Below are 109,801 nucleotides of genomic sequence, written 5' to 3'. Positions count from 1 at the left end.
ACGCGACTTCGAACCGAAGCCGGTGTGCTTGCCGTAGCCGGGGCTGCGCTCGCCGAAACCGGCATTGCGCTCGCCGCCGAAACCGCCGCGGTCGCCACCGAAGCCACCACGGTCGCCCGGGCGGCCGCCGCCACCGTGGCGCGGCTTGCCGGCGAAGCCGGTGCGGGCCGGCGGCGCGGGCCGCTGCTTCGGCTCCAGGCCGGGGATCACTTCGGCGTTGAAGCGCTGCTTGCTGTACGCCTCGATGTCGCCGATCTTGCGGCGGTCGCGGAACTCGGCGAACGTGACGGCCAGGCCGTCGCGGCCAGCACGGCCGGTGCGGCCGATGCGGTGCGTGTAGTCCTCGCTCTTCATCGGCAGGCCGAAGTTGAACACGTGCGTGATCGTGGGCACGTCGATGCCGCGGGCGGCGACGTCGGTGGCCACCAGGATCTGCACCTGGCCCTGGCGCAGCGCCATCAGGCGGCGATTGCGCAGCGCCTGCGGCAGCGCGCCGTGCAGCGCCACGGCCGCGAAGCCGCTCTGCTGCAGGTCGGTGGCGAGGCCGTCGCACTCGATCTGGGTGCTGGCGAACACGATCGCCTGGTCGATGCCGGCGTCACGCAGCCAGTGGTCGAGCAGCATGCGCTTGTGCTGGGGGTTGTCGGCCCAGAACAGCACCTGCTTGATGTTGGCGTGCTTCTCTTGCGGCGAATCGACCTGGATGTGGCGCGGCTTGCGCATCACGCGGCCAGCGAGCTGCTGGACGCGCGGCGCGAAGGTGGCGCTGAACATCATGGTCTGGCGGCGTTGCGCCGTGAGGTTGTGCACCTCGGCCAGGTCGTCGGCGAAGCCGAGGTCCAGCATGCGGTCGGCTTCGTCCACGACGAGGAACTGCACCTTGTCCAGCTTGATCTGGCCCGAGCGTTGCAGGTCCAGGAGGCGGCCCGGCGTCGCGACGACGAGGTCGGCGTTCTGCAGGCGCGCGAGCTGCATCTGGTACGGCATGCCGCCCACCACGTTGGCGATGCGCAGGCCCTTGCAATGCTGCACCAGGCCGATGGCGTCGTGCGCCACCTGCTGCGCGAGTTCGCGCGTGGGGCACAGCACCAGCGCGCCGGGTTCGGCGGGCTTGAAGTGGCGCGTGTTGACCGGGTTGCGGCGGGCGCGCTTGGCGGGCGCTTCACCGCGGGCCACGGCGTCGGCATAGGCTTGTTCTTCGGCGGCCTCGGCTTCGGCTTGCTGCTTCAGCAGCGTGTGCAGCACCGGCAGCAGGAAGGCCGCGGTCTTGCCGCTGCCCGTCTGGCTGGAGACCATCAGGTCGTTGAAGGCGGCCTGGCCGGCGCTCTCGGCCTGGGCCATGGCCAGGCTGATGCACTGCGTCTGCACGGGCATGGGTTGCGTGTAGCCCAGGTCGGCCACGGCGGCCAGCAGTTGGGGGTCGAGGCCGAGCGCGGCGAAGCCGTTGGTCGTCTCCGCCGTCGGGAGGGTGATTTCTTCAGTCATGAGTAGGTCCACGCGGCGCGCCCAGGGCGGGAACGCCGTCATTCGAATGGTTGTTGAACATCAACCATTCCAACGACAGGACAGGCCGGACTCTTTCGAATCCTTGGCCCGCGGCCCGATATCTGTGGGCCAGTGCGAGAAGGCGATGCGCGAAAAAGCTGCGGTCAGTTCCGCAGCAAGCCCACGATTATGGCATGTTTGGGTAAACCCTGCCCACCGGCTGTCAGGCGAGCCTCAGGAAGTGCTCGCGGTAATGCACGAGCTCGTCGATGGACTCGTGCACGTCGGCCAGCGCGGTGTGCAGCTGCCGCTTCTTGAAATTCGCATGCACTTCGGGGCGCCAGCGCTTGGCCAACTCCTTGAGCGTGCTCACGTCGAGGTTGCGGTAGTGGAAGTAGCTTTCCAGCTTCGGCATGTACTTGACCAGGAAGCGGCGGTCCTGGCCGATGCTGTTGCCGCACATCGGGCTGGCCTGCTTCGGAACGTACTTGGCCATGAACTCCAGGATCTGCTCTTCGGCCTGGGCTTCGGTGATCGTGGACGCCCGCACCTTGTCGGTGAGCCCGCTCTTGCCGTGGGTGCCCGTGTTCCAGGCGTCCATCAGGGCCAGTTGGGCGTCGCTCTGGTGGATGGCCAGCACCGGGCCCTCGATGCGGGGCTCCAGATTGGGGCCGGTGACGATCACGGCGATCTCGATGAGCCGGTCGCGCTCCGGTTCCAGGCCCGTCATCTCGCAGTCGATCCACACCAGGTTCTGGTCATTGCGGGCCAGCACGGCCGCGGTTGCTTGAACAATCGGTTCTTCCATCTGGGAATTGTCGCTGATGGCCTAACATCGGAGGAATGTCCGCTTCCTCTCTGCTGACCTTCGCGTTCGCCGTATTCCTGCTGGCGAGCCTGGTGGTGAAATTCTGGCTGGCCACGCGCCAGGTGCGGCACGTGGCTTCGCATCGCGCGGCTGTGCCCCCGGCTTTCGCCGAAAAGATCTCCCTCGCCGCGCACCAGAAAGCCGCCGACTACACCGTGGCCAAGGGCCGCTTCGGCTTGCTGGAGACTGCATTCAGCACCGCCGTGCTGCTCGGCTGGACACTGCTGGGCGGTCTCGACGCGCTCAATCAGGCGTTGATGGCATGGCTGGGTCCGGGCATGGTGCAGCAGCTCGCGCTGCTGGGCGCTTTCATCGCCATCGGCGGGCTGCTGGGCCTGCCCTTCTCGCTGTACCAGACCTTCGTGATCGAGGAACGCTTCGGTTTCAACAAGATGACCTGGAAGCTGTGGCTCAGCGATTTCGCAAAGTCCACCGCCATCGGCATCGCCATCGGCCTGCCGATCGCGGCGACCATCCTCTGGCTCATGGGCGCGGCCGGCGCCAATTGGTGGGTGTGGGCCTGGGCCTTCTGGATGGGCGTGAACCTGCTGGCCATGGTGGTCTACCCCATGGTCATCGCGCCGATGTTCAACAAGTTCGAGCCGCTCGAAGATGAAACGCTCAAGTCCCGGATCACGGCGCTGATGCAGCGCTGCGGCTTCCGCGCCAAGGGGCTGTTCGTCATGGACGGCAGCAAGCGCAGCGCGCATGCCAACGCCTACTTCACCGGCTTCGGCGCGGCCAAGCGCGTGGTGTTCTTCGACACCCTGCTGAAGAAGCTCTCCGCGGACGAGGTCGACGCCGTGCTGGCCCACGAACTGGGACACTTCAAGCATCGCCACCTGGTCAAGATGATCGCCGTGCTCTTCGCTTTCAGCTTCGCGGGCTTCGCGCTGCTCGGCTGGCTGGCGGCGCAACCCTGGTTCTACACAGGGCTGGGCGTGCGGCCGAACATGACGGGGCCGAACGACGCGCTGGCCTTGATGCTCTTCCTGCTGGCGGTGCCGGTCTTCAGCTTCTTCATCTCGCCGCTGATGGCGCAGCTCTCGCGTCGCCACGAGTTCGAGGCCGATGCGTTCGCGGCGAGCCAGACCAATGGCCAGGACCTGGGAACCGCGCTGCTGAAGCTGTATGAAGACAACGCGTCCACGCTCACGCCCGACCCGGTCTTCGTCAAGTTCTACTATTCGCATCCGCCGGCGTCTGAACGGTTGGCACGGCTCAGCCCGGGAGTGCCGGCGTGACAGTGCGCGCCTTGAAGCCCACCGAGATCGTCCAGCGCCTGAGCGCGCTGACCGGCTGGCAGTTGACCGGCGACGGCGCGGACGTTGCCATCGAGAAAACCTTCCGCTTCGACAATTACTACAAGACCATGGCCTTCGTGAACGCGCTGGCCTTCATCGCCCACGGCATGGACCACCACCCCGATTTGTCCGTGCACTACAACCGGTGCGTGGTTCGCTTCAGCACCCACGACGTGCAGGGCCTGTCGGACAACGACTTCACCGCCGCCGCCCGCGCGGACGCCCTCGTTGGCTGACGCCGGCAGCCTCCCCGGCCTGGTGGTGGCCAGCCACGGGCGCCACTGCCTGGTGGAAACGGCGGATGGCAAGCGGCAGCGCTGCCATGCGCGCGGCAAGCGCAACGAGACGGTCGTGGGCGACCGCGTGACTTGGCGCGTCTCCGGGGACGAGGGCGTGGTCGAACGCGTCGAAGAGCGCCGCAACCTTTTCTACCGGCAGGACGAGATCCGCACCAAGTCGTTCGCGGCGAATCTCGACCAGGTACTGGTGCTGATCGCGGCCGAACCGGAGTTCTCCGAGTCGCAACTGGCCCGCGCGCTGATCGCCGCCGAGGCCGCCGGCATCAGCCCGCTGATCGCGCTGAACAAGAGCGACCTGGTGGAGCCGTTCGAAAGGGCTTGGCAACGCCTGCTGCCCTACCATGCCATGGGTTACGGCGTGCTGCCGTTGTCGCTGCGCCTGTCCGGCGAGGTCGACCACGACCATCTCATGACGCACTTGCGCGGCAAGACGACGCTGGTGCTCGGCCCTTCGGGCGCGGGCAAGAGCACGCTCATCAACCTGCTGGTGCCGGAGGCGCGCGCGCTGACCGGCGAGATCTCGCAGGCGCTGAACTCGGGCAAGCACACAACGACGGCCACCACCTGGTACTGGGTGGATGAAGAACGCAGCACCGCCTTGATCGATTCGCCCGGCTTCCAGGAATTTGGCTTGCAGCACATCGACCGGATGCAGCTGGCCGGGCTGATGCCGGATCTGCGCAAACACGCGGACCACTGCAAATTCCACAATTGCACGCACTTGCACGAGCCCGGCTGCGGCGTCCTGGATGCGGTGCGCGACGAAGGCCCGCAAGCCATCCAGCCCAACCGTTACCGGATCTACCAGACGCTGTTCGAGGAACTGTCCGCTCCTCCCAGATATTGAGTTCGCGCCGCTCTTGACCCAGGCGTTTTCGCCCTCAGTTTCGCGGGATGACCGAACCGCTGCACGTCGTCTGCCCGCACTGCAACACGACCAATCGGGTCCAGGCGGGTGACCTGGCCAAATCGCCCGATTGCGGCAGCTGCCATGGCCAGCTGTTCACGGGCACGCCGGTGAACCTCGATGCGGCCGGGTTCGAACGCCAGCTGGCGCGCAGCCAGCTGCCCCTGCTCGTCGATTTCTGGGCGCCGTGGTGCGGCCCCTGCCGCCAGATGGCGCCGGCCTACGAGCAGGCCGCGGCGCAGCTGGAGCCGCGCGTCCGCGTGGCAAAGCTCAACACCGATGAAGCCCAGGGCATTGGCGCGCGGCTGAACATCCGCAGCATCCCGACGCTGGCGCTTTTCATCGGCGGGCAGGAGGTCGCGCGGCAGGCCGGCGCGATGGGCGCGGCGGACATCGTGCGCTGGACCCAGTCCCAGCTCGCACGTGCGCGCGCTTCCGCCTGAAGGCCCTGCGCGCTAGCCCAGCAGCCGCGCCAGCGTGAGCAGCGCCAGCAGCACCATCCACAGCACGACCGAGCGCCACACCAAGCCGACCACGCTGCGCAGGTGCGCCACTTCCGCCTCGCGGCCGGGCGTGCTCGCCGTGTCCACCGGCGGTTCCGGCCCCAGTCCGGCGGTGCGGAAGGTCTGCGACGTGTCCGGTACGAAAGCCGGCTTCAAGGCCTCGCCGCCCAGCCGCACGTTCACGGCCCCGGAGGTCGCGGCCAGGATCACGCCGTCGTTGTCGTTGGGGAATCGCTGGGCGTGCGTGCGCCAGCAGTCGATGGCTTCCTCGAAGCTGCCGACCACGGCGAAAGCGATGGCCGTGATGCGGGCGGGCAACCAGTCGACCACGCTCCATGCGCCCGCCGCCGCCCGTTGCAGCGCCTCGCTGGCCGGTTGGGCGGCGGTGTTGTTGCGATGCTTCCAGTAGCGCGCCACGAATTCGGACATGCGGTAGAACACCGCGCCGGCCGGCCCCAGGCCCAGCGCCGCCAGGATGGAGAACCAGGCCAGCACGCCGAACACGTGGCGGTGCGCGGCCAGCACCGAATACTCGATGACGTGGCGCACGATTTCGCTGCGCGGCAGTTCGCTGGCATCCACCTGCTGCCACTGGGCCAGCAGTTCGCGCGCGCGGCCCTCGTCGCCGGTGTCCAGCGCATCGCGGATGGCAGTGAAGTGGTGGCTGAATTGGCGGAACCCGAGCGTCAGGTACAGCACCAGCACGTTCCAGAGCACGGCGAACGGCCAGCCGAGGAGCAGCAACAGGGCCCAATAGACCGCGAGCACGCCCACCGAGGGCGCCAGCACCGTCAGCGCCCAGACCACCCAGCCGTGCTGCGGCGCGCCGGCGTCGAAGTTGCGGCTGACCCAGCGCGCCCAGGTCCGCAGGCTCGAATGGATCGTGTTGTGCGGGCCGAGGGGCCGCACCTGTTCGATCAGCAGCGCGAACAGGATCGCGAAGAAGGACATGGGGGGATGATAGGGGCAGAGGCCCCGTCCGCACCCGTGTGCTCATCCCTCGAACAGGGGATCAGGCCGCCAGGAACCGGTAGAAGTTGCGCAGCATGGCGGCCGTCGCGCCCCAGATGAAGCGTTCGTTGCTGCCGTCCATGTAAGGCATGGAGAACCATTCCCGCCGGGAACCGGCGTACTCGAAGGCGTGGCGCCGGTGGTGCGCCGGGTTCATCAGGAAGTCGAGCGGCACCTCGAAGGCGTCGGCGACCTCGTATTCGTTGATCTTCAGGCGGTAGCCCGGGTCGACCAGGGCGACGACCGGCGTCACGAAGAAGCTGGTGCCGGTGGTGTAGACCGGCATCTGGCCGAGGACTTCGGTCATGCCGCGCTCCAGCCCGATCTCCTCGTGGGCTTCCCGCAGCGCCGTGTCGGCCTCGTCCACATCGGTGTCGTCACGCTTGCCGCCAGGGAAGGCGACCTGTCCCGAGTGGGTGGACAGGTGCGTGCTCCGCTCGGTCAGGATGACCATCGGACGCTCGCGCATGACGATGGGCACCAGCACGGAGGCATGCGCGGGTTCACGCTCCATGAACTTGCGTTCCGCCCAGATTTCCGGCTCCCACGCCGGCGGCAGCGCGAACCGCTGCCGCAGCGCACCCGGCGCCAGCTGCTCGCCGGCCACGGGCGGCAGATGGCCGTCCACCCCGATCACCGGCACGACGCGCGGATCGAAATTGGGCAGCTTGGACAGCGGCGTCTGGGGCGTTGGGTCGATGGGGGGCATGCTGGCCTTCAAAACAAAAAACCGCCGCGAGGCACAAGGCCGGCGGCGGCTTTCGCGTGAAGCGCAGGGCGCTTTACTGGGCGGCCTCGGCAGCCTTCGCGGCCTTCTGCGGCTTCTGGCTGTGGGCCAGCTTTTCCTTGATGCGGGCCGACTTGCCGCTGCGCTCGCGCAGGTAGTACAGCTTGGCGCGGCGGACGTCGCCGCGGCGCTTGACTTCGATGCCGGCGATCAGCGGGCTGTAGGTCTGGAACGTGCGCTCCACGCCTTCGCCGCTGGAGATCTTGCGCACGGTGAAGCCGCTGTTCAGGCCGCGGTTGCGCTTGGCGATGACCACGCCTTCGTAGGCCTGCACACGCTTGCGGGTGCCTTCGACGACGTTCACGCTGACGATCACCGTGTCGCCGGGGGCGAATTCGGGGATCTTCTTGCCCAGGCGGGCGATTTCCTCTTGCTCGAGGGTCTGGATCAGGTTCATGGTTTCCTCGTCGATCGTGCCCGCGCTACGCTGGAAATGGTCCTGCTTCGCTGGGTGGCCACCCGACGCATGCATCGGTGGCCGGCGGCTTGGACGGCCGGGCAGAGGATCGGAAAGCCCGTGATTATAGCTTGGCCAGGAAAGCCTCGTCGGCGGGCGCCAGCCGGCCGGCCGCGCGGGCGGCCGCGATCAGCTCCGGGCGTCGCCGCGCCGTGATCTCGAGCCGGCGCTCGCGGCGCCAGCGCTCGATCTGGGCGTGATGCCCGGAGAGCAGCTGGGCCGGGGCGGAAACGCCGCGCCAGACTTCGGGCCGGGTGTAGTGAGGGCAATCCAGCAAGCCGTCGAGCGCCGGGTTGAAGCTGTCTTCCTGGTGGCTGCCGGCGTCGTTGAGCACGCCGGGCTGGAGCCGGGCAACGGCGTCCAGCAGTGCCATCGCGGGAATTTCACCACCGGACAGCACGAAATCGCCCAGGCTCAGCTGCACGTCGACGTGGCGGTCGATGAAGCGCTGGTCGATGCCCTCGTAGCGGCCGCAGACAAGGATGGCCCCCGCGCTCGCCGACCATTGCGCCACGCCGGCGTGGTCCAGCTTGTCGCCGACCGGCGAGAACAGCACCACGGGGGCAGCGTCGGCCCGCTCGCCCTGGACGGCTTCCAGGCAGACCGCCAGCGGTTCGGCCAGCATCACCATGCCGGGGCCGCCGCCGAACGGGCGGTCATCGATGCGCCGGTAGTTGCCTTCGGCGAAATCGCGCAGATTCCACAGGCGCACGTCGACCAGTTTCGATTCGAAGGCAAGCCGCGTGACGCCGGCCGCCAGGAAGGGCGCGAACAGCTCGGGAAACAGGGTGATGACGTCGAAGCGCATGGGCGCGCTCAGTAGTCAGGCTGCCAGTCGACCGTGATGCGGCGCGCCTGCAGGTCGACCGTGTCGACGTAGGCGGCCACGAACGGGATCATGCGTTCCACCGGCTCGGCGCCCTCTTCCTGCTCCAGCACCAGCACGCTGTTCGGGCCGGTCGCCATCAGGTCCTTGACGCGCCCGAGCATCAGGCCCTCGCGATTGACGACGTCGAGGCCGAGCAGGTCGACCCAGTAATACTCGTCGATGGAGGCGGTGGGGAAGCTGGAACGCGGCACGAAGACGCGCGCACCCTTGAGCATTTCGGCCGCCGCGCGGTCTTCGATGCCGTCGGCGCGGGCCACCACGGAGTCGGAATGTTCCTTGGCCTCGCGCACGCGCAGCAGCACCGCCCCGGAAAAGGTCGCAAGACCTCTTTCCGTCGGCAGCAGGAACCAGCGTTTGGAAGAAAACAGCGCCTGCGGGTCGGCGCTGTGGGGCAGGACCTTGAACCAGCCCTTGATGCCCCAGGCATCGGCGATGCGCCCGATTTCGATCGCGTCCGCGGGAAGTTCCGCGGATTCAATCTCTTGCGGCAGCTTGACTGCTGCTGCCGCCGGACGGCCGGGCGCCGCCATGGAAGGATCAGGCCGCGGCGGTCGCGGCGGCGGGCGCCAGGGCGGCCGCGTCCTTCAGCAGGCGCTCCACCGTGGGGGACGCCTGCGCGCCGACGCCGCGCCAGTAGGTCAGGCGGTCCTGCGCCATGCGCAGCTTTTCCTCGCCTTCCTTGGCGATGGGGTTGTAGAAGCCCAGGCGCTCGATGAAGCGGCCGTCGCGCCGCACGCGCTTGTCCGCGACGACGATGTTGTAGAACGGACGGGCCTTGGAGCCGCCGCGGGAGAGTCGAATGACGACCATGATTTATCCTTCGGGTGGTGTGGGCCGTTCCCGCAAGGAACGCCCCGGAATTCTTCCAGCGTTGAGACACGCGCTTGGCCACCCGGCCAGCAACACGCCGAAAAGCCCACGATTATAGCGTCCTTGCGCATTTGACTACGACCATGGCCACGATCCGCTCCAGCACCGCCGCCGACCTGCCGGCCATCACCGCGATCTACGCCCATCACGTGCTGTACGGCACGGGCACCTTCGAGACCACGCCGCCCAGCGAAGCCGACATGGCAACCCGCCGCGCCGACGTGCTGGGCAAAGGGCTGCCCTACCTGGTGGCCGAGGAAGGCGGCCAGGTGCTGGGCTTCGCCTATTGCCAGTGGTTCAAGCCGCGGCCGGCCTACCGCTTTTCGGCGGAGGATTCGATCTACCTGCACCCCGACGCCGCCGGCAAGGGCGTCGGCAAGCAGTTGCTGGCCGCGCTGGCGGCCGAGGCCGAGTCCGTGGGCATCCGCAAGCTGATCGCCGTCATCGGTGACTCGGGCAATGCCGGCTCGATCGGCGTGCACCGTTCGCTGGGCTTCACGCCGGCCGGGCAGTTCAAGTCCTGCGGCTGGAAGTTCGGCCGCTGGCTCGACATCGTGCTGATGGAAAAGGCGTTGGGGGCGGGCGACAGCGCGCCCCCGCCGGAAGGCGCATGAAAAGCAAGACGACCGCGGCCTGGCTGGCCTTCCTGGGCGGGCCGTTCGGCCTGCACCGCTTCTACCTCTTCGGGTCTGGTGACGCGCTCGCCTGGCTCCTGCCGGTCCCCACGCTGGTGGGGGCCTACGGCGTCCTGCGCATGGGATTCCTCGGGCAGAACGACGGCCTGAGCTGGGTGCTGATCCCCGTGCTTGGCTTCACGATCGCGGGCTGCTGCCTGATGGCGATCGTTTTCGGGCTGAAGACGCGGGCCGAATGGAACACGAGATTCAACCCCGGCGTGGACCCCGAGCACGTGGCCGGCGGCACGCATTGGGGCACGATCGCGGTGGTCGTGATCTCGCTGATGGTGGGGGCGACGGCCCTGCTGAGCGGCATCGCCATCAGCTTCCAGAGCTACTTCGACGATCAGGTCCGCGCGGGCCGGGAGATCAGCCAATGAGCGACGGATTGGAGATTCGCAGCGCCGAGCCGTCGGACGCGGCCGGCATTTCCGCCCTGCTGGGAACCGTCGGCGTGGTGGAAGGCACCCTGCAATTGCCCGATGTGCCCATCGCCTCGCGCATCGAATTCCTGCAGCGCCCGGAGCCCACCGGTTGCCGGCTCGTGGCCGTTGCCGACGGCGCAGTCGTCGGCATGGCCGCGCTGCACCCGGTGCAGGCGAGTTTGCGGCGCAGTCATGTGCGGCTGCTGGCCATCGCGCTCGCCCCCGAATGGCAAGGGCGCGGCGCCGGCCGCCAGCTGCTGGAGCGCCTGCTGGTCTGGGCAGACCAATGGGCGGGTGTGTTGCGCATCGAGCTGAGCGTGCACGCGGACAACGAGCGCGCGATTGCGCTGTATCGCTCGCTGGGCTTCGTCGAAGAGGGGCGCCACCGCGGTTACGCGTTGAAGAATGGGCAGTACGTGGACAGCCTGTCGATGGCGCGGCTGCATCCGCGGCCGCCGGTTTTGCCGTCCTAGCGGCTTGACCCGCAATCCACGGCGGCAGTTTCCTTCCTGCGTTCCTGCGTTCTTCATCCTCGCGGCAACGCCGCACGTGGCCGGGCTGTGGCGCGCTGGCACGGCGTCCGTCGGGCCGCTGCGCAGCCCTACCGGATGCCCTGCGCCGCACGCCCTCGCGGCCCCGCCGCCGAACTCGCTCCGCGCCCTGTGGGCGCTGCGCTCAAACAGCGGCGGCGAGCATGAAACGGTCGCGTGTCTCGATACGCGGCTTTCGCCGCTCTCGTAGACACGCTGGGCCGCGAGGGCGTGCGCCGCAGGCGCCTGGGCCCCTATGCGCGCCACAGCCCGGCCACGCGCGGCGTTGCAGATGCGTTGGGGGTATTCCACTGGTGGCGCGCTCAGGGTGGTGGCGGCAAAGCCGCACGCGGGCGGGCTGTGGCGCGCATAAGGGCCCAGGCGCCTGCGACGGCCGGTCTTGCGGCCCAGCGCGGCTACGAGAGCGGCCCGCAGGGCTGCGTATCAAGCCGTGCGACCGTTTCATGCTCGCGGGCGCTGTCTGAGCGCAGCGCCCGTAGGGCGCGCAACGAGTTCGCCCGCGGGGCCGCATGACCGGACGGCGCAGGGGATTCGGTAGGGCCGCGCGCGGCCCGACGAACGCCGTGCCAGCGCGCCACAGCCCGCCCGCGTGCGGCTTTGCCCACGCGCGGAGACCAGTAACCATGGATTGCGGATCAAGTCCGCAATGACAGGCTTTCTCAGAACAGCTGCAAACTGACCCAATAAGCGATCGCAGCAACAAATGCGCTCGCCGGAATCGTGAAGATCCAGGCCCACACGATGTTGCCGGCCACACCCCAACGCACCGCACTCGCGCGCTGCGTCGAACCGACCCCGACGATCGCGCCGGTGATGGTGTGCGTGGTCGACACCGGGATGCCCAGGGCCGTCGCGATGAACAGCGTCATCGCCCCGCCGGTCTCCGCGCAGAACCCGCCCACGGGCTTCAGCTTGGTGATCTTCTGGCCCATGGTCTTGACGATGCGCCAGCCGCCGAACATGGTGCCGATGGCGATGGCGACGTAGCAGCTGACGATCACCCACGTGGGCGGCGCCTGCTCGCCGGCGGCGACGTAGCCGGTGGCGATGAGCAGCATCCAGATGATGCCGATGGTCTTCTGGGCGTCATTGCCGCCGTGGCCCAGGCTGTACGCCCCCGCGGAGACCAGCTGCATCCGGCGGAACCATTTGTCGATCTTCGATGGCTGGCTGCGGCGGAACACGTTGGACACCAGCACCATCATCAGCGAGCCGAGGATGAAGCCGAGCGTGGGCGAGATGAAGATGAAGACCACCGTCTTCCAGACGCCGGACGCCACCAGCGAGCCCGCACCCGCCTTGGCGATGACGGCGCCGACGATCCCGCCGATCAGCGCGTGGGACGAGCTGCTGGGGATGCCGTACCACCAGGTGATGGCGTTCCAGGTGATGGCGCCGACCAGCGCGCCGAACACCACGTGCGTGTTGACCACGCCGGGCTCCACGATGCCCTTGCCCACCGTGGCCGCGACGCTCAGGTGGAAGATGAAGATGGCGATGAAGTTGAAGAACGCCGCGAAGAGCACCGCTTGCGCCGGCTTCAGGACCCCGGTGGAAACCACGGTGGCGATCGAGTTGGCGGCGTCGTGGAAGCCGTTCATGAAGTCGAACAGCAGCGCCACGGCCACCAGCATGATCACGACCCAGAGGGCCGTCTGCGAGACTTCCATCCCGGCCAGCCTTAGGAATTCTCGAGGACGATGCCCTCGACCACGTTGGCGACATCCTCGCACTTGTCCGTGATCGTCTCGAGCAGCTCGTAGATGGCCTTCAGCTTGATGACCTCGCGCACGTCCGGCTCCTCGCGGAACAGCTTGCTCATGGCGGAGCGCATCACGCGGTCGGCGTCGGACTCGAGCTTGTCGATCTCCTCGCAGGTCTTCAGCGCGGCTTCGGCCGTGGAGGGGTCGGACAACTTCGACAGCAGGCCCACCGCCTCCTTCACACGCTCGCAGCAGCGCACGCTCAGGTCCGTCAGGCGCGTGATCTCCTCGGTCATGTGCCGCACGTCGTACAGCGCCATCGTCTCGGCCGAATCCTGGATCAGGTCGGCGACGTCGTCCATCGTGTTGATGAGCGTGTGGATCTGCTCGCGGTCGATCGGCGTGATGAAGGTCTTGTGGATCAGCCGGTTGACCTCGTGCGTGACCTTGTCGGCCGCGCGCTCGGCATTGTCGACATCGCGGTTGTACTGCTCACGCAGGGCCAGGTCGTTGTAGTTCGCCACCAGCAGCGAGAACGCGCGGGCCGCCTCGACGATGCGCTCCGCGTGCTGGTTGAACATTTCGAAGAAGTTGCCTTCGCGCGGCATCAGCTTGCCGAAGAGCATGGCCGCCCTCTTTTGTGACAGTTGTGTGACGCGCGGAGTTTACCCTCGTGCAGGGTGCCTTCAGCTCGAACGGAAGATGAAATACACCGCGCCCACCATGCACAGCGCGGCCCAGAGGTAGTCGAGCTTGAGCGGCTCCTTCAGGAAAAACACGGCGAACGGCACGAACACGGCCAGCGTGATCACTTCCTGCATGATCTTCAGCTGGCCGACAGTGAAGCCGGCCTGCTGGAAGCCGATCCGGTTGGCCGGCACCTGCAGCAGGTACTCAGCCAGGGCGATCCCCCAGCTGATGAGGGCGGCGATGTACCAGGGCGACGTGGCCAGGTTCTTCAGGTGGCCGTACCACGCGATGGTCATGAAGACATTGGAGGCGGCGAGCAGGAGCACCGTCTGCAAGGAAAACGGGATGGAGGAGAGCGCGGTCATGGGGCGATTATCCGAAGGGCTGGTGTATGTGGACGAGCACCTGGTCGTGTTCGACAAGCCCGCCGGCCTGCTCGCGGTGCCGGGCCGGGGCGAAGACAAGCAGGATTGCCTGTCCGCGCGGGCGCGCGAGCTGTGGCCGGACGCGCTGGTCGTGCACCGGCTCGACATGGCAACGTCCGGCCTGTTCCTGATGGCCCGGGGCATTGCAATGCAAAGGCGGCTGGGCCGCGCTTTCGAGCAGCGGCGGGTGGACAAGCGCTATGTGGCCGTGGTGGCCGGCGATTTGGCGGCGGCGTCCGGCACGATCACCCTGCCGATCGGGGCCGACTGGCCGAACAGGCCGGCGCAGAAGGTCGACCACGACGCGGGCAAGCCGAGTGTCACCCATTGGCGAGTGCTGTCGCGCACCCCTTCGGCCACACAGGTGGAACTGGAGCCCGTCACCGGGCGCACGCATCAATTGCGGGTGCACCTGCAGGCGATTGGCCACGCCATCCTGGGCGACGCACTCTACGCACCACCCGAGGTGCTGGACCTCGCCCCGCGCCTGCTGCTGCACGCCACACGGCTGGCGCTCCAGCATCCGGCCAGTGACGAGCCGCTGGTCTTCGACAGCCCGGCACCATTCTGACCGCGGCGTGGAACTCCGCCCGGCTCGGCCGCTCTCACCGATCAGCCACGGAGAACTTCCCCATGCCCGACCTGTCCCGCCGCCGTGCCGCCGCCCTGATCGCCCTGCCCGCCATCTGGACAGCCGTCCGGGCGCAACCCACGGCACCGCGGCGCGCCACGCCGTCGCAAACGGAAGGCCCGTTCTACCCCGTCGAGCTGCCGGCCGACAGCGACAACGACCTGCTGCGCAACGGCAGCCTGCGCTATGCCAAGGGCCAGCCCACCTGGGTGGACGGCACCGTCACCGACCTGCAGGGCAAGCCGGTCGCGGGCGCGCAGGTGGAGATCTGGCAATGCGACGAAGCCGGTCACTATCACCACCCGGGCGACGGCAATCGCGCCGACCGCAACTTCCAGGGGTTCGGGCGTGTCACCGTGGATGCGGACGGCCGCTACCGGTTCCGCACCATCCGGCCGGTCGCCTATTCGGGGCGCACGCCGCACATCCACGTGAAAGTGAAGCTGGAGCGCAAGGAGCTGCTCACGACGCAGCTCTATGTGGAGGGCGACCCGCACAACGAACGCGATTTCCTCTGGCGCAACCTGGGCGAGCGGCGTGGGCTGGTCACCGTGCCATTCAAGGCAGCGGCTGACGGCCTGCAGGCGACCTTCGCCATCGTGGTCGCCGCCTAGGAACGCCAGGGCTATCGCAGATTGAACACGTACACGCGGCCATATTCGGCCCGCAGGTACAGCAAGCCGTTCGGCGACAGGGTGAGCAGGCCCGGTTCCGGATCGAACCAGGCCTCCGTGCGCGTGATGACGTCGATGGCCCGGGTGCCGGTCTTGTCAGACAAGATCAGGTACCGGCCGGCGACCGCGATGTCGACGGACGACCAGTTGGGCGAAATCCGGTTCACCACGTAGGGCCAGGACCAGATCAGCGCCCCCGTCGTGGTGGACCGCGCCTCCACGGCCTTGTCCGTGGTCACGTAGACGACGCCGTCGGCCACGACGGGAACGCCCCGGTGCGTGGTCACCCCGGCACTCCAGGCGAGCTGGTTGCGGGCGAGGTCGTACCTGGCCAGGCCGCTGAAGCCCACCACGTACGCCGACGACGAATCGGGCAAGACCGGGCCATTGCCGGTCGCGTAGGCGTCGGGGCCCTTGGTCGGCAGTCGCAGCGCACCGGTTTGCGGATCGAGATTCTGCAAGCCACCGTCCGCTTCGAGAACCAGCAGCCCCGGACGCACGGCCGGGAGCGACCTTGCAGCAGGCACGTAGGTGGTCCAAGCCGCCTGGCCCGTCTGCGGGTCGACCCGGGCGACGGTGCTGCTCAGCCCGTGCAGGGCGAAGATACCGGTCCCGGTCGCCTGGATCGGGCCGCCGCTGCTCGGGTGCGTTGCCAGCCGAGCCCCGGTCGCTGCGTCCAATTCGTACCGCCCATTGCGCACCCCGACATGGACCCGGTTGCCCAGCAGGTCGAAGCTGTCGAGACTGTCCCCCGTCAGGTCACGCACCTGCAGCGACCACAGCTGCTTGCCGGTGGTTTCGCTCCAGCACTCGAGCACGCCACTCGTGTCCGCCATGCAGGCGCGGCCGCCATCCACGACCACGGTCCGCGGCTGCTGGAAGCCGGCGCCATCGACTTCGAAGCGCCGTGTGAAGCGCGCCGCGTCGAAGGTGCCGGGCAGGTAGCGATTGCGGGCCGCCTGCAGGTCGTCCTTGGTGATGCCTGGCACCGGATCGAGGGGCGACAGCACCAGTGGGTCCTCCACCATCTTGTGCACGAACTGCACCATGCCGCTGTAGACCACCTCGCCACCGAATTCGCTGCCCTGCGCTTCGGCGGCGGCGGCGTAAGAGAGGTTCGTCGAGCCAATCTCGTCGAACCGCGCGCGCGTGACCAGCACCGTAAGCTTCTGGGGCTCGCCGACCGATGGCACCTGGAAAACACCGCCGGAATGCGTCCATCCCGGCGCGGTCCAGCGCGTGTTCGGCGACGAGAGCTGGAACCGCTTCGTCCTGGCGGGCAGCGTGAACTCGACGGGCACCGTGAGCGTCTCGTTGCGCGGCGTGAAAGCGAATTCCACCTCGGCGGACGCGCGCAAGCCCGTGCCCACCACAAACTCATACGGCACCACCAGCGGCGACCCCACCGCCTGGCGGGTGCAGGCCAGGTCGCGGCAGACATGGAACTGCAACTGTCCGCGGTACGCGCCGGCCTTGAGCGGCGTGGCCTGGAACGTAAGGTTGAACCCGCTTTTCGTGACGACACCCATGGACTGTTGCTGGTACAGCCCATCGGGGTCGACCACCACCACCGCCAGCGCCCTCGCGGCCTCGTCCGTCGGCAGGCCATTCAGGCGGACCTTGAATTCCGAGCGGACGGTTCCCGTTTCCGAAGTGCTGCCCTGGATCGTTCGCGGTGGGTCCAGGGTGGCACCGAAATCAGATTCGGCCTGCGGCGCGGGACGGAATTCGCTCGTGCACGGCGAGGCGCGCAGGCCGGCGACGAAGCCGAAGCGCTCCACCCGGGTGGCCGGCATGTCCGGAAAGATCAGCCGCCCGCTGCATCGGCTGGCGGCGAAGTCCACGCCGAACCGTTCCTGCGTCGGCACGGCTTCCGCCGGCTTGTATGGGCCGGAGACCGCCTGCCCGCCCCGGTACGCCTGGAAGGCCCCGGAAGCCGGCACGGCCCCCGTGTTGGGCGACACCACCACGAGGTTCCAGGTCGGCTGGCCGTCCTCTCGGTAGTGGAAGACGCCGACGGTGGCCAGGCCGCCGCCCGCCTCGATCGTGTAGCCGCGGCCGCTCTCCGCCGGGTTCCAGTAGATGCCGGTCTCGGGGGCGCCCGCGGTGGCGGACCCACCCGCCGGCGCGAAGAAGCGCTCCGCGAGGAAGCTACGGCTGGCCAGTTGCACCTGGGCCTTGCCGCCCTGCAAGGTGACCGAGAAGAGGCCGGCGGTGGTGCTGGTCGGCGCGACAGGCCGGGCCGACCGTGCCGACTGGCCGCCGGTGAAGCGCTGAAGGGTCCCCGTGATGCGGTAAGTGCCGTTCGCTCCGCTCACATAGGCGATGTCGGCGTCACCGGACAGCCAGGTGGGCAAGCCGGCACCGTCGTAGAGGTAGAAGGTCACGACGGCGCGGCCGCCCTGCACTTCCACGAAGAAGCCGGTGCCGGGTTCGGCCGGATTCCAGTAGTACCCGTTGTCGGCGAAGCCGCGCAGCAGTTCCTTGCTGGCGGTTGCGATGCCGCTGGTGGAAGAGTCGCCGCTGCCGCCACCGCAGCCCGCGAGCGCCAGCGCGCACGCCAGGCCGGCCAGCAGGTTCCGCACGAGCCGGAACCGCAAGATCATCGTGCCCATTGCACCTCCATGACGACCGGGATGGCACCGGTCTGCGTCGGTGCACCGGGCTTGGAGAAGCTGTACTTCGCGTTCGCCCGGTAGATGCCGGGCGGGAGGCAGCCGCTGCGGCTGCCCGGACAGGGATCCACCGAGATCCAGAGATCGGCGTAGACGGCGGGGGTCAGCCACTTGCGGACCATCTCGTGGCCCTCCGCCTCCTGCGGATGGCTCAGGTACTCGCTCGCTTCCAGGGTCGTGGTCGTCCCGGGCATCACCCGGTAAGGCAGGATGCTGCGGTTCTCCCGGAACTTGTTCGGGTCGACGATCGCCTGCAGGCGCACCTCGCCAGGCAGCTCGAACGACTTGCCGCTGGCGGTGAGCCGGTTGTGATACACGGGCACCACGCGCGACCAGGTCTCCTCTTGCGGCACACCCTGGACTTTGGCGATGAGCACCAACGTGCCTTCGGTGAGTCCCAAGGTCTTGTCGGCCGTCAGGGCGACCGTGACGGTGGCCGTCACACCGGACGGCGTGGGGCGCGCGGCCGAGAACTGCGCCGAGGCGGTCCAGGTCGCGGCGCCCATCGTTCCGCCCTCGCGCACCGCCGACGGGTTGCCCGCGAAGAAGCTGGTGGTTCCGGGCGGCAGCTGCACGGTGAAGGTCTTGGGCGGAGGCGCCGTGCCGTCCTGGGTCGTGAAATGCACGGAGCCGCGGTCCATGTCCAGCGTGCCCACCATGTCCACCAGGTATGGCAGCGCGAACGGCGAACCCGCAGGTTGCCGGGTGCACGCGGCATCCAGGCAGACGACGACTTGCAGCGTGCCCTGGCGCGGGCCGCCGCCGTAGATCGGCTTGCTGCGGTAGACGGTTGGATGCACGCTGTAGGCCGCGGTCCCGGGGGTGGTCCCCGCCCCCCTTTCCTGGGGGAAGACGGGTACGGGATCGGGCACCACGCCATCGAAGAACAAGCCCGGATCGAACATCCGGACCGTGGGCGCGCCGGGGCCGAACGCCGCTGCCGGCCCCTCCAGGCGAAAGCCCAGCTGCTGCTCGCCCCACGAGTCGCCTTCGCGCATGCGCCGCACGATGCTGCGCGTCGTGGGGAGTGTCATCGTCACCTCGGGCACGGTCGCCAGGACGGGCAGCGCCGGCTGGCCGGGATTGGCCGGCACGCGCAGCGAGCGGCAGCCCCAGGCAAACCGCCCGTCGGTCTCGAAGGTGAAGCGGTCCAGCGCCACCGACCGGCCGTCGCTGAACGTGAGCTTGGCGGTGCATGGGTCGGTGAAGGTGATCGTGACTTCGCCTTCGTCGCGATCCACGGCCGGCGCCTTATAGGGGCCCCGCAGGGCCTGGCCGTCCCGGTAGGTGAGCAGCCGGGCGCGCAGCACGCCGTCGCGCACTTCGCCGGCGGCGATGCTCCAGCTGGCCGAGCCATCCGCCGCGTAGCGGTAGACCCCGAGCGTGCCGACCGGGCCAGCCATCTCGAGCGTGTAGCCCATGCCGCTCATGCCGGCATTCCAGAAGATGCCGGTTTCCGGGACGCGCTCGGTACGGACCGGCGTGCCGTGGCCACCCGCGAACTTGCGCGCATCGAACGACCGCGTGGGCAACACCACGCGCGCTGCATCGCGCCAGAACGTGATTTCGACCGAACTGGCGGGATTGCTCCTGGCGCCGTTGCTCGTCCAGGTGTACTCGCTCAGCACCGCACTGAACAAGTAGCCGCCATTGCCTCCAGGCGAGACCGTGCCGGTCCCGGCGTACCAAACCGGCCGGCCAGTGACGGCGTCAAACACGAAGAGCGTGACCACGCCCGTCTTGCCCTGCCGCTCGAAAAAGAAGCCGGTACCCGGCTCCTGCGGGTTCCACCAGCTCCCCTGCAGCGGGTACTCCTGCGACGGGAATTCTTCCAGTGCGATCTTCTGGGCAGTGGCGACGGGCAGCGTCGCCTGCTCCGCCCCACCGCAGGCCGCCAGGACCGACGCGGCAACGAGCCACCCCGCCCAGCGGCAAATTCTCTTGATTCCCCAGCCCACAGCTTCCCCCAAGTACTGACCATCCGGATTGTCGCGCACGGCCAAGGCGCCGATCTGCGGGTGTAGTGCCGGGACTCACCGAAACTGGCGAGAAGTGCCGGCGGTGCTTGCCGCCGGTGCCGCCGCGATCATTCTCGGTACCATCCGCGCATGGCCACACACCACCTCACCATCCTCACCGGCGCCTCGCGCGGCATGGGCCTCGCCATGGCCGAACAGCTGGTCGACGCCGGCCATTCCCTGCTGTGCATCTCGCGCAAGACCAGCGACGCACTCTCCGCCCGCGCGGCCGCGGCCGGGGTCACCCTCGAACAGTGGCAGCAAGACCTGGCCCGCGCGGAAAGCGCGGCGGCCCGCCTCGACACCTGGTTGCAGGCGCGGGCCGCCCAGGACGACCTGGCCTCCGTCACCCTGATCAACAACGCCGGCCTGATCCCGCGCATCGCGCCACTGGGCGAGATCCCCACGTCGGACCTGGCGGAATCGCTGCGGGTGGACCTCGAGGCGCCGATGCTGCTCACCAGTGCTTTCCTGCGCGCCACCGCCGGCCTGCGCATCCCGCGCAAGGTGCTGAACATCTCCTCGGGCCTGGGCCGCCGCGCCATGGCGTCGCAGGCGGTCTACTGCGCCGCCAAGGCCGGCCTGGACCACTTCACGCGCTGCGTGGCGCTCGAAGAGGAAGGCCGGCCGAACGGCGCGCGCGTCTGCTCGCTGGCGCCGGGCGTGATCGACACCGACATGCAGGTGCAGCTGCGCGGCGCCGACCCGGCCCGCTTCCCCGACATCGGCAACTTTGTCGGGCTGAAGGAAAAGGGCGCGCTCACCTCGCCGCAGGAGGCCGCCGCCCGCGTCCTGGCCTATTTGAGCCGGCCGGACTTCGGCAGCAGCCCGGCTGCCGATGTACGGGACGCCTGAGTTGAAACATCATTCGTGCATGCAAACAAGGAGCTTGGCATGACCCGTGAAGTCGTCGTCGTGAGCGCGGTGCGCACCGCGATTGGAACCTTCGGCGGCAGCCTGAAGGACACACCCCCCACCACGCTGGGCGCCCTGGTCGTGCGCGAATCGCTGGCGCGCGCGGGCGTCAGCGGCGCGGACGTGGGCCACGTCGTGTTCGGCCATGTCGTCAACACCGAGCCGCGCGACATGTACCTGTCGCGCGTGGCCGCCATCGAGGGCGGCTGCGCCGAAGGCACGCCCGCCTTCAACGTCAACCGGCTGTGCGGCTCCGGCCTGCAGGCCATCGTGTCGGCCGCGCAGACCATCACGCTGGGCGACGCCGACATCGCGATCGGCGCCGGCGCCGAGGTGATGAGCCGCGTGCCGTATGCGGACATGACGGCCCGCTGGGGCGCGCGCATGGGAGACGCCAAACTGGTGGACATGATGGTCGGTGCGCTGCACGATCCCTTCCACACCATCCACATGGGCGTGACGGCGGAGAACATCGCGGCCAAGTGGGGCATCACGCGGCAAGACCAGGATCTATTGGCCGTCGAGAGCCACAACCGCGCGGAGCGCGCCACGCAGGCCGGGTACTTCAAGGGCCAGATCGTTCCCGTGGTGAGCAAGGGCCGCAAGGGCGACGTGGTGTTCGACACCGACGAGCATTTCCGCCCCGGCTGCAAGCTGGAGGACATGACCAAGCTCAAGCCCGTGTTCGCCAAGGAGAATGGCACGGTGACCGCGGGCAACGCGTCGGGCATCAACGACGCGGCTGCCGCCGTGGTGCTGATGGAACGCGGCGTGGCCGAGCAGCGCGGCTTGAAGCCCATGGCCCGCCTGGTGGGCTACGCCCACGCCGGCGTGGACCCCAAGTACATGGGCATCGGGCCGGTGCCGGCCTCGAAGAAGGCGCTGGAGAAGGCGGGCTTGAAGGTGTCCGACATGGACGTGATCGAGGCCAACGAGGCCTTTGCCGCGCAGGCCTGCGCCGTCACGAAGGACCTGGGCCTGGATCCGGCCAAGGTCAACCCCAACGGCTCGGGCATTTCGCTGGGCCACCCGATCGGCGCCACCGGCGCGCTGATCACCGTCAAGGCGCTGCACGAGCTGGAACGGATCGGCGGGCGCTACGCGCTGGTGACCATGTGCATCGGCGGCGGCCAGGGCATCGCGGCGATCTTCGAGCGCGCCTGACCCCATGGAGCTGCTGGCCGGCATCCGCGTCTTCGACTTCGGCCGCTTCATCGCCGGGCCCTACTGCGCCGCGTTGCTGGGCGACCTCGGCGCCGACGTCGTACGTGTCGAGCGGGTGGAAGGCGGCGAAGACCGGTCCGTGCCGCGCGTCATGGCCGGCGGCGAAGGCGGCCTCTTCCTGCAGATGAACCGCAACAAGCGGGGCATGACCCTGGACCTCGCGCACGAGGAAGGCCGGGCCGTCGTCCGGCAGCTGATCGTGCGCGCCGACGTCGTGGTGGCGAACCTGCCGCCGGGCACGCTGCGCCAGCTCGGCCTGGACTGGGACACCGTGCACGCGATCAATCCGCGCGCCATCCTCACCCTGGCCACCGCGTACGGCAGCACCGGGCCCTATGCGAAGCAACCGGGCTTCGACTCGGTGGGCCAGGCCATGAGCGGCGCCATGTACATGTCGGGCACGCCCGAGGCGCCGGCGCGTGCATCGGTCAACTATGTGGACTTCGCCACGGCGCAGGCCTGCGCGATGGGCACGCTGGCGGCCCTTTGGGCGCGCGAGCGCACCGGGCTCGGGCAGAAGGTGGAGGGCTCGCTGCTGCGCTCCGCGCTCGCCCACAGCAACTCGATGCTGATCGAGCAGGCGGTGCGGTCGCCGGACCGCGTGCCGCAAGGCAACCGCGGCTATCTGGCGGCGCCGGGCGACGTGTTCCTGGCGCAGGGGGGTTGGATCGTCGTGCAGTCGATCGGGCAGGCGATGTTCGATCGCTGGTGCGACATGGTCGGCGCGCCGGCCTTGAAGGACGACTCGCGCTACGCCACCGACGAATTGCGTGGCGTGAACAGTGCTGACATCAGCGCCATCATGTCCGCATGGTGCGCCGGCCGCGCGCGGGACGAGGTGCTGGCGGCGCTGGCCGCAGCGAAGATTCCCGCCGGCCCGGTGTACAGCCCGCAGGAGGCCCTGGACGATCCGCATGTGCGGGCCACCGGCCTGCTGCCGCTGCAGGAATTCGGCGATGCCGGGGAGCGCTACCCGCTGGCGCCGCATCCGGTGGAACTGTCGGACACCAATACCGCTTTCCGCCACTCAGCGCCGAAATTGGGCGAGCACACCGACGCCATCCTGGCGGAGCTGGGCTACAGCGATGGGGACATCGCGCGGCTGCGCGCAGCTCGAGTGGTATGACTTGGCTCCCTCTCCCGCCTGCGGGAGGCGGGGTCCCCGAGAAGCTTCGCTTCTCGGGGTGCAGCAAGTCAATCGCCCTGGAAGCCGCCCGCGCGGTAAGTCAGCACCAGCGTGTCGCGATGCCCCGCGCCTTCCACCGGCTGGATCGGCGTCGACTCGTGCACCACCCGTTCGTCGTCCAGCAGCAGCAGGCTCCACGGCTCGGTGAGCGTGAAGCGCTGGCCCGCGGGCCCGTCGGCCTGGAAGACGCGCGTCTCGCCGCCCTTGATGCCCTGCCGGCCCACCAGGAACACCGCGACCAGGTCCACGCCGTCGCGGTGCGCGCCTTCCGGCGTCGGCCGGCCGATCCCCCCTTCGGTGTCGATGCGAAACTGGTGCGCCTCCACATGCCAGGCGCGCTGGCCCTTCAGCCCGGATGCCGTTCGCGCCAGCGCGCGCAGCACGCAGAGCCAGGCGGGCGCGCGCGCCACCGCTTCGTCCATGGGCTCGAACCAGCGCTGCATGCCGCCGTGCAACGCGTTGTACTCCACCGGTTGCCAGTGGGCGCGATGCGGCGCCAGCGTGACGCCATCGCCCTCCACCAGGAAGCAGGAATGGCGCCGTTTGCGGTAGCGGCCTCCGTCCTTCAGGTAGTGATCCGGCTGGAGGTGGTCCCAGGAGGAACGCAAGGCTTCGAGTTCTTCGATCGCACAGCCGCTCAACGCGGCCACGCCGGTCGGGCTGAGCACCGCATACCCTTGCTGGCGCAGCTGGATGAGGACCTGGTCGGGGTAGGTGTAGGCCGGACTGAGCGTCATGGCCGCGAGCTTAGCAAGCTCTAGGGCTGGACCTGCACGCCCTTCCAGAAAGCCACGCGGTCCTTGACCATCTCGGCTTCCGGCTTGGGCTCGGGGTAGTACCAGACGGCGTCACGATTCAACTCGCCGTTCACCATCAGCGAGTAATAGCTCGCCTGGCCTTTCCAGGGGCAGCTGGTGTGGTGGTTGCTGAAGCTCACGTACTCGCGCTTGAGCGCATCGGCGGGGAAGTAGTGGTTGCCTTCGACAACCACGGTGTCGTCGCTCTCGGCGATGACGACGCCGTTCCAGGTGGCTTTCATGGGGCGGTCCTTTCGGGTGCATGCAGCCAGTGCACGCTGAACAGGCGTTGGGGATCGGTCCACACAGGGCCCGGCCGGAAGCCGGCACGCTGCGCGAGCGCGCGCAGGCCATCCACGGTGAACTTGGTCGAATTCTCGGTGTGCAGGCTCTCGCCTTCGTCCAGCTCGAAGCGCCGCCCGCCGACCGTGACGGCCTGCCTTTCGCGGCTCACGAGGTGCATTTCGATGCGCTGCCGCGGCGCGTTGTAGAAGGCGTAGTGCGCGAACTGGTCGAGGGCGAAGTTGGCGCCCAGCTCGCGGTTGGCGCGCGCCAGCAGGTTCAGGTTGAACTGCGCGGTGACACCCTGCGCGTCGTTGTAGGCGGCGTGCAGCACGTGCGGGTCCTTCACCAGTCGGCGCCAAGCAGCAGCGCGCCGCCTTCCAGGGTGCGCGCGGCGCCCTGCAGGAAAGACAAGGCTTCTTCGGTCGTGAAGTTGCCGAGCGTGGAACCGGGGAAGAATCCGACCCGCTGCCCGGCGCCTGGCGCACGCGCCGGCAGCGGCACGCGCGCGGTGTAGTCGCCAACCACCGGCCGCACATCGAGCCCCGGAAATTCCGCGCGCAGCGCCGCCGCGGCCTGGCCGAGGTGCTCGCCGGAGATGTCGATGGGCAGGTAGCGCGCCGGTGCATCGAAGGCGCGCAGCAGCAACCGCACCTTGCGCAGCGACCCTGCGCCGAACTCGACGATCTCGGCGCCAGGCCCAGCCAGCGCGGCGATCTCGGGGGCCGCACGCTCCAGGATGCCCAGCTCGGTGCGGGTGGGGTAGTACTCCGGCAGCTCGCAGATGCGGTCGAACAGGCGCGAGCCAGCGGCGTCGTAGAAGTACTTCGGCGAGATCGTGTGCGGACGCTCGCCCAGGGCCACGAGCAGGTCCTGCTCGAACTCGCTGGGCACCGTGAGCGGCACGGGCTCGGAGAAGCCGGCCTCGGTGCCCGGCGGAAGCAGCGAGCGCGTCAACATGCGGCGTCCTTCGCGAGCCGCAGCCCGCTGAACTGCCAGCGCGCGGCCGGCGGGAAGAAATTGCGATAGGTCGGGCGGGTGTGGCCGGCCGGTGTGGCGCAGCTGCCGCCGCGCAGGACCAGCTGGCCCACCATGAACTTGCCGTTGTACTCGCTCACCGCGCCAGACAGCGGCCGGAAGCCGGGATAAGGGTCGTATGACGAACGCGTCCACTGCCACACATGGCCCGTCATCTGCCGGATACCAGGCAGGCCGTGCGCGGCCTCCCATTCGGCTTCGGTCGGCAGGCGCGCCCCAGACCATTCGGCGAAGGCCGCGGCCTCGTAGAAACTGAGCTGGCTCACCGGCGCGGCGGCGTCGAACGGCCGCAAGCCCTGGGGGCCGAACACCTGCCACTCATCGGATGGGGCGCGCGGATCCCCTGGCGCCAGCCAGTAAGCCGGCGCCGACCAGCCCTGCGCCTGCACGGTGGCCCAGCCTTCGGACAACCACAGCGAAGCAGTGAAGTAGCCGCCATCGGCGACGAAATCCGCGAACTCGCCGCAGGTGACCAGGCGGTCGGCGATGCGATAGGGCTGCAGCCACACCGTGTGGCGCGGCGTTTCGTTGTCGAAGGCGAAGCCATCCCCGTCATGACCGATCTCGACGGCACCCGAGGGGCCCTCGAGCCAATGCAGGGGCGGCGTGGCGGTGGCAAGCCGCAACGTCTGCGGCTCCGCCGGCTGGCAAGCCGGCAGCAGTGGATTGCACGAGAAGGCGTGCAGGATGTCCGTGATGATCAGTTCCTGGTGCTGCTGCTCGTGGTGCAGCCCGAGTTCGACGAGCGGCGCCACGGTGCGCCAGGCGTCATCGCCGGCCTCCGCCGCGAAGCGCTCGAACGCGGCATCGACATGGGCGCGATACGCGTGCACTTCGGCCAGGGAAGGCCGGGTCAACAGGCCGCGCTGCGGCCGCGGATGGCGCGGGCCAAGCGCTTCGTAATAGGAGTTGAACAGGTGGAAATAGCGGTCGTCGTACAGCGTGTAGCCGGGCCAGTGCGGCTGCAGCACCACGGCCTCGAAGAACCAGCTGGTGTGCGCGAGATGCCATTTGGTGGGGCTGGCATCGGGCATGGACTGCACGCCCTGGTCTTCGGCGCTGAGCGAGGCCGCCAGCGCGAGCGAATGCGCCCGCACCGCGGCAAAGCGCTCCGCCAGGGCCGACCGGCCGGCGGCCGGCTGAAGAGGCGTCGCCCCGGGGGCCAACGGTGTGGGATTCAAGGACATCGGTCCGCGCTCTCCTGATTCGGGCGGCGGTGCCCCGAAGGCGCCGCCAGGTGCACGACTGTGAGTCGTCGTCCCGTGCGTTTCATTACAGCACAGGGCATCGTTTTTCGGGGGTGCGGGCACCGTGCGTGCATCACCCTGCTGACAGAAGCGCTGTCGCCTGCGCAACCCGGGCCTGGCGCGGCGCTCGCTAACATGCGGCACCGCCAGCCCAGGAGACCAGCCCATGCCCGCCATCACAGCCCTCACCAACCAGCAGATCCGCCTGGCGCGCCGGCCCAACGGCATGCCCGTGCGCGACGACTGGTCGTTCACCACCGAGGAAGTGGGCGAACCGGGCCCCGGCGGCGTGCTGGTGAAGACCTTGTCGCTCTCGCTCGACCCCGCCATGCGTGGCTGGATGAACGACGCCAAGAGCTACATCCCGCCAGTGGGCATCGGCGAGGTGATGCGCGCGGGCGGGATCGGCCGCGTGATCGCCTCGAGCAACGCCTCGTTCGCCGAAGGTGACCTGGTCACCGGCGCGCTGGGCGTGCAGCAATACGCGCTGTTCGCGGAGGACCAGCTGCGCAAGGCGGGACTGGCGAAGATCGACCTGCGGCTGGGCACCATCGGCCAGTGGCTCAATGCGCTGGGCATGCCAGGCATGACGGCCTATTTCGGCCTGCTGGACGTCGGCCAGCCGCGGCCGGGCGACACCGTGGTCGTTTCCGGTGCCGCCGGCGCCGTGGGCCAGACGGTGGGCCAACTCGCCCGCATCAAGGGCTGCCGCGTGGTCGGCATCGCCGGCGGCCGCGCCAAGTGCGACTTCGTCGTCAACACTCTGGGCTTCGACGGGTGCATCGACTACAAGGCCGGCAACGTGAAGGCGGGCCTGAAGGAACACTGCCCCAAGGGCGTGGACGTCTACTTCGACAACGTGGGTGGCGACATCCTGGACGACGTGCTTGCCCGGCTGGGGCGCGGCGCACGCATCGTCATCTGCGGGGCAATCAGCCAGTACAACAACACGACGCCGGTGCAGGGGCCGAAGAACTATCTTTCGCTGCTGGTGAACCGCGCCAGCATGAAGGGGATGGTGGTGTTCGACTACGCCGACCGCTACCCACAAGCCATCGCGGAACTGTCGGGCTACCTGAAGGACGGCCGGCTGAAGAGCCGCGAGGACGTGGTCGAGGGCATCGCGAACTTTCCCGATGCCCTGGTGAAACTCTTCACCGGTGAAAACTTCGGCAAGCTGGTGCTGCAGGTCGCGCAAGCCTGAGTGACGTTTCGGCGCTAGAAGGCGATGGTGCGCGCCAATGCCGCGCCGAGCGCCATCAGCGAGACCGCCGCGACGGCCACGCCCGGAACCACCCTGCGCACGGGCAGTCGCTGCAAGTCCATGAGAAGCTCTTTGGCCACGGTGATGTTCTACCGAAGACCCGGCGGCCGGCCCTGTAGGCGGACGCCCCATGTGGCCGGCGCTCTTCCCCTTCGCGTGTAGGAGAAGCCCGACTCAGCCGTGGCCGTAGCGCTGCCGCGCGAGCGCCGCGCCGGCCGCCAAGGCCTCGAGCTTGCGGCGCGCGACTTCGCGATCCATCGGCGCCAGCCCACAGTTGGTGCATGGCAGGAGCCGCTCCCGCGCGACAAACTGCAGCGCCCGGCCGATGGTGTCCGCCACCTCTTCGGGCGTTTCCACCACGTCGCTGGCGACGTCGATCACGCCCACCATCACGTCCTTGCCCGTCAGCAGCTTCATCAGGTCCGGCGGCACGTGCGAGTGGTAGCACTCCAGGCTCACCTGCTTGATGCTGCTGGCAGCCAACGCCGGAAACACCTGCTCGTATTGCCGCCACTCCTCGCCCAGCGTCTTCTTCCAGTCGTTGTTGGCCTGGATGCCGTAGCCGTAGCAGATGTGCACGGCGGTCGTGCAGGTGAGGCCCTGCGCGGCGCGCTCCAGCGCCTGGACGCCCCACTCCGCGGCTTCCTTCATGTACACGTTGAAGGCGGGTTCATCGAACTGGATGATGTCCACGCCGTCGGCCTGCAAGGCGAGCGCTTCCTGGTTGAGCAACTCAGCGAAAGCGAAAGCCATCTTCACGCGGTCGCCATAGAAGCGGTCGGCCACGGTGTCGACGATCGTCATCGGCCCCGGCAGCGTGAACTTGAGCTTGCGCTTCGTGTGCGCGCGGGCCAGTTGCGCCTCCGCTGCGTGAACCCGCCCCTTCAGCCTGAGCGTGGCCACCACCTGCGGCACCATCGCCTTGTAGCGGTCGTCGCGGATGCCCATCTCGACCTTGTGCTCGAAGTCGATGCCTTCCACCTGCTCCAGGAAGCCGTGGACGAAATGCTGGCGGGACTGCTCGCCGTCGGTCACGACGTCGAGACCGGCATCCTCCTGGGCCTTGATCCAAAGGAGCGTGGCGTCGGCCTTGGCCTGGGCCAGGGCCGCGCCTTCTTCGCGCCAGCGCGGCCAGAGCTTTTGGGTTTCGGCCAGCCAGCCCGGCTTGGGCAGGCTGCCGGCGATGGAAGTCTCGAACATTCGGGGGTCTCCTCCATATTGGTGAAACGCGAGTGCCCTATGATGGCTCAACTTCCGCGATGCCCAACCGTCAAAACCCTCCCCTGAACCTGCGCGCCCTCCCCGACCCGCAGCGGGCCAAGCCCTGCGTGCTGGTGGTGGACGACGACGCTTCCGTGACCGACCTCATCGCCTTGCGGCTGGGGCCCGATTTCCGCGTGGTCGGCGTGAACGACCCGGAAGAAGCCGTGGAGACGGCGCTGCGGGAGCAGCCGGGGCTGATCCTCTGCGACATCGACATGCCCGGCCTGCGCGGCGATGAAGTGGCCTTCGCGCTGTCGCAGGAGCCGGACACGGCACGCATCCCCCTGGTCTACCTGTCGGGCCTCGTGAGCGGTGAGTCCCAGGAGCTCGATGGCGTGTTCGGCGAGCACCAGGCCCTGCCCAAGAGCGCCTCGGCGGACGTGCTGCGCGCCCGCGTGGCCGAGGCGCTGGGCTTGTCGTCGGACGACTAGCCGCAGGACGAACTCCGATAATCCGCCCATGGCGGAATCCCCAGACAACAACCAGCGGCCCCAGGTCCTCATCATCGGTTGCGGCTTCGGCGGGCTGGAGGCGGCCCGGGCGCTGCGCCAGGCGGACGTCGACGTCACCCTGGTGGACAAGTCGAACCACCATCTCTTCCAGCCCCTGCTCTACCAGGTCGCGACGGCCGGCCTTTCGGCACCCGCCATCGCGGCGCCCGTGCGCTTCCTGTTTCGCAACCAGCCCAACGTGACCTCGCTGCTGGGCGAGGTGGTGGAAATCGACGCGCCGACCCGCACGGCGCGGCTGAAGGATGGCACGCCCCTGCGCTACGACCACCTGGTGGTGGCGGCCGGCGCCACGCACAGCTACTTCGGCCGCGACGAATGGGCGGTGCACGCGCCCGGCCTGAAAACGCTGGACGACGCGTTCGAGATCCGCCGCCGCATCCTGCTGGCGTTCGAGGCTGCGGAGCGCGAGAGCGACCCGGTGCGGCAAGCCGCCTGGCTGACTTTCGTCGTGATCGGCGCCGGTCCCACTGGCGTGGAAATGGCCGGCACGATGGCGGAGATCGCCAAGCACACGCTGCCGGGCGAGTTCCGCCGCATCGACCCCTCCAGCGCGCGCATCCTGCTGCTCGAAGGCGGGCCGCGCGTGCTCCAGGCCATGCCGGACACCCTGAGCGCCAGCGCGCAACGGCAGCTTGAATCGCTGGGCGTGGAGGTGCGCACCGGCGCGCGCGTGGTCGCCATCGATGCGGAAGGGCTGGAGGTCGCGCAGCCGGATGGCAGTAACGCCCGCATCGCCTCGAAGTGCGTGGTGTGGGCGGCCGGCGTGGCCGCTTCACCGCTGGGCCGGCAGCTCGCGGCTTCGGCCGGCGCCGAGACCGACCGCGCCGGGCGCGTGGTGGTCCAGCCGGACCTGAGCCTGCCGGGCCATCCCGAGATCAGCGTGATCGGCGACCTGGCGGCGGCACAGAGCCATGTGCCCGGGCGCGAACCGCGGCCCGTGCCGGGCGTGTCGCCGGGTGCCAAGCAGATGGGCCGTGCGGCCGCGGCCAACATCGTGCGCCGCCTGCGCGGCGAGGCCACGGTGCCTTTCCGCTACGCCGACTACGGCAACCTGGCCACCATCGGCCGCAATTCCGCGGTGGTGGACCTGACCTCGCCGATGGGGCCCATCCGGTTCAGCGGCTTCCTGGCCTGGCTGTTCTGGCTGTTCGCGCACATCTACTTCCTGATCGGCTTTCGCAACCGCGCGGTGGTGCTGATCGACTGGGCATCGGCGTACTGGAGTTCTCAGCGCTACGCACGCGTGGTCACCGACATCCAGGAACCCGGGAAGGCCGACGTCTAGGATTCAGAGCGGCTTCGCGAACACGCGGTTTTCGAAGCGCTGACCTTCGAAGACGTGGTCGCTGGCGCCGACATCGCTGTAGCCCTGGCGCGCATAGAAAGCCAGCGCGCGGGCGTTGCCCACCCATGCCGTGAGCCAGAGCACGCCCGCGCCACGTTCCGCCGCGAGTTGCTCCGCACGCAACAGCAAGGCCCGGCCCAGGCCCTGGCCCAGGAAGGGCCGCCGCACGTAGAGGCGCTGCAGTTCGGTTGGCGCTTGTCCCCTGACCAGAGGATGAGAAGCGCCGTGGGCAAGGTGCGCAAAGCCGGTCAGTCCGGTCGCATGCGCAGCCACCAGCAGCGCCGACGCGGGGTCGGCCAGCCAGCCGCTGACGCGAGAGGAGGAAAAGGTCTCTTCCGCCTCGCGCGCCAACGCGTCGCAGACACCATCCGGCGCGTAGGTGTCCAGGAACACCTGCAATCCGAGCATGCGCAGGGATGGCGCGTCCGCGGGAGTCGCCAGGCGCAGCGTGAAGTTCAAGCGGTGGCAGCCAACCAGTCGATGGCGTCGTCTTCCACGTCGAAGACACAGACGTCCATGCCGTTCTGCTTGGCGGCCCTTTCACTGATCCGGGTGAGGCGGTGGGTGGGCACGACGGAAGCGATGCGCCGCAAATGCGCCAGGCTGGCGGCGACCTCGCGCCCGACCTCCGCCTGCTCGGCTTCGGTGAACTGCGACTCGACCCGGCGCAGGTCGACCAGCAGCGTGTTGTGCACCCAGGTCTCGCTCTCGACGGCCAGCAGGTGGAACAGTGACAGGAGCTGGTCGAGCGACGGGTGACCCGCCACCTTCACGCGCATGAAGTGTGCGTCTCGCTGGATCAGCACGTCGAAACTCATGGGAACGCACCTTGCCACAGGTTGGCACCGGCCGGGGGCCGGCCGGCCGCCGTTGCGGCAGATGTTGCAATTCCCGGGCCAGTTGAGCCAGACGGCTGGTTCGCCTGCAGCCGCATCGCTTCGACCGGAGGTCGCGCACACCCCGCCCCAGTTTGCTGCAGCAAGGCGCGCAGGGTCACGCCGTCGGCAAAGCCGACCATGCCATAGCAAAGATGTCAGTTTTGACAATTCCCGTATCACCCACCCGGCGCGTGAGATCCACCGCCCGGGCTGAGGAACGCCGCCGCGGCCTGAGTTACGCTTGGCGCCATGCCCGTCCGCATCGTCCAGCTCGGCACCCCGCGCGCGCCCGGCGAAGGCCTGCGCCTGGGCACGGTCCGGCGCCCGCCGCGCGGCGTACCCAAGTCCGAGTTCGCGAGCCGCGACTACTACGACCTGTGGTTCCCGAATCTCGCACCCAGCGCCGAACTCGTTGCGGAGGCGCTGGCCGCCGAAGACGACAAGGCCTGGAACACATTCCGCAGGAAGTACCGGGCGGAGATGAACCAGCCCGACACCAGCCGCGTGATCGACCTGCTGGCGGCGATGTCGCACCAAACTGCTTTCGCCGTCGGGTGCTACTGCGAGAACGAGCAGCGCTGCCATCGGTCGCTGTTGCGGGAGCTGCTGGCGGAGCGGGGAGCGCAGATCGGTTGAGAAGGGACGCAGGTGAATGGAGTCACCTGCCGCGCCGGCAACGGCGACGGCGACGGAGTGACATCGTGGAGAATGATTGGCCATCCACATCAGGCCCCCGTTCACCATTCTTCCACTGAGATCCACCATGCGACGACATCTCCTGGCAGCAGCACTTGCACTGACACCTCTTTGGGCCGCAGCCCAGACCTACAAGTGCAGGCAACCCGATGGCAAGGTGGCCTTCCAGGATCAACCATGCCAGGGCGCGGCGACGGGCTCGCAGTACGTTGCCCGCCCCACCCCACCATCCACGGACCCCGCCGAGATCGAAAAGAAGAAGGCCGCGGCCGCGAATGCGCGCGCAAAAGCGGAGACGAACCAGAATCAGCAGGCGGCGGACGAGCTCAAACTCAAGAATCAGCAAGCCGAGGCTCACAACCGGGCTGTGCGCTGCGACAGCGCGCGCAAGAACCTGGGCGCCCTGAAGTCGGAGCGCCCGGTCTACAGGCTGGACAACAAAGGGGAGAGGCAGTACGTCGATGATGACAAGCGGGCGGCCGAACTGGCGGCTGCGCAGCGAGGGATTGCGGAAAACTGCAACTAGCGTGGAAAAGCCGCGCGCCGATGTGCGTGGGATCTTCTCTGCCTGGTGCTACGAAAACGCCCGCGCTGACGGGGGCCCCAGTGTGCCTCATGGTTCCCCAGCGCCATGCGGCGTTTGGCGCGACTTTTATTTGTCATGCAGATGCCCGCGCCACGGCCAACCCATTGGCCATCAACAGCTTCGGCATTTGACCTGATTGGGTTCTCCGTCAAGAATGAGTGTTATCCGGCACGGATATCGAGCAAGACTTGGCTGCCGGTGATCGTGCGGCGAGCGGAGGTGGGCGAGATGAGCCTTGAGCAAAAATGTGAATGCGGGCTTCTAGTTGCGGCGACTTCCTCGAACTTCATATCGAGCAGCGTCGGGGATATCCGGCGCGTGCTCTATACATTGCGTTAGACGTCGATGAACACGGTCTCTCGCGCATTGGTACTTCTTGCGGCAATGACAATCCCGTTGGCGGCGATGGGGGTGTGTCTCGAACCTGCCAACGATTTGGCTGCTCGTAGAGTCTCGAGCGGCAACCCGAAGGAAGTTGCGGCCGGACTGGACCAGTTGCTATCGGGGGCGTCTGGAGGGGACGACCGTGCAAGGCTCTGCCTCGCCTTTATGCATCTGCAACGGGCTGTCCCTAGTCCCAGCAACGATGCTGCGCTTGCCTTGCTGCAGCAAGTGAGCACTTCGCCTGTGACGAAAGCAATTTTGACGGCTGCGATCTACGCGGAGGGCACTCCCTCGTTTCCTGCCGACCGTGCTCGCGCTAGCCTGGTTTTCGAGGATATTGGGCGTCAAATTCGTTCGGCGATGGAATCGATGATCGATCACGCAACCCCACCGAAGAATGAGCTGCCGAAGAATGAGCCTATGGAGGCACTCTTTCTTGACTTCATCCTTCATCGCCACTTTGCGAAGAAGCACGGGTTCGGTTCAGAGTAGCGAAGCGTGGAAATCGATGTCTAACCAGCTAGTCAACGCGGACGCCTTGCGGCGTCCGCTCGCTCCGCGAGTTCCTGGCGCAAGTCGCCGGTTACTCGCACGTTATCCCTCATGAATGAAGACCTCGGCTCACTTGCAGAAGCCTGGGTGCAACATTGGCAGGAGCCGGAGCGCTCAAGCGCGCGTGAGTCGTTGTCCTGGGCTACTGATCGCGAATGGGACCTCGTGCGAGAGGACCCGGACACCGCCTGGTTTGGATTCCGGCAGAAGACCTGGAGGAGATGAATGACAACATCGTCGGAACGATCGAGGTCACACAAGTATTCGGATGAGCCGGCGCGCTCATGCCGGCTTTGCCCATGAAACTGCCCGGATGAAACCGACATGACCACCTTCGTCCGCCTTTCCGAACTCCTCGACGCATTCGAGTGGGTCAGCGCGGTCGGGCCTTTCGAGAACAACGCCTATGTGAGCCGCGAGACGGGGAAGATCTGGCTGGTCTCCGATCTGGACGACTCCGGGGACGAGCCTCCCGCCGATGTGGATGACGACAGCTTGTACCTGGCGGTTCCGAGCAAGAACGAGCTTGACCTTGGCAGGAGCCTGGCGCTCGAGTTCACGGAGGAGCACGTGCCGGCGCGATCCGTGGAGGTCAGGGGCTTTTTCGGGAGACCGGGGGCGTACGGGAAGTTCAAGAGCCTGCTCGATGCGATCGGGATGCTGGACACCTGGCACGCCTACGAGTCGAACGGGATCGAACAGGCGCTACGCGCCTGGGCGGACCAGAATGGCATCCAATTCACGGCGGAACCTCCATGAAGCCACAAGCTGACCCACTGCTCGAAATCCTCCAGGCGCGCTTCGAGAAAAACATGCACCGGCACGCAGGCATGGCCTGGGCGGATGTCGGGGCGAGGCTGGAAGCCAACCCTACCGCACTGACGTCGCTCCGCGCGATGGAAGCATCCGGCGGCGAACCGGACGTGATCGGCCGCGACAGCAAGCCCGCCCGGTTCACCTTCTGCGATTGTTCCGCGCAAAGTCCGGCCGGGAGGCGCAGTGTCTGCTACGACCGGAAAGCACTTGACGCCCGCAAGGAAAACAAGCCGAAGGACAGCGCCCTCGAAATGGCGGCCGCCATGGGGATCGCGTTGCTGACGGAGGAACAGTACCGCGTGCTGCAGACGCTGGGCGAATTCGACACCAAGACGTCCAGCTGGGTGCAGACACCACCCGACGTCCGCTCGCTCGGGGGCGCCCTCTTCTGCGACAGGCGCTATGGCCGGGTGTTCGTCTATCACAATGGCGCGGACTCGTACTACGCCGCCCGGGGCTTTCGCGGCTCGCTGCAGGTGTAGTCATGCACATCCTCCGCGCTCTCGCCGTCGCCCTGCTCCTGGCGATGACGGTGGGATCGCAGGCGCGGGCCCAGGTCGCCGAGAAGCCCGTCGACATCCCGACCCGGGGCGGCGTCACCCAACGGATGCTCGTGCTGGCCCCGCCAGACCCGAAGGCGGCCGTCGTGCTCTTCGCCGGCGGCCATGGGGGCTTGCAGATCTTCCCCAACGGGTCGATGAACTGGGGCACAGGCAACTTCCTCGTGCGCTCGCGCCAGCTGTTCGCGGAGCAAGGCCTGCTGGTGATCGTGCTCGACACGCCGTCGGACCGGCAAACTCCACCCTATCTGCAAGGTGCACGGCAAAGGCCGGAACACGTTGCCGATGTCAAAGCCGTCATCGGCTGGGTCCGCGAGACTGCGAAGGTTCCGGTCTGGCTTGTTGGAACCAGCCGTGGCACACAGTCAGTGGGTTACGTGGCCACGGAGTTGACCGGCGCCGACGGGCCCGACGGCATCGTGCTCACCGCGACCATCGTGACGGATCCGCGAGGCCGCGCTGTGCCCGCGATGCCGCTGGAAAAGATCCGCGTGCCCGTGCTGGTGGTGCATCACGAGCAGGATGCCTGCTCGTTGTGCGCCTACTCGGAAGTGCCCGGACTCATGCGCAAGCTGGCAGGCGCGCCCCGCAGCCACTTGCTGTCCTTCCAGGGCGGACAGAACCGGGGGGACCCCTGCGAGGCCTTCGCACACCATGGCTTCAATGGCCTGGAGCGGGAGGTCGTGCGGCAGACCGCCGCCTGGATCACCGCCAAATAGCCCGCGGATCAGATTCCGAGCATCTTCTTCGCTTCGCCCAGGTCCTTCATCGATTCGCTGTGCTTGCCGGCCTTGTGATGGTCCTCGCCGCTCTTGCGCAAGGCCACCACCTTGTCCATGTCGGCCTTGGACATCTGGGGCTTGGTGCCCAGCTTGGCGTCGATCGCCTTCATCTCGTTGGGGCAGTTGTGGGCGGCGGCGGCACCGGCGAAGGCCAGGCCGGCAATCAGGGCAAGGATGGCGCGCATGGGAAGCTCCTGGAGCAGGATGAGAGCTTTCTACCTTAGCCCACGCCTTGGGGCCGCGCTTCAGCGTTTACCCCACAATCCTTGTCAGGCCGCCGGCTGGCGGAAGCGCTCCCAGGCCTGCGGCGTCGGCGTGGTACCAGCCCCTGGTTCGGACGGCCGCCGGAAGTCACCATCCACCACTTCCGCAGGGTCGGTGAAGCAGTCCTTGATCCAGGGGATGTATTCCAGCACCTCGCAGGCCGGGTGCGCATGGTTGAGGTGGACGTGCACCTGGCTCATGTCGCCCGCATGCGGCGCGACCGGCAGGCGGTACGAGTGCGCGGTCTCACAGACCCGCCACACCTCGGTGATGCCGGCCATGCGCGTCACATCCGGCTGCACCCAGTGGATGGCGCGCTGGTGAAAGAACTCGCTGAATGCGTCCTGCGTGTACAGCTGCTCGCCCAGCGCCACCGGCACCCGCGTGGCCCGCGCCAGGTCGGCGTGGCCTTTCACGTCGTCGTACCAGAGCGGCTCCTCGAACCAGTAGACGTCCTGCGCCTCGGCGCCCCGGCAAAAGCGCAGGCAGGTGGCCAAGTCCCACTTGCCGTTGCCGTCGACGGCCAGCGTGACGTCGGGGCCGATCGCCGCGCGCACGGCGGCCAGGCGGCGCAGGTCGCGTTCGACGGTGGATCCCACCTTGATCTTGATGCCCGTGAAGCCCTCTGCCACGGCGCGCTGCGCGCCTTCGACCAGCTGCGCATCGCCGATCGACAGCCAGCCGATGTCGGTGTTGTACGCGCGAACCTTGGGGCGCACCTGGCCGCCGAGCAGCTTCCACAGCGGTACGCCCGCGGACTTGGCCTTCAGGTCCCACAAGGCGATGTCGATGGCGGCGTGCGACAGCGTGGTGATGCCCGCGCGGCCGATCCATTGCAGCGCCGGGTTGCGCGCCAGCTTGAGCCAGAGCCGCTGCACGTCGCCGGCGTCCTCGCCGACCAGCAGGGGCGCGTGGCAGGTGGCGATGCAGCGCGTGATGAGCTGGTCGCCCGGCAGGTGCGCGTGCGTGCCGGTGAAGCCGTAGCCCGCCAGGCCGTCTTCCGTGGTGATGCATGCGCCGACCACGCCCCAGTGGCTGATGCTGTGCGTGCTGTCGGCGATCTGGCTGCCGGTGACGGGCACATGCAGGATGAAGGGTTCGACGCTCTTGATCTTCAAGGGACCGCTCCGATGGTGCTGCTGGACGCACCCATCGTAGAGGAAGTCAGAGCCGGTTGTGGATCGCCGTCGCCGCGATCGCGGCATGCCCGGTGGCGACGCTGATCTGGTTCAGGTCCACGGAGACGTCGCCCGCGGCGTAGAGCCCCGGCACGCAGGTCTGCTGGTGTGCGTCGACTTCGAGCTGGCCGTCGGCATGGGCCCGCGCGCCGAGCGCCGTCGCCAGGCCGCAGGCGTGCACCAGGCCCAGCGCCGGGTACAGCGTTTCGAAGTGCAGGCGTTGGCCATTCACCAGGTCGACGCAGACACCGTCCGACTGGCTGCATTCGATGCGGGTGGGTGCGCTTTCGGCGATGCGCACGCCAGCTTCGCGCAGGCGGGCCAGGTCGGCCGGTGCCACCTCCTCCTGCGACTGCATGGCCAGCCAGGTGACCTCGTTGCCGAAGCCGGCCACGAAGAGCGATTCGCGCAGGCCGTGGCCGGCGCGTCCCAGGACGGCCACGCGCTGGCCCTGGGTCTCGAAGCCGTCGCACACCGGGCAATAGCGCACCTGGCCGGCTTGCAGCGCATGGTCCAGGCCAGGAATCTCGGGGGCGACGTCACAGGCGCCCGTCGCCAGGATCACATAGCGCGCGTGCCATTCACGGCCGGCTGCGTGGGCGATGAAGCCGCCGCCGGCGCGCTGTTCCAGGCGCTCGATGCATGCTTCGGCGATGGGCACGCCGTACGCGACGGCGTGCTCGCGCATGCGGCGCCACAGGTCCGGCCCGGCGATGCCTTCCGGAAAGCCCGGCACGTTGCGGCTCAGGGGGATCAGCCGCAGCCGGCTGGCGCCGGCGTCGACAACCTGGACTCGCCGCTTGTAGCGTCCCAGGTACACGGCCGCCGTCAGGCCGGCGGCGCCTCCGCCGATGACGAGGCAGTCGAGAAGATCAGCGTCCTGCACCTGCGCCGGCCCATGCGTCTACAGCGTCGCTTTCTCGCGCTCGCTCTCCAGCGCCGCGCTGACGGCGTCGCCCAGTGCGGCGATGTCGAAGGGCTTGCGCAGGATGGTCGGCTTGCCGGCGAGCCGCTCCACGGCGGCCATGTCCGCGTAGCCGGTGGCGAGGATCACGGGGAGGTTGCCCACCAGGACCCGCGCCTGCGAGATCACTTCGGCGCCCGTCATGTCCGGCATCGCGTAATCCACCACCATCAGGTCCGGCTTCTTGGCCTGCAACGCGGCCAGGCCCTCGGTGCCGTTCGCCGCCTCGGTGACCTTGTAGCCGATGATGCTGAGGCATTCGACGATGACGCGCCGCACTTCGGGATCGTCCTCCACCACCAGGATGTGGCAGTCGCGGGCGCGCGTCGGCACGGCCGGCGCCTGCAGCGTGGTCAAAGCGGTCTCGGGTTCGCCATCGACCTGGGGGAAGAGCATTTCCACGGTCGTGCCACGGCCCTCGTCACTGCGGATGGTGGCGCCGCCGGCTGATTGGCGCGCGAAGCCGTACACCTGGCTCAGGCCGAGCCCCGTGCCCTGCCCCACCGGCTTGGTGGTGAAGAACGGGTCGAAGACCTTGGGCAGCACCTGCGCGGGAATGCCACCGCCGGTATCGCTGACGGTCACGATCACATAGTCGCCGGGCGGGACGTCACGCTCGCCGGCTTCCAGAGTGGCGGTGCGCGTCGAGACCTTCATCTTGCCGCCCTCGGGCATGGCGTCGCGCGAATTCACCGCCAGGTTGAGGATCGCCATCTCGAACTGGCTCGGGTCGACGACGACCGGCGCCGGCTCCTCGCACAGGTCGAACTCGACCTCGACCGCCGAGCCCACGGAGATCTCGATCAGGTCCTTCATGCCCATGAGCAACTGGTTCACCTGGGTCAGCTTGGGCAGCAGCGACTGGCTGCGGGCGAACGACAGCAACTGGTTGGTGAGGCGGGAGCCGCGGCGCGCCGCGCTCTTGGCGCGCTCCACCACGGGCTTGACCTTCTCCTCCTTCGCGTAGATCGACACGAGCTCGAGGTTCATGTTGACCACGTGCAGCAGGTTGTTGAAGTCGTGGGCGATGCCGCCGGTCAACCGGCCGATCGCCTCCATCTTCTGCACCTGGGTGAGCGCGGCCTGGGCCCGTTCGCGCTCGTTGATTTCCTTCATCAGCCGGTCGTTCGCGCTGGCCAGCTCTTTGGTGCGGCGCAGGATGCGGTCTTCGAGCTCCCCGTTCAGCCGTTCGAGTTCGCTGCGCGTGTTGCTCAGCTCTTCGAGGTGCGTGCGCGCCGCGTATTGGCGGCGCCGCGCGCGGACGGCGGATTCGGCGGCGCTGGCGAGCGTCTCGGCGTTGAGGGGCCGCTCCAGCAGCACCAGGTTGCCCAGGCTGTGCAGGGAGCGGAAGTCCTTGTCGGCACGGCGGCCTTCGCGCTTGGTGGCGAGCACCACGAACGGGAAGTCGGACCAGGAAGGCTGCGCCTCCAGCCAGCCCAGCAGGCGCTGGTCGGACTGGAGTTCGGGGAGCGCCTCCTCCGTCAGGATGACGCAGGCCGCACCCTGGAGCAGGCAGTCGATCAGGTCGTCGTGGCTCTCGCAGACCTTGCAGGCGATGCCCTGCTGCGTCAGGACCCCTTCGACGACGGCGCCGTCGCGCCCGCGCGGGGCGTGGATGAGGACGCGCATCTCCGTCATGGCCGCACCAGGTCCGCGTCGCCCAGCAGGTGCTGTGTGCCGCGGTAGGAGGCGATGCCCGCCAGCACGCCTTCGAAGTCGGTCACTTCCGGGCCGATCTCGATGCCTTCATTGCCGATGCGGAATTCGCGGATGGTGAGTTCGTGCCGCGCGGTGCGGCTCTTGATCATCGAGACGGCCTTGAGCAGATTGCCGCGCGCCTCGAAGAAGCGGAACAGCAGGATGGAGTCGCTCAGGTAGCTCATGTCCACGTCAGCATGCAATTCCCCGAGCAGGCCGTGCTGCCCCAGCACCAGGATCGTCACGACGCCCCGGTGGTTCAGGTAGGTGAGCAGTTCGTGCATCTGCAGCAACAGGTACTTGCTGCCCGGCATGGCCTGCAGGTAGGCGTTGAGGCTGTCGATGACCACCGTCAGTGCGCCGGCATCCTCGACGGCGTGCCGGACCATGTGCGCGAATTCGCCGGCCGACACTTCGGCCGGGTCCAGGGCGATGACGGACAACTGGCCATTGTCGATGAAGGGCTGGACGTCCAGGCCCAGGGCCCTGGCCCGCAACAGCAAGGTGCCCAGGCCTTCGTCGAACAGGTAGTAGGCCGCCTTTTCGCCGCGGCGCAGCGCCGCCAGCACGCACGCAATGGCGGTGGTGGTCTTGCCCACGCCGGACGGCCCCACGAACAGGGTGTTGCTGCCGCGCGCCAGGCCGCCACCCATCAATGCGTCGAGGCGTTCGAACCCGGTGCTGACCACGCGCGCTTCCGCGTCGAAGCGGTGCTCGGACGCGACCAGGCGCGGGTAAACGGAGAGTCCACCCGTGTTGAGCGAAAAGTCGTGGTCGCCACCCCGGTACCGGATGCCGCGCATCTTGATCACGCGCAGGCGCCGCCGCTCGGGCCCGTACTGGTCCACGGCTTGTTCGAGCCGGATCACCCCGTGGGCGATGCTGTGCAATTGCTGGTCCGCGTGGTGGTCGGAACAGTCATCCAGCATCAGCACCGTGCACTTGCGTTCGGCGAAGAAACGCTTGAGCGCGAGCACCTGGCGCCGGTAGCGCAAGGGGGTCTGCGCCAGCAGCCGCATTTCGGACAGGCTGTCGAACACCACGCGGCTGGGGCGCATCTGGTCGACCGCGGACATGATCCCACGCACGGTCTCGCCCAGTTCGACCTCCGAGGGATGAAGAATGGATTGCTCCACTTCCGGGCTCAGGCCTTCGCTGCTCACCAGTTCGAACAGCTCGATGCCGGCCAGCGACCAGCCATGCGAAGCGGCCACCGTCCTCAGTTCATCGGCCGTTTCCGACAGCGTGACATACAAGCCGCGCTCACCACGCTCTCCCGCATCGCGCAGGAACTGCAATGCGAGCGTCGTCTTTCCCGCCCCCGGGTTGCCCTCCACCAGGTAGAGGTGCCGGATGGGCAGGCCGCCCCCCAGAACGTCATCCAACCCCGGGATTCCGGTGGAGGCACGTTCCTGTCTTGGCAAATCGTGGTCGATTGTCTTGGCTTGCATCCGGTGCTGACGAGCCCACGGACGAAGCGCCGGGGTGCTGGGCCATGGTAGCGGCTGCCCGCCGCTGACCCTGTAGGCAAACTCCGACAGATGAGGTCGCGAGCCAGCGCCGGCCCCGGGCGGTCAGCTGGCGCCGCGCCCCTTCTGGCTCTGGAAGTAGACGACCTTGCGCGCGCGCTGGACATCGCCCAGCGGCCGGTGCTCGACCAGTGCCTGCCAGGGGTCGATGACGGAGCCTTCGACCCGCTCGGCGAAAGTCTTGGCGTCGGGCGAGTCCAGGTCCTGCTGCGGCAGCATCAACCGGGCCACCGTCGAATAGGGCGTGGTCCAGTTGACCGAAGCGTCTTCGATCGGCGTGAGTGCTTCGCTGGCGAAGAACTGCAGCTGCATGTCCCAATGCAGCGGGCCCTTGCGCAGCCGCGCCGCGAAGTCGGCGGACCAGTCGTTGTGGGCGCCGCTCTCGGGCTTGCCGTTGGCGGCGGACGGCACCAGGCGCACCCGCACGGCGTACGGCCCGTTGGCCATCGGCAGCGCACTGAACAGCGTTTCGGTGGCAAAACCGGTGAAAGGCTTCTTGACCACCTTGATCATCTTCCCCAACTGGCGCGGCGCGCCGAGCAGCCCGTAGCGCTTGAAGATGTACTTGAACAGCTCGGCGTTCCCGCGCGAGGCGGCCACGGCGAACTCGACGAACTCGGTGCTGCCGGCGAACGCGAAGGCTTCCTGGTTGATCAGGGTGAAGTCCTGGCTCACGGCCGGGCCGTTGCCGAGCGCGGAGTTGCCGCGCACGCCGAGCACGCGCAGGGCGAAACCGCGGATGTCGGGCACCTTGTCGGGCGCGCGGTCCATGCCACCGTTGGACAGGCGAACCCAGACTTCGTAGTCGTGCGGCACCGCGAACAGGCCGAAATGCGCGTAGTGGGGCAGGCCATCGAGCACTTCCAGCGTGCCCTGCGCGGCGGAGAGCTGCTTGCGGTGCAGGGCGCGCCCGGCACCATGGCGTTTGGACTTGCGGGCCTGGATCTCGGCGAACTGCGTGGCGAACTTCGCGTAGCGTTCGGCCTCGTCGGGAGCGATGCGCTCCTTCCAATCGGTGCTGGGAGCGGGGTCGTTGGTCATTCGGTGGGCGCCTCCTTGTTGTTGGTCGATCGCCTCGCCTGAACGGACAGTCTACGCCTGACCTTCGGCCTCCTGCAAGCTGCGCCACATCACTTTGCCGCTGCCGCTCTTGGGCAAGGCATCAACAAATTGGATGATGCGTGGCACCTTGTACACGGCCATGTTGGCCCGGCACCAGTCGACGATGTCCTGCTCGCTGACCTGGCCCTTGTGGGAGGCGCGCACGACCACCACGGCCTTCACCGACTCGCCGCGGTAGGCGTCGCGCGTGGAGATGACGCAGGCCTCCTGGATGGCCGGGTGGCGGAACATCAGCGCCTCCACCTCCGCCGGCCAGACCTTGAAGCCGGACGCGTTGATCATCCGCTTGAGGCGGTCGGTGAGGAAGAAGTAGCCGTCCTCGTCGGTGCGGCCCAGGTCGCCCGAGCGGAAGAAGCGCTGGCCCTCGAACTCGATGAATGCGGCTTCGGTGGCTTCGGGGCGCTTCCAATAGCCGTCGAACACCATCGGGCCGCGCATGATGATCTCGCCCTGCTCGCCCGGCGGCAACTCCTTCAGCGTCTCCGGGTCGATCACGCGCGAGTCGCAGCTCAGGAAGGGGATGCCCAGGCACTGCTGCTTGGGCGCGTCGGGCGGGTTGCTGTGCGAGGGCGCCGCCGTCTCGGTCAGGCCGTAGCCTTCGACATAGCGCAGGTCGTACTGCTCCAGCAGCCGCTGCGCCACTGCCTGCGGCATCGCCGCGCCGCCGCCGCCGATGTGGTGCAGGCTGGACAGGTCGAACGACGCGAAGTTGGGGCTGCCCAGCAGGTCGATGACCATGGTGGGGATGTTGGTCCAGGTGGTGACCTTGTAGCTGGAGATCAGGTGGCCGGCCAGGTCGCGGTCCCAGCGCGGCATCACGACCAGCGTCGCGCCCATGTAGATGTGCGAGTGCATCACGCTGACCATGCCGGTGATGTGGAACATCGGCACGACCAGCAGCATGACGCCCTCCGCCGTGCCGTTGCCCCAGACGGTGCTGGCCATGGCGTTGTGCATGATGCTGCGGTGCGGGTGCATGCAGCCCTTGGGGTGGCCGGTCGTGCCGCTGGTGTAGGGCAGCACCGCCAGGTCCGCCGGGCCGACCGTCACCTCGCCCAAAGGCAAGCCGTTGTCCAGCGCCGCGTTCCAGCCGATGACCTGGCCGCTGACCAGGCCCGGGAAGGCGTGCCGCGTGAGCAGCCAGTCGCGCCACGCCGCGGGCAATGGGCCGCACTCGGGAGCCTCCGGATCGAAGGCGTCGGTGAAGTGCGTGACGATCAGGTGCGACAAGCGCTCGCTGGCCGGCAGTTCGGCGTCGGCCCGGGCGATCTCCCCGGCCAGGTCGCTGGTGGTGATCGCCACCTTGGCGTCCGGGTCGGTGATGTAGTGCTTCAGCTCCTCCGCGCGGTTCATCGGGTTCACCGGGACCACCACCGCGTTGGCGCGCAGGATGGCGAAGTGCGCAATGATCAGCTGCGGACAGTTCTGCATGTTGAGCAGCACGCGGTCGCCCTTGCGCACGCCCATCGCCTGCAGGCGGGCGGCCAGCTTTTCGGCTTGCCGCTGCAGTTCGGCATAGCTGGTGCGGCGCCCGAAGAAGATGATGGCCGCCTTGTCGGGATAGCGCCTCGCGCTGGTGGCCAGGTTGTCCCAGAGGGACGTGGCGGGGATGGTCAGGGCGTGCGGCAGGCGCTTGGGCCAGAACTTGTGATGCGGTCGATCCATGCCGGGAGGGTAGCCATTCGGTTTGTTGCGGTGCACCGGGGAACCCCGCAAGGGCGTCACCTGGGCGACCGATATCATGGTTCCGCACGACGAAACAGGAGACGACGCATGAAGTTCTGGAAGGCCGCGACCGCGGCCCTGCTGGCTGCAACGAGCATCGCGGCGGCCGCCGCTTACCCCGAGAAGCCGATCCGGCTGGTGATCGGCTTCCCCGCCGGCGGCCCGCTGGACCAGCACGCGCGCCTGCTTGCCGAGAGGTTGCAGGCCGTGCTGGGCCAGCCCATCGTCATCGACTACAAGGCCGGCGCCGGCGGCACGGTGGGCGCGCAGGACGTGATGAAGGCACCCGCCGACGGCTACACGCTGATGCTGGCCAACACCGGCGTGATGGTGATCAACCCGGCGCTCTACAGCAAGCTGCCCTACCAGACCCTGCGCGATTTCACCCCGATCGCCCGCAGCGCCATGCAGCCGCTGGCGCTGCTGGTCAACCCGAAGGTGCCCGCGAACTCCCTGAAGGAGTTCATGGACTACGCCCGGACCCGGCCCGGCCAGGTGAACTACGGATCGGCGGGCAACGGCGGCATCAGCCACCTGGTGCCGGAGATGTTCAAGACGTCCACGGGGCTGTTCATGGTCCACATCCCCTACCGCGGCAGCGCGCCGGCCTTCACCGACCTGATGGCGGGCCAGGTGCAGTTCATGGCCGAGTCGATCCCGCAGGCGGCGGCGTACCACAAGCAGGGCAAGGTCAAGGCCCTCGCCGTGACCAGCCGCGAGCGCAACCCCGCGCTGCCGGACGTCCCGACCGCGATGGAGTCCGGCATCAAGGACTTCGAGGTGGTCGGCTTCTACGGCTTCCTCGCGCCGGCCAACCTGCCGAAGGACATCACCGCGAAACTGAGCGATGCTTTCCGCCAGGTGCTGACCACCCCGGAGATCCGCAGCCGCATGCTCACGCAGGGGGCGGATCCGGCCTACCTGGGCGCGGAAGACTTTGCCAAGTACCTGGCTTCCGAGATGCCGCGGTGGGCGGATGCGGTGAAGAAGTCCGGCGCCAAGTTGGACTGATCGCGCAGTGCCGGGCACCCGCGGGTGCCCGGCGAACGGGCGTGGCGCCCGTCATTGGTGCACCAATCTTGCATACCAGCAGGCATGAAAGCTGCGACGCAAGTGGATGGCCAGCCCCTCCGAGATCAGCGACCGCATCCTTGAAGCGGTGATGGCGCAGAAGCTCGCGCCAGGTTCGCGGCTCGGCGAGCAGCAACTCGCCATGCTGTTCGACTGCAGCCGCACCATCGTGCGCGAGGCGCTGACGCGGCTGGCCGCGCGCGGCATCGTCACGGTGAGCGCACGGCGCGGCTGGTACGTGATCGAGCCTTCGCAGGACGAAGCACGCGAGGCCTTCGAGGCCCGGCGCGTGATCGAGCTGGGGCTGATCCGCAACACGGGCGCCCTCGACAAGGGCAAGCTGAAGGAGCTCAAGGCGCACCTCGCGCGCGAGAAGGCCGCCGTGAAGGGCACCGACGTGGGCGCCCGCAGCTTCCTGCTCGGCGACTTCCACGTGTGCCTGGCCGAATGCCTGGGCAACAGCCTGCTCGCCGACACGCTGCGCGACTTCACGGCGCGCACCACATTGATCGCGATGCTCTACCAGTCGTCGCACGACGCCGCGCAGTCGTGCGAGGACCATGTGCAGATCGTCGCCGCACTGGAAAAGGGCGACCGCATTGGTGCGGAGGCACTGATGGCGCGCCACATCGGCACCGTGCAGGCGCACTTGCGGCTGCCCGCCAACAGCGACCCCCTGGCGCTACTGCGTGACGCGCTGGCACCGCTCAACGAGCCCAGTGCGGCACAAGTCTTGCGTACAAGCAAACGCAAACCGGCGACGGCGGGAAAGGGCAAGAAGCCCATCGACGCCGACGATTCCTCCTCGACCTACCTCGGAGCCCTCCTATGAAGTCCAGCAAGCGCCAGTTCACCGTCGCCCTCGCCGCCGCCCTTCTCCTCGCCGCCAGCGCCGCCCAGGCGCAGACCGCGCTGGACGACATCCTGAAGTCCAAGGAGATCAAGATCGCGATCCCCACCGACTTCCCGCCTTACGGCTTCGTCGGCACCGACCTGAAGCCCCAGGGTCTGGACATCGAGATGGCGAACTACATCGCCGCGAAACTGGGCGTGAAGGTTGAACTTCTGCCGGTCACCACCGCCAACCGCATCCCCTACCTGCAGACGAAGAAGGCCGACCTGGTGATCTCCACGCTGGGCAAGAACCCGGACCGCGAGAAGGTGATCGACTTCACCGCCGCCTATTCGCCGTTCTTCATCGCGGTCTTCGCGCCCAAGAGCATCACGGTCAAGGGTCCGGCGGACCTGGCCGGCAAGTCCATCTCCGTCACGCGAGGTTCGGTGGATGACATGGAACTCACCAAGGTGGCGCCGCCCGCCACGGAACTGCGGCGCTTCGAGGACAACAACGCCACTGTGTCCGCCTACATGGCGGGCCAGGTGCAGACGTTGGCCACCAGCGCGCAGGTGGCCGGCGCCATGATGGCCAAGAACCCGGCCATGGGCACCGAGTTCAAGTTCGTGCTGAAGGATTCGCCGAACTTCATCGGCGTGGGCAAGGGCGAGGACAAGCTGCGCCAGAAGGTCAACGACATCATTGCCGAAGCCAAGAAGTCCGGCGATCTCGACAAGATGGCAGTGAAGTGGCTGGGCCGGCCGACCGGAGAGCTGCCGAACTGAAATCGCCGGGGTTCGGCTGTCGCGCTCACCCCAGCCTACGGCGCGATTCGTAGGCTGGCGGTGAGCCCGCAGGCGAACCCCAGCACGAGCCAGCCATGCGCATCACCTTCGACTTCCTCGCCATCCTCGCCCAGTGGCCCATGCTGCTGAAGGGCGTGGCGTGGACCCTCGGACTCACCGCGATCTCCGCGGTGATCGGGGTGGTCGTCGGTGTGGCCTGCGCCTGGGCCCGCAGTGACGGACCGACCTGGCTGCGCTGGGTGGTGGGCGTGTACGTGGAGTTGATCCGCAACACGCCCTTCATCGTGCAGCTGTTCTTCATCTTCTTCGGGTTGCCGGCCGCGGGCTTCCGGCTGTCGCCGGAAGCCGCTTCGGTGATCGCGATGGTGGTCAACCTGGGCGCGTACGCCACCGAGATCATCCGTGCCGGCCTGGAGGCCACGCCGCGCGGGCAGATCGAGGCGGCGCTCAGCCTCGCCTTGAACCGCATGCAGATCTTCCTGCGCGTGGTGCTGCCGCCGGCGCTGCGCAAGGTGTGGCCATCGCTCGTCAGCCAGATCATCATCGTGATGCTCGGCTCCGCGGTGTGCGGACAGATCTCCACCGAGGAACTGAGCTATGCCGCCAACCTGATCCAGAGCCGCAACTTCCGCGCATTCGAAGCCTTCATCATCGCCACGGCCATCTACCTGGCGCTGTCGATCGCGTTGCGCCGCCTGCTGAACTGGGCCGGCGCCCGGTTCCTCTTCTGATGGTCGAGTTCTCCTCCTGGGACATCCTGCGCAACCTGCTGCTGGCAGCGCGCTGGACCGTCGCTCTTTCGCTGATCGCCTTCGTCGGCGGCGGGTTGGTCGGGCTGGCATTGCTCGTGGCGAGGCTCACGCCTTCCGTGGCCTTGCAGCGCTTCGTCTCGGGCTACGTGCAGCTGTTCCAGGGCACGCCGCTGCTGATGCAGCTGTTCCTGGCCTACTTCGGCATCGCGCTGTTCGGCATCAACACCTCGCCGTGGACGGCGGCCGCGGTGGCGCTCACGCTGTACACCAGCGCCTTTCTCGCGGAGATCTGGCGCGGCTGCGTCGCGTCCATTCCCAAAGGCCAATGGGAAGCGGCTCAAAGTCTGGCATTGAATTTCGGTGAGCAACTGCGCCACGTCGTGCTGCCACAGGCGCTCAAGATCGCCATCCCGCCAACCGTGGGCTTCCTGGTGCAGGTGGTCAAGGGCACGGCGCTCGCCTCGGTGATCGGGTTCATCGAGATCACCAAGGCCGGCACCATGATCACCAACGCCACTTTCAAGCCCTTCGTGGTGTACAGCTTTGTGGCCCTGCTCTATTTCGCGCTTTGCTACCCGGTCAGTCTCTACGCCCGCGGTCTCGAGAGGAGAATGAATGCGTCCCATCGTTGAGATCACCGCACTGCGCAAGTCCTACCGCGCCAACGAGGTGCTGAAGGGCATCGACCTGAAGGTGCAGAAGGGCGAAGTGATCGCCATCATCGGCAAGAGCGGCTCGGGCAAGAGCACGCTGCTGCGTTGCATCAACGGCCTGGAGGTCTTCCAGGAGGGCGCGCTGTCGGTCGACGGCCAGGCGCTGCGGCATGACAGTCCCACGTCGATGCGCGAGCTGCGCCAGCGTGTCGGCATGATCTTCCAGAACTTCAACCTGTTTCCGCACCTGAGCGTCGGGCGCAACGTCATGCTGGCGCCGACGCTGGTGAAGAAGAAGGTCAAGGGGGAGGCGGAGGCCCAGACGCGCAAGCTGCTGGAACGCGTCGGCCTGGCCGAGAAGTTCGACGCGATGCCGGACCAGCTGTCCGGCGGGCAGCAGCAGCGCGTGGCCATCGCACGCGCCCTGGCGATGGAGCCGGGCGTGCTGCTGTGCGACGAGATCACCAGCGCCCTGGACCCAGAGCTGGTCGGCGAGGTGCTGCGCGTGGTCGAGAGCCTCGCCGAGGAAGGCATGACCCTGCTGATGGTGACGCACGAAATGAGCTTCGCGCGCAAGGTGAGCGACCGCCTGATCTTCATGCACCAGGGCCTGGTGCACGAGATGGGGCCGCCGGCCGAACTGTTCGCGAATCCGCAGACGCCGGAACTGAAGCAGTTCCTGTCCTCACTGACGGATTAATTGGAATCTGACCCCAATTAGAAGATCGACAGATCGAGGGGCCAGGCGTTGCCGAGCCAATAGGCGTGGTCGGTGTGGTCCTTCAGGTCGTCGCCGCTCAGGCCATGGACGAAGACGTCGAGGCCATGCCGATGGGAGTCCAGCCAGGGGACGATGCGGTCGAACTCCGCTGCGCTGAACGCGAGCTGGCAGCTCCAGCGGGGATGCGGGCCGACGTTCTTCTCGTGGACCCTCCCCACGGCCACCTTGAACAGGCAGCCGGCTTCTTCGCACAGCGCGCGAGCTTGCGCCACCGTCGCCGCATCGAAATACACGTGCGCGTGATATGCGCCGTGCACGTTGACGGGGCGCCGGGGCGCTGCGGGAGCTTGCATGCGGCCGTTATAGCACCGGCCACCGGCACAATGCGCGGATGCCCATGTCCGCCATGCCCGTCACCGAAATCGACCTCCTGCAATCCGGCCTGGAGTCCCTGCGCAGAGGCGATACCAGCGCGGCCGCGTTCTCCGGACAGGCGCGCCATCTGGCGGCACTGCTCGACGGCTTGCCGCCTCGGTTCGGCGAAGTTCTCGACCAGTTGCTGGACCGCCTCGAAGCGAGCGCGCTCTTCACCGAAGAAAGCTGCTCGTTCAGTCAATCGGACCTGCTCGACAACCTGCAGTTGTGGATCGACAAGGCGCGGGCGGCGCCACGCGCCTAGCTGGATGGATGGCAGGCGCACGCCTCCCCATGCGCGGCCGCCACGAGTTCCTGCAGGATGCGGCAGGGATGCGCGGCGTGATCCTCGTCGCAGCTTTCGCGCAATTTCGCCAGTTGCTTTTCCAGCGCGCGCAGGCTCTTCAGGCGCGCCCGCACGCGCTGCAGTTGCGCCTCGATGAGCATGTCGATGCCGCTATCCTCGGCCTGCCGGCCGTCGACCACCTCGAGCAGGCTCTTCACGTCGGCCAACGGCATGTCCAGCGCGCGGCAATGCCGTACGAATGCGAGGCGCTCCAGGTGCGAATCTGCATAGCTGCGGTAGCCGTTGGCTTCGCGCGCTGGTGGCGGCAGCAAACCGGATTTCTCGTAGTAGCGGATGGTGTCGACGTCGACGCCGGTCGCGCGGCTCAAGTCACTGATCTTCATGAGGCGATCGTAGCGGCTTGACTCTGGAGCGGCTCCAGGGTTTCCAATGACCCCAAGACCTGCATTCAACGGAGAGGAACCGATGTCCGCGCACTGCCACAGCCATGACCACCACGATCACGCGAGTCACGGGACGGGCGGCGGGGTACCCCCGCCCGGCTACCGCCGCGTGCTGTGGATCGCGCTGGTGGTGAACCTGGGGATGTTCCTGCTGGAGATCGGTGCCGGCCTCGCCTCTGGATCGGTGTCGCTGCTTGCCGATGCCATCGACTTCTTCGGCGACGCGGCCAACTACGGCCTGTCGCTTGCGGTGCTGTCCATGGGCCTGGCGTGGCGCTCGGGGACGGCCATGCTGAAGGCCGCATCGATGCTGCTGTTCGGCGCGCTGGTCCTGGGGCGTGCCCTCTGGGGCGCCTTCACCGGCCAGACGCCGGAGCCGGTGACCATGGGCGCGGTGGGCGTGCTGGCGCTCGCCGCCAACCTGGCGGTGGCCTGGCTGCTCTATGCATACCGTGAAGGCGACGCGAACATGCGCAGCGTGTGGCTGTGCACGCGCAACGACGCCATCGGCAACCTCGCGGTGCTGTTGGCGGCGCTCGGGGTGGTGGGCACCGGCACCCGCTGGCCGGACCTCGTGGTCGCGGCCATCATGGCGGGCTTGGCCCTGTGGGCCGGGGTCAGCGTGCTGCGCCAGGCGCGGGCCGAACTGGCCGCGCCTCGCGCTGGCTGACGTACTCTTACTTGCTGAAGACCTTGGCGAAGATGAAGCCGACGGCGAAGGCCGCGCCCAAGGCGGCGAGGGGGTTCGCACGCACCTGCTCGCGAGCCAGGTCGCCATATTCCTGCTGCAGGCCCATCACCTTGTCGCTGCTCTGGCCGAGCTTCTGCTCCAGCGTGTCCACGGCTTCGTGGATCTTCTGGGCGGCCTTGTGCAGGTGGGCGGTGCCGCCGCCGTTCAGGCCGGAGCCGCCGCCGGACGACTGCTCGAGCGTGGTGGGGAAGGGGTTGGTGGACGTCTCGGTGTTCATGGCGTTTCCTCTCTCAGGGCAGGTCGATTTCGCGGGGATGCCGGCAAGTGCCGGCGGAAGCGCCCACTGTAGGAAGCCCAGCGTTGCGCAGGTGTCGGCAAACGCGGGGCAGCACATGTAGGACAGGTCCTTCCGTGGCGCGGGGTACTTCGCCCACGAGGCCCAGGGCCGGTCTCGGGCCGAGAAAACGCGGCATGGATAATGAATTTCATGCCCTCCTCCATCACGGACGTCCTCGGCATCGAGGTCGGCCAGTTCACCGACAGCCGGCGGCCGACCGGCTGCACCGTCGTCCTGGCGCGCGGCAGTGCGGTGGGCGGTGTCGACGTGCGAGGCGCCGCCCCCGGCACGCGCGAAACCGACCTGCTCTCGCCCTCCAACGTGGTGGAACGCGTCCACGCCATCCTGTTGGCGGGCGGCAGTGCCTTCGGCCTCGACGCCGCGAGCGGCGTCATGCGCTGGCTCGACGAGCAGGGCATCGGCCTCGAGGTCGGGCCGGCGCGCGTCCCCCTGGTCCCCGCGGCCGTGCTGTTCGACCTGCCGCTGGGGGACCCCCGCATCCGGCCGGACGCCGCATCGGGCTACGCCGCCTGTGAAGCCGCATCGAAGGACGCGCCGGCCGAAGGCAACTTCGGCGCGGGCGCGGGCGCCGCCGTCGGCAAGATCTTTGGCATCGCCCGCGCCATGAAGGGCGGTATCGGCTCCGCCTCGGTCACCGTGGAGGGTGTCACCGTCGGCGCCATCGTTGCCTGCAACGCCCTTGGTGACGTGGTGGACCCGGAAACGGGCCGCGTCCTGGCCGGTGCGCGGACCGCGGATGGACAGGCCCTGCTCGACACGCGGCGCGCCCTCCTGCAAGGCGTTGGCGCGACGCCCATGCTGGCCGGCAGCAACACCACCATCGGCGTCATCGCGACCGATGCCGTGCTGAACAAGATGCACACGGGACGCCTGGCCACGATGGGGCACGACGGGCTGGCCCGCGCGATCAACCCCTTGCACACCCTGTCGGACGGCGACGCCCTCTTCGCGCTGGCCACGGGCGCGAGCGGCAAGACGCTGGGCATGATGACGCTGGGCACCATGGCGGCGGAAGTCACCGCCCTGGCCGTGGTGCGCGCGATCCGCGCTGCGCGGGCCGTGACGGCGGGGTCGCTGCACCTGCCGGCTTGGGCTGACCTCGCGTAAACCCGCCCTTTCGGCGTTGCAGCGACCGCCCACCGGCCATCCGGTTTACAACTTGCCCCCTTCCCCTGCCCGGCCGTGTGCAGTCTAATGGGGCTTCACAAGTAGTTACAACTTGACCATGTTCCAGAAAAAGTCCGTGAGCACCCGGCTGTTGAGCGCGTTCAGCCTCGTCATCGCCCTGCTCGTGGTGGTGGCGGGCCTGGGCATTCTGAACCTGAACGCGCTGAACAAGCAGATCGACCAGCTGGCGAACAACCGGGTGCCGCTGCTGATCAGCGCGGGCAACTGGGAGGTGGCGCTGCTGCGCACGGCGCGCTACATGCAGACCGCGTTCGTCCTGACGGAGCAGGGCGAAATCACCGAGCAGTTGAAGGGCATCCAGTCGGACCGCCGCGAGCGTGCCGCGCTGCTGCAGCAGGTCCGCACCCTGGCGACGACCGACCGCCTGCGCGTCCTGCTGCGCAACGTGGAGGCGGCGCACAAGACGTACGCCGAGGCGGAGGATGAATTCCTGCGGTTCGCCGATGCCGGCCATATGGACGACGCCAAAGTGGCGCTGCTGGCCAAGACGCGGCCGGCGCAAGTGGCGTACACGGAAGCGCTTTCCAAGCTGGTCGACCACGTCGTGAACGACTCGCGCGAGATGGCCCGTGAATCGGTCGGCACGTACCAGACCGGCATCGCGACGGCGGTCGCCGTCTCGCTGCTGGCGATCGCGGCGGCACTGGCGGTCGCCGTGCTGTTCGCCAATGGGCTGCGCAAGCAACTGGGCGGCGAGCCGGGGTTCGCGGCATCGGTGGTGCGCAAGGTCGCGGCTGGCGACCTCACGACCGAGGTCAAGCTCGCCGCCGGCGACAACCGCAGCCTGTTGTTCGCCATGAAGGAGATGATCACCGGCCTGCGCTCGCTGACGGGCGAAGTCGCGCGCGGCGCGCATTCGCTCTCGGACACCAGCGCGCAGATCGCACAGGGAAATCTCGACCTGTCGCAGCGCACCGAGGAACAGGCCAGCACCCTGGAAGAGACAGCGAGCTCGATGGAGGAACTCACCTCCACGGTGCAGCAGAACGCCCAGAACGCGCGCGAAGCCAGTCAGCTCGCCACGACGGCCTGCGACGTCGCGCGCCAGGGCAGCGACGCGGTGGAGAAGGTGGTGACGACCATGGACGACATCTGGCGCGCTTCGCGCAAGATCGCCGACATCATCAGCGTCATCGACGGCATCGCCTTCCAGACGAACATCCTCGCGCTCAACGCCGCGGTGGAAGCCGCGCGTTCCGGAGAGCATGGCCGCGGGTTCGCGGTGGTCGCGGCCGAAGTGCGCAGCCTCGCGCAGCGCAGCGCGGCGGCCGCCAAGGAGATCAAGGGGCTGATCGAGGATTCGGCCAACAAGGTCCAGGCCGGCGGCAACCTCGTGGATTCCGCGGGCCACACCATGGTGGAAGTGGTGATGACCGTGGAGAAGGTGAGCAAGCTGATCGCCGAGATCGCCGCCGCAAGCCGCGAGCAGAGCATGGGCATCGAGCAGGTGACGACCGCGGTGGGCCAGATGGATCGCGTGGTGCAGCAGAACGCCACGCTGGTGGAGGAAGCCGCCGCGGCGACGGAGTCGATGAAGGACCAGGCCGCCGGGTTGCTGCAGATGATCTCCCGGTTCAAGCTCGGCGAAGGGCCCGCGAACGGTGGCGGTGGTGCCCCGGCGAGCTACACGCCCGTCACGCCGACCGGCAAGCGGCCACCGGCAGCCCACATGCCCGCGCCACCCGAACTCCCGCGCACGCACGCGGGCGTGCTGGACGCGCCGCGCGGCTACGCACGGTAGCACCAAGAAGGCCGCAGGGCGGCCTTCCAGGCCACGCCATCAACGTTGCGCAGTGACGGTGCGCGCGCCGTTCATGCGGCCCTGCAGGTCGCGCAGCTGCGCTTCGAGTTCAGCGGCTTCACGCGCGCCGATGCGGGCATTGGCGATGTGGCGGCGCGTTTCCACCGGCAGCTTGGCGGTGTTCTTGCCGTTCCACTTGGCGCGTCCGCGCGAGGACAGGTTGTAGTAGATCGAGACGCCTTCACGCAGCTTGAGGGCGTGCTCTTCAGGCTTGAGCTTCAGCCCGGCCAGGCGCTTCGCGCTCCACAGTGCAGCGTCCTTCATGTGCACGGCCGCGGCATGCACGGCTTCCACGGGATCCGCCGGATTCACCATGCCCATCGCCTTGGCGGTGGCGGGTTCGAACTGGGCGATGCCCAGGTTCGGCGTGCCGTCCTTGCTCGCGCCCATGCGCGGGATCCAGGACGTTTCGGCATTGATGATGCCGTACACATCGCGGTAGCTGAGACCGACCTCGCCCAGCCCGGCCTGCTTCGCGGCGGATTGCGCGAGCAGCAGGCGCGAGGGTGCGTCCGGCGTCTTCAACACGTCGCTGCCGTACTTGACGGGCAGCCAGCGCATCTGGTTGCGCACGTGGTCGAAGCGGCTGTCGAACACATGGAAGTTGAATGACTCCGCGACCTTGGGGGCGATCACGTCCTGCACGGCCTGCGCCGCGCGGGCGGCGGGCTGCACCGCGATCGCCTGCTGAGCTGCCTCGGCCGCGATCGTTTCCAGCTTGCCGATCTGCAGGCGCTGGGCCAACGTATCGGAGACCGGGGCGGGCGCGGTGGCGATCGAGCCGGTGAGGCCGGCGCCGAGCAGCACGGCCAGCATCACGACGTTGTGGGCGGAGGTCACTTGCGTGGCGATTCGCTCTTTCATGTCTGTCGATCCCTTTCACTGAAGAGACCTCCTGACCGGTCGTGTCGGAGAAAGTTCAGGCCGTTACAAGGCTTCGTCCTACAGGTTTGTGGGACGTTGCCGACTGATCCGCAGGAGCGTCAATCACGGTGCGGCCCGAGCTGTTTTTGCGGCTGAGCCAGCGCGTCAGAACTTTGCAAGCCACACCCGCTGACTCAGCCATTGAAGCCAGTGCCGCGGCGCGTGAATATTCACGGTGCCTGGGCCGCGAGACCCGGTGTTGCTCGCTTGCACACCGAACACGCATCCGCGTTGTCGAGCAGATCGTATACGTGTATAAATATTGCTGTGCCAACCGCCACGATCACCCAGACCACCTCCTCCGCCGTGCTGCAGCTGCTGAGGCAGTCGCTGGACCGGGGCCGCTGGGCGCCCGGCGCACCGCTGAGGCAGGAGGAGATCGCCACCGAACTCAACGTCAGCCGCGTGCCGGTGCGCGAGGCGCTGTTCCAGCTGCAGGCCGAAGGCCTGGTCCAGGTGGTGCCGAACAAGGGCGTGTACGTGCGCAGCGTCAGCGTGGCGGAGCTGCGCGAGCTGTTCCAGCTGCGCCGCCTGATCGAAGGCGACGTGCTGTTCGCCGCCGTCCCGCTGCACACCGCGGCCACGCTCAACCGCGTGGAGACGGTGCAGGCCGCGCTGGACAAGGCTTCTTCAGTGGCCGACTGGCTGGCCGGGGACCGCGAATTCCACGAGTCGCTCTATGCACCGGCGGGCCGGGCGGAATCCATGGGCATGGTGAGACGCCTGCGCTTCCTGGTGGACCGCTTCTACTTCTCGCGCCTGCGCCCCAGTACGCGGGCGCAGGGCTGGCACGAGGAGCACCATGCGCTGCTGCGTGCCGTCCGGCGCAAGGACGCGACCGCCGCGGTGCGGTTGCTGACCGCGCACCTGAACGAAACCGAGCGATGCGCATTGGCCGCGCTGCCCGCGACCTGAGATGTCCAGCTACTCCTCCACCATCAGCTGGGACCGGGCGGGCGCCGACTTCACCGGCCGCAAGTACAGCCGTGCGCACCGCTGGGCTTTCGACGGCGGCGCGGTTGTCCGTGGCTCGAGTTCGCCACTGTCGGTGCCGCTGCCCTATTCCGACGCCGCCGCGGTGGACCCGGAGGAGGCACTCGTCGCCGCCGTCTCCAGCTGCCACATGCTGTGGTTCCTCGACTTCGCGGCGCGCCGGGGCCTCGTGGTCGAGAGTTACGTCGATGCGGCCGTTGGGCGCATGGGCGCCAACGCCGCGGGCAAGATGGCCATCATCGAAGTGCGGCTGCAACCGCAACTGGTGTTCTCGGGGCCCAGGCTGCCGCGCGCCGGCGAGGTCGAGGCGCTGCATCACCAAGCGCACGAACACTGCAACATCGCCAACTCGATCCGGGCCGAGGTGCGGGTCGAAGGCGGCTGGACCACGGCTTAGGGTCCCAGCGTATGCCCCGCCGCGGCAGGCTCCATCACCACGTGTACGTCGTGGAGCTGGGCGACGAGGTCTGGAACAACGGCCGCTTCCGGCGCTGCAATCCCGACTACCGGCTGGGCATGCCGCTCGTCTACGTGGGCATGACGGGGCTCGATCCGGACGTGCGCTTCGACAAGCACAAGGCCGGCATCCAGGCCAACACCTTCGTGCGCGATCACGGGCTGCGCCTCAGGCCCGACCTCTACGCGGTCTACAACCCGATGCCGTACCGCGCGGCGTGCGAGATGGAGGTCGAGCTGGGGATCGCCCTGCGCGAGAAGGGCTACGGCGTCTGGCAGGCCTGATGCTTCAGACGGAGTTGCGCCACGCCACCCGCGCCACGGCATCCAGCGCGCCATCCACCACCGTGTGCGCCGACACCGTGCGCAGGCTGCCGCCGGCCAGGCGGTCCTGCAGGCTGCGCCGTGTCATCGAGCGTGCCGTCCCGGTGGCGTCGGTGAACATGAACAGCAGGCCATGCGGGCTGGCCCAGGTGAGCTGCCAGCGCTCCCAGCCGGTGGCGCCGAGCAAATCGACCCAGGCACCAGGCTGCAAATCGATGCCGGGCAACTCCGGCGGCCACACCGGGTGTTCCGCCGCACTGGACACCGCGGGCAGCGGGACGAAACCGGAATCGTGCGCCTCCAGTGCGGCCAGCCAGGTGTCGCCCGGAGGCGCCGGGGTCTCCGGCAGCGCCGGTGGCGCGGTCTCCATGGCCGCATGCTCCTGCAGCACGTCGAAGGTCGACAGCCAGCGCTGCGTCTCCGCCGGCAGGTAGTCCACGCTGGCGAGGCCGTGGCGCAGCCGCTCGGCCAGCGCCTGGCGATGCGGGAACACGCGCATCGCAAGCGCGGGCTGCACGCTTCGCAGCAAGGTGGCGGCGGCCGCCGCGTAGCCACCGGGGTCGTCGCTGCCGCCACGGTCCGCCAGCCGTGCCTGCGCCATCACCTGCGCCCAGGGGCCGCCCAGGAACGACATCACCTCGGCGGGGGCCCCGGCTGCTTCGGGCCGGCCGGCGAGCTGCTGCGCGATCCGCTCGGCCAGCAGGTTGCGCTGCTCGGCCCGCAGCAGCGCGCGCACCGCCTTCTCGCGCAAGCGCCGGCCGCGCGGCTGCGCCTCGGCCCAGGCGCCCTGCAGCGTGTCCAGTGCGATCTGGAAGACCTCGGGCCCGACGGCCCGCGAATCCAGCAGCGCCTCGACCGCCTCGCGCAGCGCGCCGGCGAATTCCGCGAAGCCCGGCGCGCCCTCGTCCGCCCAGGCCAGGCTGCGCTGCGTGGCCTGTTCGAGCAACTGGCGCGCGGGATGCTGGCGCTCGCTGAAGAAACGCGGGTCGGCCAGCGCCAGCCGCATCAGCGCCGGTTCCAGGTCGCGCACGGCCTCCTGCACCGCGGGCAGCAGGCGGGGATCGGCGGCCAGGTTGTCGACCATCAGCCGGACCACTTCCAGCGCCAGCGCCTGCGCCGGCCGGCGTACCTGCAGCAGCAAGGCATTGCGCAGCAGCGAACGGCCCTCACCCGCCGGGTCCGGCACGGCCGCCTGCCGCTGGCGCAGCTGCTGCATGACCTGGTCCACCTGGCGCATCTCGCGCAGTTGCTCGAAGGCCGCCGGGATGGTGGCGGAGAACTCGGTGTCGGCGAACGGCGGGCGGTTGCCGGGCGCGGCCAGGTCGAGCTCGCCGGCCAGCAGCCGCTGCAATTCGCGCACCGTCAGGTCGGTCTGCCGCTCGGGGGACGGCGGCGGCGCCGCGGCCATGGCCGGCGCGGCAGCCGCGACGCCATGGGCGCGCAGCGTCGCCGTGAGTTCGCGATAGAGGCCGGCCAGTTCGGTGCCGAGTTCGGCGCCCAGGTGCCGCAGCCAGCGCCGCCGCACCGTGGCGGCGACAGGGCTTTGTTGCACGAGCCGGTGCAGGGCTCGCACGAAGACTTCGGGCCTGAGCGGGTGCCGCCCGGGCGTGCCCGGCCCTTGCGCGGCGGCCAGCAGGCTCTCGAGTTCGCCGAGCTCGGGGCGCACGGCCTCGAGCACGTCCTGCGTCACGCGCAGGACGTCGACGTTGTCGCGCACCTGTTCCTCGCCCAGCAAGGGCAGCGAATCGAACGTGAGGGCTCCGCCGCGCCCCCCGGCGAGTGCATGGGCGAATTCAGCGAGCAGCGCCTGCGGAAAGCTGTCGAGCAGCGCCGCCGAATGGTCGGCAAGCACCGTGGCCGCGTCGGCGAGCAGGTTGCGCTCGACGACGTCGGTGCTGGCCTGCGCCTCGCCCGGCATGCGCGCCAGCGCCCGGGCGAGCATGCCCTGCAGCAGGGCCCCGCCGAGGGTGGCCGCTGACTTGACGGTGGCCCGGTACAAGGCCTGGTAGGAGGGGTGAATCGACGTAGATGCCCCCGCGGACTGCTGGCTACTTCAGGGCTTTATAGCGCACCCGATGCGGCCTCGCACCTTCTTCGCCCAGGCGCTTCTTCTTGTCCGCCTCGTATTCCTGGTAGTTGCCGTCGAAGAACACCCACTTGGCGTCGTCCTCCGCCGCCAGGATGTGCGTCGCAATGCGGTCCAGGAACCAGCGGTCGTGGCTGATCACCATCACGCTGCCGGCGAACTCGAGCAGCGCGTCTTCCAGCGCCCGCAGCGTTTCGACGTCGAGGTCGTTCGACGGTTCGTCCAGCAGCAGCACGTTGCCGCCTTGCAGCAGCGTCTTGGCCAGGTGCAGGCGGCCGCGCTCGCCGCCGGAGAGCATGCTGACCTTCTTCTGCTGGTCGCCGCCGTTGAAGTTGAAGCGCCCGCAATAGGCGCGGCTGGCCATCTGGAACTTGCCGATGTTGATGATGTCGAGGCCGCCCGACACGTCCTCCCACACCGTCTTGTTGTTCGCGAGCTCGTCGCGGTGCTGGTCCACGAAGGCCATGTGCACCGTCTTGCCGATCTTCACCTCGCCCGAATCCGGCTTCTCCTTGCCGGCGATCATCTTGAACAGCGTCGACTTGCCGGCGCCGTTGGGGCCGATGATGCCGACGATGGCGCCCGCGGGCACCTTGAAGCTCAGGTTGTCGATCAGCATGCGGTCGCCGAACGACTTGGAGACGTTGACGAACTCGATCACCTCATGCCCGAGGCGCTCGCCCACCGGGATGAAGATCTCGTTCGTCTCGTTGCGCTGCTGGTATTCGTAGTCGGACAGTTCCTCGAAGCGGGCCAGGCGGGCCTTGCTCTTGGCCTGCCGGCCCTTCGGGTTGGCACGCGACCACTCCAGCTCCTTCTTCAGGGCCTTGGCGCGGGCTTCCTCGCCCTTCTGTTCGGCCGCCAGGCGGTCCCGCTTCTGCTCCAGCCAGGTGCTGTAGTTGCCCTTCCAGGGGATGCCGACGCCGCGGTCCAGTTCCAGGATCCATTCGGCCGCGTTGTCCAGGAAGTAGCGGTCGTGGGTGATGCCGACCACCGTGCCGGGGAAGCGCGCCAGGAACTGCTCCAGCCATTCCACCGACTCGGCGTCCAGGTGGTTGGTGGGTTCGTCGAGCAGCAGCATGTCCGGCTTGGACAGCAGCAGGCGGCACAGCGCCACGCGGCGCTTTTCGCCGCCCGAGAGGTTCTGGATGACGGCTTCCCAGGGCGGCAGGCGCAGCGCGTCGGCGGCGATCTCCAGCTGGTGCTCGCTGTCGCTGCCGGCGGTGGCGATGATCGCCTCCAGCCGGCCCTGCTCCTCCGACAGCTTGTCGAAGTCGGCATCGGGTTCGGCGTAGGCGGCGTAGATCTCCTCCAGCCGGGCGCGCGCCTGGATGACCTCGCCCATGCCGCTCTCGACCGCCTCGCGGACGGTCTGCTGGGGCTCCAGCTGGGGTTCCTGCGGCAGGTAGCCGATCCGCAGTCCCGGCATGGGGGTGGCTTCGCCCTCGATCTCCTTGTCGAGGCCGGCCATGATCTTCAGCAAGGTGGACTTGCCGGAGCCATTGGTGCCGAGCACGCCGATCTTGGCGCCGGGAAAGAACGAGAGCGAGATGTCCTTCAAGATCGTCCGCTTGGGCGGCACGATCTTGCTGACGCGGTTCATGGTGTAGACGTACTGGGCCATAGCAATCTGCGGGGGAAACCGCCGATTATCGCGGGACAGGGCCGGCAACCCCGCGGCGCGGCGACTAAGCCTTGTTGTCCAGGCTGTTCTTCAGGGCCCGCTGGGCGACCTGGTCGAGCGCTTCGTCCACCACCGGCCGGTCGGCGACGATCTTCAGCTGGTTCAGGGAACGCAGCTTGTCCAGCGTGCGGCGCGACATGGAATGCGCGTTGCCCGTGATGGAGGTGAACATGAAGAGCGTGGCGTGCGGGCTGGCCCAGGTCAGCTGGGCACGCACCCATTCGCCCTTGATGTGGATCTCGACCCAGCTGCCCATCCGCAGGTCTTCCATGCGCTGCGCCGGGGCGGACTCGGCGGGTTCGGCCTCTTCTGGCGCCTCGTCGACGGCGACCGTGTCGGGCACCGTGTCCGGGTTGGCGGCCTGGGCTTCCTGGGCCTTCTCGGCGGCCCGCTTCGCGAACTCGACCTTCTGGGCCGCCTGGGCCAGCTGGGCGGCCCTCTCCTTGTCCGCCTGCTTGGATTCGTGCCCGCCGCCGACCGGGGAGGCGACGAAGTCCAGGTCAATTTCGGCGTCGGGCACGAAGCCGGATTCCTTGGCCTCGTTCGCGTCCAGCCACATCTGGACTTCGTCCTGGCCGCTGTCGGCGAACTGGGAGGGCTCCTGCCACGCGGCATCGGCGGCGGCCTCGGCGGCTGCATCCTGGCCCTCCTGCACCGCGGCACGGTGCAGCGTGATGAGATTGTCGAAGAAGCGCTGGGTCAGCTCCGGCGGGTAGCCGATGCGGTGCAGGCCTTCCCGCAGGCGCGTGAGCAGCCCGGGGATCATCTGGACCAGCCGGCGGGCCCGGCCGCGCTGCGCCGCCGTCTTCTGGACGCTCCAGATCAGGTCGTCCACGAGCGCCCGGTAGCCGAAAGGGTCGGAAGAGCCGTCGGTGCAGGTCAATTGCGATTCGGCCACGACCTGGGCCCAGGAATTCTTCAGGAAGTCGACGAAGAAATCCGCGACGTCCAGGCCCTCGACGGTGGCGGCGAACTCGGATGCCAGGCGCTGGGCCAGCAGGTTGCGCTGCTCCGCGTGCATCAGCGCGCGGGCGGCCTCCTCGCGCCGCTGTTTCACGTGCTGGTCCTGGTCGCTCCACTGCTCCTGCAGGTTTTCCAGCAGTTCGTCGAAAGTCTCGGCATCGACCACCTTGCTGTCGAGCCAACCGCGCGCGGATTCCACCGAAATCATGAAACGCGCCCAGCCCTCGTCCTGCTCGGAACCGAAAGCGAGGCTGCGCTGGGTGATGCGGTCGAGCAGCTGGCGCGCGGGGTGATTGCGGTCGCTGAAGAAGCGCGAATCGTCCCCGGCCAACCGATGCACCGCGGTTTCCATCCCCTTCAACTGGCGCTTGAAGCTCGGCAGCAGGCGGTTGTCCTGGGCCAGGTTGTCGAACATCAGCCGCACGACCTCCTCGCCCAGCTGCTGCCCGATGCGCGGCGGCGGCGTGCTGGATTCGGGTTCGTCCGAGAGCATGTCCTTCGGCTTGTCGCTCACCGGCGGGGCCTTCGGCGGGCGCTTTTCGAGACGTTCCACCAGCACGTCGACCTGCTGCATGTCCTGCAGCATGTTCATGGAGGCCGGCACGGTGTGCAGGAAGTCCTGCTTGGCCTTGGGCTGGTCGAAGTCCCCGGCCAGCAGCTTGCGCAGGCGATCCAGCGTCAGCAGCGTGCGGGCGACGGAATCGTTGACGGTCGCGCCGCCGGCGGCGCCGGAACCCTTGTTGACGCGTCCGCCCACGGGAACGGCGGGCTCGACGCCGGTGGAACGCAGCCACTCGGCCACTTCCTTGTACAGCTTGCGCAGGTTCACGCCCAGCAGGCCGGCCGCGGGGGTGACCAGGGCCTCGCGCACCGAGTTGTCGGGCACATGGATGGACAGCGTGTGCTGCAGGGCGCGCACGAAGACCTCCGGCCGGACCGGGTTCAGCCCGGGCTGGATGGTGCGCCAGCCCAGCATGGTGCTCACCAGCGCGTCCAGGCCCGGCAGCGTGTCGTCGACGGCCGAAGCCACCTCCTGCTGGGCGCGCGCGACCTCGATGCTCAGGTCGAGCTGCTCGTCGCCGAACAGGTTCAGGTCTTCGAAACGCAGGGTTTCGGCCTGCACCTGGTCCTTGCCCCCGCCCTGGTAGACCAGGCGCGTGAGTTCCTGCTCGAAGGTCTTGCCGATCTCCGCGACATTGCGGCCCAGGCCTTCCACCGTCTGCTTGACGCCCGGCCGCTGGAAGCTGGAGATGCGGCGCGGCCCGTTCGAGGCGGTGCCGAGCTGCATCGCCTGGATGACGTCAGTGATCAAGGGCTGCGCTTGCTGCAGCACGGCCTCGAGGCAGTCGTTCAGCGACGGCTGCAAGGCGGTGGGGTCGTCCGCGACCCCCATACGGATCTTCAACAGCTTGGTGGCCATGTGTCCTGCGCGGGGAGACGCCCATTATGAAACCGGGCATGCAGCGCGGCCAAGTGTTTTGCGCCGGGGGCGCCACGGGCGTGGTGGTCCGGGCGCCGGCGGCGCTGTTTTCCTGCAACGCCGGGGTTGCGGCTGCCATGGAATCCGGTCCGGCCGGCAGGCGGCGCCCAGGCATGCGACAATGGCGGCTCCCGCGGCCTTCAGTCGCCCGCGGGCTCAGCGTTCCGCTGGGGATGACGCCGCACACGGTTCCCGTGCCGCAAGCGCTCCTCCCGACCCTAGAACTCCATCTGCCTTGACTGGCTCCGGGCGAAATCCCGGAAAACGGCCGATGCCCCAGCGCCCGGGAAGGCGCTTCCATCCCCTCATGACTTTTGACGAACTGAATCTGGCCCCTGCCATCCTCAAGGCCGTGCGCGAGCAAGGCTACGAAATCCCCACCCCCATCCAGGCCCAGGCGATCCCCGCCGTGCTCGATGGCCACGACCTCCTCGGCGGCGCCCAGACGGGCACCGGCAAGACCGCCGCCTTCACGCTGCCGCTGCTGCACAAGCTCACCAAGGGCCAGGGCCGGACCAACAAGTTCGGCAAGGACGGCATCGCCGCCCTGGTGCTCACGCCCACGCGTGAGCTCGCCGCGCAGGTCGAAGAGTCCATCCGCACCTACGGCAAGTACCTGAACCTGACCTCCACCGTCATCTTCGGCGGCGTGGGCATGAACACGCAGATCAGCAAGCTGAAGGCCGGCGTCGACATCCTCGTCGCCACGCCGGGCCGCCTGCTCGACCTGCAGCAGCAGGGCCATCTGGACCTGTCGACCGTCGAGATCCTCGTCCTGGACGAAGCCGACCGCATGCTGGACATGGGCTTCCTGCCCGACGTCAAGAAGATCCTGGCCCTGGTGCCCAAGGAAAAGCAGAGCCTGCTGTTCTCGGCCACCTTCAGCGACGAGATTCGTGACCTGGCCAATGGCCTGCTCAAGAACCCGCAAAGCATCCAGGTGACACCGCGCAACACCACCGTGCAGCGCATCACGCAGGTGGTGCATCCGGTCGGCCGCGAGAAGAAGAAGCAGCTGCTCGCCCACGTGATCCAGGAACACGACTGGAGCCAGGTGCTGGTGTTCACCCGCACCAAGTTCGGCGCCAACCACGTCGCCGACTACCTGAACAAGCAGGGCATCACCGCGATGGCGCTGCACGGCAACAAGAGCCAGACGGCCCGTACCCAGGCGCTGGCCGGCTTCAAGAGCGGCGACATCCGCGCCCTGGTGGCCACCGACATCGCCGCCCGCGGCATCGACATCGACGAGCTGCCCCACGTGGTCAATTACGAGATCCCCAACGTGCCGGAAGACTACGTGCACCGCATCGGCCGCACCGGCCGGGCGGGCAACGACGGCGCGGCCGTCAGCCTGGTCTGCCTGGACGAAGAGGGCTTCATGCAGGAGATCGAGCGCTTCACCAAGCAGCAGATCCCTGAAGTGGTGGTCGAAGGCTTCGGCCCGGAAGCGAACGAGCAGGCGCACCCCATCGCCATGGGCCGCCAGGTGCTGTGGGGCGGCAAGGGCCGCCCGCCCAGCCGTGAAGTGATGAACGCGGCGGCGAAGACCGCGCGCGGCGAGATGATGCAGCGCATCCGCGAGAACAAGGGCAAGGAAGGCGGCGGGGGCCGCTCCGGCGGTCAGCGCGCGGCGCCGGCCAAGAGCCGGGGCAATGGCGGCCGTGACGGCAGCCGCGACGGCGACCGCGACGGCAATCGCCAGCAAGCGCCGGCCAATGGCCGGGCGCGCCCGCCGCGCGACGCCAATGCGCCTGTGCAGCAAGGGCGCCCGCCCCGGCAGCAGCAGCAGCGCGGCGCCCCGCGCCAGGACATGGCGGACCGGCAGGATCGCCGGCCGCCGGACGACGCCTACCGCGGCGGGGATCGTGGCGAAGAGCGCGGTGAAGACGCGATCCCGCGCAACGTGGACCCGTTGCAGACGAACCTGCACAATCGCCGCAATGAACTCCGCGGCACCCGCAGCACCCAGGCCGGCAGCCAGCCCGACCCCACCCGCACCAGCGTCGACAGCATGGCCGGCGGCGGACGCCGGGGCGGTGGCGGCGGTGGTGGCAGGTCGAACCGTTCTGGTGGCGGGGGCTTCGGGCCTCGTGGGCCGGGCGGTCCTGCAAGGACTTTTGGCCGATGATTCGGTCGCGGCGGTCCATGCACTGGGCCGCCGCAAGCTCGGGATCGCGCATCCCAAGCTGACTTCGCACGCGGTGGACTTCGCCGCGCTGCCTCCCCTCCCCCCGGTCGATGAAGCCTACCTGGCGCTTGGGACCACCATCAAGGTGGCCGGCAGCCAGGCGGCTTTCCGCGCTGTCGATCTGGAAGCGAACCTGGCGGTCGCCCGTGCGGTGCACGCCAACGGCACCCGCAAGCTGGGACTGGTGAGCGCCATGGGTGCCGACGTGCGCTCTTCCATCTTCTACAACCGCGTCAAGGGTGAACTCGAGGACGCCCTGGCGTCGCTTGGTTTTACGACCCTGGTCATCGCCCGGCCTTCGTTCCTGGCTGGCGACCGCGAGGCGCTCGGGCAACCGGTGCGCGGCGGCGAGAAGCTGGCGTTGCGCGTGAGCCAGGTGCTGCGGCCGCTGATCCCGTCGAACCTGCGTTCGATCGCGGCTTCGGATGTCGCGCGGGCGTTGCTCGTCCACGTACCGACGACGCAGGGGCGGAAGGTGATGTTGTCGGGGACGATGCAGTCCTGACGGACGCCGCTGCGGCGGTTCAGGACGTCTTGCGCGCCGGCAGCGCGGGGCCGCCCGACGAATCTTCCCGCAGGTCGCGGATGGCGCGTTCCATCGTCGGCGCCAGGACGTTCCAGTGCAGCGCACGCGTCAGGCGCGGATGGTTGTTGCGGTAGACCTTGGACGAAACGAATTCCAGCGGATCGCAGTACACCCCGAGGTCCTCCACGACCATGGGATCCTGGTCGGTCGGCATGCCGCCCACGAACGCATCGTGCGCGCCGTCCCACAGCGTGTGGCCGGCGACGTGGATGCCGTAGCCCCATTCCCAGCCCTGCTCCTTGAGCCGCTGGCGGGCCGCCGCCATGTAGCCGGCGTCGAAGATGTAGGTGTCCGTGCGGGCCCAGCGCCCCTGGACCCAGGCTTCGACCACGGGCCGGGCTGCCTGGCTCACGCCCGTGGTGAGGCCGCGCAGGATCTCCCCGCGCAGCGTGATGTAGCGGATGCGCGCCGGGACGCCGGCGAGGCGCAGCAACGCGACGAAGACCGTCGCCTTGTCAGGCGCGTCGCCGCGGTTGGCCTCGACCACTTCGCGTGCCGTGCGAAGCCGCATCTTGAAGGGCTTGGCGAAGACGATGCGCTTGACGAAGCCATAGATGGCCAGCGCCTTCTCGCGGTCGGACTTGCACAGCTGCGTGAGCGAGCGGGCCCGCAGGCGCAGCTTCGTGTCTTCGAGGTCCAGCAACTGGGACGAACCCATCCAGCGCCGCGGATCGTCGAGATCCGGCGCGGGTGCGGAAGGTTCGGAAACGGCTGCGGACACGTGCTGCTTTCGGACAACGGCAGGCCTCGCTGTGGCCCGGTGGAAGGCTACCGCGGGGCGCGGCCTCGGCCTTCCATGTTGTATAGACAAGTATTGTAGGGCTCCGGCCTGTCGGTCGCCTGTCAACTTTGTCGCACACGCGCGTCACATGCGCGGCTTTGAGAATTTTCGTGTTAAACCGCCCTACGCCGTCGTGACCTTCGTCATGGCGGTCACGCCGGCAAGTGGCGTGCGGGCAGGTTGAGCCTGGGCAGGCGCTTGCGTGAGGCGAGTACCGTTTCGATGTCCTCGCGCGCGCCGTCGATCAGCACCACGATCGCCTTCTCGGCGCGCGCGGGGTTGTGCGCGATCACGGCGTCGAGTACCGCACGATGCAGCGGCAGGGAATTTTTCGGACCGTCCTTGCGGCTGGTCGAGATCTCGAAACTGGTGCGCAGCAGCGCCCCCAGCGCCTTGCTCATCTGCACCAGCATCCGGTTGCGCGACGCGCGCAACAGGCCCTGGTGGAAGCGCAGGTCGTGCGTGACGTAGTCGCCGCCCTCTTCCACCGCGCGGCGCATGCCTTCATAGGCGGCTTCGATATCGAGGATGTCTTCCGGTGTCGCGCGTTCCGCCGCCATGCGCACGGCGGCCGGTTCGACCACGCGCCGCAGGTCCTGCAGGTCGCGGAGGAACTCCGGCGTGAAGCCGGACTTCGATTGCCACACGATCACGTCGGGATCGAACCAGTTCCAGTGGTCCGAAGTCAGCACGCGGGTGCCCACCTTGGGGCCGCTTGTGACCAGGCCCTTGGCGATCAGTGACTTGACGGCTTCGCGCACCACGGTGCGGCTGACGCCGAGCTCCTCGCACAACAGGGGCTCCGGCGGGATCGAAGCGCCCGGCGCATAGCGGCCGGCGACGATGGCCTCACCCAGGTGGTCGACGGTGTTGCCGTGAACGTTCTTGATCATGGCAAAGCGGCACCGTCAGCCACGGACGAACAGGGTGACCAGCGGCTCGCTGCCGACCTGCCGGCTCCAGTGCCCATGCAGCGCGGCGTCGAAAGTCGCGCCTTCGGGCAGGAGATCCGCCGAATAGAAGTGCTCGCCAGGGCGGAAGATGCGCGAAGTTCCGTCCTGCAGGCCGATCTCCATTTCGCCCGCCAGGATGAACACCCACTGCGTGTGCGGCGAGCAATGGAACTGGCTGCGAAACCCGACGGGGCTCTGGCGCAGCTGGTAGCCGCCGGAGGGCATCAGCGCGGACAGCATCGCCTGCGGCGTGCCTTCTGCCAGCGGCACCTGCTCCTCGCGGAAACGCGCCTTGCCGTCCTGCGCCGTATGGAGCACGACCTTGGTGAACATGCTCATTGGAGCGTCCCCTCGTCCAGCCGGCCGCCGCCCGCGGTATCGAAGACATGGGTCTTGGCCGGTGACACGCGCAAATGCACGGTGTCATCGGGCTGCACTTCGGTGCGGCCGTGGAGCACCACGACGATGTCCGCCTCGCCCACCCGCAGCAGCAGCTCGGTTTCCGCGCCGGTCGGCTCCACGACCACCACCTTGGCGGGGATGCCCTGGCCATCGGTCGCGAGGGCAACGTCGGTGGGGCGAAATCCGTACTGAACGGCCTGACCCTCCTGCCCACGCGATTGCGGCGCGGCCGGCCATTCGTGCCCCTGCGCCTCGACGTACGTCCGGCCACCTTGCACACGCAAGGTGCCAGGCAGCACGTTCATGGCAGGCGATCCGATGAACTGTGCGACGAACAGGTTGCCCGGGCGGTCGAACAATTCCAGCGGCGTGCCGATCTGTTCGACGATGCCGTCGTGCATGACGACGATGCGGTCGGCCATCGTCATCGCTTCGATCTGATCGTGCGTGACGTACACGGTCGTGGTCTTCAGCCGCTGGTGCAGGGCCTTGATCTCGGCGCGCATCGCCACTCGCAGCTTGGCGTCGAGGTTGGAGAGCGGCTCGTCGAACAGGAAGACCTTGGGGTCGCGCACGATGGCCCGGCCCATGGCCACGCGCTGGCGCTGGCCGCCGGAGAGTTCACGCGGATAGCGTTCGAGCAAGGCATCGAGGTTCAGGATGCGCGCCGCGTTGTTGACACGCTGCGCCGTGAGCGCCTGGTCGGCCTTGCGCAGCTTCAGGCTGAAACCCATGTTGTCGCGCACCGTCATGTGCGGATACAGCGCGTAGCTCTGGAACACCATCGCGATGTCGCGGTCCTTCGAATCGACGTCGTTGATCACGCGCTCGCCGATGCTGATCTCGCCACCGCTGATGGGCTCCAGGCCGGCCAGCATGCGCAGCAGCGTCGATTTGCCGCAGCCCGAAGGCCCGACCAGCACGACGAATTCGCCATCGGCGATGTCGAAGCTGATGCCGTGGATCACCTTGAACTTGCCGAAGTTCTTTTCGACCTTGCTGAATGAGACGTTGGCCATTTTCTTTTAGCTTTTCACCGCGCCGGCCGTGAGGCCCGACACCATGTAGCGCTTGAATGCGTAATAGATGGCCGCCGGCGGCAGCGCGTAGATGAAGCCGGTCGCCATGAGCAGTTCCCAGGGCGAGTCGTCGGCGGCGAGGAAGTTGCCAAGCGCCACTGCCAGGGTGAGGTCGGTTTCCTTGGACAGCAGGAGGAAGGCGTACAGGTATTCGTTCCAGGCGAGCAGCAGCGCATATGTGCCCACCGCGACGATCGAAGGCAGCATCAGGGGCAGATAAACCAGGCGAAACAGTTGCAGCGGCGTGGCGCCGTCGATGCGCGCCGCCTCGTCGAGCTCGAACGGCAGCTTGTCGGAGGCCTGCTTCAGCACCCAGATGCAGTACGGCGAGGCGATCGTGACCATGGCCAGGATCAGCGACCACCGGTTGTTCAGCAGGCCGTAGTTGGCCATGGTCTTGTACATGGGCACGGCCAGGAACGCCGCGGGAATGAAGTACGTGAAGAGCGCCATGTTCATCACGGTGCGGCCGCCGGGCACCTTCAGCCGGCTGATGGCGAATGCCGCAGTCGTCGCGATGAACAGCGTGATGACGCCGACGGCAACGGCGATCACCACCGAGTTGCCCAGCTGCTGCCAGAAGTGCGAGAGGTAGAAGTGCTTCTGGCCGAACACCACCTCGAAGTTCTGCAGGGTGGGGTTCTTGGGCCAGAGCCGCCCCGACGTCGCCGAGTCGCGCTCGGAGATCGCGAACAGGAACATGTGGTAGACCGGGATGATGGTCCACAGGAACACCGGAATGCCGATCAGCAGCAGCTTGGCTTCGGTCGCCACCGACCGCCAGGACAAGCGCGCGCTCATTTGCTCAGCCTCTTCATCATGAACCAGACCAGCGGCAGCACCGCCGGCAGCGCCACGACGATGGTGGCCATGGCCAGATCCAGCTGGTCGAGCCGCAGGTAGCGGATGCCCAATGTCGCCAGCACGTGCGTCAGGTCCGCGGGACCGCCGCCGGTGAGCAGGTAGACGCTGTTGAAGTCACCCAACGTCCAGATCGCCGAAAGGATGGTCGACGTGACGTACAGGGCGGCCATCGAGGGCCAGGTGATGAAGCGGAACTTCTGCCAGGCACTGGCGCCGTCGACCGATGCGGCCTCGTACTGCTCCGACGGGATCGACATGCGGCCGGCCAGCAGGATCAGCGTCCAGAACGGCAGGGACTTCCAGATGTGCATCAGCATCGAGAACGACAGGGCCAGCGTGGGATCGTTCAGCCAGTTGGGGCCATCCAGCCGCGTCAACTGGAAGATCAGGGTATTGATGACGCCCCACTCCGGGTTCAGCATGAACCGCACCGAGAGGATCGTCGGGATGGAGGGCACGGCCCACGGCAGGATGAACAGGACCGACAGGATCTTGATCCACCAGCGGGTGTGCAGGAAGAAGCCGGAGAGCATCAGCGCCACCAGCATCTTGAGGTTGATCGCGACCGCCAGGAACACCAGCGTGTTGACGGCGCTGCGGAAGAAGATGGGATCGTCGAACAGCCTGGCGTAGCTGGCCGGGTGGCGCGCCAGCCAGAGGCCGTAGCACACCGGATAGAGCACGAAGACGGCGAAGATCAGCAGGTAGGGCGCCACCATCAGGCGGCCCCAGAACTCCTGCTGGCTCAGCTGGCCGCGCGCCCGCTTCGCGGGCGGCGCGGCCGGTTCGATCCGGACGGCTTCAGTTTGCAACGGCCTTGATCCGGGCGATCATTTCATCGGTGGCCTTGTCGACCGGAATCTTCTCGCTCAGCACCCGGTTCGCGGCCTTGGCCCACACGTTCTCGTTGTTCAGCACCGTGAACTTGTAGTTCTTGGTGAATTCGAACGGCGTGGTGCCGGACATGAACTGGTTGTAGACGGCCAGGCGGTGCGGGTCACCCTTCCAGAAGGGGCTCTGCTGGCCGGCCTTGGTCACCGGGAACCAGCGGCCGAGCGAACCCTCGACATACGGCGTGAGGTTGGCATCGTCGAGCATGAAGGCCACGAACTTGCGCGCACCCTCCTTGTTCTTCGCGTCCTTGAAGATCACGCCGGTCTTCACCGCGGCACGGTAGACCATCTTGGTGCCGTCCGGCTTGCTCGGGAAGCCCGCCGTGGCGATCAGTTCGGTGTAGTTCTTCTTGGCCTGCGCGCGCTGCTGCTCGTTCAGCGTGCTGTTGTTCATGTCGTCCAGCCACTTGGCCGCGATGGAGATCGTGGCGTTGTGGGTGAGCACGGTCGTCTTGTTGTGGAAGGCGACGTTGTTGTCGGGGTCCTTCCAGTTGGTGGACGATGGCGGCGTGCAGCCCTTGGAATACACCTGGGTGTAGTCCGTCAGCGCGTTGATCAGGCCCTGGCGCACGGAGGGGTCATCCACCAGCAGCTTGCCGGAGTCGTTGACCAGCTTGACGTTGTGCGCGTCCATGAAGGTCAGGAACGAGAAGAACGAGTCGCTCGAATCCACGCCCAGCGGCTGGCCGATGCCGAAGGCGCGCGTGCCGCTCTTCTGGCGGTAGCCCGCCTGCACCTTGTCGCACCAGAAGCTCCAGTATTCCTTCCAGGTCTTCGGGATGTCGCTTTCCTTGAAGCCCGCGTCGGCCAGCATGTCCTTCCAGTACTGGATGTGCATGGTCTGCTGCTTGATCGGGTAGGCGTAGTAGGCGCGCGTGCCGGTCGTGTTGTTCAGCAGGAAGGTGGTGGACAGCGCATGCGGCTCGAACTTGCCGCGGATCGGGTCGATGATGCTGGAGACGTCCTCCAGCTTGCCGTCGTAGGCCCACTTGGCCGTCACCTGGAAGTCGAACACGTCGCCGTACGTGACGTCGGGCACGTTGCCGGCGTCCAGCGCGGCCACGGCCTTGGGGATCATTTCCTGCGGCGCATAGAGCGACAGGTCGATCTTGTACTTCGGGTTCTTGGCCTCGAACTTCTTGATGGCGGCGTGCAGCGCGTCGTCCTCGGCCTTGTAGAAGCCCTTCTGCCACCAGACCACCAGCTTCTCCTGCGCGGCCGCCTGGCCGGCCGCGAGGACGCCCGTCGCGACCATCGCGGCGGCAACTACGTTCCTGACTTTCATGCGATGTCTCCTGTGCGTTTTCGGTAGGGGCGGCGGTTCATGGAAGCCCGTCGCGTTGTTATCATATGATGATTAAAAGGTAAGACTTTTAGCGTTAACCCGGGGTCTTGCGGGCCTGCCATTCCGGCACCGGAGACAGCAGCGGCGCACCGGAAAAGTGCGCCTTCAGGTTGTCCAGCGCCAGGTCCGCCATCGCTTGCCGGGTCTCGTGGGTGGCGCTCGCCATGTGCGGCGTGAGGACCACGTTGGGCAGGTCGCGCAAGGCCTGTGGCACGCGTGGCTCGTCCTCGAAGACATCGAGACCCGCGCCCGCGATCACGTTGCGCTGCAGCGCATCGATCAGCGCGGCCTCATCGACCACCGAGCCGCGCGCGACGTTGACCAGGAAGCCGCGCGGGCCCAGCGCCTCCAGCACCTCGCGGTCGATCATCTTGCGCGTGCCTTCGCCGCCGGGGGTGATGCACACGAGAAAGTCCACTTCCGCCGCGAGCGCCTTGGCCGATGCAAAGTACGGATACGGCAGCTCGGCGCGCTGCGTGCGGCCGGTGTACGCGATGGACATGCCGAACGCCGCGGCCCGCCTGGCGATGGCCTGGCCGATGCGGCCCAGCCCCACGATGCCCAGGCGCGCGCCCGACATCTTGCGGGCCAGCGGCATGTTGCCCTGGGTCGCCCACAGACCCTCGCGCACGTAGCGGTCCGACTGCGGAATGCGCCTGGCCACCGACAGCATCAGGCCGATGGCCAGATCCGCCACTTCGTCGTTCAAGACGTTCGGGGTGTGGGTGACGGGGATGTTGCGCTCGATGGCGGCGGGCACATCGACCTTGTCGTAGCCCACGCCCATGATGGAAACGACCTCCAGGGCGGGCAACTGGTCCATCAGGGCGCGCGGGACCATGGACTCTCCGCCACCGGTGACGCCACGGATGGTGGGCGCGATGCGCGCGAACGCGGCCGGGTCGGTTTCGTGCAGGCGGTCGTGCACTTCGAACGCCGACTTCAGCGGCTCCAGGTAGAAAGGCGGCAACTTCGCGACGGTCAGGACAGCGGGCCGCGCGGCGGTGGAAGGTTGGCTCATGGTGGGTCCGGGGGATGGTGTTTTAATCGTATGACGATAGTATGATTGGCCCGAGTTCGGACTTACCCGTACCTCGTGAAAACGCATCGCAGGAAGCCCCGATGAACGCGGTCCTTCGCCAATTCGACCTGAGCGGGCGCACCGCTCTCATCACCGGATCCAGCGCCGGCATCGGCCTCGCCCTGGCCGCCGGACTGGCCGGCGCCGGCGCGCGCGTCGTGCTCAATGGGCGCGATGCCGGCAGGCTCGAACAAGTGGCGGCCAAGCTTCGGACCGCGGGCGCGTTGGTCGAGACGGCCGCGTTCGACGTCACCGATGGCGCCGCGGTCACGCAAGCCGTGGCTCGCATCGAGGCTGAAATCGGCCCCATCGCCATCCTCGTCAACAACGCCGGCATGCAGCGCCGCGCGCCGCTCGAGCAGTTCGAGGAGGCGCATTGGCACGAGCTGATGAAGACCAACCTCGACAGCGTCTTCCTCGTCGGCCAGGCCGTGGCGCGGCACATGATCCCCCGTGGTGCCGGCAAGATCGTCAACGTCTGTTCGGTCCAGAGCGAACTGGGCCGCCCCAACATCGCCCCTTACACCGCGAGCAAGGGCGCCGTGAAGATGCTGACCAAGGGCATGGCCATCGATTGGGGGCCGCACGGCATCCAGGTCAACGGCCTGGGGCCGGGCTACTTCAAGACGGAGTTGAACCGGGCGCTGGTCGACAACCCCGAGTTCAGCGCCTGGCTGATCAACCGCACCCCTTCCCGCCGCTGGGGCGATGTCGAAGACCTGGTCGGCGCGGCGGTGTTCCTCGCCAGCGATGCCTCGAAATTCGTGAACGGCCACATCCTCTACGTGGATGGCGGCGTCACGGCCACGCTTTAAGGCTCCCATGGACGCTCTCGTCATCCACGCCGCCCGCGACCTGCGCGTCGAGGACGTGCCCACGCCGGAAGTCCTGCCGCACCAGTTGCGCGTGCGCGTCCGCTTCGGCGGCATCTGCGGCTCCGACCTGCACTACTACCAGGACGGCGGCTTCGGCACCGTCCGCGTGAAGCAGCCGATGGTGCTGGGGCACGAGGTGGCCGGCGTGATCGAGGAAGCCGGTGCCGCAGTGACCGGCTTCGCCGTGGGCGATCGCATCGCGATCAGTCCGAGCCGGCCCTGCGGCGCCTGCCGCTACTGCCAGCAGGGCCTGCAGAACCATTGCCTGGACATGCGGTACTACGGCAGCGCCATGCGCAATCCGCACGTGCAAGGCGCGTTCCGTCGCGAGATCGTCATCGAGACCTCGCAGGCGTACAAGCTGGCCGACAACCTGGGTGACCGCGAAGGCGCGATGGCCGAGCCGCTCGCCGTGGCCTTGCACGCGGTGCGCCGCGCCGGATCGCTGCTGGGCAAGAGCGTGCTGGTCACCGGCTGCGGGCCGATCGGGGCGCTGGTGGTGCTCGCGGCACGCCGCGCCGGCGCCTCGCAGATCGTCGTCACGGACATGGGGGACTTCCCCCTGCGCAGTGCGATGAAGGTCGGAGCCGACCAGGTCGTCAACATCGCGCAGCAGCCGGACGGCCTGGCGGCATTCAGCGCCGACAAGGGCCAGTTCGACGTGCTGTTCGAAGCCAGCGGGAACGAGCGCGCCCTGCGTGGCGCCTTCGACGCCGTGCGTCCGCGCGGCATCATCGTGCAGGTCGGCATCGGCGGTGAGATGACGCTGCCGATCAACACCATTGTCGCCAAGGAATTCGACCTGCGCGGCACCTTTCGCTTCCATGAGGAATTCGGCATCGCGGTCGAGCTGCTCAACAAGGGCCTGGTCGACGTCAAGCCGCTGATCTCCGCGACCGTGCCCTATCGCGACGCCGGCCGGGCGTTCGCGCTGGCGGCGGATCGCTCGCAGGCCATGAAGGTGTTGCTGGATTTCGACTGACAATTGCCGAAATGGAAAAACGCTTTGACGTGGCCGCGCTCGGCGAGGCCATGCTCGAATTCAACCAGACGCGTCCTGGCGAGCCGCAGTACCTCCAGGGCTTCGGCGGGGACACCAGCAACGCGGTGATCGCCGCGGCCCGTGCGGGCGCCCGCACGGCCTACCTGACCCGCCTGGGCCGGGACACGTTCGGCGATGCACTGGAAGCCTTGTGGCGGCACGAAGGCGTGGACACCAGCGGCGTGGAGCGCGATGACACGGCTCCGACCGGCATCTACTTTGTGACCCATGGGCCGAGCGGCCACGAATTCACCTATCGGCGCGCGGGTTCCGCCGCCAGCCGCATGACGCCGGCCTGGCTGCCGCGCGCGCTGCTGTGCGAAGCGAAGATCCTGCACGTCTCCGGCATCTCGCTCGCCATTTCGGCGAGCGCGCGCGAGACCGTGTTCCAGGCGATGGCCGAGGCCCGGAACGCGGGGGTGCTCGTTTCGCTCGACTCGAACCTGCGGCTCAAGCTCTGGTCCCTGGACGAGGCCCGTGCCACGCTCACGCGGGCCATCGGCCTCAGCGACTTCTTCCTGCCGAGCGTGGATGACGTCAACGTCTTGAGCGGCCACGAAGATCCCTCCCGGATCGTGCAATGGAGTCACGAACTGGGTGCCAAGCAGGTGGTGCTCAAGCTCGGTGCGGATGGCGCCCTGGTGAGCGATGGCCAAGGCGCGCAGAGCATCCCGGGTTTCCGGGTGGAAGTGGTCGACGCCACCGGCGCGGGGGACTGCTTCTGCGGGAACCTGCTGGCGCGCCTGGCGAGCGGTGAAAGCGTGTTCGACGCCGCGCGCTACGCGAATGCCGCGGCGGCGCTCGCCGTGCAAGGCTTCGGCGCGGTCGCGTCCTTGCCCCGGCCGGAACAGGTGCGGGAGCTCTTGTGAAGGCGCTGGTCGCTGTCGACTGGGGCACGTCTTCGTTGCGCGTCGCGCGCATCGGCGAAGACGGTACCGTGCTGGAAGAGCGGGGGAATCCACGGGGCATCCTCACGGTCCCGGCCGGAGGCTTTCCGCAGGTCCTGGACGAAACATGCGGCGACTGGTTGCGCCAGGCTCCCGGTGAGCTTTGCCTCGTGAGCGGCATGGCCGGCAGCCGGCAGGGCTGGGTGGAAGCACCTTACTGCGCGTGCCCCGCGGGGTTCGGCGAGATCGGGGCGCACCTCCAGTGGATCGATGCGCGGACCGCCATCGTGCCGGGCTTGAGCTGCGAGCACGACGGCGTGCCCGATGTGCTGCGCGGCGAAGAAGTGCAGGTGTTCGGCGCGATGTCGCTGCTGGACCAGACCGAAGGCCTGTTCGTGCTGCCCGGCACGCACAGCAAATGGGTGCGTGTGGAGGGCGGCCGCGTCCAGTCTTTTTCCACCTGGATGTCGGGCGAGTTCTATGCGTTGCTGCGCCAGCACTCGATCCTGGCGCGCACCCTGCCCGCGGAAGATGGGCCACTGGATGAAGACGCTTTCCGGCAGGGCCTGGCGCAAGCGGCCGGCAGCGGCAGCCTGTTGCGCGCGGCATTCAGCGCGCGCACGCTGTCGCTGTTCGACCGGATGCCGGCGGCCGGCATGCCCAGCTATTTGTCCGGCCTCGTGATCGGCGAGGAGTTGCGTGCGCAACCCCGCGCGGCGTCACCGGTGACTGTGATCGGCAGCGCCACCCTCGCGCAGCGGTACGCCTCGGCATTGACGTGGCAGGGCACGGCGAGCCGGTGCCTGGGCGCGGAGGCCACGTGGCGCGGGCTTTGGCGCATCGCGCGAGGAGTGCAGGCATGAACGAACGCTTTTCCGCCGCGCTGGCGCAGCTTCCGCTGGTTGCCATCCTCCGGGGGCTGCCGCCTGGCGACGCGCAAGAGATCGGCGCGGCGCTGGTCAAGGCCGGCTGGACGCTGCTGGAGGTCCCGCTGAATTCGCCGGAGCCGCTGCGCAGCATCGCCAGCCTGGCCCAGGCCTTTCCCCAGGTGCTGATCGGGGCGGGAACGGTGTTGACGCCGGAGGATGTGCGTGCCGTCCACCGTGCCGGCGGCCAGTTGATCATCTCGCCCAACTTCAACCCGGCCGTGGTGCGCGAGGCCGTGCGCCTGGGCCTGCCCTGCGTTCCTGGCGTTGCGACGGCCAGCGAGGCTTTCGCCGCGTTGGCCGAAGGCGCGGCGGCGCTCAAGCTCTTTCCGGCGGAAATGATCCCGCCCGCGGCCGTGAAGGCGCTGCGCGCGGTGCTGCCGCGCGAGGCCGCGTTGCTGCCCGTCGGTGGGATCGCGCCCGAGTCCATGGCGGCCTACCGCGCCGCCGGCGCCACGGGCTTCGGCATCGGCTCCGCGCTCTACCGCCCGGGGGACAGCGCGGCCGTCGTGCTGGCCAATGCGCGCCGCTTCGGCGATGCGTGGGCGGGTACGATGCGCGCATGAACAGCAACGCGATTTCCTTCGGGCTCGCCGGCCGCGTCTGCATCGTCACGGGCGGTGCGCAGGGCATCGGCGAGGCCTGCTGCCGGCGCTTCGCGCGCGACGGCGCCCAGGTGGTGGTGGCCGACATCGACGATGCGCGCGGCCAGGCGCTGGCCGCCGAACTCGGCGGACTCTTCGTGCATTGCGATGTCGGCGACCGCGCGCAGGTCGACACCCTCGTGCAGAAAGCCGCACTCACCCACGGCCGGATCGACGTGCTGGTGAACAACGCCGGCATCTTCAAGGCCGCCGATTTCCTGGACATCAGCGAGGCGGACTTCGACGCGGTCCTGCGGATCAACCTGAAAGGCAGCTTCCTGGTGGGCCAGGCCGCGGCGCGCGAGATGGCCAAGACGGGACGCGGCGCCATCGTCAACATGAGTTCGGTCAACGGGACCCTGGCCATCCCCACCATCGCCAGCTACAACGTGAGCAAGGGCGGGATCAACCAGCTCACCCGCGTGATGGCGCTGGCGCTTGCCGACAAGGGCATCCGGGTGAACGCGGTGGCGCCGGGCACGATCGCCACCGAACTGGCGGCGAAAGCGGTGTTGACCAGCGAGGAAGCCAAGGCGAGGATCATGAGCCGGACGCCGATGAAGCGGCTCGGTGAGCCCGGGGAAGTCGCGGATGCGGTGGCCTGGCTGGCCAGCGACGCGGCCAGCTATGTGACCGGCGAGATCGTCGTCGTCGACGGCGGGCGCATGACGCTCAACTACACGGTGCCGGTGTAGCGTCTCAGCGCTTGCGCTTGGCGGGCGCGGCCTTGCGGGCGGCCGCCTTGCGAGGCACCGCGGCGGGCGCCTCGTCTTGCATGTAGTCCCGGATCAACCGGCGCACCACTTGCGATGGCGTCATGTCCTGCGTGCGGCACAGGTCCTCGAAGGCCGTCTTCTTGGCAGGGTCGATCAGGATGGTCAGCCGGGCGGTCTTGAGCTCCATGGGCAATTCGGTTCCGATGTGAATCGGAGTGTAATTGCTCCAGCGCCGGACGGGGCGGCTTACTCGGTTTTCCGCGGCTGGATGAGGGGGACGTAGTCGACGCCGTGCTTGCTGAGGTAGTCCCGGATGAGCTGCCTCAGCACTTGCGAGGCTGTGATGTCCTGGGAGGCGCAGAGCTCTTCAAAGGCCTTTTTTCTCTCCGCGTCGATGAGGACGGTCAGGCGAGCGGGTTTCTCTTCCATGCGTTCGGGTGAGGTAGCAGACATGATAATACTCTGCACCTAGCATGTGAGTCCGATGGTAGTACGGCGGCTGTGCTTTCATGCGACATCCGGCCTCCGCAGAGCCGGAAACGAAGCTCTGCCGTTTGTAGGCCAACGCCAACGCTGAGCCTGCGAGGCTCAGCCTGGCGCGACTGCCGGCTAGGCCCGGGCGGCGCGCGCGGACAACGGCAGGTGCGCCTCACGGATGGGCAGGTGCACCAGCGCCGCGCCGACCGCCAGCACGATGTCGATGTACCAGATCCAGTCGTAGGAGCCGGTCGCCTCGAACACCTTGCCGCCCAGCCAGGCGCCCAGGAACCCGCCCACCTGGTGCGTGAGCATCACGATGCCGAACAGCGTTGCCATGTTCGAGGGCCCGAAGAACTTGGCGACGAGGCCGGCGGTCGGCGGCACTGTCGACAGGAACGTGAGCCCCATGACGGCGGCGAACACCAGCAGCACCGGGCCGGTCTTGGGCGCGAACAGGAACACCAGCACGGCGAGCGCGCGTGTCGCATAAACCAGGGACAACAGCGACTTCATCCGCCAGCGGCCCACCGCCCAGCCCATGGCGACGCTGCCCACGATGTTGAACAGGCCGATCATCGCCAGCGACCAGCCGGCCCATTGCGTGGGCAGGCCGCAGGAAGCGACGACGCCGGGCAAATGCGTGGCGAGGAAAGCGACGTGGAAGCCGCAGACGAAGAAGCCCGCGCCCAGCAGCAGGTAGCTCGGATTGCGCAAGGCCTCGCGGATCGCTTCCCGCGTGCCCAGCACCTTCTGCCCGGCGGGCGCGGCTTGCGCCGAATTCCCGCGCAGCAACAGGGCCGCCGGCAGGCACAAGAGCACCAGCAGGCCCATGACCTGCATCGCACTGGCCCAACCCACGCCGATGATCAGCGCCGCCGCGATCGGCGCCATCACGAACTGGCCGAACGAACCGCCGGCATTCACGATGCCGGTCGCCAGCCCGCGCTTCTCGGGCGGGATCAGCCGCGTGGTCGCGGCCATGAGCACCGCGGGACCGGCCATGCCGGCGCCGCCGGCGGAGAGCACGCCGATCGCGAAGATCAGGCCGGCCGTCGTCGTCATGTAAGGCGTGATGAAGGTCCCGATGGCCACCAGCAACGCGCCCACGAGCAGCACCCGGCCCGCTCCGACCTTGTCGGCCATGGCGCCGGCGAAAGGCTGCGTGAGGCCCCACCACAGCTGGCCGAAGGCGAAAGCCAGGCTGATGCTGGCCAGGCCCAACCCGGTGGCCGTGTTCAGCGGGGACAGGAACAGCCCCATGGTCTGACGCGTGCCCATCGTCAATGCGAAAGTGCCGGCGGCGGCAAGAAGCACCAGCCAGAAGGCCGTGGCGCGCTTGTGGTCACTCATCGATGTTTCCTTCCGGCACGTCGGCCATCAAATCCTGGCATTCGTCGAGCAGCGCATGCAGCGCGACGACGCGCGCCTCCCCCAGCTTCGCATTGAGCGCTTCCTGCGCGACGCGCCAGCGGCGCTGCGCCTCCTGACGCTTTTCGCGGCCCGCCTCGGTCACAGTCACCAGGCGGCTGCGCGCATCGGGCCCGGCATCCTGCCGAAGATAGCCGGCGTCGATCAGCGGCCGCAGATTGCGGGTGAGCGTGGAAGCCTGGACCTTCATCGTGCGCGCCAGGTCGACAGGTCGAATGGGCCCGAGTTTCGCCACATAGGACAGCAGGGAATACTGGGTGCCGCGCAAGCCGGTCTTGCCGACCTCGGCATCGTAGTGCTGCGCCACCCGCCGCATCAGCTGGCGCAGCTTGAGGTTGGTGCAGCCCTGCGGCTTGACGGCGGTGTCCATGTCGATTATTGTAGCTGCAACTGTTGCATATGCAAGATAAACCACGGAGCAGGAAGTGATGACCCAGATGAACCAGCTGGAAGCATGGCTTGCGCAGGAGCGCGAGGTGGTGGCCCGCATCGAGGCCGGTGTCGGCTGCGGCGTCGCGAAGCCGGAGCAGGTGGCCGGCAAGAGCGGGCTGGAGACGATGCGCATGATGCTGGACGGACGGCTACCCTACCCGCCGATCGCGCGCACCCTCAGCTTCCAGTTGCTGGAGGTCGACGAGGGCCGCGCCATGTTCCAGGGCATACCCGGCCCGGACCATTTCAACCCGATGGGCGGCATCCATGGTGGCTGGTACGCCACGATGCTCGATTCCGCGCTCGGCTGCGCTGTCCACACGATGATGCCGCCCGGCCGCGGCTACACCACAGCCGAACTCGGCGTGAACCTGGTCAAGGCGATCACCCCCAAGGTGCAGCGCGTGCGCGCCGAGGGCAAGGTCATTCATTGCGGCCGCCAGTTGGCCACCGCCGAGGCCCGCCTCTACGGACCGGACGGCACGCTGTACGCGCACGGCACGACGACTTGCCTGGTGTTCGAACTGCGCTGAAAGCGGCTAGGGTTTCGAGCGCCCGGACGTGAACGTGAAGATCAGGTCCACGCCGCTGCGCTCGCCTGCTTCGGCCCGGATGGTGAACCGGCGCGAGACGTCGTAGAAGATGTAGAGCGTGCCCATCGCGCCTGAGAGGCTGCGCTCGTACGCGGCATAGAAGTTGTCGCTGAAGCGCTTGCCCAGGCGCACCATGGTCCCGCCGGCATCGGCATCACGCACCGAGAAATCGTCGAGGCCGATCCGGCTGGCGAACCCCTTGCCGCTGCCGCCGCCGCGCCTCGAGAGCAGCGCGGCCGCCGCGCGCTGCAGCAGCGCGGTCTCGGTGCCGCCGCCGGCGGAAGAGCGTCCCAGCACCAGCCACGACAACGTTTCGGCTTCGGCCAGCCCGGATTCCGAATACAGCTCGACGTGCGGCGACTGGGCGCGCCCCGTGATCAGCACTCCGACGCGCTCGGTGATGTTGGGACGGATCGCCAGGATGTCGAGCGACGGGTTGTCGGCCGGACCGGTGAAGCGGATCTCGCCGCGCTCGATCGCCATGCGCTGGCCGTAGCCCTCGTACTGCCCCCCGACAGTGCGGATCGTGCCGACGAGGCGAGGCAGGCCGAAGGAGCGGCCCTCCATCTGCAGCGTGCCGGCAAGCCGGGTGTCGATGCCACGTCCGCTCACCCGGAAGTCCGGCCCCATGTCGACGCTCACCGCAAGCGTCACGGTGCGGCCGCCCGTGGTGGGCGCGGGTTTCAGCTTGCGCTCGGCGTCGGTCGCCGGCACGCCGGGCGCATTCCGCACGATGACGTCGTCGCCCAGGCGGGGGGCGGTCTCGTCGGGGATCTGGATGCGCGCCCGGTCGAATTCGAGCTGGCCCGTGATCGCGGTGCCCGAGCGGTCGATCTTCGCCTGCAACGGACCGGAGACGGTGAGTTCGCGGTCGTCCCGGATACTGGCGCGCAGTTGCGTGAGCTGCGCCTGCGCCTGCAGCTGCACCCCTTGGGGCGTCCAGCTGCCTTCGCCGTAGGCCACGAGCGTGCCGCCACCGGCGCCCTGGTTGTCGCTGCCGCGCAGCAGGAACTCGTTCACCACCAGCTTCTGGCCTTCCAGCCGCGCACGCAGCCGGCCGTTGCGCAGTTCGATGCCGTCCACGACGGAGCGCAGCGCCAGGTCATCGGCATCCAGCGTGCCGCTGAACTGCGGCAGCGTGCGCGTTCCGGCGACCGCCACGTCGGCACTGAGTGCGCCGCGCAAGCGCCACCCCGGCGGCGCCAGGACGGACCACACGCCGAGACGTGGCAACTGCGCCTTCACGGTACCCGCCAGGGGCGCGTCGTCCGGCCAGCGCCAGCCGCCGTCCGCGCGGACCATGCGCGTAGTGATCTGCCCCTGCGCCGTGCCGGCGCGTTCGCTGTCCCATTGCAAGCCGAGCACCAGCTGATCGCCCTCGCTGCGCAACGTGACCCGGGCAGCCTTCACCCCGGCGGGCACGCGCGTGGCCGCGCCATCGGCGTTCTCGGCCAGCACCGTCACGTCCCCGCGGACGCGGGCCAGTGAAGCCTCGACGCGCAGCGCATCGCCGATCTGCGCGTTCCACTCGGCGTCGAACACCATGTCGCCCGACAGGGCCGAGCCGGCCATCTGCGGGCCGCCCAGCAATTCGATCCAGGACATGGGCAGGCCGCTCACGCGGCCCGCGGTCTGCAACGCACCACCCTGCCGCCGGACCGGCCCCCAGGCCACGAGCGCCTCGGTTGCAGAGGCGCCACGGGCCGCGGGCGCACGCAGCGCCGCCTCGCCGGCAGCCACTTCGAGCCGCGCCGTGCCGAAAGTCCACGTCACCGGCCGGCGCAGCGTGAGCTGCCAGGGGCCGGGCGTCACCGTGGAATCGGTCGCGGTCACGTCGAGGCTGGCGAACTCGCCGCGCCAGGTCTTCGCCACATGACCCAGCCGGCCCGCGGTGCGCAGGTCGATCTGCCGCTGCCCACGTTCCGCACGCGCTTCGACCTCGAGGCGCGCATCGCGCAGGCGGCCGTCGACCGTGGCGGCCAGCCGGCGCAGCAGCCATGGCGCAGCGGCGGGTGCCGGAACCGCAGCGGGGGCGGTAGCGGCCGGCGGCGGCGACAACAGCACGTTCGATGCGTCCGCGCGCGCTTGCACGGTAGGGTCGGCCCAGCCGCCCTGCCAAGCGACGCGGGCCCGGGCGCTGCCTCCCGCCGGTCCGGCGGGCAGCAAGGTGCGCAGGCCGGGCCAGCGGGCCAGCCACTGCCGCGCCGCCGCGAGCTGCGGCGCATCGAGTTCCAGCACCCCGCGGCCGCGGGTTTCGGCAATCTCCCCGTCGGCGTTGGCGCGCAGGCCGGGGGCGGTGAAGTTCAGCTTGCCGCTGCCGGCGCGCTTCTCCACGTTCACTTCGACGTTGCCGGTGAGCTCCGCGTCGCTGGTCCGCAGCCGCACCGCGGGCAGGCGCAGCAAGCCGGCGTCCCAGCTGCCGCGGGCCTCGATGTCGCGCCACTCCAGGGCGCCGGCCAATGCCCGGACGTCGTCCCCGCCGGCCGCTGCGCGGCGTGGGCGGCGCGCGCCACCTTCTGCCTTCAAGGTCGTCTCGAAGTCGACCGCGGCAGCCTTGCCGGAGAGCTTGACCGGTCCTGACAAAGGAACCGACGCCATCGACCCGTGCAGCGCCGCCGGATCGACGCCCTGCACCTTGCCGTTGAATTCCCAGCCCTGCGCCGCGCCCTTCCACTCGCCCCGGCCTTCGATGCTGCCGTCCCCGACGCGCGCGACCAGCTCGCGCACGAGCGCCGCGCCACCGCGCCACTCGCCTTCTCCCTTGAACGCCGTCAGCGGCAACCGTCCCTGGTCCCATGGGCCGGCGACTTCGTTGCGCAGATCGGCGCGCAGCTGCCACGCAGCGGCACCGGCCGGCGCGACTTCGATGCGCCCGTTCAATTGCGTGCGCGGCGCCTGCGGCCAGAGCAGCGCCAGGTCCAGCAGGCGCACGTCGGCCTCGCCGCGCGGCACTGGCATGTCGGCCGTGGGCGTGACGCGGGCGCTGGCCGTGGCGCTGGGCGCCGGTCCGGCATGAGGAACGCCAGGCGCCAGCTGGAGCCTCGCCCGGGCCTGGAAGTCCGCGAGCGGGCCCTTGGCCTGTGCGCTGAACACGAGCGGCAGGGCATCTTGCCCGCCCGGCACCGGTGCCTGGAACCGGCCGTCCAGCTTCAGGTCCAGCGGCAGCGGAGCCAGTGCGCCCAGCGTCGCCTGCGCCTGGTAGCTGCCGCCGGCCAGTTGCAGCGTGTCCACGCGCAGGTGGTGGCGCAGGCCGTCGAAGGCATAGCGGCCGGCGAGGTTCTGTGCTTCCACCGTCATGGGGCCGGCGTAGCGGATGCTGCGCACCTTGATTTCGTCCACCGTCGCGCGATACGGCAGGCCGATCGCATCGGGCAGGCGCAGCGGCTCCTTCGTGTCGGGCCGCTCGTCAGTCACGCGCACGGCGGCGACGCCCACCTGGTCCAGCCGGACCGTGCGGCCCAGCAGCGCCAGGGGCTGCCACTCCAGCGTGACCCCTTCCACCTCGACCTTCAGCCCGCCCTGCTGCCACACGAGCCGCTCGATGCGCCAGCCGGAACGCAAGGAGCCGTGCACACCCTGCGTCTCCAGGGGCTGGCCGCGCGTGAGGCGCCGCAGCGTCCATTCCAGCGAGCCTTCCTGGCCGGCCCACCACCAGAGTCCCGCGGCGGCGAGAACCAGCAGGAGGAGCAACGCGGCCAAGCCGCGCGCCAGCCATCGGAAACCGCGAGCGAGCCGCATCAGAAGACGAAGCCCGCGGTGAAATGCAGGCGCAGCTTGCGCGCCTTGACCCCATAGGCGATGGAGCCCTCCACCGGGCCCACGGGGCTGCGCCAGCGGATGCCTGTGCCCACGCCGACGTGCGGCCGCAGGTCGCGCACGTGGTCGGCGACGGCCCCCGCGTCCACGAACAGGGTGTGCTCCAGGTCGCTGGGCAGCCCGCCGCGCAGCAACGGCCGCTGCCATTCGACGCTGCCGACCGCCATCAGGCGGCCGGGGCCGACCAGGTTGTCCGGCAGGGGCACGCCGATGCCCAGGTACTTGTAGCCGCGCACCGACGTGTCGCCGCCGGTGCGGAACAGCTGCGACGCGGGAATGCGCGCCTGCGAGTTGGCGAACACGGCGCCGGCCTCGGCCCGCAATTGCAGGCGCCCCTTCTCCAGCGGTTTGATGCCCATCCAGCGCACCTGCGTGCGCTGGAACGGCCGGCGGTCGCCGGCCAGCGTCAGGCCGCCGCCGAACTCGACGCCCAGGCCGTAGCCCCGGTTCGGATACGGCACGCTGTCGAAGTAGCGCCCCGTCCAGACGTAGTTCACGCTGACGGCCGAGCCCGCGCCCGTGTCCAGCGGCGTGAGAACCACGTTGCGCGGGTTCTGCACGGTCGCCCGCTCGTATTGCACGTAGACGTTGCGGTCGATATGGTCGTCCGTGACCAGCTTGCCGACCCGCAGCCGCTGGCCATGCGTGACGATGCGGTCATCGTCGAGCCGCTCGGCACGGGCCAGCACCGCCCAGCGCCACCCGTCCGGGTCGGGGATCGCCATCCACTCGGTCTGCGCGAAGGGATTCTTCTTCTCCGCCTGCAACTTGGTGAGGGCGCGCCAGCCGATGCCCGGCACCCGGTTCCAGGTGTGCTCGGCGGTCAGCCGGGGCCCACCGTCCGTGGTGAAGCCGACGCCCAGGACCAGCTTGTGCAGCGGCGCCTCGCGCACGGTCACCTGCACCGGCGCGGCGGCCGGGTCACCTTCGGGGTCGACCAGGATGAACGCCGACTCGAAGTAGCCGCTCCCGGCCAGCCGCAGCTGGGCCTGCACGATCTTCTCCTGGTCGTACACCATGCCTTCGGGCAGGCGGGCCAGCCGCGGAACCAGGACCGGGTCGTAGCGCTCCATGCCGGACACCTTCATCGGGCCGAGGTGGTACGTCGGGCCGGACTCCAGCCGCAGCCCCAGCCGCACCCGCTGGGTGGCCGCATCCACGTCGGCCAGGCTGTAGTTCACCTTGCCGGCCAGGTAGCGCCGCGCCACCAACTGCTTCAGCGCGGTCGACTTCGCGCTGTCCCAGCGGTCGTTGGTGAAGCTCTGCCCGACCGGCAGTTCCCAGCCAGTGCGGATGGCGTTGCGCTGCGCGACCGCATCGCGCTCGGCCGTGGCGGCGATCTCGCCCTCGAAATCGATCCGGACGTCCTCGACCTTCGCGGCCTCGCCCGGCGTGACGGCCACCACGATCACGGGCTTGTCGCCGCCTTCGCGGCTGATCTTCAGGTCGGGCGAGAAATAGCCCTGGGTGGCGAGCAGCTCACGCGCATCCTTTTCGGCCAGCACCAGCAGCCTGGCGATCTCCGCATCGTCGAGGTCGCTCACCTGGCGGTAGCGGCGCAATTCGAGATGACGCTCCAACAGTGCGCGCAACGGTTCCGGCGCGCGCACGACCAGCTCGAAGGCCGGCGTCGGCTGCTGAGCCTGCAGTCCGGGGGCGAGTCCCGCCAGCGCCAGCCAGGCGCAGTGGGCAACGAAGCATCTCTTCATGAGCCGCTGATGATCGCCGGTTTGGCCCCGCTGTCCACGTAGGCTGAATCCGACAGACTTGGTCCAAGCCATAATTGGCCGATGCGAATCCTCCACACCATGCTGCGCGTCGGCGACCTGAAGCGTTCCATCGACTTCTACACCCAGGTCCTGGGCATGAACCTGCTGCGGACCACGGAACGCCCCGACCAGAAGTATTCACTGGCCTTCGTGGGCTACGGGACCAACCCGGAGCACGCGGAACTCGAGCTGACCTACAACCACGGCGTGGACAGCTACGACATGGGCGGAGCCTTCGGCCACATCGCCATCGGGGTGCAGGACGTCTACGTGGCGTGCGACCGCATCCGTGCCACCGGCGGGAACATCACGCGCGAACCGGGCCCGGTGAAGGGCGGCACGACGGTGATCGCCTTCGTGACCGACCCGGACGGCTACAAGATCGAGCTGATCCAGCGCGCGGCCGAATCCGTCTAGCGTCTCGGACGCGGCAGCTTGGCCGCCTCCGCGGCCAGTGCCGTGATCCGGTCCCATTGGCCGTTCTTGACGGCATCGGCCGGTGTCAGCCAAGAGCCGCCCACGCAGGCCACATTCGCCAGCGCCAGGAACTCCGCGGCATTCGCCGCGGAAACGCCACCCGTCGGGCAAAACCGCACATCGCCAAACGGACCCTGCCAGGCTTTCAGCATGGCGAGCCCGCCGGCCTGCACGGCTGGGAAGAACTTGAGCGCGGTGTAGCCATCCTCCTGCGCAGCCAGGATCTCGCTGCCGGTCGCCACGCCCGGCAGCAATGCGAGCCCGAGGTCATGACAGGCCTTGCCGATCGCATGGGTGTAGCCAGGGCTGACCGCGAAGCGAGCGCCGGCCATCGTCGCGGCCTGGGCATCCGCGGCGCTGCGCACCGTGCCCGCGCCCACCACGGCGTCCGGCACCTCCTTCGCGATCTTCTCGATGCAGGCCAGCGCCGCGGGCGTGCGCAGCGTCACCTCCAGCATGCGGATGCCGCCGGCCACCAGCGCGCGCGCCAGCGGCACGGCATGGGCCACGTCTTCCAGGACGATGACCGGGATCACGGGTGCGTCACCCATGACTTCCAGCGCGCTCGGCATCAAAGCCATGTGCATGCTCCTTCTTCCGCGGCCAGCGCGTTGCGCCGCATGCCCGCGAACAATTCGCGGCCGATGCCGAATCCGTTGCCGGCCTGTTGCGCCGGCGGCATCACCGCCGCGGCACGGCGCGACCATTCCTCACCAGGCACCAGGGCCTGCAAGGTGCCGGCCGGCGCGTCCAGCCGCACGACGTCGCCATCGCGCAGCAAGGCCAGCGGCCCCCCGGCGGCGGCCTCCGGCGAGACGTGGATCGCCGCGGGCACCTTGCCGGACGCGCCGCTCATGCGGCCGTCGGTCACCAGCGCCACGCGGAAGCCCTTGCCCTGCAGCACGGCCAGCGGCGGCGTGAGCTTGTGCAGTTCCGGCATGCCGTTGGCGCGCGGCCCTTGCCAGCGCACCACGCAGACCACGTCGCGTTCCAGCTCGCCGGCCTTGAACGCCGCAAGCATCGCGTCCTGGCTGTCGAAGATGCGGGCAGGTGCCTCGATGACATGGCGCTCCTCCGGCACCGCCGACACCTTGATGACGCTGCGGCCGAGGTTGCCGGTGAGGAGCTTCAGGCCGCCGGTGGGGCTGAAGGGGTCGACGGCGGGGCGCACGACGGTCAGGTCGCCGGATTCGCCGACGTCGCGCCACGAGAGCGGTTGTTGCTCCCTCTCCCTCTGGGAGAGGGCGGGGGTGAGGGCGCTGGCAAGGCAGGGCACCCGCGTGAACTCGCGCAGCCCCCCTTCCCGCACCGTCAGCACATCCTCGTGCATCAATCCCGCATCGAGCAGCTCGCGGATGACGAAGCCCGGCCCGCCCGCGGCCTGGAAGTGGTTCACGTCGGCGGTGCCGTTCGGGTAGACGCGCGACAGCAGCGGCACCACGCCCGAGAGTTCGCTGAAGTCATTCCAGTCGATGGCGATGCCGGCGGCCCGCGCGACCGCCACCCAGTGGATCAGGTGGTTGGTCGAGCCGCCCGTCGCCAGCAAAGCCGACATCGCATTCACGATGCAGCGCTCGTCCACGATGCGGCCGATGGGGGTGAACCGGCGCGCCTTCACCGCCGCGAGCGCGGTGCGCACCGCCTCACGGGTGAGTTCGTCGCGCAGCGTGTCCTGCGGCTGCACGAAGGCGGCGCCCGGCACGTGCAGGCCCATGGCCTCCATCAGCATCTGGTTGCTGTTGGCCGTGCCGTAGAAGGTGCAGGTGCCGGGCGAGTGGTACGCCCGCGACTCCGCGTCCAGCAGTTCGGCGCGGCCGACCAGGCCCTGGGCGGCCTGCTCGCGCACCTTGGCCTTTTCGCTGTTGGAGAGGCCGCTGGGCATCGGCCCGCCGGGCACGAAGACCATTGGCAGGTGGCCGAACTGAAGTGCACCGATCAGCAGCCCGGGCACGATCTTGTCGCAGATGCCGAGCAGCAGCGCGGCGTCGAAAACGTCGTGACTCAGGCTCACCGCCGTGGCCATGGCGATCACGTCGCGCGAAAACAGGCTGAGCTCCATGCCGGCCGTGCCCTGCGTCACGCCGTCGCACATGGCCGGAACGCCCCCTGCGACCTGGGCGGTGGCACCGTGCCGCCGCGCTTCGTCCTTGATCAGGTCCGGGTAGCGGCCATAAGGCGCGTGCGCGGACAACATGTCGTTGAAGGAGTTGACGATGGCGATGTTGGGCGCGCGCTCCGCCACCACCCGCAACTTGTCGTTGGCCGGGATGCCGGCGAAAGCGTGGGCGACGTTGGCGCAGCCCAGCCGGTCGGCGCCGCGGTCACGCGCCGCCGCGGCGTCCAGCCGCTCGAGGTAAGCCGAGCGGTTGGCGGCGCTGCGTTCGCGGATGCGGTCGGTGACCGTGGCCACCACCGGATGGAGTTTCATGGGAATGCTGTCTTGCTCGGGAAAGGCGATCTTTTGATAGTAGGCATTTTTCCCCCTCGGGGGGGCCGCGCCGTTACGAACCGGTTACCAATGTGCACGGTTCGGCGCGTGCCATCCAGCCAAGCACGAGCTCTGCCAATTCGGCGGGCGGCAGCAGTGCGTCGAGCCGCAGGACGCCAGGCTCGCCGTGCGGCGGCTCCAATGCCTCGAACTGCGTCGCCACGAGCCCGGCCGGGAAGAAGTGGGTGGGTCTTTGACCCACCCTCGCCTGCGCCGACGCCGGATCGAGGTCGAGCCAGGCGAAGCGCAGCGCAGGGACGGCCGCACGGAGCCTGTCGCGGTACGAGCCCTTCAGCGCGGAGCAGGTCAGCACCGCGCCGCCCGGATGATCCCCCAGTTCCATGGCCAGCCGCGTGAGCCAGCCGGCGCGGTCGGCATCGGTGAGCGGGATGCCTTGCCGCATGCGCTCGAGGTTGGCCTCGGCATGGAAGCTGTCCCCTTCGATGAGTGGCCAGCCGAGCCGGGCGGCGAGCGCCGCACCCAGCTGCGACTTGCCGCAGCCCGAGACGCCCATCACGACCAGCGCGCCGCTCATGCGTTGTTCAATCCGCACGGATGTTGTTGGCCTTGACGACGTCGCCCCAGGTCTTGTACTGGCTGCGCGTGAGGGCTGCCAGTTGCTCGGGCGTACCGCCGCCAGGCTCGTCGCCCCGGTCGGTGATGCCTTTGACGATGGCGGGATCCTTGAGTGCGGCGTTGAGGGCCGCATTGGCTTTCTTCACGACGTCCGCCGGCAGTTTCGGCGGGCCATAGAGGCCGATGAACGACACGATGTTGAAATCCTTGAGCCCCACCTCGGCAGCGGTCGGCACGTCGGGGAAAGCCGGCACGCGCACCGCGCTGGTGACCAGCAGCGGCCGCAGCTGGCCCGACTTGATAAAGGGCGCGATGACCGAAGTCGCGTCGAACATCGCGTCGAGCCGGCCGGCGATGAGGTCGGTCATGGCGGGGCTGCTCCCTTTGTAGGGGATGTGGTTCATTGAAGGATTGCCGAGGCGCTCGCGCAGCAGTTCCATCGTCACGTGCGGCAGCGCGCCGACACCGCCCGTGCCGTAGTCGATGCCACGGCCTGCACGGTGCCGGGTCTTCGCGTGCTCGGCGAATTCCGCATAGGTCTTGATTGGAGAGCTGGCGGGCACTGCGAGCACCAGTGCCGACTGCAGCATCGTTCCGATCGGAGTGAGCTGGCGCGGATCCACCGGCGAGATCGACGTGTAGACGTGCGCCGTGATGGTCATCGAGCCGTTGCCGACCAGCAGCCGGTAGCCGTCGGCTGGAGCCTTCATGGCGTCCGTGGCGGCGAGGTTGCCGTTGACGCCCGGCTTGTTGTCGATGACGACGGGCTGGCCGAGCGAGGTCTGCAGGTTCGCCAGGAGCACGCGGCCCGCGAAGTCGGTCTGGCCGCCCGGCGGATAGCCGACCAGCAAGGTGACCGGGCGGGCGGGCCAGTTGGCCTGGGCCCAGGCAGGTGCAGCAGCGGCGGCCAGGCCGAGGGTGGCGGCGCCAAGCAGCAGGAGGCGGCGAGCGGGGGCGATGCGGGGGCTTTTCAAAGGAGGTCTCCTTGGTTGGGTGGGGCAAACTTTCTTGGATAGCGCTATCTTAGGACAGCGCTATCCAGATGGACTCAGGGTTTTCACCAGTTCAACCAACTGGGGTTCTGCCAAGGAAGTTCATGGAGTATCGACCGTCGCCGGAGTACGGCCTCCAGTCAGGACACCGCTATCTGCTAGAGTCCCGCCAACCATGCCCAGCCGGCCCGCCAGCCCCCGTTCCAGCGGCCGAGTCACCCTCGCCGACGTCGCCGGCATCGCCGGCGTCAGCCCCATCACGGTGTCGCGCGCATTGCGTGGCGAACGCGCGGTCGACCCCGAGCTGGTCGCCCGCGTCAAGGCGGCGGCGGATCGGCTGGGCTACGTGCCCGATCCGGCCGCACGCGCCCTCGCCTCGCGGCACGGCACGCACGTGGCCCTGCTGATCCCGATGCTGTCGAACGCGCTGTTCGTCGACGTGCTCGAAGGCGTCCAGAAGGCGCTGCGCACGGAGGGCTACCAGACGCTGATCGGCGTGACCCACTACGACCTGGCGGAAGAAGAGCAGCTGCTGCGCGAGCAGCTCCTGCACCGCCCCGCGGGGATGCTGGTGACCGGCCTCGACCACAACGCGGCGACCCGGGCGTTGATCCAGTCCAGCGGCATCCCCTGCGTCCACCTGATGGAGACCACGGCGGCGCCGGGCGTCCACAGCGTCGGCTTCTCGCAGGCCGACGCCGCAGCCGACCTCACGCGCCACCTGATGGCGCGCGGCTACCGCCGCATCGCTTTCGCGGCGGCCCAGCTGGACCCGCGCACGCTGCTGCGCCTGGACGGCTGGCGCCGCGAGATGCACGCGGCCGGCCTGCACGCGTCCATTCTCGAATGGCTGAACCCGGCGCCCTCGTCCATCGCGCTGGGCGCCACCTTGTTCGAGCAGATCATCGCCCAGTCGCCGCCGGTCGATGCCATCTTCTTCTGCAACGACGACCTCGCGCAGGGCGCGCTGCTCGCAGCGCTGCGGCTCGGCATCGAGGTGCCCCAGCGGGTCGCCGTGGCGGGCTTCAACGACCTGACGGGCAGCGACCAGATGGTGCCGCCGCTGACGACGGTGCGCACGCGCCGTACCGAGATCGGCAGCGCCGCCGCCCGGATGCTGGTGGCGCTGATGCGGGGCGAGACGCCCGAGACGCCCTGCATCGACGTGGGCTACGAGGTCGTGCTGCGGCAGAGTACCTGAGCGGCCTGCGGGCCCGCCCCCGCTGGTCTAGAGTGGCGGCATGACGTTGAAGCCGCTGCGCGACCCGCTGCCCCTGCTGGAGCAGGCCCTGCGCGAATGGAACGCGCACGAGGACATGTGGATCTTCGGCTATGGGTCGCTGATCTGGAACCCGGATTTCGAGTTTGCCGAGCGGCGCTCCGCCCGCGTGAACGGCTGGCACCGCGCGCTCAAGATGTGGAGCCGCATCAACCGCGGCACCCCGGAGCGGCCGGGCCTGGTGTTCGGCATGCTGTCGGGCGGATGCTGCCGGGGCGTGGTCTTCCGCGTGCCGCGCGACCACGCGGCCGCCACCCTCACACGCTTGTGGGCCCGCGAAATGGTCACGGCGGTGTACGACCCCAAGTGGCTGACCGCGCACACGCCGCAGGGGCCGGTGCGTGCACTGGCCTTCACACTCTCGCGCAAGAGCCCGAGCCACACCGGTGACCTCACGGAAGAGGAATACCGGGCGATCTTCGAGCAGGCCACCGGCAAGTACGGCACCACGCGGGAATACGTCCACAACACGCTCGAGGGACTGCGGCGGCACGACATCCACGACCGCCACCTGGAGCGCTTGCTCAGGCTGATCTCGCGTTGAGCAGCGCCTCGGCGCGCGCCAGGTCGGCCACGGTGTCGATGTCGGTGACGATGCCGGGGTCGTCCAGTTCCAGGCGCATCACCTGGCCGAGCGCGGACCATTGGCGGACCACCGCGGCCGCGCCTTCGGCGCCGTCCAGGGCCAGCAAGTCTTCGCGGCATTCCGCGCGGAAGGCCACCGGATGGCCACGCACGCCCTGGTGGCTGGGGAGCACGACGGCATGCTGCTGCGCCGCCTCGGCCACCAGCCGCAGCGACTGCGGGCTGACGAGAGGCAGGTCGCCGGGCAGGATGAGCCATGCGGCGGAATCCTGTGTCGCGCACACGCCCGCCGCGATGGAGTCGCCCATGCCGGGATGGCCCGCGCCCTCCACATGCCAGGCCAGCCCGCTGGCCTTGACAGCATCCAGGGTGTGTTCGAGCACCGGCCTGCCGCGCAGCAAGGCCTGCAGCTTGGAGCCCGTGCCGCCGGAGGCAACGAACCGCTCGCCCCGGCCGGAAGCGAGCACGATGACCGTGGTCTGGCGCATGGCCGCCACTGTAGCCGGGCAAATGCCCGGCAGCGATTTCGCGCCGCGGTGAATCCGCGCACAATGGACAGCACCCGAAAAAGAAGGAGACACTGAATGAAGATGCGTTTCACGCTCGCCGCGCTGGCCGCCGCGGCTGTGTTGGCCGGTTGCGCGAGCATGTCGTCGGGGCCACGCGCCGTCGCCATGCTGCAGGCCACCACGGGCAACACGACGTCTGGCACGGTCGAGTTCGTGCAATCCGGCGGCAAGGTGATGGTCAGCGGCGAGGTCCGCGGCCTGAAGCCCGGTGCCGAGCACGGCTTCCACGTGCACGAAAAGGGCGATTGCTCCAGCGGCGACGGCATGAGCACCGGCGGGCACTTCAACCCGGGCGGGCAGCCGCACGGCCAGCATTCCCACGGTACGCACCACGCCGGCGACCTGCCGTCGCTGCGTGCCGATGCCGCGGGCGTGGCCCGCTTCAGCTTCGAATCGTCCACCATCGCAGTGGGCAGCGGCATGGCCGACGTGGTGGGCCGCGGGCTGATCGTGCACCGCGACCCCGACGACTATCGGACGCAGCCCACCGGCAATGCCGGGCCGCGGCTGGCGTGCGCGGTGATCGCGCGCAGGTAGGCGGTACTGGCGGGAGCGATGCGACAATCGTTCCCGATGACCACTTCCGACCGCCTGGCTGAACTTCGCAAGAGCTACGAGCGCGCCGAATTGAGCGAGGAGGCGTCGCACGCCGATCCGCTGCAGCAGTTCGACCAGTGGCTCACCGAGGCGATCGCGGGGGAGGTGCCCGAACCAAATGCCATGACGCTGGCCACCGTCGGCCACGATCTGCGCCCGAGCACGCGTGTGGTCCTGATCAAGGGCTGCGACGCGCGCGGCATCGTCTGGTACACCAACTACGAGAGCCAGAAGGGCCAGGAGCTCGCCGGCAACCCTTATGCCGCCTTGCAGTTCCACTGGGTGGAGCTCGAACGGGTCGTGCGGATCGAAGGCCGGGTCGAGAAGACCAGCGCCGCCGAAAGCGACGCCTACTACGCGACGCGCCCCCTCGACTCCCGCATCGGCGCCTGGGCCAGCCCGCAAAGCCAGGTGATCCCCGGCCGTGCGGTGCTCGTGGCCAGCGCCGCGAAGTTTGGCGCGCAGTTCCTGCTGAATCCACCGCGGCCGCCGAATTGGGGCGGCTACCGGCTCGTGCCGGATCGGTGGCAGTTCTGGCAGGGCCGGCGCAGCCGCCTGCATGACCGGCTGCGCTACACGCGCGCCGGCGACGGCTGGGTGCGGGAGCGGCTCGCGCCTTGACGCGCTAACCGGGCCGCCCTGCAATGGCCGCGATGCCCAGGACGCATAGGCCGACAGCCACGCAGGCACCGCTTGGAAGGTCCAAGGCCCACGATGCCGCCAGGCCGGCTGTGCTCACCACCGCGGCGAGCACGATGATGACGGGGACGCGAACCCCTCGTGCGCTCCAGAGTGCGGGAGCGATCAGAAGCGCGAACACCAGGTACAAGCCGAGCACCGGAACCGCGGCGCTGAGGGCGAGCGCGAAGACGGGGTAGAACACGACGTCGCGCGCCAGCCAGCCCGAGGCCGCGCACATCAGCACCAGGGCGGCCACGATTCCCAATAGCGCGACCGCCGGCCATGCGGCCCACAGGACGTCGGCGGCCAGCAGCGCCGTGAGCCGCTCGCGGCCATGCGGATCCAGGCTGGCCGCCATCACGCTGATGCCAGCCCCCGCGACGTAGACCAGCCCGATCAAGGCCTCGCGTTGCGCGGGCCAGCGGCTTGCCAGCCACCAGACCAGCGCCGCCCCGGTGAGAGCCGCCACCGCGACGCTGGCGCTCGTGGCCCACAAGCCCGGATGGTCCACCAGCATCGCCAGGACCAGCACACCGCAGGCGGCCACCTGCGCGACCGCCAGGTCGATGAAGACCACGCCCCTGGCCAGCACCTGCGCGCCCAACGGCGCCAGCAGGATGCAGGCGGCGAGAAGCGCCGCCGCCGGGGCGAGGATCCAGCCCATGTCGGGGACCGTCATCGCGGCACGGCCAGTAGCCGGTCGATCAGGTGATCGAACAGCGTGGGCAGGTCCGCGACGGGGGCCTCGTCGAGCACCGTCGCCGGCAATTGCAGCACCGGCACCCCGAACTGCTGCGCCAGCCATTGTGCGGGCCGCGCGTCCTGGTAGCTGGACACCACCACGGCGCGCGGCGGTGCGGGTCGCGTCAATTCGAGCACGCGCTGCAGGTGCCCCGGCGTGGGCGGCATCCCCGGTTTCGGTTCGAGGTCAGCGACTTGTTCGATCCCCAGCCAGCGCCACAGGTAGCCGTAGGTGGTGTGCTGCGCGGCAACCCGCATGCCGCGCAACGGGGCCGCCTTGCGTTCCCATTGCACGATGCGCGCGCGCCAGTCGCGTTCCCAGGCCGCATGACGTTGGTGAATCTCCGCCTTCTTCGCCGACTCCGCCTGCGCCAGCGCATCGCGGACGGCGGCCGCCGCATCGAGCAACCGGCGCGGGTCCAGGTGCAGGTGCGGATTGCCCTCGCTGTGGACGTCGCCCTCGAAGGGACTGCCTGCCGGCCGCGGGTCGATCAGCGCCACGTGGTCGGCGGCATAGACCATCCCGGCGGCGCCTTTCTGCACGCGCGGGTTGCCGGACCGCTGCTGCAACATCGGCAGCCAGCCCGATTCGAGCGACGCACCGGTGCACACCGCCACGTCCGCGCGCCGCAAGGCGGCGATCAGGCTGGGGCGGGCTTCGATGTGATGCGGGTCCTGCCGGGCGTGCGTCGCGCTGCGAACCTCGGCGTCCGGCGCCAGCTGGCGGACCAGTGCCGCCCATTCGGGTTCACAGGTGAACACCGAAAGCGCTTGCGCCGGCGCGGCGAGACAAACGGCCGCGGCCATCGCCAGCAGAATCCGCATGGGTCTAGAACGAGTGTGCAGCATGGGCGCCCCAGTTGACGATGTATTGCAGCTGGATGGCGTGCCCCGCCGTGTCGAAGCCCACGCGGCTCTTCTGGTGCGTCGCCTGCACCCGAAACGTCTGCTGGTGCGTCGGCTTGTAGGCGAGCATCACGGCCAGTTCACGGAGGCGTCCGTTGTCGAAGTGGTCCTCGTGCGGCATGCGAACCTTCAACATGTCCGTGCGGGCACCCACCTCCCAGCTGGGCGCGAAGCGCCAGACCACGCTCAGGTAGTCCGCCACGTGCCGGTCGCTGCGGGTGGCATGGCGATTGATCCCGCGGACGACCGCGCGTTCGTAGGCCACGCGCAACTGCTGCTGCCGGTTGTTGCCTTGCGGCGCCCATTTCCAGGCGACTTCGCCCAGCCACATCCGCCGGCCGCTGAAGGCCGCGCCATGCGCATGGCTGTGGGCGTGACCGTGGTCCTCTTCCTCGCCTTCGTGCACTTCGCCCTCTTCCTCATGCCCGACGGAAGCCTCGCGCCGGTTGTGCAGGAAGGACAGGCCCGCCTGCCAGCTCTGGCTCTCGCCGATGTCGCCGCCCACCCGCGCGGACAGCACCACGGCCCCGGGCCGCTTCGCGCTCGCGGCCTCCTCGACCAGCCGCTTGCCGCGGAAGGCCTCCGCCCCGAGCCGCAGGTAGAAGTCGGTGGGGGCCGTCCAGTTCAGGCGGATGCCGTCGTCGTTCCAGTGCCCGCCCAGGAACGCGCGGTACAGCAAGGGCCGCTCGACGAAATCGTCGGCATGCGGGTGCTGTTCATTGAGGGCGCCGATCTGGGAGGCGAACCGGCCAGCGCGGACTTGCAGCCCGGCCGGCAGGGACCGGCTCTGGAACCAGGCCTCCTCCAGTTCGAGCTCGAACCGGCGGTCGTGCGTCGCCGCCGCGGCCGTGAGCTGCGCTTCCACGTGTTGGCCAAGAGGCCCGAAAGCGCTCAGGTCGCTGTGGCCAAGGCCCAGGCCCTTGTCACGCTGGCCCAGGGCCAGCGCGCGGGAAGCCGCGGTGACATCGAGGACGGCGCCGGCCTGCCAGCCCGGCAACGGGCCGGAGGGACCAGCGGCCCCTGCGCTTTGCGCGAGCGCGGGCGCGAAGGCAAGCGCCAGGGAAAAGGACAGCACCAGGCCGCCCCACCGAAAGGGATTCTTCATGTTCTCTCGCTGAAAAAGGAACGCCAAGCCACCGCCACAAGAATCGGGCGGGGCCAAAAAGGACCGGAAGGATCAGCGGGAGGAAGGAGGACCGCGGGCGTCGAACAGCGTCACCCAGCGGGCGACGAAGTCACCTGCGAGCGACCGCAGGAACGCGGCGCCGGGAGCGATGACTGCCGCGGCGACCGCGGACTGGCACGCCAGGGCATGCGAACCGAGGCCGTCATAGAGGCGGCAGTCGGCGCCGTCTTCATGCAGGCCGAAGAGCACCTGCTGCCAGGTGGCATCGGCGTGAGGGTGAGATGGCGCGTCCGCGTGATGGTGGTGATCGGCTGCGACGAGGTCCTGACCCGGCCCCCCGTCGGCATGCGCAACCCGGTGGGCGAAGCCCATCGCCTGCGCGAACACAAGCGCCACCAGCAACAGCATGACCGCCCATGGCCGGTTTGGCTGGGTCATGGTGTCGCGCGCGGAATGGAAAGAGCCAGGCACGGGGCGCCGATGAATGGACGCCTACTTGACGGGCACCGCCTCGGTCACGCGGTAGTACAGGCCGTACGGATCGTCGTTGAGCGTCGCGAACTTGCCCTGCACCACGACCGGGTCGAGGGTGTAGCGGACCGGTTCCTTGGTCCGGACTTCGATCATGCTTTCCGGGCCGCCGGGCGTGCAGAAGGAGCAGGACATCGGCACCGAGCTGAGAAGGAAGTGGGTCTGCTTCTCGCCCGGCTCCAGCGGCATCATGAAGCCCTGCACGCGCTGCGGCTTCTGGTTCAGGGCCTGCTGCTCCTTGGAGAACACCGGCAGGATGCGGTTCTTGTCGGTCTTGGTGGTGACGGTCGTCAGCAACGGCCAGGGCACCACGTCCGTCCGCTGCGGCAGCGGCGCGATCGGGCTGTTGGGACTGTGCACGCCCGCGCCGGTGCCGGCGGGCACCGGCGAGGAGAGCTGGGCGCTCACGGCGCCCGCGGCCAGCACGGCCATCACAAAAGCGAGAGATTTTTTCATGGCGGCCTTTCCAGTGCTCAGTGCTCGTGCTTCATGCCGCAGTATTTTCCGATTCCCAGGCCCTTGCAAGAGCCCACCAGCGCTTTCTGGCAAGCCTCGGGCTTGGAGCCCGATTCGAGGCACTTCGCCGCCGCTTCGTGCGCCGCGGACATCTGGCGGTGCCGCTCGATGTCCTTCTTGATTTCCTTGTCGTCGTGTTTGTCGGCCGCGAGCGCCACGCAGGGCGCGAGCAGGAGAGCCAGGAGCAGTTTTCGGATCATTGGGTTCACCTCGTTTGCAGCAATTGTGCGACTTCGACACGATACGCGCTGTAGGCGGGGATCAATGCCGCGGCGCCCGCCGTGGCCAGCGCGGCCACCGGGATCCAGGCTTCCGCCGCCACCCATTGCCAGCCCGACAGTGGCAGCGATTGCTGGGCGGCCAGCACCGTTCCCACCGCGGCCGCCAGGGCATGCCCGCCCAGAAGCCCCAGCACGGAAGCGATCGCCGCCAACCAGAAGGCCTCGGCCAGCACCAGCGCCGCCACCTTGCCGGGTGACGCGCCCAGCATGCGCAGCATGGCCAGATCGGCGCGGCGCTCGCGCACAGCCGTCCACAGCGCGATGAAGACCGACAACGCCGCCGTCAGCAGCAGCACCGCGCCCACCCCCTGCAACACCTCGCTGCCCACGCCCAGCATCCGCAACAGGCGGGTGATCTCGATCGCGGGGGCGGCGGCCTGCATGTCGGTCTCGTTGTTCACGTAGCGCGGAAAGCTGGCCGCCGCCAGCGGGCTCTTGTAGCGCACCAGCGCCATCGTCACTTCGCGCGCCTCTTCCAGCGCCTTGCGGTCGCTCGCGTCCGTGGCCAATGCTTTCTCGTGCACCTGCCAGACGGATTCGGTCGCCGTGAGAATCAGCCGGTCGAGCACGCAGCCGCAGGGCGCGAGCACGCCCACGATGCGGTAGGGCGTGTCGCCGTGGGTGTGGCCGCCGGCGCCCAAGCCATGGCTGCCCTGGAACGCAGCGCCGGGCTGCAAGCCGGCCGCCTGGGCCACCTGCGCGCCGGCCACCGCTTCCATGGACTGCTTCCACAGGACACCCGCCGCGAGCCGCGCCTGGTAGTGCGCGATGTAGTCCGGCGTGGTGCCGACGATGCGGAACCCTCCGAAGCTGTCACCCAGGCTCAGGGGGATCAACTGCGCCACCTGCGGCTTCGCGGCCAGCGCCTTCACATCCGCCAGCGCGATGTTGCCGGGCGGCACGTCGATGTGGAACACGCCCGCCAGGATCAACTGCATCGGGCTGCCCTTGGCGCCGACGACCAGGTCGATGCCGGCGAGATCGCGCTGGAACGAGCGCGTCACCTGGTCGCTGACCACCACGACGAAGGTGATGGACGCCAGGCCCAGCGTCAGCAGCAGCAGGTTGAGCGCCGCCGCGAGCGGACGTGCCGCCAGGTAGCGCAGCGAAAGCGCCAGCGTCTTCATGCGGGCAGGGGCGCGGCGTCCAGGCGATGCACCTGCGCGTCGTGCAGCGCGGCGCGCACCCGCGCATCGTGCGTGGCGACGACCAGGGTCGCGCCGCAGCGCGCGGCGCAGGCGCGCAGCAACCCGAGCGCCGACTCCGCCGCCGCGTCGTCGAGGCTGGCCGTGGGTTCGTCCGCCAGCAGCACCTGGGGCTTCAGCAGCACGGCCCGCGCGAGCGCCACGCGCTGCGCCTGGCCGCCGGAGAGCTGCCCGGGCCGGCGGCTGGCGAGGTCAGCGACGCCCAGTGCCTGCAGGGCCGCGGCGATGGCACTCCGGTCCTCCGCCAGTCCCGCGGCGTAGTACGCGAGCGCCAGGTTGCGCTCCACCGTCAGCGCTTCGCTCAGGTGCAGCTTCTGCGGCAGGAAGCCGAGGTGCCGGCCGCGCCAGGCATCGCGCTGCGCGCCCGGCAGCGCGGTCAGGTCCTGCCCCGCCACCTCCACCTGCCCGGTCTGCGCGCGCAACAACCCGGCGACCAGCGCCAACCAGGTGGACTTGCCCGCCCCGGACGGCCCCTGCACCAGCAGCACGCCGCCCTGCGGCACGTCGACATCGGCGAACGCCAGCGCCGGCCCCGCCGGATACGCATGGCGCAGGTCGCGGGTACGGATCAACGCCGCTGCAGCTCGCTGAAGGTCTTGCGGAACTTCGCCACCTTGGGCGCCGCGACCGCCATGCAATAACCCTGCGTCGGGTTCTTCTCGAAGAAGTCCTGGTGGTACGCCTCCGCCGGCGAATAGTTGTCGAGCGCGGCGACCTCCGTGACGATCGGCTTGCCGAACAGCTTGTCCTGGCTCATCTGCCGGATCATGGCCTCCGCCTCTTCCTTCTGTTCGGGCGTGGTGGTGTAGATGCCGCTGCGGTACTGGGTCCCCGTGTCGTTGCCCTGGCGGTTGAGCTGGGTCGGGTCATGGACGACGAAGAAGATTTCCAGGATCTGCCGCAGCGAGATCTGCGCCGGATCGAACGTCAGCTTCACCACCTCGTTGTGCCCGGTGGTGCCGGTGCACACCTGCTCGTAGCTGGGGCGCTGCACGTGGCCATTGCTGTAGCCCGATTCGACGTCGGTGATGCCGCGCACCTCCTTGAAGACCGACTCGGTGCACCAGAAACAGCCGCCGCCCAGGACGATGGTCTGCGTATCGCTCATGAAAAGACTCCTTGGTGGTTGAACTGTAGTCGTTCCAGGAGAGTCGGACCTTACCCCTCCGGGGAACCTCTACCATTGGCGGCCCCAGATGCAACTTGCCGAATTGAAACCCCTCCTGGCCGCGCTGCTGCTGCCGCCCGCCGGCCCGATCCTGCTGGCGGGCTGCGGCGTGCTGCTGTCACTGCGGTTCCGGCGGTCGGGCGCTGGGCTGGCGCTGGGCGGCCTCGCGGCGCTGTGGCTCCTGAGCTGCAATGCGGTCGCCCTGGGCCTCACGCATCGGCTGCTGCCGCAGGTCGACCGGATCTCCGCCCCTCAGCTGGATGCCGTGCAGGCCGTCGTCGTGCTGGGCGGAGGCGTGCTTCCGCTGGCGGCCGAATACGGGATGGCGCCGCAGCCCTCAGCCAACACAGCGGCGCGCACGCGCTACGGCGTCGACCTGGCGAAGCGTTCCCGCAAGCCGCTTGGGTTTTCCGGTGGCGTCGGCTGGTCGGCGCTGGGGGCCGCATCCGTCACCGAAGCGGCAGCTGCCCGCACCATCGCGCAGCAATTGGGCATGCGCATCCGCTGGAGCGACGACCGCGCGCACGATACCGAAGAGAACGCCGCCCGCATGGCGCAACTGCTGCTGCGCGACGGCGTGCAGCGGATCGCGCTGGTCACGGACCCCTGGCACATGCCGCGGGCGACGCGTGCCTTTGCCCAGGTCGGTTTCGAAGTCACGCCGGCGCCGACGGCCGTGCCCTTGCGGCAGGAGCGCCGCATGCTCGAATGGCTGCCGTCCAGCCATGGCCTGGCCATTTCGCGGCAGGCGCTGCGCGAGTGGCTCGCCTTGCGCTGGATGAAAGCGTAGATGCAGGCGGCGGAGTTCAAGTCCATCCTGTCGACGCTGGTCCTGCCGCCGGCCGGCCCGCTGCTGCTGGCGCTGCTGGGCCTGCTGCTGATGCTGCGCTGGCACCGCGCCGGCACCGCCGTCGCGTTCACCGGCGTGCTGGTGGCGCTCGCGCTCAGCACCAACGCGGTCGCCCTGATTCTGGTGCACGCCCTGCTTCCACTGCCGGACCCGGTCCGTCAGGACCAGCTGAAAGGTGTGCAGGCGATCGTCGTGCTGGGCGGTGGCGTGCAGGCGGTCGCGCCCGAGTACGGCGAAGCCCAGCCCGCCGGCGGTACCTTGGCCCGGTTGCGCTATGGCCTTTGGCTGGCCAAGCGGACGGGCTTGCCGGTGGCTTTCTCCGGCGGCGTCGGCTGGAGCGCGACCGGAACTCCGACGACACCCGAGGGCACGGTCGCCCGCCGGGTGGCCCGGCAGGATTTCGGCCGCGAGCTGCGCTGGGTCGACGACCGCTCGCGCGACACCGCCGAAAACGCGGAACGCACCGCGGCCTTGCTGCGTCCGGAAGGCATCCACCGCATCGCGCTGGTGACGGACAGCTGGCACATGCCGCGCTCCGTGGCGCACTTCCGCGCCCAGGGCTTCGACGTCGTGATGGCCCCGACCGGCTTCCCACGATGGCAGGAGCGCCCCTTGATGGAGTGGCTGCCCTCGGTTCACGGCCTCGGCACTTCCCGCATGGCACTCCGGGAATGGCTCGGGATGAAGCTCGCTGCGCCCCGATGAGTTGACGGATTCCGGCCGCAAAGCTACATTACTAACCAGTCAGTCATTAAGGTAGAAGCGTCTCCATGTCGCTCAGCAAATTGATGGGCGAACGGTCCGACGAGGGCCAGGCCAAACGCGAACGCCGCAAGGAGGCCCGGCCCGGCGAGCTGCTGGACGCGGCCCTGGACCTGTTCGTCGAGAAGGGCTTCGCCGCCACCCGCGCCGAAGAGGTCGCGGCACGCGCCGGCGTTTCCAAAGGCACGCTTTTTCTCTACTTCCCCAGCAAGGAAGAGTTGTTCAAGGCGGTGGTGCGCGAGAACATCTCCGGCCGCTTCGCCGAGTGGAACGCCGAATTCGAGGCTTTCGAGGGCACCACCGCCGACATGCTGCGCTACTGCATGCGCGTCTGGTGGGAACGCATCGGCGCGACCCGCGCCTCGGGCATCACCAAGCTGATCATCAGCGAAGCGCGCAACTTCCCCGACATCGCGGCCTTCTACCAGCAGGAAGTGATCCGCCCCGGCACGGAGCTCGTGCGGCGCATCCTCCAGCGCGGCGTGGACAGTGGCGAGTTCCGCGCGCTGGACATGGAATACGCCACCTTCAGCGTCACCGCGCCGATGATCTTCCTCATCATGATGAAGCACTCGCTCGGTGCCTGCGCGCCGCAGGACTACCCGCTGGATCCCGAACGCTACGTCACCTCGCAGGTGGAAACGTTGCTGCGGGGCCTGTGCGTGCGACCGGAGGACCAGCCCGCATGAAGAAGATTCCCTGGAAATGGCTGGTGCTCGCGCTCGCCCTGCTGCTGGTTGCCGGCGGCGTCCTGCGCGCGCTCGGCGCCCGCAAGGCCCAGCAGGCCGCGCTGGCCGAGACGTCCAGCGCCAAGGCGCAGAGCGTCGCCGAGCTCGCCGCCAGCGACGTCGTGAAGGCCGAACTGCGCGAGCTGCAGCGCGGCCTGCCCATCTCCGGCTCCCTCAAGGCCGTCAGTTCGGCGCTTGTGAAGGCTCGCATCGCGGGCGAACTCCAGGGCCTCACGCTGCGCGAAGGCGATGCCGTACAAGCCGGCCAGGTCGTGGCCCGCGTGGACCCGACCGAGGCCCGCGCGCGGCTGAAGCAGGCCGAGGAGCAGGCCGGCTCCGCCAAGGCGCAGATCGAGATCGCCCAGCGGCAGTGGACCAACAACAAGGCCTTGGTGGACCAGGGCTTCATCTCGCAGACTTCGCTCGACACGTCCCGGAACAACCTCGCCGCGGCTGAGGCCAACCACCAGGCGGCGATGGCGGCGGTGGACGTGGCGCGCAAGGGCCTCGACGACGCCGTGCTGCGCGCCCCCATCTCCGGCGTGGTGTCGCAGCGGCTCGCGCAACCGGGCGAACGCGTGGCGATCGACGGCCGCGTGCTCGAAATCGTGGACCTCGGCCGGCTGGAAGTGGAAGCCACGCTGGCACCCGCCGATTCCATCGAGGTCCGGGTCGGGCAGGAAGCCACGCTGCAGATCGAAGGCAGCGGCCGGCCCGTGCTGGCCAAGGTGGTGCGCATCAACCCGAGCGCGCAAGCCGGCAGCCGCGGCGTTCTGGCCTACCTGGCCGTGGCGGATGCCACCGGCCTGCGGCAGGGCCTGTTCGCGCAGGGGACGTTGGCCACCGGCCGCGCGTCGACGCTGGCCGTGCCGCTCGCGGCGGTGCGCACCGACAAGCCCATGCCCTACGTGCAGCTGGTCGAGGGCAACAAGGTCGTGCACCGCACGGTGGAGCCCGGTGTGCGGGGCGAGGCGGGCAAGGAGAGCTGGGTTGCGGTCAACGGCTTGCCTGCCGGGGCAACGGTGATCAAGGGGCATGTGGGGCCGCTGCGTGAAGGCACGCTGGTGAAGTTCACCGGCGAAGCCCCCATGAGCAAGACAGCTCCGAAGCCCTGACATGTGGTTCACCCGCGTCAGCCTGAAGAATCCGGTGTTCGCCACGATGGTGATGCTCGCCATCGTCGTGCTCGGCCTGTTCTCATGGCAGCGCCTCAAGGTCGACCAGTTCCCGAACATCGACTTCCCGGTGGTCGTGGTGACGGCGGAGTATCCCGGCGCCTCGCCCGAGATCGTCGAGAGCGAGGTCACCAAGAAGCTGGAAGAGTCGGTCAACTCCATCGCCGGCATCAACGCCCTCACCTCGCGCAGCTATGAGGGCCAGGCCGTCGTCATCATCGAGTTCCAGCTGCACATCGACGGCCGCAAGGCGGCGGAGGATGTGCGCGAGAAGGTGGCGGCCGTGCGACCCATCTTCCGCACGGAGGTGAAGGAGCCGCGCGTCCTGCGCTTCGACCCGGCGAGCCGTGCCATCTGGTCGGTGGCCGTGCTGCCCGACACGGCCAAGGGTGCGCGTGGCATGAGCGCCGTCGAACTCACGAACTGGTCCGACCAGGTGCTGAAGAAGCGCCTGGAGAACGTGCGGGGCGTCGGCTCGGTCACGCTCGTGGGTGGCACCAAGCGCGAGATCAACGTCTACCTGAACGCGGCGGCGATGGAAGCGCTCGGCATCACGGCCGACCAGGTCGTCGCCGCCGTGCGCAACGAAAACCAGGACCTGCCGGTGGGCGCCATCCGCTCGCTGGCGCAGGATCGCGTCGTGCAGATCGACGCGCGCATGCAGCGTCCCGAGGACTTCGGCAACATCATCATCACGCGCAAGAACAACGCACCGGTGCGCGTGAACCAGGTTGCGCGAGTGAGCGACGGCGCCCAGGAAGTCGAGAGCCTCGCCCTCTACAACGGCGAGCGCACGCTGCTGCTGACGGTGCAGAAGTCGCAGGACGAGAACACGATCGGCGTCGTCGACGGCCTGAAGGCGACCCTCGACGAGATGAAGGCGCAACTGCCGCCCGGTGTCCGGCTCGAGCCGGTGACGGACGCATCCCGCCCGATCCGCGTGTCGGTCGCCAACGTCCAGCGCACCTTGATCGAAGGCGCCATCCTCACGGTGCTGATCGTCTTCCTGTTCCTGAACTCCTGGCGCTCCACCGTCATCACGGGGCTCACGCTGCCCATCGCGCTGATCGGCACCTTCCTCTTCATGTACGCCTTCGGCTTCACGATCAACATGATCACGCTGATGGCGCTGTCGCTGTGCGTGGGCCTGCTGATCGACGACGCGATCGTGGTGCGCGAGAACATCGTGCGCCATGTGCAGATGGGCAAGACGCCGTACCAGGCGTCGATGGACGGCACGCAGGAGATCGGCCTGGCCGTGCTGGCCACCACCTTCTCGATCGTCGCGGTGTTCCTGCCCATCGGCTTCATGGGCGGCATCATCGGCAAGTTCTTCCACGAGTTCGGCGTGACCATCGTGGCCGCGGTGATGATCTCGATGTTCGTTAGTTTCACGCTCGACCCGATGCTGTCCTCGGTCTGGCACGACCCCGCGATCGACGCGCATGGCAAGACGCCGGTCAACCCCACGTTCTACGACAAGACCATCGGCCGCGTGACCGGCTGGTTCGACCGGTCCACCGACCGGCTGGCCGAGGGCTACCAGTCCATCCTGCGCTGGTCCCTGGCCCACAAGCTCGCGACGGTGCTGGGCTCCATCGCCATCTTCATCACCAGCGTGTTCATGGTGCCGTTGCTGGGCACGGAATTCGTGCCCAAGGCCGACTTCTCCGAGACCAGCATCACCTTCTACACGCCGGTCGGCTCCGCGCTGGAGCTCACGGAGAGCAAGGCCAAGCAGGTGGAAGCGATCGTGCGGGAGTTCCGCGAGGTGCGCTACACCGTCGCCACCATCAACACCGGCAACGCCCAGGGCAAGATCTACGCGAACATCTACGTCCGCCTCGTGGACCGCAAGGAGCGTGACCGAAGCGCCGACCAGATGTCCGGCGTGCTGCGTGAGCGTCTGAAGCAGGTGCCGGGCATCACCGTCACGCACGCCGGCCTGCTGGACGCGGTGGGTGGCAACAAGCAGATCGAGTTCTCGCTGCAAGGGCCGGACCTGAAGGAGCTCGAACGCTTGTCGCGCCTGGTCGTGGAGCGCGTGCGGACCATTCCCGGGCTCGTCGACCTCGACTCCAGCGTCAAACCCGACAAGCCCACGATCGACATCGACGTGAACCGCGACGCGGCGTCGGACCTGGGCCTGACGGTGGCGCAGATCGCCGGCTCCCTGCGCACGCTGGTGGCCGGCCAGACCGTCGGCAACTGGCGTGCCCCGGACGACCAGACTTACGACGTGAACGTGCGTCTCGCGCCCGAGGCCCGCACCACGCCCGGCGACCTGGAGCGTGTGCCGTTCACCACCGGCACGAACGCCGATGGCAGCACGCGCGTCGTGCGCCTGAACCAGGTGGCGCGCATCAGCGAGGGCACCGGCCCCAACCAGATCAACCGGCGCGACCTGACGCGTGAGGTGGCGATCAACGCCAACGCCTTCGGCCGCGCCGCGGGCGACGTCTCCGGCGACATCCGCACCTCGCTCGACGGCATCCAGTTCCCGCCCGGCTACCGCTACCAGTTCGGCGGCTCCACCAAGAACATGCGCGAGTCGTTCGGCTACGCCGTGTCGGCGCTGGCCATGGCGGTGATCTTCATCTACATGATCCTGGCCAGCCAGTTCAAGAGCTTCCTGCAGCCGCTGGCGCTGATGACGTCGCTGCCGCTCACGCTGATCGGCGTCGTGCTGGCCTTGATGATGTTCCGCTCGACGCTATCGATGTTCTCCGTGATCGGCGTTGTGATGCTGATGGGGCTGGTGACCAAGAACGCCATCCTGCTGGTCGACTTCGCCATCCGCATGCGTGAGCAAGGCATGCAGCGGGCCGAGGCGTTGCTGCTCGCCGCCAAGGTGCGGCTGCGCCCCATCCTGATGACCACGCTGGCCATGATCTTCGGCATGGTGCCGCTGGCCTTCGCGCTCACCGAAGGCTCCGAACAGCGCGCGCCCATGGGCCAGGCGGTCATCGGCGGGGTCATCACGTCGTCGCTGCTCACGCTCGTGGTGGTGCCCGTCGTCTACTGCTACCTGGATGATTTCGCCCAGTGGCTGCGCCGCGGCCGCCGGCCCGCGGGCGGCGGCGCGGGGGCCGAGCCGGTCGCCGCTTCTAAAATGGACGGTTTGTCCTGATGACCGCCCCGGAGAAAGCCCCCATGACCGCCCCCGCCGACCTCGAACGCGCGCGCTTCCACATGATCGAGCAGCAGATCCGCCCCTGGGACGTGCTCGACCTCGACATCCTGGCCCTGCTCTCGCAGGTGAAGCGTGAAGATTTCGTGCCGCTCGCCCACAAGGCGCTCGCCTTCGTCGACATGGAGATCCCCTTGCTGGGCAGCAGCGAGGACGCCATGCGCCGCGGCCACTGCATGCTCGCACCCAAGGTCGAGGCCCGCATGCTGCAGGACGTCGCGCTGAAGCCCACCGACAAGGTGCTGGAAATCGGCGCCGGCTCCGGCTACATGGCCGCCCTGCTGGCCCGGCGCGCGCAGCGCGTGATCACCCTGGAGCTCGAGCCCCGGCTGGTGGAGATGGCCCGCGCCAACCTGCAGCAGGCCGGCATCGGCAACGCAGAGGTGCGCGAAGCGGATGGCGCCAAGGGTCTCGCGGCCGAGGGTCCGTTCGACGTGATCGTGCTGAGCGGATCGGTGGCGGAAATCCCGCCCGCGCTGCTGGCGCAGCTGAAAGTGGGCGGCCGGCTGGCGGCGGTGGTCGGCATGGAGCCGGTCATGCGCGCCACGTTCGTCCGGCGCGACAGCGAGACGGGCTACACGACCACCCAGCCGTGGGACACGGTCGCCCCCCGGCTCGCCAATTTCGCCGAACCATCACGCTTCCACTTCTGACGCCAGCCATGATCCCGCAGGTGCGCCCCGCCGAACTCGACGCCTGGTTGCAGGCCCAGCCCGCATCCGCCGTGGTGCTGGACGTGCGCGAGGCCTGGGAAGTGCAGACCGCCAGCGTCCAGCCGCAGGATTTCGAGCTCGTGACGATTCCCATGAGCCAGCTGCAGGGCAGCATGGCGCAGCTCGACCCCGAACGGCCGACGGCGGTGCTGTGCCACCACGGCGCGCGCAGCCAGCGCGTGGCGATGTTTCTGGCGCAGCAGGGCTTCACGCAACTGGCCAACATCGCCGGCGGCATCGATGCGTGGTCGCAGGAACGCGACCCGGCGGTGCCGA

116 protein-coding genes and 1 pseudogene (2 of these 117 running past the window's edge) are annotated in these 109,801 nt (G+C 68.5%); 55 read left to right on the top strand and 62 right to left on the bottom strand.

Features of this window, described 5'->3' with window-relative positions; all coding sequences use genetic code 11:
* Together FN976_RS02625 and orn are read right to left on the bottom strand one after the other, a co-directional pair.
* Positions 1-1,485: the 5' portion of a DEAD/DEAH box helicase gene (locus FN976_RS02625; RefSeq protein WP_255440054.1), read on the bottom strand. 36 nt of this gene lie to the left of the window's left edge; only the first 1,485 of its 1,521 coding nucleotides appear in the window; the start codon lies at positions 1,483-1,485; its stop codon lies beyond the left edge, outside the window.
* A 223-nt stretch (positions 1,486-1,708) separates the two neighbouring features.
* The gene (gene orn / locus FN976_RS02620; protein WP_145890661.1) at positions 1,709-2,293 is read right to left on the bottom strand and encodes an oligoribonuclease; all 585 of its coding nucleotides are present in this window, start codon (positions 2,291-2,293) and stop codon (positions 1,709-1,711) included.
* A gap of 35 nt (positions 2,294-2,328) precedes the next feature.
* Here orn and FN976_RS02615 point away from each other — a divergent pair, with 35 nt between their 5' ends.
* From FN976_RS02615 to trxC, 4 genes are read left to right on the top strand one after another with little or no spacing between them, the layout of a single operon-like run.
* Positions 2,329-3,597, top strand: a complete 1,269-nt coding sequence (locus tag FN976_RS02615; protein WP_145890659.1) for a M48 family metallopeptidase — start codon at positions 2,329-2,331, stop codon at positions 3,595-3,597.
* The gene (locus tag FN976_RS02610; RefSeq protein WP_145890657.1) at positions 3,594-3,893 is read left to right on the top strand and encodes a 4a-hydroxytetrahydrobiopterin dehydratase; all 300 of its coding nucleotides are present in this window, start codon (positions 3,594-3,596) and stop codon (positions 3,891-3,893) included. Before FN976_RS02615 ends, FN976_RS02610 begins: the two co-directional genes overlap by 4 nt.
* On the top strand, positions 3,886-4,803 hold the full coding sequence (rsgA, locus tag FN976_RS02605; RefSeq protein ID WP_145890655.1) for a ribosome small subunit-dependent GTPase A: 918 nt from the start codon (positions 3,886-3,888) through the stop codon (positions 4,801-4,803). The genes FN976_RS02610 and rsgA overlap by 8 nt, the downstream gene beginning before the upstream one ends.
* A gap of 47 nt (positions 4,804-4,850) precedes the next feature.
* A complete protein-coding gene (trxC, locus tag FN976_RS02600; RefSeq protein WP_145890653.1) occupies positions 4,851-5,306 on the top strand; it encodes a thioredoxin TrxC in 456 nt (151 codons plus the stop codon).
* Positions 5,307-5,318: 12 nt separating this feature from the next.
* Here trxC and FN976_RS02595 read toward each other — a convergent pair whose 3' ends face one another.
* From FN976_RS02595 to rpsP, 6 genes are all read right to left on the bottom strand, one after another.
* A complete protein-coding gene (locus FN976_RS02595) occupies positions 5,319-6,317 on the bottom strand; it encodes a CobD/CbiB family protein (RefSeq protein WP_145890652.1) in 999 nt (332 codons plus the stop codon).
* Between the two features lie 61 nt (positions 6,318-6,378).
* On the bottom strand, positions 6,379-7,086 hold the full coding sequence (locus FN976_RS02590; RefSeq protein ID WP_145890651.1) for a CoA pyrophosphatase: 708 nt from the start codon (positions 7,084-7,086) through the stop codon (positions 6,379-6,381).
* A 73-nt stretch (positions 7,087-7,159) separates the two neighbouring features.
* Positions 7,160-7,561 (bottom strand): 50S ribosomal protein L19, encoded by a 402-nt coding sequence (rplS, locus tag FN976_RS02585; RefSeq protein ID WP_145890650.1) that lies wholly within the window; start codon positions 7,559-7,561, stop codon positions 7,160-7,162.
* Between the two features lie 124 nt (positions 7,562-7,685).
* The gene (trmD, locus tag FN976_RS02580; RefSeq protein WP_145890649.1) at positions 7,686-8,429 is read right to left on the bottom strand and encodes a tRNA (guanosine(37)-N1)-methyltransferase TrmD; all 744 of its coding nucleotides are present in this window, start codon (positions 8,427-8,429) and stop codon (positions 7,686-7,688) included.
* 8 nt (positions 8,430-8,437) lie between these two features.
* Positions 8,438-9,040: a ribosome maturation factor RimM gene (gene rimM / locus FN976_RS02575; RefSeq protein WP_145890648.1), complete on the bottom strand. Its 603-nt coding sequence runs from the start codon at positions 9,038-9,040 to the stop codon at positions 8,438-8,440.
* Positions 9,041-9,047: 7 nt separating this feature from the next.
* On the bottom strand, positions 9,048-9,320 hold the full coding sequence (gene rpsP / locus FN976_RS02570; protein ID WP_145890647.1) for a 30S ribosomal protein S16: 273 nt from the start codon (positions 9,318-9,320) through the stop codon (positions 9,048-9,050).
* 143 nt (positions 9,321-9,463) lie between these two features.
* Here rpsP and FN976_RS02565 point away from each other — a divergent pair, with 143 nt between their 5' ends.
* Genes FN976_RS02565 through FN976_RS02555 form a run of 3 tightly spaced genes read left to right on the top strand, consistent with a single transcriptional unit; the run spans position 9,464 to position 10,955 of the window.
* Positions 9,464-9,994 carry a GNAT family N-acetyltransferase gene (locus tag FN976_RS02565; RefSeq protein WP_145890646.1) on the top strand — a complete coding sequence of 177 codons (531 nt, stop codon included), beginning with the start codon at positions 9,464-9,466 and terminating at the stop codon, positions 9,992-9,994.
* Entirely contained in the window at positions 9,991-10,437 is a 447-nt protein-coding gene (locus FN976_RS02560) for an NINE protein (protein WP_145890645.1), read from the top strand. The genes FN976_RS02565 and FN976_RS02560 overlap by 4 nt, the downstream gene beginning before the upstream one ends.
* Positions 10,434-10,955: a GNAT family N-acetyltransferase gene (locus FN976_RS02555; protein ID WP_145890644.1), complete on the top strand. Its 522-nt coding sequence runs from the start codon at positions 10,434-10,436 to the stop codon at positions 10,953-10,955. The genes FN976_RS02560 and FN976_RS02555 overlap by 4 nt, the downstream gene beginning before the upstream one ends.
* Before the next feature lie 737 nt (positions 10,956-11,692).
* Here FN976_RS02555 and FN976_RS02550 read toward each other — a convergent pair.
* Genes FN976_RS02550 through FN976_RS02540 form a run of 3 tightly spaced genes read right to left on the bottom strand, consistent with a single transcriptional unit; the run spans position 11,693 to position 13,791 of the window.
* A complete protein-coding gene (locus FN976_RS02550; protein ID WP_145890642.1) occupies positions 11,693-12,703 on the bottom strand; it encodes an inorganic phosphate transporter in 1,011 nt (336 codons plus the stop codon).
* 11 nt (positions 12,704-12,714) lie between these two features.
* Complete coding sequence (locus FN976_RS02545) at positions 12,715-13,362, bottom strand: DUF47 domain-containing protein (protein WP_145890640.1); 648 nt, start codon at positions 13,360-13,362, stop codon at positions 12,715-12,717.
* A gap of 60 nt (positions 13,363-13,422) precedes the next feature.
* The gene (locus tag FN976_RS02540) at positions 13,423-13,791 is read right to left on the bottom strand and encodes a DMT family protein (protein WP_145890638.1); all 369 of its coding nucleotides are present in this window, start codon (positions 13,789-13,791) and stop codon (positions 13,423-13,425) included.
* Between FN976_RS02540 and FN976_RS02535 the strand changes: the two genes are divergently transcribed.
* Positions 13,790-14,422, top strand: a complete 633-nt coding sequence (locus FN976_RS02535) for an RluA family pseudouridine synthase (protein ID WP_145890636.1) — start codon at positions 13,790-13,792, stop codon at positions 14,420-14,422. The genes FN976_RS02540 and FN976_RS02535 overlap by 2 nt on opposite strands.
* Before the next feature lie 62 nt (positions 14,423-14,484).
* Positions 14,485-15,096, top strand: a complete 612-nt coding sequence (locus tag FN976_RS02530; RefSeq protein ID WP_186510729.1) for a dioxygenase family protein — start codon at positions 14,485-14,487, stop codon at positions 15,094-15,096.
* 11 nt (positions 15,097-15,107) lie between these two features.
* On the opposite strand, the gene FN976_RS02525 is transcribed toward FN976_RS02530, so the two are convergent.
* Both FN976_RS02525 and FN976_RS02520 read right to left on the bottom strand, forming a co-directional pair.
* Positions 15,108-17,771, bottom strand: coding sequence for an outer membrane protein assembly factor BamB family protein (locus FN976_RS02525; protein WP_145890633.1), 2,664 nt, complete (start codon positions 17,769-17,771; stop codon positions 15,108-15,110).
* Positions 17,759-19,834 (bottom strand): hypothetical protein, encoded by a 2,076-nt coding sequence (locus FN976_RS02520; RefSeq protein WP_186510728.1) that lies wholly within the window; start codon positions 19,832-19,834, stop codon positions 17,759-17,761. Before FN976_RS02520 ends, FN976_RS02525 begins: the two co-directional genes overlap by 13 nt.
* A 105-nt stretch (positions 19,835-19,939) precedes the next feature.
* Between FN976_RS02520 and FN976_RS02515 the strand changes: the two genes are divergently transcribed.
* Genes FN976_RS02515 through FN976_RS02505 form a run of 3 tightly spaced genes read left to right on the top strand, consistent with a single transcriptional unit; the run spans position 19,940 to position 23,114 of the window.
* Complete coding sequence (locus FN976_RS02515) at positions 19,940-20,704, top strand: SDR family NAD(P)-dependent oxidoreductase (RefSeq protein WP_145890629.1); 765 nt, start codon at positions 19,940-19,942, stop codon at positions 20,702-20,704.
* Between the two features lie 39 nt (positions 20,705-20,743).
* A complete protein-coding gene (bktB, locus tag FN976_RS02510) occupies positions 20,744-21,928 on the top strand; it encodes a beta-ketothiolase BktB (protein WP_145890627.1) in 1,185 nt (394 codons plus the stop codon).
* Positions 21,929-21,932: 4 nt separating this feature from the next.
* A complete protein-coding gene (locus tag FN976_RS02505; RefSeq protein ID WP_145890625.1) occupies positions 21,933-23,114 on the top strand; it encodes a CaiB/BaiF CoA transferase family protein in 1,182 nt (393 codons plus the stop codon).
* Positions 23,115-23,182: 68 nt separating this feature from the next.
* Here the strand turns inward: FN976_RS02505 and FN976_RS02500 are convergent, their stop codons facing one another.
* From FN976_RS02500 to egtB, 4 genes and pseudogenes are all read right to left on the bottom strand, one after another.
* Positions 23,183-23,911 carry a 2OG-Fe dioxygenase family protein gene (locus FN976_RS02500; RefSeq protein WP_145890623.1) on the bottom strand — a complete coding sequence of 243 codons (729 nt, stop codon included), beginning with the start codon at positions 23,909-23,911 and terminating at the stop codon, positions 23,183-23,185.
* Between the two features lie 20 nt (positions 23,912-23,931).
* Positions 23,932-24,213, bottom strand: a complete 282-nt coding sequence (locus FN976_RS02495) for a DUF427 domain-containing protein (protein ID WP_145890622.1) — start codon at positions 24,211-24,213, stop codon at positions 23,932-23,934.
* Positions 24,210-25,213 (bottom strand): annotated as a pseudogene (gene egtD / locus FN976_RS02490) (L-histidine N(alpha)-methyltransferase). The gene FN976_RS02495 and the pseudogene egtD overlap by 4 nt, the downstream one beginning before the upstream one ends.
* On the bottom strand, positions 25,207-26,478 hold the full coding sequence (gene egtB, locus FN976_RS02485; protein WP_145890620.1) for an ergothioneine biosynthesis protein EgtB: 1,272 nt from the start codon (positions 26,476-26,478) through the stop codon (positions 25,207-25,209). Before egtB ends, egtD begins: the two are co-directional and overlap by 7 nt.
* 226 nt (positions 26,479-26,704) lie before the next feature.
* On the opposite strand from egtB, the gene FN976_RS02480 reads away from it, so the two are divergent.
* Positions 26,705-27,742, top strand: a complete 1,038-nt coding sequence (locus FN976_RS02480; RefSeq protein WP_145890618.1) for an NADP-dependent oxidoreductase — start codon at positions 26,705-26,707, stop codon at positions 27,740-27,742.
* A 234-nt stretch (positions 27,743-27,976) separates the two neighbouring features.
* On the opposite strand, the gene FN976_RS02475 is transcribed toward FN976_RS02480, so the two are convergent.
* Positions 27,977-29,002, bottom strand: a complete 1,026-nt coding sequence (locus tag FN976_RS02475; protein ID WP_145890616.1) for a methionine synthase — start codon at positions 29,000-29,002, stop codon at positions 27,977-27,979.
* 59 nt (positions 29,003-29,061) lie between these two features.
* On the opposite strand from FN976_RS02475, the gene FN976_RS02470 reads away from it, so the two are divergent.
* Both FN976_RS02470 and FN976_RS02465 read left to right on the top strand, forming a co-directional pair.
* Positions 29,062-29,496 carry a response regulator gene (locus tag FN976_RS02470; protein WP_145890614.1) on the top strand — a complete coding sequence of 145 codons (435 nt, stop codon included), beginning with the start codon at positions 29,062-29,064 and terminating at the stop codon, positions 29,494-29,496.
* Positions 29,497-29,524: 28 nt separating this feature from the next.
* Positions 29,525-30,862, top strand: coding sequence for an NAD(P)/FAD-dependent oxidoreductase (locus FN976_RS02465; protein ID WP_145890612.1), 1,338 nt, complete (start codon positions 29,525-29,527; stop codon positions 30,860-30,862).
* A 3-nt stretch (positions 30,863-30,865) separates the two neighbouring features.
* On the opposite strand, the gene FN976_RS02460 is transcribed toward FN976_RS02465, so the two are convergent.
* Both FN976_RS02460 and FN976_RS02455 read right to left on the bottom strand, forming a co-directional pair.
* The gene (locus FN976_RS02460; RefSeq protein WP_222432761.1) at positions 30,866-31,381 is read right to left on the bottom strand and encodes a GNAT family N-acetyltransferase; all 516 of its coding nucleotides are present in this window, start codon (positions 31,379-31,381) and stop codon (positions 30,866-30,868) included.
* A complete protein-coding gene (locus FN976_RS02455; protein ID WP_145890610.1) occupies positions 31,378-31,740 on the bottom strand; it encodes a SpoIIAA family protein in 363 nt (120 codons plus the stop codon). The genes FN976_RS02460 and FN976_RS02455 overlap by 4 nt, the downstream gene beginning before the upstream one ends.
* 309 nt (positions 31,741-32,049) lie before the next feature.
* Between FN976_RS02455 and FN976_RS02450 the strand changes: the two genes are divergently transcribed.
* The 6 genes from FN976_RS02450 to FN976_RS02425 all read left to right on the top strand — a co-directional run bounded on the left by FN976_RS02450 (position 32,050) and on the right by FN976_RS02425 (position 36,113).
* Positions 32,050-32,436 carry a DUF488 domain-containing protein gene (locus FN976_RS02450; protein ID WP_145890608.1) on the top strand — a complete coding sequence of 129 codons (387 nt, stop codon included), beginning with the start codon at positions 32,050-32,052 and terminating at the stop codon, positions 32,434-32,436.
* Positions 32,437-32,563: 127 nt separating this feature from the next.
* Positions 32,564-33,022 carry a DUF4124 domain-containing protein gene (locus FN976_RS02445; protein WP_145890889.1) on the top strand — a complete coding sequence of 153 codons (459 nt, stop codon included), beginning with the start codon at positions 32,564-32,566 and terminating at the stop codon, positions 33,020-33,022.
* 405 nt (positions 33,023-33,427) lie between these two features.
* Positions 33,428-33,958 carry a hypothetical protein gene (locus tag FN976_RS02440; protein ID WP_145890606.1) on the top strand — a complete coding sequence of 177 codons (531 nt, stop codon included), beginning with the start codon at positions 33,428-33,430 and terminating at the stop codon, positions 33,956-33,958.
* A 384-nt stretch (positions 33,959-34,342) separates the two neighbouring features.
* Entirely contained in the window at positions 34,343-34,777 is a 435-nt protein-coding gene (locus FN976_RS02435; RefSeq protein ID WP_145890605.1) for a hypothetical protein, read from the top strand.
* The gene (locus FN976_RS02430) at positions 34,774-35,316 is read left to right on the top strand and encodes a DUF4256 domain-containing protein (RefSeq protein WP_145890603.1); all 543 of its coding nucleotides are present in this window, start codon (positions 34,774-34,776) and stop codon (positions 35,314-35,316) included. The genes FN976_RS02435 and FN976_RS02430 overlap by 4 nt, the downstream gene beginning before the upstream one ends.
* A 2-nt stretch (positions 35,317-35,318) precedes the next feature.
* On the top strand, positions 35,319-36,113 hold the full coding sequence (locus tag FN976_RS02425) for an alpha/beta hydrolase (RefSeq protein ID WP_145890601.1): 795 nt from the start codon (positions 35,319-35,321) through the stop codon (positions 36,111-36,113).
* A gap of 8 nt (positions 36,114-36,121) precedes the next feature.
* Here the strand turns inward: FN976_RS02425 and FN976_RS02420 are convergent, their stop codons facing one another.
* The 7 genes from FN976_RS02420 to FN976_RS02390 form a co-directional block, all read right to left on the bottom strand.
* The gene (locus FN976_RS02420; protein WP_145890599.1) at positions 36,122-36,361 is read right to left on the bottom strand and encodes a PA2433 domain-containing protein; all 240 of its coding nucleotides are present in this window, start codon (positions 36,359-36,361) and stop codon (positions 36,122-36,124) included.
* A gap of 84 nt (positions 36,362-36,445) precedes the next feature.
* On the bottom strand, positions 36,446-37,558 hold the full coding sequence (locus FN976_RS02415) for a mandelate racemase/muconate lactonizing enzyme family protein (RefSeq protein ID WP_145890597.1): 1,113 nt from the start codon (positions 37,556-37,558) through the stop codon (positions 36,446-36,448).
* Between the two features lie 46 nt (positions 37,559-37,604).
* Positions 37,605-38,504: an NAD(P)/FAD-dependent oxidoreductase gene (locus FN976_RS02410; RefSeq protein WP_145890595.1), complete on the bottom strand. Its 900-nt coding sequence runs from the start codon at positions 38,502-38,504 to the stop codon at positions 37,605-37,607.
* Positions 38,505-38,522: 18 nt separating this feature from the next.
* Positions 38,523-40,220: a response regulator gene (locus FN976_RS02405; RefSeq protein WP_145890593.1), complete on the bottom strand. Its 1,698-nt coding sequence runs from the start codon at positions 40,218-40,220 to the stop codon at positions 38,523-38,525.
* Positions 40,217-41,731 (bottom strand): ATPase domain-containing protein, encoded by a 1,515-nt coding sequence (locus tag FN976_RS02400; protein ID WP_145890591.1) that lies wholly within the window; start codon positions 41,729-41,731, stop codon positions 40,217-40,219. Before FN976_RS02400 ends, FN976_RS02405 begins: the two co-directional genes overlap by 4 nt.
* A 123-nt stretch (positions 41,732-41,854) precedes the next feature.
* Positions 41,855-42,850 carry a catalase family protein gene (locus FN976_RS02395; protein WP_145890589.1) on the bottom strand — a complete coding sequence of 332 codons (996 nt, stop codon included), beginning with the start codon at positions 42,848-42,850 and terminating at the stop codon, positions 41,855-41,857.
* Positions 42,851-42,901: 51 nt separating this feature from the next.
* Positions 42,902-44,596: a long-chain fatty acid--CoA ligase gene (locus tag FN976_RS02390; protein ID WP_145890587.1), complete on the bottom strand. Its 1,695-nt coding sequence runs from the start codon at positions 44,594-44,596 to the stop codon at positions 42,902-42,904.
* A gap of 108 nt (positions 44,597-44,704) precedes the next feature.
* Between FN976_RS02390 and FN976_RS02385 the strand changes: the two genes are divergently transcribed.
* The 6 genes from FN976_RS02385 to FN976_RS02360 all read left to right on the top strand — a co-directional run bounded on the left by FN976_RS02385 (position 44,705) and on the right by FN976_RS02360 (position 49,473).
* Positions 44,705-45,667 carry a Bug family tripartite tricarboxylate transporter substrate binding protein gene (locus FN976_RS02385; protein WP_145890585.1) on the top strand — a complete coding sequence of 321 codons (963 nt, stop codon included), beginning with the start codon at positions 44,705-44,707 and terminating at the stop codon, positions 45,665-45,667.
* A 106-nt stretch (positions 45,668-45,773) separates the two neighbouring features.
* On the top strand, positions 45,774-46,559 hold the full coding sequence (locus tag FN976_RS02380) for a GntR family transcriptional regulator (RefSeq protein WP_145890582.1): 786 nt from the start codon (positions 45,774-45,776) through the stop codon (positions 46,557-46,559).
* Positions 46,556-47,347, top strand: a complete 792-nt coding sequence (locus FN976_RS02375; protein ID WP_145890580.1) for a transporter substrate-binding domain-containing protein — start codon at positions 46,556-46,558, stop codon at positions 47,345-47,347. The genes FN976_RS02380 and FN976_RS02375 overlap by 4 nt, the downstream gene beginning before the upstream one ends.
* A gap of 95 nt (positions 47,348-47,442) precedes the next feature.
* Complete coding sequence (locus FN976_RS02370; protein ID WP_145890578.1) at positions 47,443-48,099, top strand: amino acid ABC transporter permease; 657 nt, start codon at positions 47,443-47,445, stop codon at positions 48,097-48,099.
* Positions 48,099-48,752, top strand: coding sequence for an amino acid ABC transporter permease (locus tag FN976_RS02365; protein ID WP_145890576.1), 654 nt, complete (start codon positions 48,099-48,101; stop codon positions 48,750-48,752). The genes FN976_RS02370 and FN976_RS02365 overlap by 1 nt, the downstream gene beginning before the upstream one ends.
* Positions 48,736-49,473 (top strand): amino acid ABC transporter ATP-binding protein, encoded by a 738-nt coding sequence (locus FN976_RS02360; protein ID WP_145890574.1) that lies wholly within the window; start codon positions 48,736-48,738, stop codon positions 49,471-49,473. Before FN976_RS02365 ends, FN976_RS02360 begins: the two co-directional genes overlap by 17 nt.
* A gap of 17 nt (positions 49,474-49,490) precedes the next feature.
* Here the strand turns inward: FN976_RS02360 and FN976_RS02355 are convergent, their stop codons facing one another.
* The gene (locus FN976_RS02355; RefSeq protein WP_145890571.1) at positions 49,491-49,847 is read right to left on the bottom strand and encodes a DOPA 4,5-dioxygenase family protein; all 357 of its coding nucleotides are present in this window, start codon (positions 49,845-49,847) and stop codon (positions 49,491-49,493) included.
* A 38-nt stretch (positions 49,848-49,885) separates the two neighbouring features.
* Between FN976_RS02355 and FN976_RS02350 the strand changes: the two genes are divergently transcribed.
* Positions 49,886-50,173, top strand: a complete 288-nt coding sequence (locus FN976_RS02350; protein ID WP_432417838.1) for a hypothetical protein — start codon at positions 49,886-49,888, stop codon at positions 50,171-50,173.
* Here the strand turns inward: FN976_RS02350 and FN976_RS02345 are convergent.
* On the bottom strand, positions 50,170-50,598 hold the full coding sequence (locus FN976_RS02345; protein WP_145890568.1) for a Cd(II)/Pb(II)-responsive transcriptional regulator: 429 nt from the start codon (positions 50,596-50,598) through the stop codon (positions 50,170-50,172). The two genes, FN976_RS02350 and FN976_RS02345, sit on opposite strands and share 4 nt — an antisense overlap.
* An 82-nt stretch (positions 50,599-50,680) precedes the next feature.
* On the opposite strand from FN976_RS02345, the gene FN976_RS02340 reads away from it, so the two are divergent.
* Positions 50,681-51,328 (top strand): cation efflux transmembrane domain-containing protein, encoded by a 648-nt coding sequence (locus FN976_RS02340; RefSeq protein ID WP_145890566.1) that lies wholly within the window; start codon positions 50,681-50,683, stop codon positions 51,326-51,328.
* A 7-nt stretch (positions 51,329-51,335) separates the two neighbouring features.
* On the opposite strand, the gene FN976_RS02335 is transcribed toward FN976_RS02340, so the two are convergent.
* The gene (locus FN976_RS02335; RefSeq protein ID WP_145890563.1) at positions 51,336-51,626 is read right to left on the bottom strand and encodes a hypothetical protein; all 291 of its coding nucleotides are present in this window, start codon (positions 51,624-51,626) and stop codon (positions 51,336-51,338) included.
* 210 nt (positions 51,627-51,836) lie between these two features.
* On the opposite strand from FN976_RS02335, the gene FN976_RS02330 reads away from it, so the two are divergent.
* Positions 51,837-52,814: a P1 family peptidase gene (locus FN976_RS02330; protein WP_255440049.1), complete on the top strand. Its 978-nt coding sequence runs from the start codon at positions 51,837-51,839 to the stop codon at positions 52,812-52,814.
* A 118-nt stretch (positions 52,815-52,932) separates the two neighbouring features.
* A complete protein-coding gene (locus tag FN976_RS29630) occupies positions 52,933-54,636 on the top strand; it encodes a methyl-accepting chemotaxis protein (protein WP_145890559.1) in 1,704 nt (567 codons plus the stop codon).
* Positions 54,637-54,675: 39 nt separating this feature from the next.
* Here FN976_RS29630 and FN976_RS02320 read toward each other — a convergent pair whose 3' ends face one another.
* Positions 54,676-55,560 carry a lysozyme family protein gene (locus FN976_RS02320; protein WP_145890557.1) on the bottom strand — a complete coding sequence of 295 codons (885 nt, stop codon included), beginning with the start codon at positions 55,558-55,560 and terminating at the stop codon, positions 54,676-54,678.
* 327 nt (positions 55,561-55,887) lie between these two features.
* Between FN976_RS02320 and FN976_RS02315 the strand changes: the two genes are divergently transcribed.
* The 3 genes from FN976_RS02315 to FN976_RS02305 are packed head-to-tail and all read left to right on the top strand — an operon-like array spanning position 55,888 to position 57,354.
* Entirely contained in the window at positions 55,888-56,535 is a 648-nt protein-coding gene (locus FN976_RS02315) for a GntR family transcriptional regulator (protein WP_145890555.1), read from the top strand.
* A 1-nt stretch (position 56,536) separates the two neighbouring features.
* On the top strand, positions 56,537-57,010 hold the full coding sequence (locus tag FN976_RS02310; RefSeq protein ID WP_145890554.1) for an OsmC family protein: 474 nt from the start codon (positions 56,537-56,539) through the stop codon (positions 57,008-57,010).
* Between the two features lie 11 nt (positions 57,011-57,021).
* Positions 57,022-57,354 carry a hypothetical protein gene (locus FN976_RS02305; protein WP_145890552.1) on the top strand — a complete coding sequence of 111 codons (333 nt, stop codon included), beginning with the start codon at positions 57,022-57,024 and terminating at the stop codon, positions 57,352-57,354.
* A gap of 4 nt (positions 57,355-57,358) precedes the next feature.
* Here FN976_RS02305 and FN976_RS02300 read toward each other — a convergent pair whose 3' ends face one another.
* The 3 genes from FN976_RS02300 to FN976_RS02290 all read right to left on the bottom strand — a co-directional run bounded on the left by FN976_RS02300 (position 57,359) and on the right by FN976_RS02290 (position 63,546).
* Complete coding sequence (locus tag FN976_RS02300; RefSeq protein WP_186510727.1) at positions 57,359-59,392, bottom strand: DUF1631 family protein; 2,034 nt, start codon at positions 59,390-59,392, stop codon at positions 57,359-57,361.
* Positions 59,393-59,441: 49 nt separating this feature from the next.
* Positions 59,442-61,103: an energy-dependent translational throttle protein EttA gene (ettA, locus tag FN976_RS02295; RefSeq protein ID WP_145890548.1), complete on the bottom strand. Its 1,662-nt coding sequence runs from the start codon at positions 61,101-61,103 to the stop codon at positions 59,442-59,444.
* A gap of 64 nt (positions 61,104-61,167) precedes the next feature.
* A complete protein-coding gene (locus FN976_RS02290) occupies positions 61,168-63,546 on the bottom strand; it encodes a DUF1631 family protein (protein ID WP_145890546.1) in 2,379 nt (792 codons plus the stop codon).
* A 367-nt stretch (positions 63,547-63,913) separates the two neighbouring features.
* On the opposite strand from FN976_RS02290, the gene FN976_RS02285 reads away from it, so the two are divergent.
* Together FN976_RS02285 and FN976_RS02280 are read left to right on the top strand one after the other, a co-directional pair.
* Positions 63,914-65,737, top strand: a complete 1,824-nt coding sequence (locus FN976_RS02285; protein WP_145890544.1) for a DEAD/DEAH box helicase — start codon at positions 63,914-63,916, stop codon at positions 65,735-65,737.
* Positions 65,727-66,302, top strand: a complete 576-nt coding sequence (locus FN976_RS02280; protein WP_255440047.1) for a Rossmann-fold NAD(P)-binding domain-containing protein — start codon at positions 65,727-65,729, stop codon at positions 66,300-66,302. The genes FN976_RS02285 and FN976_RS02280 overlap by 11 nt, the downstream gene beginning before the upstream one ends.
* 19 nt (positions 66,303-66,321) lie before the next feature.
* Here FN976_RS02280 and FN976_RS02275 read toward each other — a convergent pair whose 3' ends face one another.
* The 8 genes from FN976_RS02275 to FN976_RS02240 form a co-directional block, all read right to left on the bottom strand.
* Positions 66,322-67,104: a transglutaminase-like domain-containing protein gene (locus tag FN976_RS02275; RefSeq protein WP_145890541.1), complete on the bottom strand. Its 783-nt coding sequence runs from the start codon at positions 67,102-67,104 to the stop codon at positions 66,322-66,324.
* A gap of 212 nt (positions 67,105-67,316) precedes the next feature.
* Complete coding sequence (locus FN976_RS02270) at positions 67,317-68,057, bottom strand: FadR/GntR family transcriptional regulator (protein ID WP_145890539.1); 741 nt, start codon at positions 68,055-68,057, stop codon at positions 67,317-67,319.
* A gap of 15 nt (positions 68,058-68,072) precedes the next feature.
* Positions 68,073-68,456, bottom strand: coding sequence for a cupin domain-containing protein (locus tag FN976_RS02265; protein ID WP_145890537.1), 384 nt, complete (start codon positions 68,454-68,456; stop codon positions 68,073-68,075).
* On the bottom strand, positions 68,453-69,538 hold the full coding sequence (locus FN976_RS02260; protein ID WP_145890535.1) for an ABC transporter ATP-binding protein: 1,086 nt from the start codon (positions 69,536-69,538) through the stop codon (positions 68,453-68,455). The genes FN976_RS02265 and FN976_RS02260 overlap by 4 nt, the downstream gene beginning before the upstream one ends.
* A gap of 6 nt (positions 69,539-69,544) precedes the next feature.
* Positions 69,545-70,399, bottom strand: coding sequence for a carbohydrate ABC transporter permease (locus FN976_RS02255; protein ID WP_145890533.1), 855 nt, complete (start codon positions 70,397-70,399; stop codon positions 69,545-69,547).
* Positions 70,396-71,253, bottom strand: a complete 858-nt coding sequence (locus tag FN976_RS02250) for a carbohydrate ABC transporter permease (RefSeq protein ID WP_145890886.1) — start codon at positions 71,251-71,253, stop codon at positions 70,396-70,398. The genes FN976_RS02255 and FN976_RS02250 overlap by 4 nt, the downstream gene beginning before the upstream one ends.
* Positions 71,254-71,263: 10 nt before the next feature.
* Positions 71,264-72,640, bottom strand: coding sequence for an ABC transporter substrate-binding protein (locus FN976_RS02245; RefSeq protein ID WP_145890531.1), 1,377 nt, complete (start codon positions 72,638-72,640; stop codon positions 71,264-71,266).
* 94 nt (positions 72,641-72,734) lie between these two features.
* On the bottom strand, positions 72,735-73,721 hold the full coding sequence (locus tag FN976_RS02240; protein ID WP_145890529.1) for a 2-hydroxyacid dehydrogenase: 987 nt from the start codon (positions 73,719-73,721) through the stop codon (positions 72,735-72,737).
* Between the two features lie 101 nt (positions 73,722-73,822).
* On the opposite strand from FN976_RS02240, the gene FN976_RS02235 reads away from it, so the two are divergent.
* The 6 genes from FN976_RS02235 to FN976_RS02210 are packed head-to-tail and all read left to right on the top strand — an operon-like array spanning position 73,823 to position 78,850.
* Positions 73,823-74,596 carry a glucose 1-dehydrogenase gene (locus FN976_RS02235; RefSeq protein WP_145890528.1) on the top strand — a complete coding sequence of 258 codons (774 nt, stop codon included), beginning with the start codon at positions 73,823-73,825 and terminating at the stop codon, positions 74,594-74,596.
* A 7-nt stretch (positions 74,597-74,603) separates the two neighbouring features.
* Complete coding sequence (locus FN976_RS02230; RefSeq protein WP_145890526.1) at positions 74,604-75,638, top strand: L-idonate 5-dehydrogenase; 1,035 nt, start codon at positions 74,604-74,606, stop codon at positions 75,636-75,638.
* A gap of 11 nt (positions 75,639-75,649) precedes the next feature.
* Positions 75,650-76,567, top strand: a complete 918-nt coding sequence (locus tag FN976_RS02225) for a sugar kinase (protein ID WP_145890524.1) — start codon at positions 75,650-75,652, stop codon at positions 76,565-76,567.
* Positions 76,564-77,448, top strand: a complete 885-nt coding sequence (locus FN976_RS02220; RefSeq protein WP_145890522.1) for a 2-dehydro-3-deoxygalactonokinase — start codon at positions 76,564-76,566, stop codon at positions 77,446-77,448. Before FN976_RS02225 ends, FN976_RS02220 begins: the two co-directional genes overlap by 4 nt.
* The gene (locus FN976_RS02215) at positions 77,445-78,077 is read left to right on the top strand and encodes a 2-dehydro-3-deoxy-6-phosphogalactonate aldolase (RefSeq protein ID WP_145890520.1); all 633 of its coding nucleotides are present in this window, start codon (positions 77,445-77,447) and stop codon (positions 78,075-78,077) included. Before FN976_RS02220 ends, FN976_RS02215 begins: the two co-directional genes overlap by 4 nt.
* Positions 78,074-78,850, top strand: coding sequence for an SDR family NAD(P)-dependent oxidoreductase (locus FN976_RS02210; RefSeq protein WP_145890518.1), 777 nt, complete (start codon positions 78,074-78,076; stop codon positions 78,848-78,850). The genes FN976_RS02215 and FN976_RS02210 overlap by 4 nt, the downstream gene beginning before the upstream one ends.
* A 4-nt stretch (positions 78,851-78,854) precedes the next feature.
* Here FN976_RS02210 and FN976_RS02205 read toward each other — a convergent pair whose 3' ends face one another.
* The 4 genes from FN976_RS02205 to FN976_RS02190 form a co-directional block, all read right to left on the bottom strand.
* Complete coding sequence (locus tag FN976_RS02205; RefSeq protein ID WP_145890516.1) at positions 78,855-79,058, bottom strand: CopG family transcriptional regulator; 204 nt, start codon at positions 79,056-79,058, stop codon at positions 78,855-78,857.
* 59 nt (positions 79,059-79,117) lie between these two features.
* Positions 79,118-79,300, bottom strand: coding sequence for a ribbon-helix-helix protein, CopG family (locus FN976_RS02200; protein WP_145890514.1), 183 nt, complete (start codon positions 79,298-79,300; stop codon positions 79,118-79,120).
* 180 nt (positions 79,301-79,480) lie between these two features.
* Positions 79,481-80,701 carry an MFS transporter gene (locus FN976_RS02195; protein WP_145890512.1) on the bottom strand — a complete coding sequence of 407 codons (1,221 nt, stop codon included), beginning with the start codon at positions 80,699-80,701 and terminating at the stop codon, positions 79,481-79,483.
* Positions 80,694-81,149: a MarR family winged helix-turn-helix transcriptional regulator gene (locus FN976_RS02190; RefSeq protein WP_145890510.1), complete on the bottom strand. Its 456-nt coding sequence runs from the start codon at positions 81,147-81,149 to the stop codon at positions 80,694-80,696. Before FN976_RS02190 ends, FN976_RS02195 begins: the two co-directional genes overlap by 8 nt.
* 58 nt (positions 81,150-81,207) lie before the next feature.
* Here FN976_RS02190 and FN976_RS02185 point away from each other — a divergent pair, with 58 nt between their 5' ends.
* On the top strand, positions 81,208-81,744 hold the full coding sequence (locus tag FN976_RS02185) for a PaaI family thioesterase (RefSeq protein ID WP_145890509.1): 537 nt from the start codon (positions 81,208-81,210) through the stop codon (positions 81,742-81,744).
* A 6-nt stretch (positions 81,745-81,750) separates the two neighbouring features.
* Here the strand turns inward: FN976_RS02185 and FN976_RS02180 are convergent, their stop codons facing one another.
* Positions 81,751-85,503 carry a translocation/assembly module TamB domain-containing protein gene (locus FN976_RS02180; protein ID WP_145890507.1) on the bottom strand — a complete coding sequence of 1,251 codons (3,753 nt, stop codon included), beginning with the start codon at positions 85,501-85,503 and terminating at the stop codon, positions 81,751-81,753.
* Positions 85,504-85,541: 38 nt separating this feature from the next.
* Entirely contained in the window at positions 85,542-87,329 is a 1,788-nt protein-coding gene (locus FN976_RS02175) for an autotransporter assembly complex protein TamA (RefSeq protein ID WP_255440044.1), read from the bottom strand.
* Positions 87,330-87,410: 81 nt separating this feature from the next.
* Between FN976_RS02175 and gloA the strand changes: the two genes are divergently transcribed.
* Positions 87,411-87,806, top strand: a complete 396-nt coding sequence (gene gloA / locus FN976_RS02170; RefSeq protein ID WP_145890504.1) for a lactoylglutathione lyase — start codon at positions 87,411-87,413, stop codon at positions 87,804-87,806.
* Here gloA and eda read toward each other — a convergent pair.
* The 4 genes from eda to FN976_RS02150 form a co-directional block, all read right to left on the bottom strand.
* Positions 87,803-88,447 carry a bifunctional 4-hydroxy-2-oxoglutarate aldolase/2-dehydro-3-deoxy-phosphogluconate aldolase gene (eda, locus tag FN976_RS02165; RefSeq protein WP_145890502.1) on the bottom strand — a complete coding sequence of 215 codons (645 nt, stop codon included), beginning with the start codon at positions 88,445-88,447 and terminating at the stop codon, positions 87,803-87,805. The genes gloA and eda overlap by 4 nt on opposite strands.
* Positions 88,438-90,294: a phosphogluconate dehydratase gene (gene edd, locus FN976_RS02160; protein WP_145890500.1), complete on the bottom strand. Its 1,857-nt coding sequence runs from the start codon at positions 90,292-90,294 to the stop codon at positions 88,438-88,440. The genes eda and edd overlap by 10 nt, the downstream gene beginning before the upstream one ends.
* 73 nt (positions 90,295-90,367) lie before the next feature.
* The gene (locus tag FN976_RS02155) at positions 90,368-90,907 is read right to left on the bottom strand and encodes a gluconokinase (RefSeq protein WP_432417837.1); all 540 of its coding nucleotides are present in this window, start codon (positions 90,905-90,907) and stop codon (positions 90,368-90,370) included.
* A complete protein-coding gene (locus tag FN976_RS02150) occupies positions 90,897-91,904 on the bottom strand; it encodes a Bug family tripartite tricarboxylate transporter substrate binding protein (RefSeq protein ID WP_145890497.1) in 1,008 nt (335 codons plus the stop codon). The genes FN976_RS02155 and FN976_RS02150 overlap by 11 nt, the downstream gene beginning before the upstream one ends.
* Positions 91,905-92,097: 193 nt before the next feature.
* Between FN976_RS02150 and gntR the strand changes: the two genes are divergently transcribed.
* Positions 92,098-93,123, top strand: coding sequence for an HTH-type transcriptional regulator GntR (gene gntR / locus FN976_RS02145; protein ID WP_145890495.1), 1,026 nt, complete (start codon positions 92,098-92,100; stop codon positions 93,121-93,123).
* A 40-nt stretch (positions 93,124-93,163) separates the two neighbouring features.
* Positions 93,164-93,745, top strand: a complete 582-nt coding sequence (locus FN976_RS02140; RefSeq protein ID WP_145890493.1) for a gamma-glutamylcyclotransferase — start codon at positions 93,164-93,166, stop codon at positions 93,743-93,745.
* On the opposite strand, the gene FN976_RS02135 is transcribed toward FN976_RS02140, so the two are convergent.
* Positions 93,726-94,274, bottom strand: a complete 549-nt coding sequence (locus FN976_RS02135) for a nucleotidyltransferase family protein (RefSeq protein WP_145890491.1) — start codon at positions 94,272-94,274, stop codon at positions 93,726-93,728. The two genes, FN976_RS02140 and FN976_RS02135, sit on opposite strands and share 20 nt — an antisense overlap.
* A gap of 96 nt (positions 94,275-94,370) precedes the next feature.
* Here FN976_RS02135 and FN976_RS02130 point away from each other — a divergent pair, with 96 nt between their 5' ends.
* Positions 94,371-94,892, top strand: coding sequence for a superoxide dismutase family protein (locus FN976_RS02130; protein WP_145890489.1), 522 nt, complete (start codon positions 94,371-94,373; stop codon positions 94,890-94,892).
* A gap of 36 nt (positions 94,893-94,928) precedes the next feature.
* On the top strand, positions 94,929-95,573 hold the full coding sequence (gene pdxH, locus FN976_RS02125) for a pyridoxamine 5'-phosphate oxidase (protein ID WP_145890487.1): 645 nt from the start codon (positions 94,929-94,931) through the stop codon (positions 95,571-95,573).
* Positions 95,574-95,577: 4 nt separating this feature from the next.
* Here pdxH and FN976_RS02120 read toward each other — a convergent pair whose 3' ends face one another.
* From FN976_RS02120 to msrA, 9 genes are all read right to left on the bottom strand, one after another.
* The gene (locus FN976_RS02120) at positions 95,578-96,312 is read right to left on the bottom strand and encodes a metal ABC transporter permease (RefSeq protein WP_145890485.1); all 735 of its coding nucleotides are present in this window, start codon (positions 96,310-96,312) and stop codon (positions 95,578-95,580) included.
* Entirely contained in the window at positions 96,309-97,199 is an 891-nt protein-coding gene (locus tag FN976_RS02115; protein WP_145890483.1) for a metal ABC transporter substrate-binding protein, read from the bottom strand. The genes FN976_RS02120 and FN976_RS02115 overlap by 4 nt, the downstream gene beginning before the upstream one ends.
* A gap of 4 nt (positions 97,200-97,203) precedes the next feature.
* Positions 97,204-98,385, bottom strand: a complete 1,182-nt coding sequence (locus tag FN976_RS02110) for a hypothetical protein (RefSeq protein ID WP_145890481.1) — start codon at positions 98,383-98,385, stop codon at positions 97,204-97,206.
* 72 nt (positions 98,386-98,457) lie between these two features.
* The gene (locus FN976_RS02105; RefSeq protein WP_186510726.1) at positions 98,458-98,844 is read right to left on the bottom strand and encodes a hypothetical protein; all 387 of its coding nucleotides are present in this window, start codon (positions 98,842-98,844) and stop codon (positions 98,458-98,460) included.
* Positions 98,845-98,898: 54 nt separating this feature from the next.
* Positions 98,899-99,393 (bottom strand): DUF3299 domain-containing protein, encoded by a 495-nt coding sequence (locus tag FN976_RS02100; protein ID WP_145890476.1) that lies wholly within the window; start codon positions 99,391-99,393, stop codon positions 98,899-98,901.
* Positions 99,394-99,410: 17 nt separating this feature from the next.
* Entirely contained in the window at positions 99,411-99,650 is a 240-nt protein-coding gene (locus tag FN976_RS02095) for a hypothetical protein (protein ID WP_186510738.1), read from the bottom strand.
* Positions 99,651-99,658: 8 nt separating this feature from the next.
* The gene (locus FN976_RS02090; protein ID WP_145890472.1) at positions 99,659-100,861 is read right to left on the bottom strand and encodes an ABC transporter permease; all 1,203 of its coding nucleotides are present in this window, start codon (positions 100,859-100,861) and stop codon (positions 99,659-99,661) included.
* Positions 100,858-101,511 (bottom strand): ABC transporter ATP-binding protein, encoded by a 654-nt coding sequence (locus FN976_RS02085; protein WP_145890470.1) that lies wholly within the window; start codon positions 101,509-101,511, stop codon positions 100,858-100,860. The genes FN976_RS02090 and FN976_RS02085 overlap by 4 nt, the downstream gene beginning before the upstream one ends.
* On the bottom strand, positions 101,508-102,047 hold the full coding sequence (gene msrA, locus FN976_RS02080) for a peptide-methionine (S)-S-oxide reductase MsrA (RefSeq protein WP_145890469.1): 540 nt from the start codon (positions 102,045-102,047) through the stop codon (positions 101,508-101,510). The genes FN976_RS02085 and msrA overlap by 4 nt, the downstream gene beginning before the upstream one ends.
* 88 nt (positions 102,048-102,135) lie before the next feature.
* Here msrA and FN976_RS02075 point away from each other — a divergent pair, with 88 nt between their 5' ends.
* From FN976_RS02075 to FN976_RS02045, 7 genes are all read left to right on the top strand, one after another.
* Positions 102,136-102,897: a YdcF family protein gene (locus FN976_RS02075; protein ID WP_145890468.1), complete on the top strand. Its 762-nt coding sequence runs from the start codon at positions 102,136-102,138 to the stop codon at positions 102,895-102,897.
* On the top strand, positions 102,898-103,662 hold the full coding sequence (locus FN976_RS02070; RefSeq protein WP_145890465.1) for a YdcF family protein: 765 nt from the start codon (positions 102,898-102,900) through the stop codon (positions 103,660-103,662). It begins immediately after the preceding gene.
* 65 nt (positions 103,663-103,727) lie between these two features.
* Positions 103,728-104,408, top strand: a complete 681-nt coding sequence (locus FN976_RS02065) for a TetR/AcrR family transcriptional regulator (protein WP_145890463.1) — start codon at positions 103,728-103,730, stop codon at positions 104,406-104,408.
* Positions 104,405-105,562 carry an efflux RND transporter periplasmic adaptor subunit gene (locus FN976_RS02060; protein WP_145890461.1) on the top strand — a complete coding sequence of 386 codons (1,158 nt, stop codon included), beginning with the start codon at positions 104,405-104,407 and terminating at the stop codon, positions 105,560-105,562. Before FN976_RS02065 ends, FN976_RS02060 begins: the two co-directional genes overlap by 4 nt.
* A gap of 1 nt (position 105,563) precedes the next feature.
* Positions 105,564-108,752 (top strand): efflux RND transporter permease subunit, encoded by a 3,189-nt coding sequence (locus FN976_RS02055; protein WP_145890459.1) that lies wholly within the window; start codon positions 105,564-105,566, stop codon positions 108,750-108,752.
* Positions 108,752-109,465 (top strand): protein-L-isoaspartate O-methyltransferase family protein, encoded by a 714-nt coding sequence (locus FN976_RS02050; protein WP_145890457.1) that lies wholly within the window; start codon positions 108,752-108,754, stop codon positions 109,463-109,465. Before FN976_RS02055 ends, FN976_RS02050 begins: the two co-directional genes overlap by 1 nt.
* Before the next feature lie 8 nt (positions 109,466-109,473).
* Positions 109,474-109,801: the 5' portion of a rhodanese-like domain-containing protein gene (locus FN976_RS02045; RefSeq protein ID WP_145890455.1), read on the top strand. 8 nt of this gene lie beyond the right edge of the window; 328 of the gene's 336 nt are visible here — the first part of the coding sequence; it begins with the start codon at positions 109,474-109,476; the stop codon falls past the right edge of the window.

Origin of the sequence: Caenimonas sedimenti (assembly GCF_007833165.1) — a bacterium.
Classification (GTDB): domain Bacteria; phylum Pseudomonadota; class Gammaproteobacteria; order Burkholderiales; family Burkholderiaceae_C; genus Ramlibacter; species Ramlibacter sedimenti.
The sequence above is the reverse complement of the archived record's forward strand: the minus strand, read 5'-3'. Positions and strand labels throughout refer to the sequence as shown.

Coding starts and splice junctions, on each gene's coding strand:
- msrA (WP_145890469.1), bottom strand. CDS start 102,047: ATGAGCGATACGCAGACCATCGTCCTGGGCGGCGGCTGTTTCTGGTGC.
- FN976_RS02290 (WP_145890546.1), bottom strand. CDS start 63,546: ATGGCCACCAAGCTGTTGAAGATCCGTATGGGGGTCGCGGACGACCCC.
- FN976_RS02090 (WP_145890472.1), bottom strand. CDS start 100,861: ATGAAGACGCTGGCGCTTTCGCTGCGCTACCTGGCGGCACGTCCGCTC.
- FN976_RS02335 (WP_145890563.1), bottom strand. CDS start 51,626: ATGAACACCGAGACGTCCACCAACCCCTTCCCCACCACGCTCGAGCAG.
- FN976_RS02565 (WP_145890646.1), top strand. CDS start 9,464: ATGGCCACGATCCGCTCCAGCACCGCCGCCGACCTGCCGGCCATCACC.
- FN976_RS02550 (WP_145890642.1), bottom strand. CDS start 12,703: ATGGAAGTCTCGCAGACGGCCCTCTGGGTCGTGATCATGCTGGTGGCC.
- FN976_RS02140 (WP_145890493.1), top strand. CDS start 93,164: ATGACGTTGAAGCCGCTGCGCGACCCGCTGCCCCTGCTGGAGCAGGCC.
- FN976_RS02375 (WP_145890580.1), top strand. CDS start 46,556: ATGAAGTCCAGCAAGCGCCAGTTCACCGTCGCCCTCGCCGCCGCCCTT.
- FN976_RS02465 (WP_145890612.1), top strand. CDS start 29,525: ATGGCGGAATCCCCAGACAACAACCAGCGGCCCCAGGTCCTCATCATC.
- orn (WP_145890661.1), bottom strand. CDS start 2,293: ATGGAAGAACCGATTGTTCAAGCAACCGCGGCCGTGCTGGCCCGCAAT.
- FN976_RS02135 (WP_145890491.1), bottom strand. CDS start 94,274: ATGCGCCAGACCACGGTCATCGTGCTCGCTTCCGGCCGGGGCGAGCGG.
- FN976_RS02210 (WP_145890518.1), top strand. CDS start 78,074: ATGAACAGCAACGCGATTTCCTTCGGGCTCGCCGGCCGCGTCTGCATC.
- FN976_RS02440 (WP_145890606.1), top strand. CDS start 33,428: ATGAACACGGTCTCTCGCGCATTGGTACTTCTTGCGGCAATGACAATC.
- FN976_RS02060 (WP_145890461.1), top strand. CDS start 104,405: ATGAAGAAGATTCCCTGGAAATGGCTGGTGCTCGCGCTCGCCCTGCTG.
- FN976_RS02420 (WP_145890599.1), bottom strand. CDS start 36,361: ATGCGCGCCATCCTTGCCCTGATTGCCGGCCTGGCCTTCGCCGGTGCC.
- FN976_RS02265 (WP_145890537.1), bottom strand. CDS start 68,456: ATGAGCATGTTCACCAAGGTCGTGCTCCATACGGCGCAGGACGGCAAG.
- FN976_RS02400 (WP_145890591.1), bottom strand. CDS start 41,731: ATGCAAGCCAAGACAATCGACCACGATTTGCCAAGACAGGAACGTGCC.
- FN976_RS02105 (WP_186510726.1), bottom strand. CDS start 98,844: ATGACCCAGCCAAACCGGCCATGGGCGGTCATGCTGTTGCTGGTGGCG.
- FN976_RS02535 (WP_145890636.1), top strand. CDS start 13,790: ATGGGGCGATTATCCGAAGGGCTGGTGTATGTGGACGAGCACCTGGTC.
- FN976_RS02345 (WP_145890568.1), bottom strand. CDS start 50,598: ATGAAGATCAGTGACTTGAGCCGCGCGACCGGCGTCGACGTCGACACC.
- rplS (WP_145890650.1), bottom strand. CDS start 7,561: ATGAACCTGATCCAGACCCTCGAGCAAGAGGAAATCGCCCGCCTGGGC.
- FN976_RS02130 (WP_145890489.1), top strand. CDS start 94,371: ATGAAGATGCGTTTCACGCTCGCCGCGCTGGCCGCCGCGGCTGTGTTG.
- FN976_RS02355 (WP_145890571.1), bottom strand. CDS start 49,847: ATGCAAGCTCCCGCAGCGCCCCGGCGCCCCGTCAACGTGCACGGCGCA.
- FN976_RS02075 (WP_145890468.1), top strand. CDS start 102,136: ATGCAACTTGCCGAATTGAAACCCCTCCTGGCCGCGCTGCTGCTGCCG.
- FN976_RS02425 (WP_145890601.1), top strand. CDS start 35,319: ATGCACATCCTCCGCGCTCTCGCCGTCGCCCTGCTCCTGGCGATGACG.
- FN976_RS02070 (WP_145890465.1), top strand. CDS start 102,898: ATGCAGGCGGCGGAGTTCAAGTCCATCCTGTCGACGCTGGTCCTGCCG.
- FN976_RS02560 (WP_145890645.1), top strand. CDS start 9,991: ATGAAAAGCAAGACGACCGCGGCCTGGCTGGCCTTCCTGGGCGGGCCG.
- FN976_RS02055 (WP_145890459.1), top strand. CDS start 105,564: ATGTGGTTCACCCGCGTCAGCCTGAAGAATCCGGTGTTCGCCACGATG.
- FN976_RS02190 (WP_145890510.1), bottom strand. CDS start 81,149: ATGGACACCGCCGTCAAGCCGCAGGGCTGCACCAACCTCAAGCTGCGC.
- FN976_RS02370 (WP_145890578.1), top strand. CDS start 47,443: ATGCGCATCACCTTCGACTTCCTCGCCATCCTCGCCCAGTGGCCCATG.
- FN976_RS02205 (WP_145890516.1), bottom strand. CDS start 79,058: ATGGAGCTCAAGACCGCCCGGCTGACCATCCTGATCGACCCTGCCAAG.
- FN976_RS02350 (WP_432417838.1), top strand. CDS start 49,886: ATGCCCATGTCCGCCATGCCCGTCACCGAAATCGACCTCCTGCAATCC.
- FN976_RS02270 (WP_145890539.1), bottom strand. CDS start 68,057: ATGATCAAGAACGTTCACGGCAACACCGTCGACCACCTGGGTGAGGCC.
- FN976_RS02310 (WP_145890554.1), top strand. CDS start 56,537: ATGTCCAGCTACTCCTCCACCATCAGCTGGGACCGGGCGGGCGCCGAC.
- FN976_RS02380 (WP_145890582.1), top strand. CDS start 45,774: ATGGCCAGCCCCTCCGAGATCAGCGACCGCATCCTTGAAGCGGTGATG.
- FN976_RS02100 (WP_145890476.1), bottom strand. CDS start 99,393: ATGAAAAAATCTCTCGCTTTTGTGATGGCCGTGCTGGCCGCGGGCGCC.
- trmD (WP_145890649.1), bottom strand. CDS start 8,429: ATGCGCTTCGACGTCATCACCCTGTTTCCCGAGCTGTTCGCGCCCTTC.
- FN976_RS02545 (WP_145890640.1), bottom strand. CDS start 13,362: ATGCTCTTCGGCAAGCTGATGCCGCGCGAAGGCAACTTCTTCGAAATG.
- FN976_RS02320 (WP_145890557.1), bottom strand. CDS start 55,560: ATGAAAGAGCGAATCGCCACGCAAGTGACCTCCGCCCACAACGTCGTG.
- FN976_RS02430 (WP_145890603.1), top strand. CDS start 34,774: ATGAAGCCACAAGCTGACCCACTGCTCGAAATCCTCCAGGCGCGCTTC.
- FN976_RS02480 (WP_145890618.1), top strand. CDS start 26,705: ATGCCCGCCATCACAGCCCTCACCAACCAGCAGATCCGCCTGGCGCGC.
- FN976_RS02215 (WP_145890520.1), top strand. CDS start 77,445: ATGAACGAACGCTTTTCCGCCGCGCTGGCGCAGCTTCCGCTGGTTGCC.
- FN976_RS02285 (WP_145890544.1), top strand. CDS start 63,914: ATGACTTTTGACGAACTGAATCTGGCCCCTGCCATCCTCAAGGCCGTG.
- FN976_RS02260 (WP_145890535.1), bottom strand. CDS start 69,538: ATGGCCAACGTCTCATTCAGCAAGGTCGAAAAGAACTTCGGCAAGTTC.
- trxC (WP_145890653.1), top strand. CDS start 4,851: ATGACCGAACCGCTGCACGTCGTCTGCCCGCACTGCAACACGACCAAT.
- FN976_RS02595 (WP_145890652.1), bottom strand. CDS start 6,317: ATGTCCTTCTTCGCGATCCTGTTCGCGCTGCTGATCGAACAGGTGCGG.
- rpsP (WP_145890647.1), bottom strand. CDS start 9,320: ATGGTCGTCATTCGACTCTCCCGCGGCGGCTCCAAGGCCCGTCCGTTC.
- FN976_RS02340 (WP_145890566.1), top strand. CDS start 50,681: ATGTCCGCGCACTGCCACAGCCATGACCACCACGATCACGCGAGTCAC.
- FN976_RS02405 (WP_145890593.1), bottom strand. CDS start 40,220: ATGACGGAGATGCGCGTCCTCATCCACGCCCCGCGCGGGCGCGACGGC.
- FN976_RS02455 (WP_145890610.1), bottom strand. CDS start 31,740: ATGAGTTTCGACGTGCTGATCCAGCGAGACGCACACTTCATGCGCGTG.
- FN976_RS02445 (WP_145890889.1), top strand. CDS start 32,564: ATGCGACGACATCTCCTGGCAGCAGCACTTGCACTGACACCTCTTTGG.
- FN976_RS02390 (WP_145890587.1), bottom strand. CDS start 44,596: ATGGATCGACCGCATCACAAGTTCTGGCCCAAGCGCCTGCCGCACGCC.
- egtB (WP_145890620.1), bottom strand. CDS start 26,478: ATGTCCTTGAATCCCACACCGTTGGCCCCCGGGGCGACGCCTCTTCAG.
- FN976_RS02365 (WP_145890576.1), top strand. CDS start 48,099: ATGGTCGAGTTCTCCTCCTGGGACATCCTGCGCAACCTGCTGCTGGCA.
- FN976_RS02530 (WP_186510729.1), top strand. CDS start 14,485: ATGCCCGACCTGTCCCGCCGCCGTGCCGCCGCCCTGATCGCCCTGCCC.
- FN976_RS02240 (WP_145890529.1), bottom strand. CDS start 73,721: ATGAGCCAACCTTCCACCGCCGCGCGGCCCGCTGTCCTGACCGTCGCG.
- FN976_RS02200 (WP_145890514.1), bottom strand. CDS start 79,300: ATGGAAGAGAAACCCGCTCGCCTGACCGTCCTCATCGACGCGGAGAGA.
- FN976_RS02505 (WP_145890625.1), top strand. CDS start 21,933: ATGGAGCTGCTGGCCGGCATCCGCGTCTTCGACTTCGGCCGCTTCATC.
- bktB (WP_145890627.1), top strand. CDS start 20,744: ATGACCCGTGAAGTCGTCGTCGTGAGCGCGGTGCGCACCGCGATTGGA.
- FN976_RS02395 (WP_145890589.1), bottom strand. CDS start 42,850: ATGACCAACGACCCCGCTCCCAGCACCGATTGGAAGGAGCGCATCGCT.
- FN976_RS02185 (WP_145890509.1), top strand. CDS start 81,208: ATGACCCAGATGAACCAGCTGGAAGCATGGCTTGCGCAGGAGCGCGAG.
- eda (WP_145890502.1), bottom strand. CDS start 88,447: ATGGCTTTGATGCCGAGCGCGCTGGAAGTCATGGGTGACGCACCCGTG.
- FN976_RS02230 (WP_145890526.1), top strand. CDS start 74,604: ATGGACGCTCTCGTCATCCACGCCGCCCGCGACCTGCGCGTCGAGGAC.
- FN976_RS02330 (WP_255440049.1), top strand. CDS start 51,837: ATGCCCTCCTCCATCACGGACGTCCTCGGCATCGAGGTCGGCCAGTTC.
- FN976_RS02385 (WP_145890585.1), top strand. CDS start 44,705: ATGAAGTTCTGGAAGGCCGCGACCGCGGCCCTGCTGGCTGCAACGAGC.
- FN976_RS02235 (WP_145890528.1), top strand. CDS start 73,823: ATGAACGCGGTCCTTCGCCAATTCGACCTGAGCGGGCGCACCGCTCTC.
- FN976_RS02515 (WP_145890629.1), top strand. CDS start 19,940: ATGGCCACACACCACCTCACCATCCTCACCGGCGCCTCGCGCGGCATG.
- FN976_RS02175 (WP_255440044.1), bottom strand. CDS start 87,329: ATGAAGAGATGCTTCGTTGCCCACTGCGCCTGGCTGGCGCTGGCGGGA.
- FN976_RS02255 (WP_145890533.1), bottom strand. CDS start 70,399: ATGAGCGCGCGCTTGTCCTGGCGGTCGGTGGCGACCGAAGCCAAGCTG.
- FN976_RS02540 (WP_145890638.1), bottom strand. CDS start 13,791: ATGACCGCGCTCTCCTCCATCCCGTTTTCCTTGCAGACGGTGCTCCTG.
- gloA (WP_145890504.1), top strand. CDS start 87,411: ATGCGAATCCTCCACACCATGCTGCGCGTCGGCGACCTGAAGCGTTCC.
- FN976_RS02305 (WP_145890552.1), top strand. CDS start 57,022: ATGCCCCGCCGCGGCAGGCTCCATCACCACGTGTACGTCGTGGAGCTG.
- FN976_RS02245 (WP_145890531.1), bottom strand. CDS start 72,640: ATGAAAGTCAGGAACGTAGTTGCCGCCGCGATGGTCGCGACGGGCGTC.
- FN976_RS02495 (WP_145890622.1), bottom strand. CDS start 24,213: ATGAAAGCCACCTGGAACGGCGTCGTCATCGCCGAGAGCGACGACACC.
- FN976_RS02110 (WP_145890481.1), bottom strand. CDS start 98,385: ATGAAGAATCCCTTTCGGTGGGGCGGCCTGGTGCTGTCCTTTTCCCTG.
- FN976_RS02525 (WP_145890633.1), bottom strand. CDS start 17,771: ATGGGCACGATGATCTTGCGGTTCCGGCTCGTGCGGAACCTGCTGGCC.
- FN976_RS02120 (WP_145890485.1), bottom strand. CDS start 96,312: ATGACGGTCCCCGACATGGGCTGGATCCTCGCCCCGGCGGCGGCGCTT.
- FN976_RS02470 (WP_145890614.1), top strand. CDS start 29,062: ATGCCCAACCGTCAAAACCCTCCCCTGAACCTGCGCGCCCTCCCCGAC.
- edd (WP_145890500.1), bottom strand. CDS start 90,294: ATGAAACTCCATCCGGTGGTGGCCACGGTCACCGACCGCATCCGCGAA.
- FN976_RS02500 (WP_145890623.1), bottom strand. CDS start 23,911: ATGACGCTCAGTCCGGCCTACACCTACCCCGACCAGGTCCTCATCCAG.
- FN976_RS02450 (WP_145890608.1), top strand. CDS start 32,050: ATGCCCGTCCGCATCGTCCAGCTCGGCACCCCGCGCGCGCCCGGCGAA.
- FN976_RS02115 (WP_145890483.1), bottom strand. CDS start 97,199: ATGCGGATTCTGCTGGCGATGGCCGCGGCCGTTTGTCTCGCCGCGCCG.
- FN976_RS02615 (WP_145890659.1), top strand. CDS start 2,329: ATGTCCGCTTCCTCTCTGCTGACCTTCGCGTTCGCCGTATTCCTGCTG.
- rimM (WP_145890648.1), bottom strand. CDS start 9,040: ATGGCGGCGCCCGGCCGTCCGGCGGCAGCAGCAGTCAAGCTGCCGCAA.
- gntR (WP_145890495.1), top strand. CDS start 92,098: ATGCCCAGCCGGCCCGCCAGCCCCCGTTCCAGCGGCCGAGTCACCCTC.
- FN976_RS02050 (WP_145890457.1), top strand. CDS start 108,752: ATGACCGCCCCGGAGAAAGCCCCCATGACCGCCCCCGCCGACCTCGAA.
- FN976_RS29630 (WP_145890559.1), top strand. CDS start 52,933: ATGTTCCAGAAAAAGTCCGTGAGCACCCGGCTGTTGAGCGCGTTCAGC.
- FN976_RS02555 (WP_145890644.1), top strand. CDS start 10,434: ATGAGCGACGGATTGGAGATTCGCAGCGCCGAGCCGTCGGACGCGGCC.
- FN976_RS02195 (WP_145890512.1), bottom strand. CDS start 80,701: ATGAGTGACCACAAGCGCGCCACGGCCTTCTGGCTGGTGCTTCTTGCC.
- FN976_RS02225 (WP_145890524.1), top strand. CDS start 75,650: ATGGAAAAACGCTTTGACGTGGCCGCGCTCGGCGAGGCCATGCTCGAA.
- FN976_RS02590 (WP_145890651.1), bottom strand. CDS start 7,086: ATGCCCCCCATCGACCCAACGCCCCAGACGCCGCTGTCCAAGCTGCCC.
- FN976_RS02360 (WP_145890574.1), top strand. CDS start 48,736: ATGCGTCCCATCGTTGAGATCACCGCACTGCGCAAGTCCTACCGCGCC.
- FN976_RS02435 (WP_145890605.1), top strand. CDS start 34,343: ATGACCACCTTCGTCCGCCTTTCCGAACTCCTCGACGCATTCGAGTGG.
- ettA (WP_145890548.1), bottom strand. CDS start 61,103: ATGGCCCAGTACGTCTACACCATGAACCGCGTCAGCAAGATCGTGCCG.
- FN976_RS02475 (WP_145890616.1), bottom strand. CDS start 29,002: ATGTTCGAGACTTCCATCGCCGGCAGCCTGCCCAAGCCGGGCTGGCTG.
- FN976_RS02065 (WP_145890463.1), top strand. CDS start 103,728: ATGTCGCTCAGCAAATTGATGGGCGAACGGTCCGACGAGGGCCAGGCC.
- pdxH (WP_145890487.1), top strand. CDS start 94,929: ATGACCACTTCCGACCGCCTGGCTGAACTTCGCAAGAGCTACGAGCGC.